This window comes from Actinoallomurus sp. NBC_01490, assembly GCF_036227085.1.
GTDB lineage: Bacteria > Actinomycetota > Actinomycetes > Streptosporangiales > Streptosporangiaceae > Actinoallomurus > Actinoallomurus oryzae.
Genome location: NZ_CP109433.1, coordinates 9,100,001 through 9,212,595 on the forward strand (window position 1 = coordinate 9,100,001; position 112,595 = coordinate 9,212,595).

Genomic DNA, 112,595 nt, shown 5'->3' on the forward strand with positions numbered 1-112,595 from the left:
GGAGCGCGTAGAGCGTCCGGTTGAACAGCGATCCGATCGATACACCGCCCTTGCCGGCGTAGGAGCTGTTGTGCTGGCCGGTGGGGCTCTTGTCGTCGGGGTAGTCGAGTTCGCGGTCGCCGCCGCCGACGACGGAGTAGGACGGGGAGCGCTCGCCGAAGTACACCTGCGGACGGGTGACCCCGAGCGTGCCCGTCGGCGGGATGTCCTTCTCGGTGAAGGCGGGGGCGCCCTGGGCGTCGACCTGGTTGCCGGGGGCCGCCACGAACCCGTAGCCGTGCGTGTAGACGAGGTGGCTGTTGATCCAGTTGCGCCGGCCGGCGGGCGGGCCGTCCACCTCGCGGACGGCGACGATGGTGTCGCGCAGCGCGTTGCCGCCGGTGGGGTCGGGGTACCGGTCGATGTCGAGCGGGTTGGGGAACTTGTAGAAGCCCTTGATCTGCTGGAGCTGCTGGTACGTCGGCGAGACCACGGCCGGGTCGAGCAGGCGCACGTTGGGCAGGGTCGAGGTCTCCTTCTTCGCCTGTTCCGGGGAGAGCTTGGCGCTCGGGGTGAAGTCGGTGACCCTGGTGTCGTTGACGTCGTACGCCGTGCGGGTGGCGGTGATGTTGCGCCCGATGTACCTGGACTCCTTGTCGGCCTCGCTCGGCTTGACGTGGAAGGTCTGGATCAGCAGCGGGAACACACCGCCGATGAGGATGGCCGACAGCACCAGCAGGCCGAAGGCCATACCCGGCAGCATGGCGCCCCGGCGGATGAAGGTGGCGAAGAACATCAGGGCGCAGATCAGCGCGATCACGGCGAGGATGGTCTTGGCGGGCAGCACCACGTTGACGTCGGTGTAGGACGGGCCGGTGACCACGCCGCGTTCGGAGTGGGCCAGGCCCCACCGGTCGAACCAGTACGCCACGGCCTTGAGCAGCACGAACACGCCGAACAGCACCGACAGGTGCACGCGGGCGGCCGTGCTGACCCGCGGTCCCTCGCCCTGCACCCGCACGCCGCCGTACAGGTAGTGCACGATCAGCGAGGCGATGAACGTCAGGATCACCGCGGTGAACAGGTAGTCGAGCACGATCCGCAGCAGCGGATAGGTGAACACGAAGAACGAGATGTCCTTGTGGAACTGCGGGTCCTTGATGCCGAACGGCTGGCGGTTGAGGAACGCCAGCCAGGTGCGCCACTGACCGGCGGCGGCCGACGCGGTGAGCAGGCCGATCAGGGCGAGGACCGTGATGAGGATGATCCGCCGGTGGGGGTCCACGACGCTGCGGTAGCGGTCGAGGCCCTGCTGCTCGGCGGAGGACGGCCGGTACGCGGGCCGGAGCCGGTAGGCCGTCACGACGTTGGCGCCGAGCAGCACGACCATGATCAGGCCGCCGGAGAAGAACAGCAGGACCCGGGTGGTGATCTGCTTGGTGTAGACCGAGGAGAATCCGACGGAGCGGTACCACAGCACGTCGGTCCAGATCGCGGTGAAGGCGAGGAAGGCCGCGACGAGGATCACCAGGGTGATGATCACGGGCAGCAGGAGCCGTGATCGCCTCACGTTGACGCGGCCGCTACCTGGGCTCCGGAAGCTCACGACCGTCCCCCTTCGCCGGGTGTCTGTGAAGGCAACTTACCGAGGCATCCCCAGGTTCCCGTACACGACGGGCCACCTCCGGCGAAAACCCCCGTGCGGACGGTGAAAAAATGGACTGGTGAGCCCTTTGGAAGAGCTTGTGGTCGAGCTCGAACGCCATGTCGCGGGCGCCGGCTGGGATGCCGCGCCGCGTCTCTACGCGCTGGTCGAAGCCCCCGAGCTCCATGAGAACGAACCCGATCTCGCCCGGCGGCTCGGCGTTCCGGACGTCGCCGGACGGCTGGCCGCGCTCGAGCAGCCCGCCCTGCCCGTCGACAAGCCGATCGACGACGTCCTCGCCGGCATCGAATGGCCGGGCGGCGTCACCGGCTGTGCCCTCGCGGTCGAGCGCATCCTGCTGCCCGACGGCGCGGAGGACGACATGCCCGACGAGGACCCGAGCGGCTGGGCGGCCCGGCACCCGGGCCGGGAGGACGTACGCCTCGTCGTGGGCGTGCTGCGCGACGGCTCCCGGCACTCGGCGATGCGGCTGCGCGGCCACGACAGCGACGATCAGGTGATGTCGGGCCCCGAGCTCGTCCCGGCCCTCGCCGAAGCGCTGGCCGCGACGCTCAGCTGATCACGACGCTCGGCTGATCACTTCGACGGGCAGGCGGGCACGGACCCCTGCCCGGTGCGCAGCGCGCTCAGCGCCTGCAGCGCCCCGTGCATGGTGTCGACCCGTACGAGCCGGAGCCCCTTGGGCGCGGAGGCCACGGCGTCGGAGCAGTTCTGCGCGGGCGTGAGGAAGACCGTGGCGCCGGCGTGGCGAGCGGCGACCATCTTCTGCTGGATACCGCCGATCGGGCCCACCTGGCCCTCCGGGGTGATCGTGCCCGTGCCCGCGACGAACTTCCCGCCGGTGAGATCCTGCGGGCTCAGCTTGTCGTAGATCCCCAGCGAGAACATCAGGCCGGCGCTCGGCCCGCCGACGTCGCCGACGCTGATCTTCACCTGGACGGGGAACTGGAACTTCTCGCGCAGCACCACGCCGACGACGGGCTTGCCGGGGGTGCTCTTGTCCGGAGAGGCGACCGTGCCCACGTCGACGGAGGAGTCCTTGCCCGCGCGCCGGATGGTGAACTTCACCGTCTGCCCCGGCTCGTGCTTGCCGATCACCGTGCTGACCTGGGGCACCTGCTTGATCTGCGTGCCGTCGACGGCGACGATCTGGTCGCCGGGCCGCAGCTTGCCCGTCGCGGGCAGGCCCTGCTGCACCGAGTCGACGACGACCGTGGTGGTCATCGGCATGTTCAGCTCGTGCAGGGCGGCCGCGGTGGCGGACTCCTGGGAGTCGGCCATCTCCGCGGTGTTCTCCTGCTCGACCTTCTTGGTCGAGACGTTCTTGGGGAAGATCGCCTCTTCCGGCACGATCGCCACGTCGGGGTCGACCCAGCCGCGCAGGGCGGTGAACAGGTCGATGCGGTTGCCCGGCCCGCCCTGGTACGCGACGGTCACGAAGTTGAGGTGCCCGCTCTTGGGATAGGTCTTGGCGCCGCTGATCTGGATGAGCGGCACCTTGCCGAGTTGCCCGAGCGTGTTGGTGGTGGGCCCCGGACGCAGCGCGACGTACGGCACGGGAATGAAGGCCCCCACCATGCCCAGTACGAGAATGAGCACGCTCGCGAAGATAAGGGTGGCAGCACGACGGGACATGCCCGGAAGCCTACGCGGTCGATCGACCGCCCCGTCGCCCCCTCTCGGCGCTGTTCCGTCTCAGCGCGTCGAGGAAGCGTTTGAAGTATTCGACCTCTTCGAAACTGCGTCGCATACGGGGCCGGCGCGCCCAAAGGCGGATGATCGCGCCCACGAGCAGCGCGACGGTCACCGGGACGACCCACCACGCCAGGACGGACATGCGGCGTCACCTCCCGAAAACCGGTCACAACTTACGTAACCAGCATCTCGGGCGACAAATCACCCAATCCCCACCCATTCGTCTCCGCCGTCGGCAAAGACCTGGTGTTTCCAGATCGGGACCTCGGCCTTGAGATCGTCGATCAGCGTGCGGCAGGCCTCGAACGCCTCGGCGCGGTGCGCGCAGGCCGCGGCGACGACCACCGCGAGGTCACCGACGGCGAGGTCGCCGACCCGGTGGACGGCGGCGATGGCGCGCACGTCGTAGTCGGCGGCGACCTTCTCCATCACGACGCGCAGCCGGTCGACGGCCTGAGGGTGCGCCGTGTAGCCCAATCCGGACACCGCGCGACGGTGGTCCTCGTCGCGCACGGTGCCGACGAAGATCGCCGTACCGCCCGCGCCCGCGTCGGCGACGGCGGCGAGCACCTCGTCTGCGGACAGCGGCGTGTCACGGAGTTCGGCAAGGCGGATCACGTTCACCTGACGAACGCTACCCCGCCACTCCAGGCGCTCAGACCGCGCCCGTCATGGCCCCTGCGAGCCAGGACGCGCGGAACCGCCCGCAGGTGCGACCGCCTTCCGCCGGACGTGGCCGCAACGGCGAGCGCGCCGAACTATCCCCGGCGTTTCCGGCGCGCCCGCCGGACGATCGCGGCGGTGCCGATGACGGCGACGGTCGCGCCCGCCGCGGTGGCCATGGTCGCCTCCTTGCGCGCCAGCCGGCGTCCGACGAGCGCGTGGCGTCCCGCGACCTCCTCGAGCAGAGCGTTCAGCGCCTCGGCGTTGTCGCGCGAGGGTTTCCACCCGGCCTCGCGCAGGGTGGCGCAGTCGGCCACCCACGGGTAGACGACGTAGTGCAGGTCGGTGGCGGGCGCCGGGGTGACCCCGATACGGTGCAGGCGCTGGGCCGTGCCGAAGGTGATCGCCGCGGGCAGTTCGAAACGCCGGCGTCCGGTGATCTCCTCGACCTCCTCCGGCTCCAGCCAGCCCTCGCAGCCGACCGCGAGCCGGCCGGAGACCTCACCGGAGACGGCGAGATCGAGGGCCGTGACCAGGTCGTCGACGTGGCAGAACTGCCAGCGCTGCGCGGTGCCCTTGACCGTGAGCAGGCGCGGGGCCTCGAAGTGGCGGGTCACGACCGTGTCGATGCCCGGTCCGACGAGCGCCGCCGGACGCAGCACCGTGACGGTCATGCCGGGATGCGCCACGGGCGCCATGCCCGCGAGCTCCTCGATCTCCAGGAAGTCGCCGACGATGCCGTCGTCGAACTCCGCCGCCGTCGGCGAGTCCTCCGGCAGGGGTACGGGGTTGCCCTCCTGGGCCCCGTAGACCATGGCGCTCGTCACCAGGATCACCCGCCGGACCCGTACCGCCGCCGCGGCGGTGATCACGGTCTGCGTGCCGCGGACGTTGTACGCGCGGCGCTCGCGGTGATCGGTCTCCGGTGACTGGTCGATGTCGAGGTGGACGATCACGTCGACGTCGGAGATGCGGCTGGTGAGCTGTGGATCACGGATGTCGACGACCCGCCAGGTGACCCCCGGCACGTCTCCCCGATGGTCGTCCAGGGCGACGACCTTTCTGACGTCCGCCGAAGCGGCGAGCCGGGCGACCAGCGCGCGCCCGATGCCGTCCGCCGCCCCCGTGACGGCGACGACGGGGCCCGCGCTACGCCGTGGGCGAACCTGTCGTGTACTCAAGTCGAGCGAGTCCTCCTATCGCACGCCCCCGGGCTGCGACCGGATAACGTGAAGGTTGTGACCTATTCATCCTGCACGAGGTAGGGCCCGTGAGCGAGCGGAGCGAGCGAACGAAAAAGCACGCGCCCTGGTCTCCCCTCCGACGACGGAGGGCCCATGATGAGCCATGGAGGCACAGCACTCTTCGTGCGGGGTCGGTGAAGGAGTTCTCGTGAGTGACATCCCCTTCGGGTTCAACCGCCCGAGCGAGCCCGGAGACGAGAACGACCCTGGAAAGCAGGATCCGTTCGGCGCGGGCAACATGCAGGACTTCGCCGCGATGTTGCACCAGTTCGCCGACATGCTGTCCAACCAGTCCCCCGGCGGCGGGCCGCTGAACTGGAACCTCGCCAAGGACATCGCCCGTCACCAGGTGGCCGAGAAGGGCGACCCGTCCGTGCTCGACGCCCAGCGTCGCGCGGTCGTCGAGGCGCTGCGCCTGGCCGACCTGTGGCTGAACGAGGTGACGACCCACCCCGCCGGCATCCGCACCCCGCAGGCGTGGAGCCGGTCCGAGTGGATCGAGCACACCCTGCCGGTGTGGTCGACGATCTGCGACCCGATGGCCGCCCGCATGGTCGAGTCGATGGGCTCGGCGATGCCTGATGAGATGCAGGCCGTGGCCGGGCCTCTCGTCGGCATGGTGAAGCAGATGGCGGGCGCGATGGTCGGGGGCCAGGCGGGGCAGGCGCTCGGAGCCCTGGCCCTGGAGGTCGTCGGATCGAGCGACATCGGCCTGCCGCTGGCGCCTCCCGGCGTCGGGGCGCTGCTGCCCTCGGGCATCCGCGCGTTCGGTGAGGGCCTGGAGATCGAAGAGGACGAGGTCCGCGTCTACCTCGCGCTGCGCGAGGCCGCGCACCAGCGGCTGTTCGAGCATGTGCCGTGGCTGCGCTCGCACCTGCTGCGCGCGGTCGAGGACTACGCGAGCGGCATCACCGTCGACCTGTCCAAGATCGAGGACGCCGTGTCCGGGGTGGACCTGACCAACCCGGAGGCGCTCCAGCAGGCGCTCGGCGGCGAGCTGTCCCTCACCCCGGAGGAGACGCCGCAGCAGAAGGCGGCGCTGGCCCGGCTGGAGACGATGCTCGCGCTGGTCGAGGGCTGGGTGGACACGGTGGTGAACGCCGCGGCGAAGGACCGGCTGCCGTCCGCCGTACGCCTGGCGGAGGCGGTGCGCCGGCGGCGTGCCACCGGCGGGCCGGCGGAGCGCACGTTCGCGACGCTCGTCGGCCTGGAGCTGCGGCCGCGGCGGCTGCGCGAGGCCGCGGCCCTGTGGGCCGCGCTCGGCGAGGCCCGGGGCAACGACGGCCGCGACGCCGTGTGGGCGCACCCGGACCTGATGCCGACCGCCGAGGACCTCGACGACCCGACGGCGTTCGTCGAGGCCAAGGACACCGACATCGACATCACGGACTTCACCGAGCCCAGGACCGACGAGTCCGACGGCTCAGGCGAGAAGCCGGACGAGGAGCTGTGAGCGAGCGAAGCGAGCGAACCGGCGAACACAGCCCCTTTGCTCGCGAGGCCGACGAAGGAGGTCTCGCGAGCGCCGGACTGCACGCCGACGCCGTGCGGGTGCTGTCGGACTGGTGCCCGTCCGACGCCGGTCAGGACGCGCTGCGACGGGAGTTCCTCGCGCATCTGGCCGAGCACGCGGACGGGATGTGGCGCGAGTGTGTGGCGGGCCACCTGACCGCGAGCACGGCGGTGCTCGACGCGACCGGCGAGCGGGTGCTGCTGACCCTGCATCCGAAGGCGAAGATGTGGCTGCAGCTGGGCGGCCACTGCGAGCGGGCCGACACGTCGTTGGCCGAGGCCGCGCTGCGGGAGGCCGCGGAGGAGTCCGGTATCGAGGGCCTGCGCCTCCTGCCGGGCCCGGTCCGCGTCGACCGGCACCGCGTCTGGTGCCACGGCGGGTCCTACCACCTGGACGTGCAGTACACCGCGGTCGCCCCGCCGGCCGCCCGCCTGCAGATCAGTGCGGAGTCCGACGACCTGCGCTGGTTCCCGCTGGAGGCCGTCCCGGACCCCGCCGACGACGTGTTGCGCCGCCTGGTCGAGGCGTCCGGGAGGCTCTTCGCCGCGCACGCGAACTGATCAGGAGCCTCCGCCGACCAGGCCCCGCCCGGTGACCAGCGGCAGGTCCAGGGCGGTGAGCAGGCCCGGTGAGGCGGCGACGACGGCGGGGACGGCGTTGACCAGGCGCATCGCGGTCGCCTTGAGGCCCGCCGTGTTGTGGTCGCCGTTCGTGCCCAGCAGGCGCAGGTCGACGGTGTAGTTCGGTTCGCCGGTGACCTCCACCCGGTAACAGCCGTGCCCGGCGGGCTGTGGCCAGTCCGGAGCCAGGTCGTCCCGTAGCCGCGTCACGTGCTCCAGCACGATCACCGGACGGCCGGCGCGCATGCCGCGCAGTTCGAAGCGCAGGGCGGCGGCCGTGCCCTTCTCCACCGTTCCCGCGTCGATCTCGAACGTCTCCGGCGCGGGCAGTCGCGTGTGCCACTCCTCGACCTCGTCCAGCTCGACCTCCAGCCCGGCGGCGAGCTGGCGCACGACGCTGCCCCACGCCAGGGACAGCACGCCCGGCGAGAGCAGCAGCGGCGTCTCGTCCATCGGGCGGCCGAAGCCCATCACGTCGAACAGCACGGTCGGCTGGGCGTAGGTGGAGTAGTTGAGGATCTCCATGCAGCGGACCTGGGTGATCCGCTCGCTGATGCCGGTGATCGCCAGCGGCAGCCAGTCGTTGGCGAAGCCGGGGTCGATGCCGTTCACCCAGATGGAGGCGCCGCCGTCCAGCGCCGCGCGGTGGATCGGCGCGCCCATCGCCTCGTCGGGGAACTGCAGGAAGACCGGGCTGCTGGAGACGACGTTCACTCCGGCGCGCAGGATCCGGGTCAGGTCCTCCATCGCCTCGTCCAGCCGTACGTCGGCCATCGAGGTGTACACGACGCAGTCGGGGCGCGTCGCCAGCACCGCGTCGGCGTCGCCGGTCGCGGTCACGCCGAGGTGTCCGAGGCCGGCGAGTTCGCCCGCGTCGCGGCCCACCTTGTCCGGGTTGGAGACCCAGACGCCGGCCAGCTCCAGGTCGGGCCGGGCGTTGATGCCGATGAGGGCGTTGCGCCCCACGTTGCCGGTCCCCCACAGCACCACGCGATGTGTCATGTACAGCCCCTCACAGGTCGGGCAGGCCGAGATCCAGCGTCGGCCGGTCGGTGCCGCCGTCCACCTCGATGACCCGCCCGGTGACGAACGAGCCGGCCGGGGAGGCCAGGAACAGCACCGCCGCCGCGATCTCCTCCGGGTCGCCGATGCGCCCCAGCGGAGTGTTGTCCTCGATCTGCCGGCGCAGGCCCTCGTCCCCGGTGACGATCTCCAGCGCGGAGGTCGCCACCGCCCCGGCGGCGACGGCGTTGACGCGGACGCGCGGGGCGAGGTCGTCGGCGGCGAGCCGGGTGTAGTGCGCGAACGCCGCCTTGGTCGTGCCGTACGCCAGGTAGCCCCGGCCGGTGACGCGGCCCATCACCGAGGAGATGTTGACGACCGCGCCCTCGCCCCCGTCCGCGAGCATCAGCGGGACGGCCGCCCGGGTCACCGCGTGCGCGATGCCGACGTTGAACCGGAACGCCTCCTCCAGGTACTCCACCGTCGTGTCGAGGTAGGCCTGCGGGATCGTGCCGCCCACGTTGTTCACCACGACGTCGAGACGCCCGAACGCCTCCACCGCCGCCCGCGGCAGCGCCGCGGCGGCGTCCAGGTCGGTCAGGTCGGCCGGGACCACGACGGCACGCCGCCCGGCGGCCTCCACGTCGGCGGCGATCCGCCTGAGCTGGTCTTCGCTGCGGGCGGCCACGACCACGTCGGCGCCCGCCTGCGCGAGGGCGACCGCCGTGGCGGCCCCGATCCCTCGCCCGGCGCCGGTGACGATCGCGGCCCGGCCGTCGAGCCGGAAACGGTCCAGGATCACCTGCGCAGCGTAAGTCGATCAAGAACCCGATTCAATAGGCCGCCTCGCCAGCAGGCCGCCCAGGTGCTCGACCAGCAGGTCGCGGAAGACCTCCGACTCGCGCAGGTCCGGGCCGAACACGTCGGTGACCGACAGCAGCCCGTCCACCATCTGCCCCGGGGTCTCCGCTCGCGCGACGGTCATCCGCAGCAGGTCGGCCATCGGGTCGTCCAGCTCGCGTGCCGTCTTGACGTGCCGCATCCACGCGGCGACCGCGAGCGCCGCCCAGCGCGGCTCGGCACCGGCCGCGAGCCGGTCCCGTACGACGGACAGCAGCCGCTGCGGCAGCTTCTGCGAGCCGTCCATGGCGATCTGCGCGGTACGGTGCCGCAGCGCCGGGTTGGCGAAGCGTTCGAGGAGCGAGGTCTTGTAGGCCTCCAGGTCGAAGCCGGGCGGCACGGCGAGCGTCGGGCCCGCGTCCTCGTCCATGTAGCGGCGTACGGTGTCGCCGAGCTCGGCGACCGCGTCCGCGACGTAGGTGTGGTGCGAGCCCAGGTAGGCCAGCATCGAGTGCGACCCGTTGAGCAGCCGCAGCTTCATCTTCTCGTACGGCGCGACGTCGTCGGTGAGGATCGCCCCGGCGGCGTCCCACGCGGGACGCCCGGCGGCGAAGGTGTCCTCGATCACCCACTGGGTGAACGGCTCGGTCACCACGACGCCCTCGTCGCGCACGCCGAGCAGGCGTTCGGCCTCGTCGAGGTCCTCGGGCGTGGTCGCGGGCACGATCCGGTCGACCATCGTGGAGGGGAAGGTCACCTCGCAGCCGATGCGGGTGCCGCTCCGCTCGCAGTACTCCTCCACCAAGGCGCGCAGGGTCTCGCCGTTGGCGGTGAGGTTGTCACAGCACAGCACGGTCACCGGCGCGTCGCGCTCGGCGAGGCCGCGGACCAGGCGGCCGAGCACCGTACGCGGCGGGCGCCCGGTCAGGTCCAGGCTGATCTCCGGGTCGTCGCGGCGCAGCCGCCCGGTGGCCGGGTCGTGCCGGTACCCCTTCTCGGTCACGGTCAGCGAGACGACCTTCACGGCCGGGTCGGCGAGGCGCGCGACCGTCGCGTCGCCGGTGAGCACCTCGCGGACGGCGCCGATGACCCGCGCCGACGGCTTTCCGGGCCCGCGTTCGAGCACGCTGTACAGGCCGTCCTGGGGCCCCAGCTGTTCGGCCACGGTCGCACTGCGCTGGGTGATGCCACAGATGCCCCAGCCGTCACCGGCGTCCTCGGTGTAGACCGCCTGGTGGGCGCGGTGGAACGCGCCGATCCCCAGGTGGACGATGCCGACCGAGGACGGCACCTCACGGGGCCGGGTCCTTAGCGAGAGCCGCATGTTCTCCCCCACTCACATCACCGCGCCGAGCTGCCAGGGCGCGAACTCCTCGTCGCCGAAGCCGAGCTCCTCGCTCGCCGTCCGGCGCCCCGACGCGACCTCCAGGACGAGCTGGAAGATCCGCTCGCCCAGCTCGGCGACCGTGACCTCGCCGTCGAGGATGGCGCCGCAGTCGACGTCCATGTCCTCCTCCATCGCACGGTACGTCTCGCGGTTGCTCGCGAGCTTCAGGCTGGGCGCCGGCCGGCAGCCGTACACCGAGCCGCGGCCGGTCGTGAAGCAGATCAGGTTGGCGCCGCCCGCGACCTGGCCGGTCGCCGACACCGGGTCGTAGCCGGGAGTGTCCATGAACACGAAGCCGCGCTCGGTGACCGGCTCGGCGTACTCGTAGACCGCGGTCAGCGGTGTCGTGCCGCCCTTGGCGACCGCGCCGAGCGACTTCTCCAGGATCGTGGTGAGCCCGCCCGCCTTGTTGCCGGGCGAGGGGTTGTTGTCCATCGACTCGGCGTAGGACTCCCACCACTGGATCCGCTCGACCAGCCGCTCGCCGACCGCCCGCGAGACCGCGCGTCGCGTCAGCAGGTGCTCGGCGCCGTACACCTCGGGGGTCTCGGCCAGGATCGCCGTGCCGCCGTGCCGTACGAGCAGGTCGGCGGCGGCGCCCAGGGCCGGGTTGGCGGTGATGCCGGAGTAGCCGTCCGAGCCGCCGCACTGCAGGCCGAGCACCAGCTCGGAGGCGGGCACCGGCTCGCGGGTGACGGCGTTCGCGGCCGGCAGCAGTTCGCCGATCACCTCCAGCCCGCGGCGCACGGTGGACGAGGTGCCGCCGAGCTCCTGGATCGTCATCGTCGGCGTGCCCTCCGGCAGGTCGAAGCCGGTGAGCTGGTTGACCTCGCAGCCGAGGCCGACGACGAGGATCGCGGCGAAGTTGGGGTGCCGGGCATAGCCGCTCAGGGTGCGGCGCAGCAGCCGGATGCCGTCGCCGTCGGCGGCCATGCCGCAGCCGGTGCCGTGGGTGAGGGCGACGACGCCGTCGACGTTCGGATACTCCTCGCACAGCGCCGACGCGCGGCTCGCGATCCGCTTGGCCACCGTGGCCGAGCAGTTCACCGAGGTCAGAATGCCGATGTAGTTGCGCGTGGCGACCCGCCCGTCCGGCCGCACGATGCCCTGGAAGGACGCGGGCGCGGACGCCGGCTCGACCGGGCGCACCTCGGTGCCGAAGTCGTACGCGCGGTCGTGCGGGCCCATGCCGAGGTTGTGGGTGTGCACGTGGTCGCCCGCCGCGATCGGCGCGGTCACGACGCCGATCGCCTGGCCGTACTTGCGGACCGGCGCGCCGACGGCGAGGTCGTGCACGGCGACCTTGTGCCCGCGCGGCACGCCGGGCAGCTCACGCAGCGCCACCGCCACGTCGTCCTCCGGGTGCAGCAGCAGCGTGTCACCAGTCATGCATGCTTCCGTCCTCTAGGCGGTTGACCGGCAGGTATGCCCGCCGGTACGGATACTCCGCGGCGGCCTCCTCATCGATGTCGACGCCGAGGCCGGGCTCCTCGGAGGGGTACAGCAGGCCGTCCGCGAACCGGTACGAGTGCGGGAAGACCGCGTCCGTCGTCTCCGTGTGCGGCATGTACTCCTGGATGCCGAAGTTGGGCACCGCGACGTCGACGTGCAGCGCGGCCGCCAGGCACACCGGCGACAGGTCGGTCGCGCCGTGCGATCCGGTGCGCACGTGGTACAGGTCGGCCAGGTCGAAGACCCGCCGCAGGTGAGTGATGCCGCCGCCGTGCACGACGTCCATCCGGATGTAGTCGATGAGCTGCTCGGTGATGAGCTGGTGGCAGTCCCAGATCGAGTTGTAGACCTCGCCGACCGCGATCGGCGTCGTCGTGTGCCGCCGGATCAGCCGGAACCCCTCCTGCAACTCCTCGGAGATCGGGTCCTCCAGCCAGAACAGCCCGTACGGCTCGACCGCCTTGCCGAGCCGCGCGGCCTCGATCGGGGTGAGCCGGTGGTGCGCGTCGTGCAGCAGGTGGAAGTCGTGGCCGAACCGCTCGCGCACGGCGGCGAACAGGCCCGGCACGAAGTTCAGGTACTTGGCCGTCGACCAGGCCGCCTCCTCCGGGCGGTCCCCGGCGACGGCCGGCTCGTACGGCGCCCGGTCCGCGGGCACCCCGTACACCTTCTCCAGGCCCGGCACGCCGGCCTGGACCCGCACCGCGCGGTAGCCCTGGTCGAGCAGGCTCCCGACCTGGTCGAGGGCCTCGGGCACGGTCGTGCCGTTCGCGTGCCCGTACACCGTGACGGCATCGCGGGAGCGGCCGCCGATCAGCTGGTAGACCGGCATCCCGGCGGCCTTGCCCTTGATGTCCCACAGCGCGGTGTCGACCGCCGCGACCGCGGTCATCGTCACCGGTCCGCGCCGCCAGTACGCCCCCTTGTGGAGGTACTGCCAGGTGTCCTCGATCCGGCTCGCGTCACGGCCGATCAGCAGGGGGCAGACGTGATCCTTCAGGTACGACGCGACCGCCAGCTCCCGGCCGTTCAGGGTGGCGTCGCCGACCCCGGTCAGCCCGTCATCGGTGGTCAGTTTCAGGGTCACGAAGTTGCGGTCCGGGCAGGTGACGATGACCTTGGCCTCGACGATTCTCATGACGGTGTCAGCCGGTCTGGACCCAGGCGTGCTCGGGGTCGAGGTACGGGATCATCTTCCGGCCCTCGCCCGCCATCACCCACAGGTAGTAGAGCTTGTAGCCGGGCGCGGCGACGACCGGGTGGTAGCCGTTCGGGATCGCGGCGACGTCGCCGTCGCGCACGGTGAAGGCCTCTTCGCCCTCGCCGTTGTAGCGCAGCTGGATGCCGAAGCCGTTCTCCGGCTCCAGCTTGAACAGGTACACCTCCTCCAGCTTCACCTCGCGGGGCGGCTCGTGGGTGTCGTGCTTGTGCGGCGGGTAGCTGGACCAGTTGCCGGGCGGGTTGATCGTCTCGCCGAGCAGAATCCGCCCCGCGTCGTCGTCCGGGCCGAGGACCGTGCGGACCGTACGGGCCCAGTTGCCCTCACCCCGCTCGGCCACGTCCTGGTCGTCCGGGCCGATGATCCGCGCCGTGCCGGGCCGTCCGTCGCCGAGCGGCGCCGTGCAGACCACGATCTGGGCCGGGCCGCCGGTCGCCTGGAACCGCAGCGGCGTTCCGGGCGGGGCGTACACGGTGTGGCCCGCCCCCTCGAAGACACCGCCACGACCGCCCGCGGTGCCGAGCCCCTCGACGTCGACGACGCCGGAGAGGACGACGGCCGCTATTTCGGTGTCGCGGGTGAGCTCAAGGGTCTCGCCGTCGGCCAGGTCGGCCAGCTCGAGCCCGATGAGCTCGGTCTCCTTGCCCGGGGTCAGCAGGGTCTTCAATCTCTCTCCTTGATCTGGGTGACCAGCTGGGTGGGGTTGACGAAGCGCAGTGCCACGACGAGCAGCACCAGCATGAACAGGGTGTAGATCACGGCCATCGCATCGATCTCCTGCTGCGCGCGGATGCCCGCCGCCGAGACCGAGTAGTACAGCGCGACGACCAGGGTCTGGCTGTCGGATCCGGCGGTGAGGAACGTCAGTTCGAACATGCCCACCGTGCGGACGAGGATGAGGACCGCGGCGGCCAGCATGCCGGGGATCAGCAGCGGTCCGAGGATGCGGGTGAAGATCACGCGGGTGCGGGCGCCGCACATCCGCGCGGCCGACTCGATCTTCGGGTCGATCTGCTCGATGAACGGCGTCATGACCAGGATCACGAACGGCACGGCCGGCACCAGGTTGGCCAGGATGACGCCGCTGAGCTTGCCGGCCAGGTGGAACTTGTAGAGCACGGTCGCGAGCGGCACGCCGTACGTGATCGGCGGGATGAGGATCGGCAGCATGAAGGCCACCATCAGCAGCCGCTTGCCGGGGAAGGTCCGCCGGGCCAGCGCGTACGCGGCGGGCACGCCGACGACCAGCGAGATCACCACCACCGCCAGCGCGACCTCCAGGGTCACGACCAGCACGTTGCCGAGGTCGAACTCGCGCCACGTCGTGCCGTACCAGCGTGAGGTCCACCCGGACGGCAGCCAGCCGCTGAACCATCTCGTGCCGAAGGAGTCGACGACGACCGCGCCGACGACACCGGCGAGGATCAGCAGGAAGAAGACGACCGCGCCCCAGACCAGCCAGGCGCCGGGCCGCAGGGCGAGCCGCCGGCGCTCCGCAGTGATGGCTGTGCTCATGGTCGCGCTCCCCTCCTCACTCGCTCCGCGGACGGCTCGTCCCTCACCGGCCACTCCGCTCGCTCGTCGGCTCGCTGCGCGCTCGATGGTCGCGCTCCCCTCCTCACTCGCTCCGCGGACGGCTCGTCCCTCACCGGCCACTCCGCTCGCTCGTCGGCTCGCTGCGCGCTCGATGGTCGCGCTCCCCTCCTCACTCGCTCCGCGGACGGCTCGTTCCTCACCGGCCGCTCCGCTCGCTCGTCGGCTCGCTGCTCCGTCATCCCTTGCCTCCCGACGCACCGCGGTACAGAGTGGCCCGCCAGCCGAGGACCAGCCCGACGACGATCAGCTCGACCGCGCCCATGATCATCGCGATCGCCGAGGCCATCGAGTAGTCGTACTGCTCGAAGGCCGCGTGGAACGCCGCGATCGAGATCACCCGGGTCGTCCCCGACGGATCACCCACCATGACCGCCGAGGGGAACACCGAGAAGGCCAGCACGAACGTCAGGCAGAACGTGATGGCCAGCCCCGGCGCCAGCAGCGGCAGCGTGATGAACCGGAACCGCTGCCACCACCCCGCGCCCAGCGTCGCCGCGGCCCGCTCCAGCGTCGGGTCGATGCCGCTGAGGTAGGACAGCGTCAGCAGGAACGCGAACGGGAAGCCCGAGATGATCAGCGAGAACAGCACGCCCCAGTAGTTGTGCGTGAACCGCACCGGATGGTCCACGATCCCCACGTCGATCAGCAGCCGGTTGAGCCAGCCGGTGGGGCCCATGAACGCCAGCAGCCCCTCCGCGGTCAGCACGGTGCCCAGGGTGATCGGCACGACGAGGATCGTGGTGATCGTCCGCTTGCCGCGGAACCGCCCGCGCATCCGGTACGCGATCGGCACCGACGCGATGACGTTGAACAGCCCGGCGGGCAGGCTGAGCTTCAACGTCGTCCAAATGGTGTTCCGCAGGTACGAGTCGGCGAAGAACGCGTGGTAGTCCGCGAACGGCCCCGAGCCGTAGTGCTGCACCGTCTCCGAGCCGGGCTGCGGCTGGAACGACAGCTGCAGCCCGTACACGAACGGATAGATGAACAGCGCCACGATGAACACGACCGCCGGCAGCAGGAGCAGCAGCGTGCGGTCCACGCCCCGGTCGGCCAGGCGGTGCCGCAGCGCGATGCGCCCGGCGGTCGCCGGGGCCGCCACCTAGGCCACCTCCTCGGGCGCGGCCGGGCTGTCGGCCGCGAACACCAGCACCCGCTCCGGCGGCACCGACACCGTGACCCGGTCGCCCGGCGCGAGACGGGACTGGACGCGCAGGTGAAGCTCGTCGCCGGCGGCCGTACGCGCCTGGATCGCCTGCTCGCGGCCCTGGAATTCCACGACCTCGACGTCGACCTCCATGGCGTTGGGGCCGTCGCCCACGGTGAAGTCCTCGGGCCGGATCGCGGCGACCGCGGTCTCGCCCAGGTCCTCGCGGCGGGTGCCGGTCAGCTCGCCGAGCACCACCGTCTTGTCGGCCACCGAGGAGACCGGCAGCTCCAGTTCGTTCCGGTAGCCCATGAAGCCGGCCACGAACCGGTTCGCGGGCTCGGTGTAGACCGTCTCCGGCGGGCCGACCTGCTGGACCTTTCCCTCACGCAGCAGCACGAGCCGGTCGGCGAGCGACAGCGCCTCCTCCTGGTCGTGCGTGACGTAGACGGTGGTCAGCCCGAGCGTCTGGTGGATGCGCCTGATCTCGGTGCGCATCTCCAGGCGCAGCTTCGCGTCGAGGTTGGACAGCGGCTCGTCCATCAGCACCAGCGCGGGCTCCAGCACGATCGCGCGGGCGATCGCGACACGCTGCTGCTGCCCGCCCGACAGCTGGCCGGGGAACTTGGCGGCGTGGTCACCGAGCTGGACCAGCTCCACCGCCTCGTCGACCCGCCGCTGCGCCTCGGCCTTGCCGACCTTGGCCATCTTCAGGCCGAAGCCGATGTTGGCGCGCACCGACATGTGCGGGAACAGCGCGTAGTTCTGGAAGACCATGCCGAACCCGCGCTGCTCCGGCGGCAGCGTGTCGATCCGCTTGCCGTCGAGCGTGATGGAGCCGCCCGTCAGCGGCAGGAGGCCGGCCAGGCAGTTGAGCGCCGTCGACTTGCCGCATCCGCTCGGGCCGAGCAGTGCGACGAACTCCCCGCCCTCGATGGTGAGGTCGAGCCCGTCGAGCGCGAGCACCTCCCCGAAGCCGCGGCTCACGTGGTCGAGCCGCAGCTCCGAGATCTTCGATCCACTCACTGTGCACTCCGGTTCGCTTCGCCCGCCCGGCCGGTGCCGCCCGTACGGCGGGTGCTCACTTCTTGACCTTGCCGCTGCCGACGGTCCGGTCCCACTGGTCGAACGCGGCGACCTGCTGCTGGGCGGGCAGCGAGGTCTCGGTGGGGAACTTGGGGATCCACTGGTCGTACTCCGGTCGGCCGAACTGCTGGATGACCTGCTGGGACTTCTGCGGCGCCATCTTCACGGTGACGCCGTTCACCGCCGGGCCCGGGTAGAAGTAGCCGTCGTCGTAGGCCTTCGCCTGCTGCTGCGGGGTGAGCATCCACTTGATCAGCTGGAGGTCGGCGGACAGCACGTCGGCGGAGACCCCGCGCGGCACGACGGCGTACTGCGCGTCGGTCACCCAGTGCATGCCCTTGAGGTAGGCGACCTTGTCACCGGCCGGAACCTGGCCGAGCGCCCGCGGGTTGATGTCCCAGCCCGTCGTGGTGGCGATGATGTCGGCCGAGCCGTTGGCCAGGTTGCTCATCGTCTCCGACGTCTTGGAGGGGTAGTAGTCGACGTACTTGGTGAGTTCCTGCAGGTACGCCCAGGTCTTGGACCAGCCGGCCTTGGGGTCCTTCGGGTTGGAGTCGCCGAGGATGTAGGGCAGGCCCATGAGGAACGTACGGCCGGGGCCGGAGTTGGCGGGGCGGGCGTACTGGAACTTCTTCGGGTGCGCCTTGGCCCACGCCAGAAGCTCGTCCGCGGTCGCCGGCGGCTTGGTCACCGTCTTGGGGTTGTACTCGATCAACGGACCCGAGGGGTAGTAGACGACCTCCACGCCGTGGCCCTGGGCGAGCTCCTGCATCTTCTGCGCGGGAGGCAGGTAGTTCGCGTTGCCCAGGCGGCTCGCGTAGTCGTCGGTCTTGACCCACAGGTTCTGGTCGATGCCGGCCGACAGGGCGTCGGTGCCGGTCAGGACCAGGCCGATCTGAACCTGACCGGCGCTCTGCTGCGCCTTGATCTTGCCGGGCAGCTCGGGCGCCGTGGCGTTGGTGTAGGTGACCTTCTTGATGACCTTCGGATGGGTCTTGACGAACTCGTCGATCATTCCCTTGGTGAGCTGGAGGTTGCCCGCCACATCGATGATGTTGAGGGTCACCGGGTTCTTCGGGTTGTCCGGCACATTGGCCGGGGTGAGGTCCTTGGCCCCGCCCCCCGCATTCGGCGAGCCGCACGCACCCGCCAGGACGAGTACCGCCGCGAGGCACAACGTCTTCACACGCATCAGGGGATCACCTTCCGGTCGGATCGGGCGGCACGGCGGTCGACGCCCGCACGATCAGCTGGCATTCGAGTCCCCGGCGGAGATCCCCCGCGTCGGCGCCGGTGACGTTCAGGAGGCTCACGAGCAGGTCGACGGCCGCGCGGCCCGCCCGTTCGTTCTGCATGGACACGGTCGTCAACGGCGGGGTGGCCATGCCCGCCATCGGTATGTCGTCGAACCCGACGACGCTCATCTCGGCGGGTACGGACACGCCCCGATCGGCCAGCCGGGACATCACCCCGAGGGCCATCAGGTCGTTGTAGGCGATGATCGCCGTCACGCCCTCGGCGAGTGCCAGGTCGGCGGCGTGCGACCCGCCCTCGAAGCGCGGCGCGAACGGCCCCAGCTCCACCACCTCGATGCCCTGCCGGGCGAAGCGGCGCAGCCCGCGCCGGCGCTCCCGGTTCGACCATGAGGCGCGTGGGCCGCTCAGGTAGGCGACCTTGCGGTGCCCGAGAGCGGCGAGATGCTCGATCGCCTGGCGCATGCCGCCCGCGGTGTCCATGAGGACGGCGGGCAGGTTCCGCACCTGCCGGTTGATGAGCACCAGGGACGTCGTGCCGACGATGCGTTCGAGCTGGGCCTCCGACATGCGGGAGGAGCAGAGGATGACGCCGTCGACCTGCTTGGCCATCGCCTGGACGAGGGCGATCTCCTCCGTGGCGTTCTCGTCACAGTCCGCGAGGAAGACGGCGTAGTCCGCCTCACGGGCCCGCGCCTGGACCCCTTTCAGAACATTGGGGAAGAACGGGTTGGACAGGTCGGGAACGATCACGCCCAGATTGCCGGTCTTGCCGGTGATCAGGCCCCGGGCGGCGCGGTTCGGCCGGTAGCCCAGCCGCTCCGCGGTCGCCAGGACGTGGTGCCGGGTCTCGTCTCGCACCATCTCCGGCACGGTGAACGCCCGGGAGACGGTGGAAACCGACACCCCCGCCTCACGGGCCACGTCCTGGATGGTCACCGGCACCGGATTCTCCTCCTGCGTTTCGGATGAGTGAAACTCTGCAATCCTTTGCAGAGCACGTCAATGTGACCTTTCGGTCATAAGACCCTTACCTCCGGTTCACGGAAGCGTCCGGTGGGGACCGTCCGCGGTCAGGCGCCGCCGAGCAGAATGCGGGTGTTGTCCCAACCCTCCAGGCCCGGGTCCAGGAAGGACAGGTCGGCGGGGGTGCGGAGACGGTGCCAGCCGGGGCCGGAGCGCACGGCGCCGGGACGCGCCGCCGCGGCGCGCAGGCGGCGCGGGGCGTCCGCCGTGTCCAGGTCGACGGCCTCCAGCCAGGTCGGCGCGGGCAGCCGGGCGGCCAGCGCGACCAGCCCGCCGCCCTTCGCCGGGCAGATCGCGATCTCTCCCCCGCCCAGAGAGCGGAACAGCTTGCCGAGGAGCAGGGGCGGCAGGTCGGGGGCGTCGTGGGCGACCACGGCCGCCTGGTCGGCGCCGAGATCCGCCAGCGTGTCGAGGAGCGGCCGCAGACCGGTGGTCCGGACGATCTCCGTGCCGGGCCAGGTGATCGCCTCGGCCTCGGCGTCGGGGGCGGTCAGGGCCAGGACCGGTGTGACGAACTCCAGCCCGGCGACCACCTCGTAGGTGTCCTCCAGGACGGCGAGCCGGAACTCCTCCGGGTCGGCGCCGGGCGGGGTCGCGACCTCGCTCCCGGCCAGAACGGCGACGAAGCGGGAGGTCACGTGGTGGGCTCTCCGTCCGCCAGGGGCAGGCCAGCGGTGGCGGCGACGCCTTCGAGGTAACCCCGGGCGCGCTCGGTGCGGGGGTAGCGGTTGACCAGCCGCCAGAACGCCGGGCCGTGACCGGGCTCGATCAGATGAGTCAGCTCATGCAGGAGGACGTAGTCGACCACCCAGCCGGGCATGCCGCGCAACTGGTCGGAGAGCCGGATGGTGCCGTCGTCGGGCGTGCAGGAGCCCCAGCGGCTGCGCTGGTTGCCGACCCAGCGCACGCTCGCCGGCGCGGCACGGCCGTCGAGGTAGCGCGACGCGAGCTCGCGGGCACGGTCGAACAGCGCCGCGTCGCTGGGGTGCCGACGCGCCTCGCGCCGCGCCAGCCGTTCGAGCACGGTCGCGATCCATTCCTGCTCTTCGGCGTCGCTCAACCCGGCCGGCATCATCACGACCGTCTTGTCGCCGTCGCGGCGCGCGGTGACCGTGCGACGGCGGCGGGCACTGCGACGAACCTCTATCTCTATCTCGCCTGTGGGGGGCACCGTAGCACCGTACCGAAAACTTTGTTTTCTCCACAGGGGGTGGATCGCATCGACGCAGGTAGAACCGGGGCAATTGAATCATCCCCAGGACTATCCACACCCTTGTGCGCAGGTTGTCCACAGGGACACTCCGGCCCGTCCCCACCGGGTCCCCAGGCCTGTCCACAGGCTCTCGTTGACGCCCGTCCCCCTCGCTCCTAGCGTCACGCGGACCGGGGGTCCCCGCGGCGCGCGGGACGGCCGCCGACTGGGAAGGGGGGCGGCCGGACCGGCGCACGGGGGCTTTCCGGGCCACGCTCCCCCGTACGCCGCGACGACCGTCCGGAGCCGGACCCCCCGGCAAGGCGGCTGCCGGCCTTACTCGCCTCCGAAGCCTCGCGCCCTGCCGCGGTCAGGGTGCCGTGCGGTCTCTCAGCGGCCGGTGAACCTCGGGGTGCGCTTCTCGCGCTGCGCGGCGATGCCCTCGGCGAGGTCCTCGGAGGCCATGGTCACCGGCTGGGCCAGCGACTCCCACCGCAGGGCCGCCTCCAGGCTCGGCTGCCCGCCGTCGGCGAGGGCGGCCTTGGTCAGGCGGGTGGCGACCGGCGCGGCTTCGGCGATCCGACCGGCGATCTCGAGCGCCACGCCGAGGACGTCCTCACGCGGCACCGCGCGGTTGACCAGCCCGTGCGCCGCCGCCTCCTCTCCGGTCACCACGCGGCCGGTGAAGAGCATCTCCCGGGCCAGCGGCAGGCCGCCCGCCTCGGGCAGCAGGTACGTCGCGGCCATGCCCGGGTGGATGCCCAGCCGGGTGAACGGCGCCACCAGCTTGGCGTCGGAGGCGGCGTACCGCAGGTCACAGGCCAGGGCGAGGCACAGGCCCGCACCGACCGCGGCGCCGTTGACCGCGGCGACCGTGGGCACCTCCAGGTCCCGGACCGCCAGCCAGGTGCGGTAGAAGGCGAGCATGTGATCGCGGAGCGGAGGGACGTCGACCCGGCCGCGTCCGGCGATCCACCCCAGGTCTCCGCCGGAGGAGAAGGCGCTGCCGGCGCCGGTGACGACGACGCAGCGCACCCCGGCGTCCTCCCGCAGACCGGCGACGGTCTCCCGCCAGGCGGACGTCATCGTCTCGGACATCGCGTTGCGCCGTGCGGGGTCATCGAGGGTGAGCACGACGATCCCGTCGGGCCGCCGGTCCACACGCAACTTTTCAGTCATGGGCGGGAGGGTATTGGGCGCGGGGCCCTCGCAGGTGAACGCCCAAGTGAGAAAGCACACACTTACGCGATTTGGCAGGTCACCTATGCTCACGAGTGCAAGCGCCGAACATCTGGCGTATATCGGTATGGACGCGTGACGTCTCTCACGCAGAATGAAAGACGTGCCACCCCCACACGGATGCGCGAACAAGCAGGTAGGCGAATGAGCGATCTTCCCCGTCGCGCCGTGACGCGGACCGCCAAACTGGCGTCTCTTCCGATCGGCTTCGCTGGGCGTACGGCCCTCGGCGTTGGCAAGCGCACCTTCGGCAAGTCCGCCGAACTGGTCGCGCTGGAGATCCAGCAGCGTACGGCCGATCAGCTGTTCAAGGTGCTCGGCGAGCTCAAGGGCGGAGCGATGAAGCTCGGCCAGATGCTGTCGATCTTCGAGGCGGCACTGCCACCGGAGCTCGCGGGTCCGTACCGCGCGACACTCACCCGGCTGCAGGAGGCGGCTCCCCCGCTGCCCGCCCGTACGGTGCACCGGGTCCTGTCCGAGGGGCTCGGCGAGGACTGGCAGTCGCTGTTCGCCGAGTTCGACGACCGGCCGGCCGCGGCGGCCTCGATCGGCCAGGTCCACAAGGCGGTGTGGCACGACGGCCGTACGGTCGCGGTCAAGGTGCAGTACCCCGGAGCGGGCAAGGCGCTGCTGAGCGACTTCAACCAGCTCGCCCGGCTGGGCCGCCTGTTCGCGGTGCTGATGCCGGGGCTGGACATGAAGGCGATGCTCGCCGAGGTCAAGGAGCGCGTCAGCGAAGAGCTCGACTACACGATCGAGGCCGAATCCCAGCGGATCTTCGCCGAGGCGTACGCGGACGACCCCGACATCCACGTCCCCGACGTCGTCGCGCAGTCGGGCCACGTGCTCGTCACCGAGTGGATGGACGGCACGCCGCTGTCGGCGATCATCGCGGACGGCACCCAGGAGCAGCGCGACCACGCCGGCCTGCTGTACTGCCGCTTCCTGTTCTCCGGCCCGGCGCGCTGCGGTCTGCTGCACGCCGACCCGCACCCGGGGAACTACCGGCTGCTCGACGACGGGCGCCTGGGGGTGTTCGACTTCGGCGCCGTCGACCGGCTGCCGGGCGGGTTCCACCGGCGCATCGGCGTGCTCATGAGGATCGGCACGCTCCTCGACATCGACCAGATCATGAAGGCGCTGCGCGAAGAGGACTTCATCCGCGAGGGCGTCGAGGTCGACCCGGAGTCGCTGCGGTCGTTCATCGTGCCGATCGCCGAGCCGCTGATCGAGGACACGTTCAAGTTCAGCCGTGAGTGGCTGCGGCAGGAGTTCGCGCGGGTGACGGACCTGCGGCCGACGAACGTCGTGCGCCAGCTCAACCTGCCGCCCTCGTACGTGCTGATCCACCGCGTGGTCGCGGCCGGTACGGGCGTGCTGTGCCAGCTCGAGGCGGAGGGCCCGTTCCGCGGCGAGGCCCTGCGCTGGGTGCCGGGCTTCGCCGACGAAGTCGAGGACATCGACGATGTTGAGGACTTCGACGAAGAAGACGACACCGAGGAACAGGTCGCCGGCTGACCTTCCCAGGTCCGCGTCACGGCACATCCTCTGGCCGGAGCACCCGGGGGTCATCGTGCGCCGGCGAGCGACCGTCGCGTTCGAGCCGTACGACCCGGCGCGAACTACTCATAGGTGAAGGTGGGTGGGTTCGGCTGCGCTTGCGGATCGCGCCGGGCACGGACACCGCCGCCTCGGTGCGCTCCTGGACGCGTCCGCCTGGAAGGCGGTCGCCGCCGGATGTGGTGAGGCGGGCGGGCTCGGGGCAGGAAGAGGGTTATGAGCAGGCCGATCGCCATCGCACCTGTCGCGATCAGGAAGGAAACGCGGAAGCCGTGCATGGTCGGGACCGCGACCCCGTTCACGTCGTCCGCGGTGTTGGCGATGACCATGCCGATGATGGCGCTGGAGGCCGAGGAGCCGATCGAGCGCATCAGGGTGTTGAGTCCGTTGGCCGCGCCCGTCTCCGAGGCGCGGACGGCGCCGGTGATCAGGGCGGGGAGGGAGGAGTAGGCAAGCCCGATGCCCGGACCCAGGATCACCGTGATGACGAGACTCTGCCAGGGGGCGCTCATCAGGCCGAGGCCGGCCCCGTAGCCGATCGCGATGATCACCATGCCGAGAATCAGTGTGGCCTTGGGACTGTGCTTCGCGGACAGCCGGGCGTAGAGGGGCGTTGTGAGCATCATGGTCAGGCCGAGCGGTGCCATGAGCAGGCCCGCGACCACCATCGACTGGCCGAGGCCGTAGCCGGTGGCCTTCGGCAGCTCTAGCAGTTGGGGAAGGATCAGCGAGGCGGCCAGAAAGGAGATGCCGACCGTCATCGAGGCGAGGTTGGTGAAAAGCACCGCTGGGCGAGCCGTGGTGCGTAGGTCCACCAGCGGTGCCTTGAGATGTAGTTCCATCACGCCCCACAGGACGAGCACGACCGCCGCTGCGGCGAACAGCCCGAGAGTGGTCTCGGAGGCCCAGCCCCAGTCGCTGCCCTTGGTGATCGGCAGCAGGAAGAGGACCAGACCGGCAGACAGCCCGATCGCGCCGAGGACGTCGAAGGTGCCCTGCGCCCGGGTCGGAGATTCGGGGACGGCGAGGAGGGTGAGGGCGATGCAGAGGACACCGAGGCCGGCGGCGCCGTAGAAGAGGGTGTGCCAGTCGGTGTGCTGGGCGACCAGGGCCGCGGCGGGCAGGGCGAGACTGCCGCCGACGCCCATGGAGGAGCTCATGATGGCCATCGCCGAGCCGAGCCTCTCGCGGGGGAGCAAGTCGCGCATCAGTCCAATGCCGAGGGGTATCGCACTCATCGCGAAGCCCTGGAGGGCCCGGCCTGCGATCATCGTGAGCAGGTCGCTGGTCAGGGCGCTGACGAGGGCGCCCATGACCATCGCCGCGAGGCTGAGGATCAGCATGCCGCGCTTGCCATGGAGGTCGCCGAGACGACCCATGATCGGTGTGGCGACGGCGCCGGAGATCAGCGTCGAGGTGATGGCCCAGGCCGCGTTGCTCGGTTCGGTGCCCAGCAGTTGCGGCAGGTCTTTGATCACCGGGACCAGCAGGGTCTGCATCACCGAGACCACGATGCCCACGAAGGCGAGCACCGGGACGAGGGCCCCGCTCGCTCTGGCCGTGGGCTGGTCGGTCGACGTGTGCGTCATGAAGAAGGCCTTCAGGCTGGGAGGTCGGATGATTCCGTGGCACACCCGTACCGCCGCGAGGCAGTGATCCACCTCGCGGCGATCGGCTTATGGCCCGCAGGCGCGCGGCCGGGACCCTCCGAACCGGCGGGGAGCCTCATCCGGGACCGCACGTGAAACGCCCGGCCGAAGGCTCACTCGGAGACTGACGTTGTCTTCTTCGGGTTGGCTGTTGCCCATGCTCCGAGGGCGAACCCATCACCCTCCCGTCGGACTTCCACCGCGCCCGCACCACCGAAGTGCGCAGGAATGAGCAGTTCCCGTTCATCGGCCGCCCGCCCGAGAATCCGACGGCGACTGGCCACCGCTTGTTCCGGGGCCAGGCAGGCGTTGCTGTTGCAGCAGGGCTGGAGGATCTGCACCGGGCTGTGCAGCAGGTCTCCTACGAAGACCGCCCGGTCGCTCCCGGATGCGAGTCGCAGCACGGACGAGCCGGGGGTGTGGCCGGGCGCGGACTCCAGGGTGAGGTGTTCGTCGATGCGATGGAGGCCGTCCCACAGCACGGCCTGTCCGGCCTGGTGGATGGGCGCGATGCTGTCTTCGTAGATCAGGCGGTCGACCTTCTGTACGCCGTTGCCGTACGCGTTGTCCGGACCGTAATGGAAGTCGTCTGCGGCAGGAATGAGGTATTGGGCGTTGGGAAAGGTCGGTACCCACTGCCCGTCTGCGTCGACGGTGTTCCAGCCGACGTGATCGACGTGGAGGTGGGTGTTGACGACGACGTCCACATCCTGCGGGCGAACACCAGCCCTCGCCAGAAGGCCGGGGAGATCACTCCGAGCCTGGTGGAAGGGTCCCATGCCCGGTCGCTCGCGCCCGTCACCCGCTCCGGTGTCGACAAGAATGGTCCGCCCACCGCTGCGCAGCACCCAGGTCTGCAGGGCAGTCACCGGCCGGTCGGTGTCCGGCTCCCAGTGGTCCGGTGCCAGCCAGTCCTCGTTGTCCTTCCACACATCGGCGGCAACTGTCGGGAACATGACTGAGGTGGACTGGAACGGTTCGTGGGGTTCAACGACCCGGATGACCTCGACGTCGCCCAGCACCATGCTCTGCGCACTCTCGTTCTCGTTTGTCATGTGCTCGACCCTAAGAACACCGAACGATCCTCTCAATGCGCGCTCAGCTCAATAAAATACGAATCCGTCTCACGGATGATGCGGGAGATATCCTGGACGGATGGACGTGGTGAGCGACGCGATCTCTGCCGTGCACCTCGGGCACCCCCGGTTTCACCGGGTGCGGACGACTGGGGGCTGGTGCGCGCGGATGGACCCGTACGATGGCGCGGGCTTCTACGTCGTCTTGAAGGGAAGCAGCTGGCTGCTGACCGACGGCGGCGCTCGGGTGACTCTCGGCGTGGGTGACGCGGTGCTGTTGCCTCATGGCACTGGCCATGTGATCGCCGATTCCCCCGTCGATGTGGCGGTCGCGGAGGAGAGGGCGGTGCCGTTCGAGCATTGGCTTGCGGGGACAGGGCCGCAGGCCCGGCCTGGTCGCGACGAGACGGAGATGCTCTGCGGCAAGTACTGGCTCGACTGCAGCCGCATGCACCCGCTCATGGCAGAGTTGCCCGAGGTCGTCCACCTTCCCAGCCGAGTGGGCAGCCACCTCGAACTCCGTGCCGCGATCGATCTGCTCGCCGGTGAGTTGGACGAGGTGCGGCCCGGCTCCTGCATGGCGCTCCCGAGCCTGCTCAACCTCCTCCTCGTCTACATGATCCGTTCCTGGATGACCGAGGCCACCAGCGGAGCCTGGCCCACCGCACTGGGCGACCCGGTGACGGCCGCCGCCCTGCGGGCGCTGCACTCGAAGCCGGCCGCGCCGTGGAGTATCGACCGCCTGGCCGCGGAGGCGGGCGTCTCCCGTCCCACCCTGGCACGCCGGTTCACCAACCTGGTCGGCCGCCCTCCGATGGCGTACCTCACTTGGTGGCGAGTGATCCTTGCCGCCACCCTGCTCCGCGACACTCCAGAAACGCTGGCCACCATCGCCGGCCGAGTCGGCTACAGCAGCCCGTACGCACTCTCACACGCCTTCGAAAGGGAGTTCGGCATCACACCGGGGCGATATCGAGCGAAGGCCGCAGACCGCTCCGCTCCCACCGCAAGCCCTCAACTGGCGTCAAAACAAACTGACGCCGGAAACTCGGCCAGGCCATGACTCCCATAGTCATCGGCAGAGGACACCCGCAGTCGCATGCGCCAGTCACTCGTTCGAATTCTGAGGCGGGTTACGAGTGCCACCGGAATACGGAAGAAGCGGGCCGCGGATGAGGCTTTCGCCAGGTAGGCGGGCCGGGCGGCGTAGCCCGTCACTCCGACACGCGGAGAAGGCCGGAAGCGGCACCGCCAGGGCGCACTGATCGCTACCAGTAGGCGGGGTCGAGCCGGCCCTCGATCGAACGGATGTTGTCGCGGCTGCACCGGTCGCACAGGTGCTGCAGGCCCCGCTCGGTGACGTCGGTGGTCCAGCCGAGCGGTGACTCGGCGGTGGTTCCGCAGGACGTGCAGCTGACCATGCCGGTCGCCCCCCTCTTCATCGGCCTTGTTCCAAGCATCACCGATCGGCCGCCCCGGCGGAAGCGGAACGCGGTGACGTTGGCCAATGTCTTGCCTCCACCAGGACTTTCGGCCCTCGGGAGGCGGCGAGCGCACGATTTCGTCGTGGACGGCCACGTTCTCTCGCCGAGATCGGCGCGCGGTGCGCCGTACTCGGCGAACTCGCCGTCGACGGCGGCCTCCTCGACCGGCGCCCCGGGCCGTACGCCGGGCTGGGAAGGCCGGAGCGGCCACCTGGAACGCCGAGGAGCCCCGGCCGTGGTGCCGGGGCCCCTTCTTCCTCTGGGACGCGCTGGTGGGCTCTTGGGGAGAGACCGTCAGCGCGCGGTCAGCAGACGCCGGACGCGGGCGGCGGTCAGCTCGGCGTCGCGGCGGGCCCGGCGTGCGGCCCGGGCCTGGGCGATGCCGCGCCGACGCGCCGCGTCGCGCTCGGCCTCGCGTATTCGTTCCTGGGACAGTTCAATGCTGAGCAAGCTCATCTTCTGCTCTTTCTCGGTACGTGCGGTCTCGGTCGGTCGGCGCGTCATGCCGCCACCTCGGCGTTCTTGCGCGGACGCCCACGCGGCCGCTTCCGGGGGACGACGACGCCACGGATGAAGAGCTCTCCACCCCAGACACCCCAGGGCTCGCGGCGCTCGAGGGCACCGGCGAGGCAGGCGCGCCGGATCGGGCACTCGGCGCACAGCGCCTTGGCCAGCTCGACGTCCTGGGGCGACTCGGCGAAGAAGAGCTCGGGCTCCTTCCGGCAGGGAAGATCGAGGTTCTCGCTGATCGCAGTGAGCGCGAGGCCCAAGGTCTCCACCCCTTTCTTGATCTGATCTCTCGTTGGTTCGGTGTGGCCGAAACAAAAAGGCCGCGGTTCCCGGGGTCGGGATCCGCGGCCTGGAGGCCTGCTCAGAGCTTTCACTCTGGTGGTCTCCAGGGTGGCGGACCCAGCGGCATACGGATGGCCGCATCCTTGGCCTGGGCGTTCAGCTGAACGGCGCCGAGCGTCGTGAAGACGTGCTTCTCCACTCGCTTCTCCACGCCGTCGGGCCGCACGCGCCCGGCTTCGAGGTACGCGTAGACGGCCGGAAGCGAGGCGGTGCCGCGCGAGGACAGCACGGACGGACGCGGGCATGCGGCGGCCCAGGCTTGAGTGCCGAAGTGGTTACTCACGCGACTGCCACCGCCCTTCTACGTCCGCGGGCCCTCCGGTGGGAGGGAGCCCGTCATGTGCTCGCGAGAAGCGTACGATCGCCGCCCCGATGGGGGCAACGTATTTTTCACCTGCGATTTCTTATTTTTCTTTTCGTTGCCTCGCGGCCTCGTACAGGACCACCGTGGCGGCGGACGCGGCGTTCAGCGAGCTGGCCGCTCCGCCGATCGGGATCCGCACCACCTCGTCGCAGGCCGCGAGCCATGCGGCGCTCATCCCGCGGGTCTCGTTCCCGATCACGATGAGGACCGGCCCGCCGAGATCGTGGCGCGCGACGTCGTGGGTTCCGGTCTCATCGGTGCCGATGATGCGGACGTCCGCAGCGTGGGCCCAGTCGGCGACCGCGCCCGGCGAGGGCACGCGTACGACGGGCACGGCGAACAGCGACCCCGTGCTGGCGCGCACCGCCTTGGGGTCGTAGACGTCGGCGGCGTGTCCGGTCACGATCACCCCGAAGGCGCCGAAGGCGTCGGCGGAGCGTACGACGGTGCCGATGTTGCCCGGGTCGCTGGGCCGGTCGAAGACGACGACCGGGCCGCCGGGAGTGATCCGGCCCAGGTCGTCGGGGGGGAGAGCGGCGATCGCGACCAGCTCGGCGTCGTCCTTGCCGGCCAGCTCGGCCAGCAGGGCGGGCTCCATCTCGACGCGCTCGGCCCCGGTGTCGCGCAGCACGCCCTCGGCCCAGGAGGACAGCCGCCGCCCGCCGGCGTAGAGGAGGCAGCGGATCGGCCAGCCGCGCTCGGCGGCGACGGTGATCGGCCGGACCCCCTGCACGATGAACTCCCCCGACCGGTTGCGCTTGGTCCGGTTGGTGAGCAGCGCATGCCACTGCTGGAACCGCGCGTTGCGCGTGCCGACGCGGGTGATGGTCATGCGCCCTCCTTCGCCCCACCCCACGAAAACGCTCCGCAGGCTCCGCGTTTCCCTGGGGACCCCGGGAGGAGGGGAGTGACCATGGGTGCCGTGTTCGTCGTTTCACTCACTGCGTTCGCTCATTCGGTGGACCTGACCAGGCCCTCCTGGACGACCGAGACCACCAGCTCGCCCTCCTGGGTGAACACCTGGCCCCGGGCCAGGCCGCGACCGCCGGCGGCGTTCGGAGTGTCCTGGGCGTACAGCAGCCACCGGTCGGCGCGGAACGGGCGGTGGAACCACATCGCGTGGTCCAGGCTCGCGCCCATGGTCTTCTTGTCGCCCCAGGCGCGCGCGTGGTTGAGCAGGACCGTGTCGAGCAGCGTCATGTCCGAGGCGTAGGTCATCAGGCACACGTGCAGGAGCGGGTCCTCGGGCAGCTCGCCGTCGAAGCGCAGCCAGACCTTCGACTCCGGGCCGCTCAGCGAGGGGTCGCGGGCGGCCTCCCAGGTGAGCGGCGTGATGTGCCGCAGGTCGACGGGGCGGCGGCGGAAGAAGTCGTTCTCCTGCGGGCCGAAGATGGCCTCCATCCGCTCGCGGAACGTCGGCAGCGTCTCCGGGGCGGGCGCCTCGGGCATCGGCGCCTGGTGGGACAGGCCCTCCTCGATCACCTGGAACGACGCCGACAGGGTGAAGATCACTTTGCCGTGCTGGACGGCGGAGACCCGGCGGGTGGTGAACGATCGGCCGTCGCGGACGCGGTCGACCGTGTAGACGAGTGGGACGCTCGGGTCGCCGGGCCGGATGAAGTAGGCGTGCAGCGAGTGGACATGCCGGTCGGAGGGCACCGTACGGCCGGCGGCGACCAGCGCCTGACCGGCCACCTGGCCGCCGAAGACCCGCTGCTGGCGTTCTTCGGGGCTGCGGCCACGGAAGATGTTCATCTCGATCTGCTCCAGGTCGAGCAGATCGAGCAGCTCCTTCAGTGCGGCGTTCATGGCGATCCCTACTCGTTCGACCGGGTCATCAGTCAACCAGGTCCGCGGCGGGCTCCTCACCCCGGCACAGCGCCAGCACGTCGGCGCCGTAGCGTCCGAGCTTGACCGCGCCGACGCCGGGGATGGCCGCCAGGTCCGCCTCCGAGAGCGGGGCGCGCTCGGCGATCGCCTGCAGGGTGGCGTCGGTGAACACGACGTACGCGGGGACCTTCTGGCGCTTGGACACCAGGACGCGCCAGTGCTTCATGCGTTCGAGGAGATCTTCGTCATAGTCGGTGGGGCAGCTCTCACAGCGGCCGAGCTTGCGCTCGATCGCGGCGGTCAGCGGGCGTCCGCAGACCCGGCACGGCTGGGGGCCGGAGGACACCGGGCGCCGCGCCGAACGGTCGACCCGCGGCGGCCCGGCGCTCTGCGGCGCCAGGCCGTCGAGGAAGCGGGAGCGGCGCCGTCCCTTGCGCCCGCCCGGCGACCGCGCCAGCGCCCACGACAGCGTGAGGAACTCGCGCGCCCGCGTCACCCCGACGTAGAGCAGCCTGCGCTCCTCCTCGATCTGGTCGGGGCTCTTCTCCGCGTAGATGATCGGCAGCGTGCCCTCGACCAGGCCGGTGAGGAAGACCGCGTCCCACTCAAGGCCCTTTGCGGTGTGAAGCGTCGCGAGCGTCACACCTTCGAGCGTGGGCGCGTGCTGGGAGCCGGCCCGCTCCTCCAGCTCCGCCACGAACTCCCGCAGGCCCGCGGACGGGCGGTCGATGGCGACGTCCTCGGCGAGCTGGGCCAGCGCGGCCAGCGACTCCCAGCGCTCGCGGGCCGCGCCCCGGCCCTCGGGCGGCTGGTCGGTCAGGCCGGCGGCGGCCAGGACGTCGCGGACCGCGCGGACGAGGGGCTCGCCGGTGTCCGACCGCGCCGCGCCCCGCAGCAGGACCACGGCCTGGCGGACCTCGGCACGCTCGAAGAACCGCTCGGCGCCCTTGACGACGTACGGCACGCCGTAGTCGGCGAAGGCCTGTTCGTACGGCTCGGACTGGGCGTTGATGCGGAACAGGACCGCGATCTCGCGGGCCGGCACACCCTCGTCGAGCAGCTCGCGGATGCGCTTGGCCACGGCCTCGGCCTCGGCCACCTCGTCGTCGTGCTCGGAGAAGACCGGCGCGGGGCCGTCGGGGCGCTGCGCGACGAGTTCGAGGCGGTGCGCGCGGGCGTCTCCCCGCGCCTGCGCCAGCACACCGTTGGCGAGGCGCACGACCTGTGGCGTCGAGCGGTAGTCGCGGACGAGCTTGATGACTTTGGCGCCGGGGTGCTCGACCGTGAAGCCCAGGAGGTAGGAGGGGCTGGCGCCGGTGAAGGAGTAGATGGTCTGGTTCGGGTCGCCGACCACGCACAGGTCCTCGCGCTCGCCGAGCCACGTGTCGAGCAGGAGCTTCTGCAGCGGGTTGACGTCCTGGTACTCGTCGACCACGAAGTGGCGGTACTGGTCGCGGAACTGGTGCGCGACCTCCTGGTGCTCGGTGAGGATCGCGGCTGTGAGCTCCAGCATGCCTTCGAAGTCGATCAGGTTGCGGTCGCGGCGGAGCCGTTCGTACGCCTCGTAGACGCGCGCCATGTCGGCGGCCTCGGCGGGCGGGGTGCGCCCGGCCTTGGCCGCCGCGGCGGCGTAGTCGTCGGGGCGGGTCTGGGTGACCTTGGCCCACTCGACCTCGGTGGCCGCGTCGCGCAGCTCGGTGCGGCCGAACGACAGGCGGCACAGGCGCGCCGCCTCCGCCACCAGCCCGAGCTTGGACTCGACCAGCCGGGGCGGCTCTCCCCCGACGACCTTGGGCCAGAAGTAGTGCAGCTGCTTGTAGGCGGCGGCGTGGAAGGTGCGCGCCTGCACGCCCGGCGCGCCGAGCTGCCGCAGCCGCCCGCGCAGCTCGCCGGCGGCCCGGGTGGTGAACGTCACGGCGAGCACCCGCTGCGGGGAGACGACGCCGGTGTGCACCGCGTACGCGATGCGGTGGGTGATGGCGCGGGTCTTGCCCGTGCCGGCGCCGGCCAGGACGCACACCGGGCCTCGGGTGGCCTCGGCCACCGCGCGCTGTTCCGGGTCGAGCCCGGCGAGCACCTCATCCGCCTCCATCGCCCCTCCTTTCACCGGGCGTTCATCCTCTCAGGCGCATCCGACGCTCGCGTCCCGTCCCTCATCTCCGCTCGCGTCGGCCCCTCGTCTCGTCTCCGGGCTCTCGCGGCGGGAATGCGGCGGCCTGACCCGGCGTTGGACATGTGTTCGCAACCAACGGACCGCGGGGAGAGTCATGACCACGCCCACAACGGGTGAGCTCACGATGTACACCACTTCGTGGTGTGGCTTCTGCAAACGGCTGAAGGCGCAGCTGGCCCGCGACGGGATCGCCATGGTCGAGATCGACATCGAGCGTGACCCGGAGGCCGCCGCGTTCGTGGAGAACGTCAACGGCGGCAACCAGACGGTACCCGTCGTGGTGTTCCCCGACGGCACCGCGGTGACCAACCCGACCGCCAAGGCCGTGAAGGCCCGCCTGGCCGCCCTCCCCGGCTGAAAGACCGCTCGGCACGCGCGGCACTGCCCACCGGGGTCTCCGGTGGGGTCCGCACGGCTTGCCGGTGGTCAGGAGTCGATCAGTCGCCGGTAAAGGGTATCTGACCAGCACGAACGCGATCCGCCAGTTTTTCCGGTTCGGCGTTAATGTTGGTTATGCGTCCCTCCCTGCCGGCGACGCTGGAGCGTCGGCCCCGGCCGCGTCTGTGGCTGGGGTTCCTGGTGATGGCCCTGTGCCTCACCGTGGAGACCCTCGTCGGCGTCGCGCTGGCGAAGGTCGTGCCCGTCGAGTCCCTCGGCGTGCTCTACCTCGTCGGCCTGCTGGTGGTCACATCCCTCTGGGGCCTCGCCATGGGTCTCGTGATGGCCGTGGCCAGCACCGTCGTCTTCGACTACTTCCTCATACCGCCCGCGTGGACGCTGTGGCTCACCAAGGGTCAGGACCTGGCGATCCTCGGGATCTTCATGGCCCTGGCGCTGCTGGCGTGCGCGCTCGCGCGGGCGGCCCGGCTGCTGTCGGGCGAGATGGAGGCCCGCCAGGAGGCCGACCTGTCGGCCGAGCTGGCCCGGCTGCTGTTGCGGGCGCCCGACCTGAACGCCGCGCTCCCGGCGACGGCACGGCGCCTGGCGAGCGATCTGAACCTGCCGTCGGCCTCGATCGAACCCGGCGACGTCCCCGCCGGGCACGGGGAACTCTCCTTCCCGCTGCGCGGTGACGGCGTCCACGCCACGCTCCTCGTGCCGGGCGGCCTGAGCCGCCCGGTCGTCCGGCGGCTGCGCGAGAGGGTCGTCCCCTCTCTGGAGATCCTGCTCGATGCGGCGTGCGAACGCGAACAGGTGGCCGGCGCCCTGCGGCACAGCCGCGACGAGCTCGCCCGCGTCGCCGAGGAGCAGGCCGCGCTCCGGCGCCTGGCCACGCTGGTCGCCCACGCCGCTCCGGAGCGGGAGGTCTTCGACACCGTCGCCCGTGAGATGGGGCAGATCCTCGGCGCGCGCCACACGCTGGTCATCCGCTACGAGCCCGCCCACGCCGCGGTCACCGTCGGAGCCTGGACCCCCGTCGAGGGCGACGAGGTCAATCCGCCGCTGGGCACGCGCTGGACGCTGGAGCCGGGAACCGTCACCGAGCTGGTGGCGCGTACGGGCGCGCCGGGCCGGATCAACGAGTACACCGGCGAAGGACCGCTCTCCACCCAACTGCGCGCACGGGGCGTCGTCTCCTCCGTCGGCTGCCCGATCATCGTCGGCCGGTCCCTGTGGGGCGTGGTCGTCGTCGCCACCAGTTCCCCCGAGCCGCTGCCGGAGGACACCGAGGCGCGCATGACGGAGTTCACCGAACTGGCCGCGGCCGCGATCGCCAACGCCCAAAGCAACGCCGACCTGAAGGCCTCCCGCGCCCGCGTCGTCGCCGCCGCCGACGAGGCACGCCGCCGCATCGAACGCGACCTGCACGACGGCACCCAGCAGCGCCTCGTCTCGCTGGGGCTCGAGATGCGCGGGATCGAGGCCGCGATCCCGCAGGAGTTCAGCGACGCCAGGCTCCAGGTCGCCCACACCGCCAAGGCCCTGGAGGAGGCCATCGTCGAGTTGCAGGAGCTCTCCCGCGGCCTCCACCCCGCCATCCTCGCCAAGGGCGGCCTCGAACCGGCGCTCATGGTCCTCGCACGCCGCTCGTCCGTGCCGGTGGAACTGGACGTGTCCATCGACGACCGGCTCCCGGAACAGTGTGAGATCACCGTGTACTACGTGGTCTCCGAGGCGCTGACCAACGCGGCCAAACACGCGTTCGCCTCGGTGGTCCGCGTCGCCGTCGGCGTCAGGGACGGGACGGTCCGGCTGTCCATCCGTGACGACGGGGTCGGCGGAGCCGATCCCGCACGCGGCTCGGGGCTGATCGGCCTGACCGACCGCGTCGAGGCCATCGGCGGCACCATCTCCGTCGTGAGTCCTCAGGGCGGCGGCACGACTCTGCTGGTCGAGATCCCCCTCGAATGACTCGTGGGCGCGGGCGGCCTCGGCACCGGACCCTCAGCGATCAACGCGGCTTCACCAGCACCAACACACATCAGGGAGCGCTTCCGGAGCCGCGTTAAATGGTGTTATGCGCGCCTTCTTGCTGGAGCGCCGGCCGCGGCCGCGACTGTGGCTGGGGTTTCTGGTGATGGCGCTGTGTCTCGCCGTGGAGACCCTCGTCGGCATCGGGCTGGCGAAGGTCGTGCCCGTCGAGTCCCTCGGCGTGCTCTACCTCGTCGGCCTGCTGGTGGTCGCGTCCCTGTGGGGCCTGGCCGTAGGTCTCGTGATGGCCGTGGCCAGCGCGCTCATCCTCGACTTCGTCTTCCTCCCGCCGGAGTGGGGACCCGAACTCGCCAGGGCCCAGGATCTGGCGGTCCTCGCGATCTTCATGGCCCTCGCTCTGCTCGTGTGCGCGCTCGCGCGGGCGGCCCGGCTGCTGTCGGGCGAGATGGAGGCCCGCCAGGAGGCCGACCTGTCGGCCGAGCTGGCCCGGCTGCTGTTGCGGGCGCCCGACCTGAGCGCCGCGCTCCCGGCCACGGCGCAGCGCCTGGCCGTCGCCTTGCGCCTGCCGTCGGCCTCGGTCGAACCCGGCGACGTCCCCGCCGAGCACGGGGAACTCGCCCTCCCGCTGCGCGGCGACGACATTCGCGCCACGCTCCTCGTGCCGGGCGGCCTGCCGCACCCGGTCGTCCGGCGGCTGCGCGAGCGGATCGTCCCCTCCCTGGAGATCCTGCTCGAAGCGGCGTGCGAACGCCAGCAGGTGGCCGACGCCCTGCGGCACAGCCGCGACGAGCTCGCCCGCATCGCCGGCGAACAGGCCGCGCTGCGGCGCCTGGCCACGCTGGTCGCCCACGGCGCTCCGGAGGAGGAGGTCTTCCACGCCGTGCCCCGCGAGATGGGGCGGATCCTCGGCGCGCCGCACACGCTGATCGCCCGCTACGAGCCCGGCCACGCCGCGACCAGCGTCGGCGTCTGGCACGCCGCCAGCGGCCCTCGGGCCACCATGCCGGTGGGATCGCGATGGGCGCTGGAGGAGGGGACCGTGTCCGATCTCGTGGCGCGTACGGGCGCGCCGGGCCGGATCAACGAGTACACCGGCGAAGGACCGCTCTCCACCCAACTGCGCGCACGGGGCGTCGTCTCCTCCGTCGGCTGCCCGATCGTCGTGGGCCGGTCGCTGTGGGGTGTGCTGATCGCCTCCTCCAGCACGGAGGAACGGCTGCCGCCGGACACCGAGGTGCGCATGATGGAGTTCACCGAACTCGCCGCGGCCGCCATCGCCAACGCCCAGAGCAACGCCGACCTCAAGGCCTCCCGCGCCCGCGTCGTCGCCGCCGCCGACGAGGCACGCCGCCGCATCGAACGCGACCTGCACGACAGCACCCAACAGCGCCTCGTGGCCCTCGGACTCCAGATGCGCGGGATCGAGGCCGCGATCCCACAGGAACTGCACGACCTCAGGCTCCAGGTCGCCCACACCGCCAAGGCCCTGGAGGAGGCCGTCGCCGAACTGCAGGAGCTCTCCCGCGGCCTCCACCCCGCCATCCTCGCCAAGGGCGGCCTCGAACCCGCGCTCAAGGTCCTCGCACGCCGCTCGTCCGTGCCGGTCGAGCTGAACGTGTCCATCGACGACCGGCTCCCGCAGCAGTGCGAGATCACCGTGTACTACGTGGTCTCCGAGGCGCTGACCAACGCCGCCAAACACGCGTTCGCCTCGGTCGTCCACATCACCGTCACCGCCGACGACAAGGCGATCGACCTGTCGATCCGCGACGACGGCGTCGGCGGAGCCGACCCCGCACACGGTTCCGGGCTGATCGGCCTCACCGACCGCGTCGAGGCCATCGGCGGCACCATCACCATCACCAGCCCCAAAGGCGTGGGCACCACACTGCACGTCGAGATCCCGTTGGGGTGATCTCGGAGTTCACCCCCTTCGACCAGGGCGAACGTGCTCGGACGTCTCTTCGGATCGGCGTTACCGTGAGTTATGCGCCCATCTCCGCCGGCGACACCGGAGCGGCGGTCACGGCCGCCGCTGCCGCTGGGCATCCTGGTGGTGGCCGTCTGCCTCACGGTGGGGACCCTGCTCGGCATCGGGCTGTCGCGGTTCGTGCCCGTGGAGGCCCTCGGCGTGCTCTACCTCGTCGGGCTCCTGCTCGTCGCGTCCCTGTGGGGGCCCGGACTGGGGCTGGTGATGGCCGTTGCCAGCACGCTGGCCTTCGACTACTTCCTCATCCCTCCGGCGTGGACGCTGTGGCCCGACGGACGCCGGGACGTGGTGGTCCTCGGCGTCTTCATGGCCCTCGCCCTGCTGGTGTGCGCACTCGCCCGCACCTCCCGGCTGCTCTGAAGCCAGATGGAGTCCCGCCGGGAAGCCGACCTGTCCGCCGAGCTGGCCCGGCTGCTCCTGCGAGCCTCCGACCTGTCAACGGCCCTGCCGGCCACGGCGCGGCGCCTGGCGAGCGATCTGAACCTGCCGTCGGCCTCCATCGAGCCCGAAGGGGCCTCCTCCGGCGGCACCGGGCTCACCCTCCCGATCCGCGGTGAAGGCGTCAACGTCGCGCTCCGCGTCCCGGCCGGTCTGCCGGGCCCGGTCGTCCGGCGGCTGCGCGAGCGGGTCGTGCCCTGCCTCCAGGTGCTGCTCGAGGTGGCGTGCGAGCGCGAGAAGGCCGCCGACGCCCTGCGGCACAGCCGCGACGAGCTCGCCCGCATCGCCGAGGAACAGGCCGCGCTGCGGCGCCTGGCCACGCTGGTCGCCCACGCCGCTCCGGAGAGCGAGGTCTTCCACGCCGTCGCCTGCGAGATGGGCCGGCTCCTTCCCGCGCGCCACGTTCTGATCATCCGCTACGAGACGGCCGCCACGGCGATCACCGTCGGGAACTGGGGAGTCAGCCGCAGGGAGATCGACGCCACCATGCCGCTGGGCTACCGCTGGCCGGTGGAGAGGGGAACCGTCACCGAGGCCATCGCGCGTACGGGCGCGCCGGCCAGGATCGACGACTACGGAGGCGGAGGCGAGGTCGTCACCCGGCTGCGCTCCTTCGGCGTCAGGTCCGCCGTCGGCTGTCCCATCATCGTGGGCCGGTCGCTGTGGGGTGTGCTGATCGCCTCCTCCAGCACGGAGGAACGGCTGCCGCCGGACACCGAGGTGCGCATGATGGAGTTCACCGAACTCGCCGCGGCCGCCATCGCCAACGCCCAGAGCAACGCCGACCTGAAGGCCTCCCGCGCCCGCGTCGTCGCCGCCGCCGACGAGGCACGCCGCCGCATCGAACGCGACCTGCACGACAGCACCCAACAGCGCCTCGTCTCGCTGGGGCTCGAGATGCGCTGCACCCAGGCCGCCGTCCCTCCGGCGCTCAGCGACCTCAGGCTCCGGATCGCCCACGCCGTCGCAGGCCTCGAAGAAACCGTCGCCGAACTGCAGGAGCTCTCCCGCGGCCTGCACCCCGCCATCCTCGCCAAGGGCGGCCTCGAACCCGCGCTCAGGGTCCTCGCGCGCCGCTCCCCCCTCCCGGTCGAGCTCGACCTCCATCTGGACGAACGGCTCCCGCAGCGCTACGAAGTGACCGTCTACCACGTGGTCTCCGAGGCCTTGACCAACGCCGCCAAACACGCGTTCGCCTCGGTCGTCCGCATCGCCCTCACCACCGACGACAAGGCGATCGACCTGTCGATCCGCGACGACGGCGTCGGCGGAGCCGACCCCGCACACGGTTCCGGGCTGATCGGCCTCACCGACCGCGTCGAGGCCGTCGGCGGCACCATCACCATCACCAGCCGCAAAGGCACGGGCACCACACTGCACGTCGAGATCCCCGTGGAGTGACTACCAGGCGTGGGACATACCGATGATCACGACCTTGCCGATCGGGCGGTCCTCGATCAGGTGGCGCAGGGCCTCGGCCGCCGCCTCGACCGGGTAGATCGAGTCGATGACAGGGTGGATCCGGCCGGTGGCCAGCAGGCCGGTGATGGTCTCCCAGGCGCGGCGCGACTGTGCCACGGTGGCGTCGGGCAGTGAGAACCCGTGCAGGCTCGCGTGGCGTCGTACGACGTCGCCGACGGGCACCTGCGCGGCCGCGCCGCCGGTCTCACCGACCAGGACGATCCGCCCGCCGGTCGCCAGCGCCGCCGCGATCTGGCCGGTCACGCCACCGCCGACGCCGTCGACCGCCACGTCGATCCCGGCGGCGAACCCGTCTCCCAGCCCCTCCGGCAGCCGGTCGCGTTCGAGGTCGACCACCTCGATCCCGTACGCCCACGGCGCCGCGCGCACGGCCTCGGCCTTCGCCGTGCTCCCGGTGCCACCGGCCACGGCCGACGCGCCGAGCGCCCGCGCGAGCTGCACGGTCGCGTTGCCCACCCCGCCCCCGACCGCGGGGGCGAAGACGCGCTTGCCCGGGCAGAACCGGCCCAGCCGCAGCGCGAGCACCGCCGTCAGGTACGCGACGGGCACCGTGGCCGCGACCTCGTCGGCGACGTTGACCGGGACCTCGGCCAGGTTCTGTTCGGGGACCACGGCGAACTCGGCCATCGTGCCGGCCGATCCGGCGAAGAACATCACACGGGTGCCGGGTGCCCAGTGGCCGGCGGGGTCGGCGACGACGATGCCGGAGCCTTCCGCACCGAGGGTGAGCGGCGCCGGGCCCGCGCCGGTCGCGACGTGGTGGTCCCACCGCGTGACGCCGGCGGCGGTGACCTGGACGAGCACCTCACCGGCACCGGGTGTCGGATCCTCGATCCACTCCACCCGCAGGTCCGTCGTGTGCTCGGTGATCGGATACGCCCGCGCCGCCTTCACTGCCGCCCCCGCCCGGTCGGTGTCGCCCCCTTGCCGCTTTCGTCCCTATCCGTCACTCGACATACCCCTCGTACGGATATCGCACGCCTGGTCAGGGCCGGTACCCATCGGGATGACGGGTACCGGCCCGGGATCGGTGCGAGCCCGTCAGGAGGGGAGCGTCCACTGCTGGTTGGCCGCGCCGGTGCAACTCCAGATCTGCAACCGGGTGCCGTTGGCCGAGCTGGGACCGGTCGCGTCCAGGCACTTGCCCGACGCCGGGTTGACCAGCGAACTGTTCGATCCCCTCGTCCACTGCTGGGCACCGGTGCCGTTGCAGTCGTACAGCTGAACCTGCGTACCGTTCGCCGTACCGGCCGCGGTCACGTCCATGCACTTACCGAGCGCCCGCAACGTGCCGTCCGAACCCACCGTCCACTGCTGCGCGCTCGTGCCGTTGCAGTCATAGAGCTGCACCGCCGTACCGTTCGCACTACTCGCACCGGCCACATCGACGCACTTACCGCCGTAACCGATGATCCGACCGGTCGCACCGCCGCCGGTCGAGGACGTGGTGACGTGCACGTAGTCCACGACGAGCTGTGCCGGGAAGGGCGTCGAGCCGTCCGGGTCGCCGGGCCAGTAGCCGCCGACCGCGAGGTTCATGATGATGTAGAACGGATGGTCGAACACCCATTGGTCGCCGCCCAGGTCGGCCGGGGTGCGGGTCTCGTACGGGTTGCCGTCCACCGACCAGGTGATGGTGTTCGGCGACCAGTCGATGGCGAAGGTGTGGAAGCCGTCGGCGAAGGCCTGCCCGCCGGGAAGGGTGTATCCGGCGCCGATGCCTTCGCTGCCGGAGTACCCCGGGCCGTGGATCGTGCCGTGGACGGTGCCCGGCTCGAACCCGACGTTCTCCATGACGTCGATCTCGCCGTTGCCCGGCCAGCCCTGGTTCCCGGTGCCGAGCAGCCAGAACGCGGGCCACATGCCCTGCCCGCGCGGGATCTTCATCCGCGTCTCGAAGTGGCCGTACGCCTGGGTGAACGTCGAGGCGGTGTTCATCCTGGCCGAGGTGTACTGGCACGTGCCGTACCAGCACTGGTAGCCGGCCGGATTCTCCTTCTTCGCGGTGATGACCAGGTGGCCCTGGCCGTCGAGGGCGGCGTTGTTCGTGCCGCTCGTGTAGTACTCACGCTCGTGGTTGTTGACGTTGTCTCCGGTCTCCAGGCGCCACTTGCCCTGGTCGACGGCCGAGCCGGCGGCGCCGTTGAAGTCGTCGGTGAACGTCGCCGCGGCCGGCGCGACGGCGCGCGGGGCCTGGGCGGCCCTCGTCGCCGCCGTCGCGGCGCCACCAGACCCGGCGATCAGTGCGCACGCCAGAGCGATCAGGCCGGCGCGCCGGCGAGTTGCGGTGAGCATGTCGGTCTCCTTTCTCGTCGGTCCGGATGCCGTCAGGAGGGGAGCGTCCACTGCTGGTTGGCCGCGCCGGTGCAACTCCAGATCTGCAACCGGGTGCCGTTGGCCGAGCTCGGACCGGTCGCGTCCAGGCACTTGCCCGACGCCGGGTTGACGAGGGAGCTGTTCGATCCCTTGGTCCACTGCTGGGCACCGGTGCCGTTGCAGTCGTACAGCTGAACCTGCGTACCGTTCGCCGTACCGGCCGCGGTCACGTCCATGCACTTACCGAGCGCCCGCAACGTGCCCTCCGAACCCACCGTCCACTGCTGCGCACTCGTACCGTTGCAGTCATAAAGCTGCACCGCCGTACCGTTCGCACTACTCGCACCGGCCACATCGACGCACTTACCGCCGTAACCGGTGATCCGACCGGTCGCACCGCCGCCGTCGGACCCGCTGGTGATGGCGTTGAACGTCCGGGCGAACTGGTACGCGCTCTGCGGCGTGCCGCTGCACGAGTCGGACAGCTGGCCGTTGGTCGCGCACGCCTTGTCGCGCCCGAGGGCCCAGTACGCCAGCAGCTGGATGCCGTGGCTCGCCGCGAAGCTCTCCAGGGTCGAGGCGTTGCCGGTGGTGAAGACCTCGCTGGTCGTGTCGTTCACCCCGATCATCGGGGTGTTGCCCTCCATCGCCCAGAGCTGGTCGGAGGACTTGGCGGTCCAGATCTGCCCGAGCTGGGTGTGCAGGCCGGTGGCGGCGTTGACCGCGGCCTGGCCCATGTCCATGGCCGAGCCGTAGTCCATCGTCATGATGTTGACGACGCTGACGTCGACGCCGCGGCTCTTGGCGTTGTTCAGCAGGCTGACGGCGTTGGACTCCAGGCCGCTGGGGTCGACCGGCAGCGTGTAGTCGACGGCGAGGTGCTTGCCCGCGGCGGCGTACTGCTGCTGGAGCGCGGCGAGCGCCTGGTTCCGCCGGTCGTTGGCGGCGGTGTCGTTCAGCGCCGAGCCCTCGATGTCCAGGTCGACGCGTGTCAGGTTGAGGGTGTCGATCACCCGCTTGTACTGGGCCTGGAGCGTGGACACCGAGGTGCACGCCTGGCCCAGCTCGGTGCCGGACGCGCCGCCGAAGGAGACGATGACGTCGCCGCCGGAGGCTCGCAGGTTGTTGATCGCGGTCTCCCAGCCGGCGTTGTCGATGGAGGTGTCGCCGTTCCAGGTCGCGGTGCAGCCGCCCCCGCCGATGACGAAGGCGAGCGTGTAGTACTTCAGCCCGGTGGCCGCCTGCGCGTTGGCCATCGCGGAGGTGGAGCCCCAGGTCTCGACGTACGGGGCGGCGTAGTGGGCGGGGAAGCCCGGCCCGGGGTTGACGGCGGCGTGCGCGGCCTGCCCGGTGGCGAGCACACCGGCGGCGGCGAGCGGGAGCGTGGCGAGTGCCGCGAGGCGCGACGCCCTGTTTCGGAGCATGGTGAACCGAGGTCGTGGCATGACTTCTCCTGGCGGGGTCGTTACTGGCGGGGGGTTACGGAGTGGTCCACTGCTGGTTGGCCGCGCCGGTGCAGGTCCAGATCTGCAGGCGCGTGCCGTTGGCCGAGCTCGGGCCGGTCGCGTCCAGGCACTTGCCCGACGCCGGGTTGACGAGGGAGCTGTTCGATCCCTTGGTCCACTGCTGGGCACCGGTGCCGTTGCAGTCGTACAGCTGAACCTGGGTGCCGTTGGCCGTGCCGGCCGCGGTCACGTCCATGCACTTACCGAGCGCCCGCAACGTGCCGTCCGAACCCACCGTCCACTGCTGCGCGCTCGTGCCGTTGCAGTCATAAAGCTGCACGGCCGTACCGTTCGCACTACTCGCACCCGCCACATCGACGCACTTGCCGCCGTAGCCGGTGATCTGACCGGTGCCGCCGCTGCCGCCGCTCTGCGTGCCGCTCCAGGTGAACGTCGCGGTGGTCTTGGCCGGCAGGGAGTAGGTGAACGACTCGCCGCCCCAGTTGACCTTGAGCGACTGCGCGGAGCCGCTGCCGTTGTAGGCGATCAGCGCCTTCGAGCCGTCCGGGTTGCGCCACGCGACGTTCGGCACGGCGGAGCTGGCGGTGGAGTCGATGCGGTACGCGCCGGGCCTGACGAACTTCGTCAGGTGGCCCATGTCGTAGTACTCGATCGTGTAGTCGACCTGGCCGCTGCGGCTGTCGCCGTTGTGCACGGTGATCAGCCCGGTGCACGTACCGCAGCCGCCGTTGTGCGGGCCCATGTTCTGGTCCACCGCGAGCGACCACTTCACGACGCTCTTCCCCCAGTTGCGGGTGTAGTCGACGATGTTGTGCATGTCCTCCTGCTGCTGGTCGGAGATCCAGGTGCCGCCGGAGTGCTCGGTGTCGTAGGCGTCCACGTTCGGGTACTGGTCGTGCGTCGTGGTCTGCTGACCCACGTCGCCGCCGTACCCGTGCCAGGCGATGCCGCCGAAGTTCGGGTCGCTGCGGATCGCGGAGTCGTCGACCTGCGGCGCGCCGTAGTTCGCGTACGTGTCCCAGTTCCAGTCCAGGGCGAGGACCTTGGTGGACAGGCCGGCGGCGTGGAAGGCCGGCAGCAGGTTCGTCTTGGTGAAGTAGTCCAGGCCGGAGCCGTTCCAGCTCATCGACGGGTAGCCGCCGCAGCACGTCGGCTCGTTCTGCGCGGAGACGAAGTCGATCGGCACGCCCTGCGCCTGGTAGGCCTGGATGTACTTGACGAAGTACTGGGCGTACGCGCCGTAGTACTGCGCCTGCAGCCAGCCGGGCTGGTTGAACGTGTCGTTGTCCTTCATCCACGCCGGGGCGCTCCACGGCGTGCCCATGACCTTGAGCGACGGGTTGAGCTGCCGGGCCTGCTTGGTCAGCGGAAGGATGTCGGCCAGGTCGTGGGAGATGGAGAAGTGACTGAGGCTCGGGTCGGTCTGCCCGGCGGGCATGTCGTCGTACGAGTAGTTGCCCCGCGCCAGGTCGGACGCCCCCATCGGGTTGCGGAGGAAGTCCAGGCCGATGCCGCTGCTCGGGTCGAACAGCTTTTGCATCACCTGGGTGCGGGTGGTGGCGCTGAGGGCGCCGCTGCTGTTCATCAGCCAGGCGGCCGTGTCGGTGAACGACGCGCCGGCCCCGGTGAACTGCTGGTAGCGGGTGTTCTCGTTGACGGTGATGTTCTGCGTGCCGCTGCCGCCGGTCCCGAACGCGATCGGCGTCTGCTGTTGCAGACCGCGGGTGACGTGACGGCCGGCGGAATCGTCGGTGGTGGTCAGCCAGATGTCAACGGTCTCGCCCGCGGCGTGCGCGGGTGACAGGCCGCCGGTGAAGAGTGCGACCACGAGGGCGAGGAGGGCGGAGGACACGAGCAGCCGTGCGGGCCGGCGGCGGGCACGGCGGACGTTCGTCGTCATGGCAGGGCTCGGCTTCCCGGGTGTCGATCGGCGGAGGTGGCGCTGTGCCCGTGGCGGCGGGCGGACTCCCTCGCGAAGGCGGCACGGTGTCTGTGGCGGCAGGCGGGTGCTCTCACGAGAGGCGGCGTCCGCGGCGGCGGGCATGGGCACTCGCGGCGGGCCGCGGGCATGCGGCGCGGTCACGGCGGCGCGGCCGGACGCGAGGCCTGCCCGCCACCACCGGGGTGCCTCTGGGGAAGGCGTTCGGTGCGGCATGGCAGGCGTCCCTTCGGCGGAACACGATCGGATCGGCGTTCCCCGAAGCCTGATTAATTAAGAAACCTTACTTACAGTGGATCCGACGGTAACGGCGCGGTCAAGCGCTGTCAACACCCCGTCAGAAGAACCGCCCCGGCGCGGGGCGAACGCATGATCGGCCACTCGGCGCCCGCCGCCCTTGACCACCACAGACCGGAGAGATAAACACAGACGAAACCAACTCCGAAACGGTGGTCAAACAACATGTACGCCGAGGAGAGGCAGCAGGAGATCCTCCAGCGCACGCGCGACGCCGGGCGGGTCGACGTCGTCACCCTCGCCGAGGACTTCGGCGTCACGATGGAGACGATCCGGCGTGACCTGACCGTGCTCGAGCGCGCGGGCACGCTGCGCCGCGTCCACGGCGGCGCGATCCCCGTCGAGCGTCTCGGTTTCGAGCCGGCCCTCGCGGCGCGCGACGCCGTGATGACCGCGGAGAAGGAACGCATCGCCAAGGCGGCCTTGGCCGAACTGCCCGCCGACGGGTCGATCATCATCGACGCCGGGTCGACGACCGGCCGGCTGGTGCAGGTCCTGCCGAGCGACCGTGAGCTGACGGTGATCGTCAACTCACCGCCGCTCGCCACCATCCTGGCCACCCGCTCCAACCTCAGCGTGATCATGCTCGGCGGCCGGGTCCGCGGGCGTACGCTCGCGACCGTCGACGACTGGGCCATGCGGCCGCTGTCGCGGCTGCGGGTCGACGTCGCGTTCATGGCCACCAACGGGATCTCCGCCGAGGTCGGGCTGACCACCCCCGACCCGGCCGAGGCCGCCATCAAGCAGTCGATGATCGAGGCCGCGCAGCGCACCGTCCTGCTCGTCGACCACACCAAGGTCGGCAACGACTATCTCGCCAAGTTCGCGTCGCTGTCCGACATCAGCGTCCTGATCACCGACACCGGCCTCGACAGCGGCCTGGCCGCCGACCTCGCCGCCGCCGGCCCCGAGGTCGTCCGCGTCTGACCGCCCACCGGCCAACCGAAGAGTGGCCCCCCGCCGCGCGCGAGGGGCCGCTCACGGCCGGAGGTTCTAGGAGTCCTCAGCGAGGACGGCGGCGCGGGCTCCGGCGGCGTCGTCGGTCTCCAGGGCGCGGGCGGCGAGGCGCTCGCAGTCGGCGAGGGTGTGCGCCGCCAGGCTCGCGCGCACGGCCGGCAGGGCGCGCGGGCTCATCGACAGCTTGGTGATGCCGAGCCCCGCCAGCACCGGGGCGAGCAGCGGGTCGGCCGCCGCCTCCCCGCAGATCCCCACCGAACGGCCCGACGCCTTTCCGGCCGCCGCGCACCGTCCGATCAGTTCCAGCAGCGCGGGCTGCCACGGATCGAGCAGGACCGCCAGGCCGCCGGCCTGCCGGTCCGCGGCGAGCGTGTACTGGCTCAGATCGTTCGTGCCGATGCTGAGGAAGTCCACGACGTCGAGGAACCGCGCCGCGCGCAGCGCCGCCGCCGGTACCTCGATCATCACGCCCGCCGTGGCCAGCCCGTGGTCGCGGGCCCGCGCGGCGAACTCCTCGGCCTCCGCCCGGGTCGAGACCATCGGCGCCATCACCCAGACGTCGGCCGTGGTCCGCTCCGCGGCGATCGCGATGGCGTCGAGCTGGGTGGCGAGGATCTCCGGGCGGTCCCGCGCGACACGCAGACCGCGGACGCCGAGTGCCGGGTTGGGCTCCTCGGGCAGGCCGAGGAAGGGCAGCGGTTTGTCCGCCCCGGCGTCCAGGGTCCGTACGACGATCGTGCCGCGCTCGAGGAGGGTGAACGCCTCGGTGTAGGCGGCGACCTGTTCTTCGAGGTCGGGCGCGTCGTGGCGGTCCAGGAACAGGAACTCGGTGCGGAACAGCCCGACCCCCGCGACGTCGGTCAGGTCCACGCCCGCGAGGTCGGCCGCCGAGCCGATGTTGAGCATCAGGTCGACCGGGTGCCCGTCGGCGGTCCGCCCCGGGCCCTTGCCGCCCGCGAGCCGGGCGCGCTCCTCCTCCGCCCGTTCGCGGACGCGGGTCACCTCGTCGTCGGTGACGCCGGAGCACACCTGCCCGGTGGTGCCGTCCACCGTCACGGCCGCCCCGTCGGCGAGGTCGAGCGCGCCGGCGCAGCCGACCACGGCGGGCAGGCCGAGCGAGCGCGCCAGGATGGCGGTGTGGCTGGTCGGGCCGCCGCGCTCGGTCACCAGCGCGAGCACGCTCGCCGGGTCGAGCGTCGCCGTGTCGGCGGGCGCCAGATCGTCGGCGACCAGCACGAACGGGTGCCCGGGCGACGGCACGCCGGGCATCGGCACGCCCAGCGCGGCGGCGATCGCCCGGTGGGCGATGTCGTCCAGGTCGGCGGCGCGCTCGGCGAGGTAGCCGCCGAGCTCTTCGAGGGTCCGGCGGTGCTCCTCGAACGTCTCCCGCAGGGCGTGCGGCGCGTCCGCGCCGTCCTTGATCCGGGCGGTCACGCCCTCCAGCAGCATGGGATCGGCGGCGATCATCGCCTGGGCGTCGAGGACGTCGCGCGCCGCGCCGGCCGCCGCGGCGGCACGCTCGCGCAGCCGGCTCTCGGTGGCCCGCAGCGCGTCGGCCGCGACGACGGCCTCCCGCTCCGGATCGGCGACGGTGCGCCGCTCCGGCAGCGACGGCGGCGGGCTCATCCGGGCGACGGGCCCGGCCGCGAGGCCCGGACTGACGCCGATGCCCCGCAGCGTGTCAGGCATCGCTCGTTTCCTCCGCGTCCAGGTCGCGGGCGAGCAGGGCGGCCAGGGAGTCGAGCGCGTCGTCGGCGCCCGGCCCGTCGGCCTCCAGGGTGACCTCCGTGCCGTGCCCGGCGCCCAGCGACAGGACGGCGAGCATGCTGGCGGCCGGTACGGCCTTGCCCTCGCCGACCCGGATCTTGACCGGGACGCTCTGCTCGGAGGCGGCCTTGACGAACAGCGCCGCGGGCCGGGCGTGCAGGCCCGTACGGGACGCGATGACCACGGTGCGCATCGGCATGTGAACTCCTGTCAGGGTTCGATGGTGACCTTGATGGCGGTACCGCGGGCCACGATGTCGATGCCCTCGAGCACGTCCGCGAGTGGCAGGCGGTGGGTGATCAGATCGGCCACCGGGACCGCGCCGGAGGCGATGAGATCCAGGGCGCGGGCGTTGTGCGCCGGGCTGGAGCCGTTCGCGCCCACGATGGTCAGCTCCCGGTAGTGGACGAGGTTGGAGTCACAGGCGATGACCGGGTTGTCCTTGGGCAGCCCGCCGAAGAAGCTGATCCGACCCTGCCGGGCGGCCATCTGCAGCGCCTGCTCCTGCGCGGCGCCGGAGGCGGCGGCGGTGATGATGGCGTCGGCGCCCCGCCCGTCCGTCAGCTTCATGACCTGGTCGACCAGGTCGGTGCCGTGGATCGCGGCGTCCGGCTTCACCCGGTCGGCGGACATGGCGAGCCGGTCGGGGTTGATGTCGGCGAGGAAGACCCGGGCGGCGCCGCGTGCGCGCGCCAGGCGTACGTGCAGGCAGCCGATCGGGCCGGCGCCCATCACCACGACGTCGTCGCCCTCGCCGATGCGCGCGAGCTCCTGGCCGTTGAGCACACAGGCGAGCGGCTCGGCCACCGACGCCTCGTCGAACCCGATGCCCTCGGGCAGCCGGTTGAGCCCGTCGACGGCGAGCACCTTGGCCGGCACGATCGTGTACTCGGCGAAACCGCCGTCGTAGTGGTACCCCATCGACTCCTGGTTCGGGCACACCGTCATCCGGCCGCGGCGGCACTCCTCGCAGGTGCCGTCCGGGATCGCCGCGATGACCTGGACCCGGTCGCCGGGCCGCCAGCCGGTCACGCCCTCGCCGACCTCGGCCACCTCGCCGGCGATCTCGTGGCCCATGACCCGCGGCGGCCGGATGTGGTGGTGGCCGAACTTGGAGATCTTCACGTCGGTGCCGCAGGTCGAGCAGTTGCGCACCCGGATCTTGACGTCCCCGGGGCCGGGTGACGGCTCCGGCGCGTCCTCGACGCGGATGTCTCCGGGTGAGTAGAAGCGGGCGACCTTCACGCTGGTTCCTCTTCTCCGGCCGGCTGCAGCAGCCGGACCACTTCGTCGATGTCGTTCGTCTCGCGGAGGGCGCGCGCCCGGTCCGGGTCGAGCAGGATCTGGGCCAGCTCGGAGAGCAGGCGCACGTGGCCGTCGCCGCGCGCGGCGATGCCGATGCACAGCACCACCCGCTCGTCGCCCCAGGCGACGCCGTCGGGGAAGCGCACGAAGGAGACCGCGTCGTGCCGCACGGCGTCCTTGCCGTTCAGGGTGCCGTGCGGGATCGCGACGCCCTCGCCGACGTACGTGGACACGGACCGCTCGCGTTCGAGCATCGTGTCGACGTAGGCCGGCTCGACGGCCCCGGCCGTGACGAGCGCCTCACCGCACTGGCGGATGGCGTCGTCGCGACCGGTGGCCGCCGCGTCGAGCCGCACGGCGCGGCGGTCGAGCAGGTCAGGCACTGATCTCTCCGCCGTTCTTGATGGCGGAGACGAGCTTGGTCACCGCGGGGTCGCCGAGGAAGACCTGGAACTTCACGATCGGCTTGCCTCCGGCGCCCGCCGCCGCGCGGTCGGCGAGGCCCTGGTGGCAGACGACGACGTCGGCGTCGTCGGGGATCGAGTTGACCGGCGTGTGCTCGACCGTGACCGAGTGCTTCCTCAGTTCCTTACGCAGCTGGCTGGCGAGCATGACGCTGCTGCCCATGCCGGCGTCGCAGGCGACAATGATCTTGTGGACGTCTTTGCCGTTCATCGTTGGTCACGCTCCGTGGGGTGCGGTCTCGGGGGTCGGGGCCTCGTCGGCCTTCGCCTGGTCGGTCTTCGTCTCGTCGGTCGTGTTCTGCGCGACCGGCGCCTCGCCGGCCGCGGTCTCCGCCGCGGGCGTCTCGGCCGCCGCGGCATCGAGTTCTGGTTCGGTTTTATCGTCTCCGTTCAGACGGCCGAATCCGAGGAGGACCGAGCCGACCGCGAAGGAGACCGCCGCGGCGATCAGGATGCCGAGGAAGACCCCGAAGTAGCCGCCCCGAGGGGTCTCGGCGGCGTACGCGAAGATGCTGCCCGGGGACGGGGTGGCGACCAGACCCGCGCCGGTGACCATGAACGTTCCGATGCCCGCCGCGCCGCCGGCCATGGTGGCGAGGATCAGGCGCGGCTTCATCAGGATGTAGGGGAAGTAGATCTCGTGGATGCCGCCCAGGAACTGGATGACCATCGCGGCCGGCACGCTCGGGCGCAGGGTCCGGGGGCCGAACAGCAGGTAGGCGGCCAGCACACCGAGGCCGGGGCCGGGGTTGGACTCGATCATGAACATGATCGACTTACCGTGCTTGGCCGCCTCGGCGACACCCAGCGGGCCGAGGACGCCGTGGTTGACGGCGTTGTTGAGGAAGAGCACCTTGGCCGGCTCGACCAGCACCGAGGCGAGCGGCAGCAGGTGGTGGTGGATCAGCCATTCGACGGCGCTGCCCGCGGCGTCGGTCACGTGCGTGACGATCGGCTTGATCCCCCAGTTGCCGAACACCGCCGCCGCGCCGCCGATGATGCCGGCGGTGAAGTTGTCCACCAGCATCTCGAACCCGGGCTTGGTCCGGTCCTGGATGTAGCCGTCGACGAGCTTGAGCACGTACGCCGTGAGCGGGCCCATGACCATCGCGCCGAGGAACATCGGGATGCCGGCGCCGACCACGACCCCCATCGTGGCGACCGCGCCGACCACGGCGCCTCGCTGGCCGTGCACCATCCGGCCGCCGGTGTAGCCGATCAGCACCGGCAGCAGGATGTTGATGGTCGGGTCGACCAGCGCGCCGAACTCCTTGTTGGGCAGCCAGCCGGTCGGGATGAACAGCGCGGTGATCAGGCCCCAGGCGATGAACGCCCCGATGTTCGGCATCACCATGCCGGCGAGATGGCCGCCGAGGCGCTGGATCTGCGCCTTGGGACCCTTCCCGGTGATCTGTGGTGTGTATGGAGTGGCCATAAGGGCCTCCCTTAGGGGGTTCGGGAATCTAGGCGATGAGTGACCGGCCGAGATCCGGCCGCGCATGGATATGGACGATGTCGCGCCGGATGTCCTCCGGTCGCGGCATGCGGCTGGCGGGCAGGCGTACCGCGGCGGCCCCCCATGCCAGCCCTTCGGCGAGCGCCGCGCTCCCCCGAGCGCCCGCGGCCAGGAACCCGGCGAGCAGGGCGTCTCCGGCCCCCACCGTGCTCCTCGCCGCGGCGACCGGCGCCTCGCCGATGGTGACTCCGTCGTCCTCGACCAGTACGGCGCCGTCCGCGCCGAGACTGGCGAGCACACTGCCCGCCCCGCGTTCGCGCAGGGCCTGGGCCGCCTCGACCGCGTCGCCGACGCTGTCGACCGGGTGACCGACGGCCTCGGCGAGCTCCTCCCGGTTGGGCTTGATCAGCACCGGGGAGGCCTCGACCGCGGCCAGCAGCGCCGGACCGCTGGCGTCGACGGCGACCCGCACGCCCGCCTGCGTGAAGAACTCACACATCTGGGCGTAGATCCCCGCGGGCACGCCGGGAGGCAGGCTGCCGCACGTCACGACCCAGCTCGCCGACTCGGTCGTGGCGAGCACCGCGTCGGCGACCGCACCGAGTTCGGAGCCGGACAGCGGCTCTCCGGGCTCATTCAGCTTGGTGACCACGCCGTCGGGCTCGGCGATCGTCACGTTGGACCGGGTGCGCCCCGCGACCGGGACCGCACGCAGCGGGATGCCGTCGGCCTCCAGGAGCCGTACGAGCTGCTCGCCGTCGGCGCCGCCCACGGGCAGCACCGCGACCGAGGGCACCTGGTTGGCGAGCAGGGCGCGGGAGACGTTCACCCCCTTGCCGCCGGGGTCGAGCCGGGCCGAGGTCGCCCGGGTCATCGTGCCGCGGACGAGCCGGTCCACCTCGATGGTCCGGTCCAGGCTGGGGTTGAGCGTCAACGTGACGATCATTCGGCACCCGCACAGCGCCGCGTCGCCCGATGCTTCTCCTGGGCGCACATCGTGTTGCTTCACCGCCGTTTCTTTTTGGTTTCCATGTGTTTACGCCCATATGAGCCCGGACGTCAAGAGGAAGACCCCGCGAACCACACATTCGGGCGTGGGAATCGCGGGGTCCGGAGTGTTTCGCTCGGACGTCAGCGGCAGAGCAGCCGGCGCAGCACGCCGGCGAGATCGGCGCGAGGTCCGGCGTCTTCGCAGCGCCAGGCGACGAACCCGTCCGGCCGCACGAGAAGGGCGCCCTCCGGTCCGATGCCGTGGCGTGCCTCGAGGTCGTCTCCGTCGAGGTCCTCGCCGAACCGGTGGACGTCGATCGGCAGGTCCAGCTCACGCCCGGCCTCCTCGGCGGCCTTCGGCCAGTCGCCGGCCGGGCCGGACAGCAGCACCCACCGCCGCCCGTACAGGTCGAGAGTGGACATCGGCCGGCCGTCCACGCGGACCGGCACGTGCGGCGCGCGGTGGCCGGGCCGCCCGCCCAGCTCGCGCGGGAGCAGCGGCCGGCCGGCGCCGCCTCCGGCCACCGCCGCCGACCGGTAGCCGTAGCCGAACACGATCGCGTCCGTCTCGACCAGCTCGGCCGGCCGGCCGTCCCCGAGCCCCATCCGGCCCCCGGCGTGCGCCTGAGCCTGGGTCAGGGTCAGGGCGCCGACCGGCCGGCGCTCCGCGTCGTAGGTGTCGAGCAGCGCCGGCCCGGCCTGGCCGCCCAGCACCGCGGCGAGCTTCCAGGCGAGGTTGTGCGCGTCCTGCACGCAGGTGTTCCCGCCGAGGCCGCCGGTCGGCGGCACGATGTGCGCGGCGTCGCCCGCGATGAGGATCCGGCCCACGCGGTAGTCGCGGGCGAGCCGGGCACCGAGCGTGAAACCGAGGACCTTCGTCTCGGTGCCCGGGATCTGCGGGCGGATCGTCACCTCGGCATCCGGTGTACCCGCCGCCTCACGCAGGAGGGCCGCGCAACGCTCGGGCGGATAGTCGGCCGGCGACTCGTCATCCGGCGAGTATCCGACGCCGAAGATCCAGCGCTTCCCCGCCTCATCGTGGGCCATCAGCACGGTTCCGGGGCGCGGATGGTTCAGGTAGGCGATGCTGACCGGCCGCCCGCGCAGCGCCGGCGTGAGGTCGGCGTCGGCCATGACGGTGACCACGTGGGCCAGCACGCCGGGCCCGTCGACCGGCACGCCCAGCCGCTCGCGGATCCGGCCGGCCGCGCCGTCCGCGGCGACCAGGTGGCCGGCCCGGATCGTCTCGGCCGTACCGTCGCGCAGATCGGTGATCACGGCCGTGACGCCGTCCGCGTCCTGACCGAGATCGCTCAGCTCGGTGGAGAACCGGATGTCGGCGCCGAGCTCCTCGGCTCGCGCCCGCAGCAGGATCTCCAGGCGGTCCTGGTCGATGGCCTCGTACGAGCACGGGCTCGCGTCCGGGTCGAGCCCGGCGTCCGGCTCGTCCGGCCTGACGTACTCCTCGTCGGCGAGGGTCCGCGCGATCGCCGGGGACCAGTCACGGTTGGTGAAACCCGCCTTCTTCACCGCCGGCTCCAGCCCGACCTGGCGGAGCAGCTCCATCGTCCGCGGGTTCACCCCGCGCAACCGCGGATGGATCAGCAGGTCCGGGTGCCGCTCGACGAGCATGCAGGGCACGCCGTGCCAGGCGAGGAACACCGCGGCGGACAGGCCGGTCAGCGCTCCGCCGACGATCAGGACAGGGGTGTTTCGCTGTGACATCTCGGACTCCTATCGAGTAATGACGCGAGTTCAGATTGCTCTGGAAGCGAGAGAAAATCAAGTCATATCTCGTTGCGGGATCGGGTGGGGATCCGAGGCGGCCGTCGACCGTGAGGAGTGCGGTCAGGCCCCGTATCGGGGCGAACGGCCCGGCCAGAGGGGGATCCGGATGTCGAGCCTGGTGCCCGTGCCGTCCGGGCTCTCGACCTCGATCGTGCCGCCGAGCGCCTCGACGCGGTCCTTCAGGCCGATGAGGCCCGAGCCGCCGGGATCGGGGATGGCTCCGCCGGTCCCGTCGTCCTCCACGCGCAGGCTGATCCCCTCGTCGACGACGTCGAGCCGGACACGTACCACGGAGGCGGACGCGTGGCCGGTCGCGTTCGTCACCGCCTCCGCGACGATGTAGTAGACGGCCACCTCGATCCGTTCGTCGAGGCGCCCGTCGATGTTCAGTTCCAGCTCCACCGGGATCCCGGCCCGGCGGGCGAGCGTCTTGATGGCGGGCCGCAGGCCGGCCTTGGACAGGATCGCCGGGTGCAGGCCGCGGGAGATCTCCTGCAGGTCCTCCAGCACGCCGGAGAGGCCCTCGACGGTCGTGGAGAGCCGTTCGCGCAACGCTTTCTCGCCGTCGGCGACGACCGCCTCGGCCGCGCGCAGCTCCAGGCCCAGGGACACGAGCCGCTGCTGGGCGCCGTCGTGCAGGTCGCGCTCGATCCGGCGGCGGGTCTCGTCGGAGGCGGCCACCAGGCGGGCACGGGCGGCGGTGAGCTTCGCGCGGGTCTCGGCGTTGGCGATCGCGGTGCCGACCAGCTCGGTGTACTCGGTCATGCGCGCCTCGATGCCCTCGGGCTGGGGCTCGTCCGCCGTCGTGAAGGCGATCATCACGCCCCACCGGCGGCCCTCGACCACGACGGGGCAGCCGGCCCCGGACCTGACCCCGCGCGTCCGCGCCCAGACGCCGATCCCGCTGGTGGCGTGCTGGTAATCGGTCATGCGGGCCGGGCGGCCGGTCCGCTCCACCGACGACTCCAGGCTCCGGCCCTCCAGCGACCAGCGCGAACCGACGGGCGGGGCGGCCTCGGCACACTCATCCGACTTCCAGGAACCGACCACCGTCTCCATCCGGTCGGGCTCGAAGCGGTTGATCACGACGAAGTCCGCGCCCAGGATGTGGCCCAGCTCGGCGGCGACCGTCTCGAACACCTCGTGCGGGGAGACCGCGCGCGCCACGAGCGTGGCCACGCGGCGCAGCGCCGCCTGCTCCTCGGCGATCCGGCAGAGCCGGTGGTGGCTCATCTCCAGCGAGCGCGCCATCGTGTTGAACGCGCGTTCGAGCAGGCCGATCTCGCCGAGCGACGTCTCGGGCATGCGGACGCCCAGCTCTCCCCGGGCCAGGTCGGCCGCCATGATCGACGCGCGGCGCACCGGGCGTACGAGGGCGCGCGTCAGGTAGGAGGTGAAGAGGAGGGCCAGCGCGATCGAGCTCACCGCCGCCGCGCCCGCCATGGCCATGGCCCGCCGCGACGCCGTCAGCGAACGCTGCTGGTTGTGCGAGGTGACCGAGCGCTGTACGGTCACGAACCGGTCGAAGTCGGAGCGCAGGGCGGCGAGGCGCCGCTGCCCCTCCGCGACCGCCTGGGCGGATGACACGCCCGGCTGCCGCCCCTGCTGCAACGCGGTCACGAGCGGCACCGAGAAGTCATCGCGGAAGGATGTCGCGGCGCGTGCGATCGTATCGGCGCGTTTCGCCTGGTCGGGGTTGATCTCGGCGGCCACCCGCCGGAACTTCGCCGCCTCGCCGGGAAGGGCGGCGCGGGCGACCCTCCAGGGCTTCAGGAACATCTCGTCGTGGGTGATCTGATACCCGCGCGCACCCGACTGCAACTCCACGACGAGCCGGTCGAGGCGGTTCGAGGCGGCGAGCACCTCCTCCGACCGGCCCGACAGCGTAGCCGCGTGACGCAGCCCGGCGATCGCCCCGGCGAAGAGCAGGAAGGTCGCGGCCATCAGGAGCGCGAACAGCGCGGTCGCGATGATCACCCGCCGGCTCAGCCCCCGTGGAGCGACGCCCCTCGACTGCGGGGACACCCATCCGATCACTGCTCATCCTCTCGACCAGCGGATACTGGCCGATAATGAGATTAGGGTTGGTGTGGAATCACTCTACGTGCGGAGGAGAGTGATGGTCGAACGTAAAGCGCGGATCGCCCTGGCCGAAGACGACGTGCTGCTCCGCGCGGGACTCGCGAGTCTCCTCGAACGGTCGGGGTTCGAGATCGTCGCGCAGGCGGGCGACGGCGAGGAGCTCATCGCCGCCGTGCGCGAACACCGGCCCGACGTCGCCATCGTCGACATTCGCATGCCTCCGGCGTACGAGACCGAGGGGCTGGACGCGGCCCAGGTGATCCGCCGGGAGTTCCCCGCGATCGGAATCCTCCTGTTGTCGGCCCACGTCGAGGTCGACCAGGCGACCGAGCTGCTCGCCGCCGGCCAGCGGGTCGGCTACCTGCTGAAGAGCCGGGTCACCGAGGTGCGGGAGTTCATCGAGACGGTGGAGCGGATCGCCCAGGGCGGCTCGGTGGTCGACCCGGGGCTGGTCCAGGAGCTGCTGACCGCCCGGCACAAGGACGATCCCCTGGAAGGCCTGACCGAACGCGAGCGCGAGGTGCTCACGCTGATGGCCGAGGGGCGGTCGAACGCCGGAATCGCCAACCGCCTGTGGATCACCGAGGGCACGGTGGAGAAGCACGTGCGCAGCATTCTGGCGCGGATGCAGCTGCCGGAGACCGAGGACGACCACAGGCGTGTGCTCGCCGTGATCACCTTCCTGGACAACCGGTGATGAAGTTCAGCCGGGCTGCTCGGAGGAGGCCCGGTCGATCTCGCCGATCATCTTGCGGAGCGCCGGGCCGGACAGCTCCGACTTGGGCAGGAAGCCGAGGGCCGCGCTGCCCGCGACGATGTCGGCGAAGTCGTCCGCCGGATAGGTGGAGATCAGGATCACGACCGGTTTGGAGGGCGACTCGTCGATCAGCAGTCCGGCGAGCTCGACGCCGCACTCTTCGCCGAGACAGACGTCGACGAGGGCCACGGTGGGACGGAGTTCACCGACCTTCTCAAGCGCCTCCTGGCCATCTGACGCGACACCGACAACGTTGATACCGTCACGCTCGAGAACCCCGCGGGCGGTCTCGAGGAAACGGTCGTTGTCGTCAACGATCAGACAGCGCATGTCCATGACCCCAGTCTGGCGACTCGATGGCCGAATACGCATTGCCGCTAACCGGAATATAGGCCCTCCCGCTGGCCGGGCGCCACTGGCGATCCCGCGAAAGCCCAGGTCACAGCCCCGTCCAGCGCCGCCGAATCGGGCGTATACCGGCTAGCAGGGGGGTGGGCACTGGCGCTGGCAGGACAGGCAAATGGGGGCTGGCAGCGCAGACATGACGCGCCGGAGGCGCGATTGTGGAGGCATAACCCCAGCCGACCAGCCAGAGAGGAGAAGACGTCATGTGCCAGCACTGGCCCCAGTGCCCCGAAGCCACTGCCGAGGACCACACCGCCGCACGCGTCATCTCCGCGCACCCGGAGCAGGGCTGGAGCCTGCTCTGCAACGGTGTCGTGGTCTTCGACGACACCGGCGAGCTGTTCCCGGACGGGCACACCGTGTCGCCCCACCCCGCCCGTCCGCTGACGCTCGCCGCCTGAGACCCGTCAGCCACAGAACGAGCAAAGGACCGCACCATGCGCCGCATCCGCGTCCAGGTCCGCCGGCCACGCGCCGACGTGCTTCCCGAGCTCGACCTTCGTTCCCCGTCCGGTCGCCTGCTCCCCTACTGAGCGACCGGCCCCCGGTCGAACCCCTGCGCCCCCAACCCGACCGGCCGCCCCCGGGCCGAACGGACCGCCGTACGGTCTGGCGACGTTGGCCCCCGTCGACCAGGCCGTACGGCCGGATCCCCCTCCCCCACCCCACGCGGCGGCGGCGGGTTGCCCCTCACCACTCACCGGGCAACTCGCCGCCGTACCAGCGTTCGATGAGCTGCCGGGCGATCGAGATCCGGCCGGGCAGCCCCAGCTCCCCCGACTCCGTGGCGGCCCGCAGCTCCTCCCGGGTGAACCAGCGGGCGCTCTTGATCTCCTCGCCGTCCACGCGCAGGTCCTGACCGTCGTACGCGCGGGCGAAGAACCCCAGCATGAGGCTGCGCGGCAGGGGCCACGGCTGGCTGCCGAGGTAACGGCAGTCGTGCACGGCCACCCCCACCTCCTCACGGACCTCACGGGCCACGGCCTGCTCCAGCGACTCACCCGGCTCCACGAACCCGGCCAGGATCGACATCCGTCGCGCCGGCCACTTGTGGCTGCTGGCCAGCAGCATCCGCTCGTCGTCGTGGACCAGCATGATCACTGCCGGGTCCGTACGGGGGAAGTGCTCCGAGCCGTCCACCGTGCAGACCCGGATGTGGCCCGCGGACGCCGGCGTGGTGACGGCGCCGCAGCGCGGGCAGTGCGTGTGGGTCTCGTGCCAGTTCTGCAGCGCGACGGCCTGGGTGAGCAGGCCGGCGTCGCGGTCGTCGAGCCGCGCGCCGACCGCGCGCAGGCCCGCCGGCTCGGTGCCCTCGATCGCGGGCAGCGGGGCCGACACCGCGAAGTAGGCGGTCTCCTCGCCGTCGACGCCCAGCAGGTAGCGCTCGCCCTCGGGCGCCTGCTCCGGCGGGACGAACACCAGCGCCGGCTCGGGCCGTACGAGCGCCTTGCCCCCCTCGACCACGATGACCCGCGTGCGGGGATTCGCCCAGGTCTCCGCGAGCCAGGCGTCGTCACGACGGCGCTCGCCGACGCGGTCGAGCGCCCCGCGGGAGAGCGCCAGCCATCCCAGCGTGCTCTCGATCATGAGACGAACTCGTGCCAGAGGTAGGCGGCGGCTTCGGCGCCCTTGAGCAGCAGCGGCTTGTCCACCTTCTCGTTGGGCGCGTGGATGCGGTCCTCGTCCAGCCCGACCGCGATGAACACCAGCGGTGCCTCCAGGACGTCGGCGAGGTCGGCCTCGGGGCCGCTGCCGCCCTCGCGGGTGAACAGCACCTCGGTGCCGAACGCGCGCTCCATCGCCCGCCGGGCCGCCCGTACGCCCGCGGAGTCGATCGGCGAGAAGCACGGGCGCACGCCGCCGCTGGGGAACCTCACGCGCGCCTCCACCCCGGGCGGGGTGTGCTCCTCGACATAGGCGGCGAACGCCTCCTGCACCGCCTTTGGGTCCTGGCCCGCGACCAGCCGGAACGACAGCTTGGCGTGCGCCTCGCGCGGCACGATCGTCTTGCCGCCCGGACCGGTGTGGCCGCCCCACATGCCGTTGATCTCGGCGGTGGGCCGCGCCCAGACCCGCTCCAGCGTGGTGAAGCCCTCCTCGCCGAAGGCCGCCCGGCTCTCGCCGGCCGTCTCCAGCCACGCGGCCTCGTCGAACGGCAGCCGCGCGAACAGCTCCCGCTCCTCGTCCGTGAGCTCCACGACGCCGTCGTAGAAGCCCTTGAGCGTGACGCGGTTCCGCTCGTCGTGCAGGCCCGCGAGCAGCGACGTCATCGCGTGCAGCGGGTTGGGCACCGCCCCGCCGAACGAGCCGGAGTGCAGGTCGGAGGACGGCCCGTACAGCGAGACCTCCGCCTCGGTTAGGCCCCGCATGCCGGTGCACAGGGACGGCACGTCGGCGGCCCACATGGTCGTGTCGCTGATCACGACGGCGTCGCAGGCCAGCCGGTCGCGGCGGTCGCGCAGGAGCTGGGCGAAGTGCGGCGAGCCGGACTCCTCCTCGCCCTCGACCAGCATCTTGATCGTGACCGGGGGCGCGGTGGCGCCGCTCGCGGCGAGGTTCGCCTTCAGCCCGAGCGTGTGGAAGAGCACCTGCCCCTTGTCGTCGGACGCACCGCGGCCGACGATCCGGTCGCCTCGCTCGACCGGCTCGAACGGCGCGGTCTCCCACTCGGCGAGCGGCTCTACCGGCTGCACGTCGTGGTGGCCGTAGACGACGACGGTCGGCGCGGCGGGATCGGCCGCGGGCCACTCGGCGAACACCGCCGGCAGGCCGGGGGCGTCCTGTGTGCCGGTCTCCCAGATCTCCACGACGGGGAACCCGGTCTCGCGCAGATGCGCTTCGAGCCATTCCGCGGAGCGCCGCACGTCACCGCGGCGGGCGGGGTCACCGGAGATCGACGGGATCGCGAGCCATTCCTTCAGCGTGGTGAAGAAACCGCTCGCGTTGGCCTCGATGTATTCGCGTACGTCCATTGAACCGCTTCCTCGCAGGTGCGACGTCTTCTGGCACTCTAATGCCGTGACCGTCTTCATCGACCGCCCCCTGTGGCCCGCCCGCGGACGGTTGTGGTCCCACATGGTCAGCGACACGTCGTTCGCGGAGTTGCACGACTTCGCCGCGCGGCTCGGCATGCCGCCCCGCGCCTTCGAACGCGACCACTACGACGTGCCCGCCGACCTGTACGAACCCGCACTTCGGCTGGGCGCGGAGCCGATCGGGTCGCAGGAGCTCGTGGCGCGCCTCATCCGGGCGGGACTGCGCCGCCGGAAGCACTCCCCAGGAGCATGAGCTCGGTCTCGACGTTGTGCCGTGCGGCGGCCTCCCAGCGCTCACGCGCGGGCGCCGTACGGTACAGCGCGGGCAGGGCGAGCAGGCCGCGCAGGATCTCCGCGCGGCCGGCGCGGAAGGCCTCGTCCGGCACCGCGGCGTACTCCTCGCGGACGGCGGCGGCGTAGTCCGCGTAGCGGTCCGGAGGCGCGGCGAGCACGGCCAGGTCGGCGTCGCACAGCACGGCGCCGTCGCGGTCGCCCTCCGCCGGGTCATGGGTCGCGGTCAGCCGTACGAGGCGGGCCACCTCGGCGACCGCCGCGGCGGGCAGGTCGGTGTCGGCGAGCATCCGCTCGGCCAGCACGGCGCTGCGCTCCTCGTTGTCGGCGCGCGTCGGGTCGTAGACCGCGTCGTGGAACCAGGCCGCGAGGCGCACCGTGCCGGCGTCGGCGGCCTCACCGGCCAGCTCGTCGACGTGGTCGAGCACCTCGGCGAGGTGCCGGGTGGTGTGGTAGCGGCGGTGCGGCTCGGCGTAGCGGCGCAGCAGCTCGGCGCCCAACGGCTCCGGGCCCGGCCAGCGCGGCAGCAGGTCCATCAGGAGGCGCGGGCGGTCCAGCGTCCGCCGGCCCGCTCGATGGTGATGGGGTGGTCGAAGCAGGCGCTGATCAGCTCGGTCGTCAGGACACCGTCGGCCGCTCCGGAGGCGAGCACCCGGCCCTGCCGGAGCAGGATCGCGTGGGTGGTGCTGGCCGGGAGCTCTTCGAGATGGTGGGTGACGAGCACGCTGGTCAGCGACGGCTGGGCGCGCCGAAGGCCGTCGATCGAACTCAGCAGCCGCTCGCGCGCCGCGACGTCGAGCCCGGTGGCGGGCTCGTCGAGCAGGAGCAACCGGGGTCGCGGCATGAGGGCGCGGGCGATGAGCGTGCGGCCGCGCTCCCCGTGGGACAGCGTCGGCCAGCGGGCCTCACGGCGGGGCGCCAGCCCGAGCAGTTCGATGAGCTCCTCCGCGCGATCGAGCTGCTCCGGCTCGGGCTTCCAGTGCGGCACCAGCTCGATGCTGCCGGTCAGCCCGGTGAGGACGATCTCGTGGACGGTGCGGGCGGACCGCAGCGGATGGTTGGGGTTGACATGCCCGATCAGGGCGCGCAGCTCGCGTACGTCCACCCGGCCGAGGCGGCGGCCCAGCACGTCCACCCATCCGCTCGTCGGATGCTGGTACGCGCCGAGCAGGCTGAGCAGCGTGGACTTGCCCGCGCCGTTGGCGCCGAGCAGGGCCCAGTGCTCGCCCTCGCGCATGGTCAGGGAGACGTCGTCGAGCAGGGCCCGACGGTCGCGCACGAACCGGACGTCCCCGGTCTGCAGCACGGTCGGCTTCGAAGCGTTCATCGCCTGGCAGGCTATCCAAGCGCCGGTCGGGCGAGAGCCGCCGGGCACCGGTGAACCGAGTGCCGCGGCGCCCGCGAGACACGCGCGGCGTTCGTGTTGCGCCGGACCGTGAGCGCGCGTCACTATGGTCACCCTGAGCTTAGGTAAGCCTTACCTCACTCCAGCTTCGACGAACCGGGGGACCCGTGCGGCTCTACATCGTGGCCGGCAAGCAGACCGACTCGGTGACGCACGGGTTCCTCCCGGCCGCCGCCGCGCTCGGCCTGGACGTCACGCTGCTGACCGACCGCGAGTGGCCGGCGGAGACCCTCCGCTGCGACGTCACGGACTTCCGGTCGATCGTCACCGCCGTCAGCCGCGCCGGCGAGCCCGCGGCGATCTTCTCCAACAGCGACCACCTGCAGACGCCGGCGGCGCTGGCCGCGGAGTTCTTCGGCCTGCCGGCCAAGGACTGGCGCGCCACCCTGCGCGCCAAGAACAAGGCGCTCATGCGCCGCGCGCTCGGCGGGGTGTACGCCGTCGAGCTGTGGCCCGGGGAGGAGCCGCCCGGCGACACGCCCTACCCGCTCGTGGTCAAGCCGCGCGAGGGCGTGGCCAGCGAGGACGTCTTCCTCGTCGGCGATCCGGACGAGCTGAAGGCCCGTTGTGCCGAGATCTGGGCCCGCCGGCCCGAGGCGCTCGTCGCCGAGGAGTACCTCCCCGGCGCGCTGCACACGCTGGAAACGCTGAACGGCCAGGTCCTCGGCGGGTTCCGCACGACGCTGTCGCCCCCGCCACACTTCGTCGAGGAGCGTCTCGACTGGACGGCGCCGCCCTGTGCCGGCGAGGTCCTGGCCGCTCTGCGCACGCTGGGAGTCGGCCTCGGCGCCTGCCACACCGAGTACGTCGTGCACGAGGGCCGCGCCCGCGTCGTCGAGGTCAACTACCGGATCATCGGCGACCACTGCGACTTCCTGCTCGGCGAGCTGCTCGGCGTGCCGATCTTCGAATTAGTGCTCCGCGCCCACCTCGGCGAGCCGGTTCCGCCCGTACCGGCCGCCACCGGGCACGCCGCGGTCGACTCGGTGATCGCGGACCGGCCCGGCACCCTGGCCTCCGCGCCGGAGCGCCAGGAGCACGCGGCCCACGGCGTACGGCTCGCCTACTGGCCGGTCCGCGCGCCCGGCGACCCGATCGAGCCGACCCGCACCAACCGCGACTACCTCGGCATGATCCGCGCGATCGGCCCCGACGCCGCCGCGGTCGACGCGGCGATCCGCGCGTTCCGTGAGCGGAACACCTGGGAGATCGTCCCTTGACCGGCGAGACCGTCGCGCCCGCGCGGTCCCGCGAACGCGAGGTCTACCTCGCCACTCGCGTGCTCGACGCCCTCCTGCGCGAGGACTACGGCCGGCTGTCGCGACACGTCGCGGACGGGCGGCTGACACTGCCGGGCGGCCGCGCCGTCGCGCTGACGGGCGAGCGCGACGGGACGGGCCGCCACCCCGGTTTCCTGGCCGAACGCGTGGTCGACGACGACGCGCTCACCCTCGACGAGGTGCTCGCGGCCACCCGCGCGCTCGCCGACCCCCGCGACGACGTCGCCGCGTTCGAGCGCGAGTGCCGTGAGGCGCTGCGCGCGCTCCGCCTGTACGACGCGGTACGGCCGCGCCCCGGCGGCGTGACCCGCTACGAGGCGCTCGCCTCCACCGTCGACCACCCGGTCTATCCGACCGCACGGTGCCGCCTGGGCCTCGAAGAGCGCGACCTGCTCGCCTACGCGCCGGAGTTCGGCCCGTCGTTCCGGCTCTGCTGGACCGCCGTGCCGCGGTCCACCTGCCAGGGCGTGCGCCCGGACTGGTGGCCCACGGGCGCCGACCTGGGCCTGCCGGACGGGACCGACGTGTTCCCCGTGCACCCGCTGACGGCCCGGCTGCTGCCGACCGTCACCGGCCCCGCGGTGACCGTACGGCCCACGCTGTCCATGCGGACGGTGGCCGTCGGTCCGCGCGAGCAGCTCAAGCTGCCGCTGCCGACGAGCACGCTCGGCCTGCGCAACCGCCGCGTGATCATGCCGGGCACGCTCTCCGACGGCGCGCTGGTCGAGCGCCTGCTCCGCGCCGTCGTCGAGCGCGAGGACGCACCCGTCCTCCTGGCCGACGAGCAGACCTACGGGCACGCCGACGACCCGCTCCTCGGTTACCTGCTGCGCCGGATGCCGGCCGACGGCGTGCCGGTCGCGGCCCTGCTCGCCCGCACTCCGGAGGGCCCTTACGTCATCGAGGAGCTGGCCGAGGACGTGGCCGCCTTCTTCGGCGACTACCTGGAGGCGCTGTTCCGCTGGAACGTCCCGCTGCTGACGCGGTACGGCATCGCGCTCGAGGCGCACCAGCAGAACGTCTCGATCGTCCCCGGGCCGCCGATACGCCTGATGATCAAGGACAACGACGGGGCGCTCATCGACCTGCGGCGCCTCGGCGACGCGCTCGGCGAGGCGCCCGGCCCCGGGGAGTTCGCCGACCAGCGGCTGCCGACCGCCGATCCGGAGGCCCTGGCCAAGGTCTTCGTCACGATCACCGTGCACCTGTGCGCGGGCGCCATCGCCTTCGGCCTCGCCGAACGCGGCCTGCTGCCCATCGCCACGGGCCTGGAGCTGATCCGCGACCGCCTCGACGCGGCGCTCACCGCGCACGACCACACCGGGTTCCTGCGCGCCCGGACCCTCGACGCCGACCGCCTGCCCGGCAAGGCCATGGTCACCGCCGGCACGCTCGTCGGCAAGGACCGTACCGGCGCCGAGGACATCAACAAGCACTACGGCCCCTCCGGGCCGAACTATTTGAAGAACTATCCGAAGAGGTCCGCGTCTTGACGTCGCTCGCCCACGCCGTTCCCGGCCGGCCGGTGCCGGCCTCGCCGTCCCCGCGCGCCGACGCCGGTGAGATCACCGCGCTCGCCCTGCTCAACTGCGCGGTGCGCGAGCTGTGCGCGCCGGAACGCCAGATCTGGCCGGCCCACCCGTACCTCGTCGTGCGGCTGCCCCGCGTCGGCGCGATGCTGCGGGCGCGGCTGCTGCGTCCGCCGGTGATGACCCCGCGTCTCGCCGCGCCGGTCGAAGAGCTGCGCGACGGCTGGGTCCCGCTCGGCTGGCGGCGGCTCGCCGAGCTGGTCGCCGGGGAGCTGGAGCTGACGACCGGTGAGGCCAACCCGGAGTTCGCCGAGCAGGTCGCGGCGAGCCACGACGCCGTCGAGACGATGATCGGCGAAGGCCGGCCGCGGGAGACCGACCCGTACCTCGACTCGGAGCAGGCCCTGATCGCCGGGCACCGCTTCCATCCCTCGCCCAAGGCGCGGCAGGGCGCGGACTGGCCGTCCTACGCCCCCGAGACCGGCCGCCGCTTCCCGCTGCGCTGGCTCGCGGTGCGCGAGGACGCGGTCGCCGAGGAGGGCGACGTCACGCTGCTGGACCGGCTCGGCCCGCCGGTGCGCGCCGGCTACCGCGTGCTGCCCGCGCACCCCTGGCAGCTCGCGCTGCTCGCCCCCGCCTCGGACGCGATCATCGACCTGGGCCCGTACGGCCCGGAGGCCGCGCCGACCTCCTCGGTGCGCACGGTGTACGTGCCCGACGCATTCTTGAAGTTCAGCCTCGACGTGCGCATCACCAACTGCGTGCGCAAGAACGCCTGGTACGAACTGCCCGGCGCGGTGGCGCTGACCCGCGCGCTGCGGCCGGTGTTCGACGGGCTGGCGGCCGGGCTGCTCGGCGAGCCGGGCTACCGTACGGTCGCGGTCGGCGACCCGCGGCTGCACGAGGGGCTCGGCGTCATCGTCCGCGAGGGCGTCCGGGGCTTCGCGGGCACGCCGCTGCTCGCCGCCGCCATCGCCGACCCGTACGCCCGCAGCGGCGCCGCCGTCGCCCGGCTGCTCGGCGGCTCCTCCCCCGAGCACCTGCTGGCCTGGTGGGACGCCTACGTCCGCCACGTCGCCCCGCCGGTGCTGCGCGCCTACCTCGACCACGGCGTCGTCCTCGAACCCCACCTGCAGAACGTTCTGGTCGCCGTGGACGACGACGGCATGCCCGTGCAGGCGATCTTCCGCGACCTGGAGGGCACCAAGCTGCTGCCCGGACCGTGGGCGTCGTTTCTCGGCGCGCTGCCCGGCCCGGTGGCGCGCGCGATGACCTACGAGCCGGAGCGCGGCTGGGACCGCGTGGTGTACTGCCTGTTCGTCAACCATCTCGCCGAGGTCGCCGCGGCCGTCGCGGACCTGTGCCCGGCGCTGGAGCGCGAGCTGTGGCGGCTGGCCCGCCACCACGTCGTCCGGTGCGCCGAGGACGCGCCGGCCGTGCCCGGCGGCGCTGCCCGGCTGCGCGCCCTGCTCGCGGGCGTGCCCCTGCCCGCCAAGGCCAACCTGCGCACGCGCTGGGCCCGCGACGCCGACCGCGCCGCGCCCTACGTCGCCGTGTCCAACCCCCTCGCCGACCTCGCCGTGAGCCCGTGATGATCCCCGACGCCGTGCGGGAACGGGCGCTGTCGGCCGAGCCGCCCGCCTACGTCTACGACCTCGCCGGCCTGGCCGCGCACGCCGCCGCGATCCGCGCGGCGGTCCCCGCGGAGCTGTACTACGCGGCCAAGGCCAACCCCGACGCGCGGATCCTGACGGCGCTCGCCCCGCACGTCGACGGGGTGGAGGTCTCCTCGGGCGGCGAACTGGCCCACGTGCGCGCGGTGCTGCCGGAGGCCCGGCTGGCGTTCGGCGGGCCGGGCAAGACCGAGGCGGAGCTGGCGGCGGCGACCGCCGGGCCCTCGCCCGTGCACCGGGTCCACGTCGAGTCGCCGCTGGAGCTGCGGCGCCTGGCCGCGCTGCGCCGCGAGGCGGACGTGCTGCTGCGGGTCAACCTGCCCCTCGCGGCGGCCGGGGCGTCGCTGCGGATGAGCGGGCCGTTCGGCATGGACGCCGAGGCGCTCGGGCGCTGCCTGGACCTGCTGGCCGAGGCGCCCTGGCTGCGGCTGCGCGGCATGCACGCCCATCTGGCGTCGGGCCTGGAGGCCGAGCCGCTGCTGGAGGTGGCGGCCCACGTGCTCGGCTGGGCGCGGTCGTGGCTGGAGAGCCCGGCCGAGGTCAACGTCGGCGGCGGCATGGCCGTCGACTACCGGGATCCCGGACGCCGGTTCGACTGGGCGGCGTACGGGTCGGGGCTGGCCGCGCTGCGGCGGCCCGGTGAGGTCCTGCGCATCGAGCCGGGCCGCGCGGTCACGGCCTACTGCGGCTGGTACGTCACCGACGTGCTGGACGTCAAGCGCACCCACGGAGCGTCGTACGCCGTGCTGCGCGGCGGCACCCACCACCTGCGCACGCCGGCGGCCAAGGGGCACGACCAGCCGTTCACCGTGCTGCCCGTGGGCGACGGCGAGAGCGTGGGCGGCCCGGTGACGCTCGTGGGCCAGCTGTGCACGCCCAAGGACGTCTTCGCCCGCGACGTGGCCGTGGAACGCATCGCGGTCGGCGACGTCGTGGCCTTCGCGATGGCCGGGGCGTACGCCTGGAACATCTCCCACCACGACTTCCTGATGCACCCCAAGCCGTCGGTCCACTACGTCGGGCCCGGCTAGCCGAGGACGCGGTCGATCCAGGCGATGATGCCGCGGTAGGCCAGAGCGGCGTTGCGGTGCAGGTTGATCGCGTGCCCGGCGCGGGGGATGACGACCGCGTCCACGTGAGTGCGCGGGTAGAAGGGTTGCTCGGCCGCGGCGAGGGTCGCCGCCGAGGAGCAGTCAGTGGCGTCGGGCGCGCAGGCGAGTTCGTCATCGGCGCCGTCCGCGATCAGGATCGGCAGTTCGAGCTTCGCGGTCACGCCTGGCACGTCGGCGTCGCCGATGGTCGAGAGCTCCGCCAGGGTGTTGGTCTCTTTGGTGGCGATGTCGAGCGTGATGACCTGCGGGTCCGCGTCGCTCGGTTCGTACATGAACTCGGGGCGTTGTGCGTCCTGCACGGTGACGTATCCCTCATCGCCGGGTGGTACCTCCGCGGCCAGTCGCGGCACCTGGCCGACCGGCTGGCCGAGCTGCGCCAGGAGCCGCTCGGCCCTGGCCGAGATCCTGTGTGCGTCGCCGGTCAGGACCAGTGCGTCCACATCGCGATAGACCGAGGCCTCGAGTTGGGCGATCTTCGAGCCGTACGAGTGGCCGACGAGAGTCACCGTGCCGAAGGCACGCCCGGCGATCGTGCCGCGGCGCAGTGCGGCGACGACCTGGTGGATCGTGTACGCGTTGGACTCCATGGTCGCCTCGGCGCTGGACGGGTGGGAGCTGTGGCCGACGCCGATGCGGTCGAGGTTGAAGGTCGCGTAGCCGGCGTGGTTCGCCTGGCGGACATATGAGTAGTGACGGGACCGGAGCGGGAAGTCCCAGTACAGGTGGCCGTAGTTCAGGCCGGGTACCAGCACCTGCACTGTCGTGGCCGGCCGGTGGCCGGGGGTGCATAGCCGACCCCAGATCCGGTAACGATCGGGCTGCCCCTGGGCGATCGACACGGGCACGGTGACGTCCTGGCAGTGTGCGGACGGCTCGGCGGCGACGGCCATGGCGGGGGTGGTGGTCAGCAGGCCGGTCGCGGCGGCCGCGCAAAGGATGCGGTGGAGCATGGTGTTCCTCCCTGGTCGGGGGTAGGACGCGGTCACGGTCGCAGGACCGTCTTTCCTGTGGTGGCGCGGGATTGCAGGGCAAGGTGCGCATCGGCGGCGCCCGCCAGGGGGAACCGCCGGCCGATCACTGGGACGAGTCGCTTGTCGGTCACCGCCTGCAAGGCGCTCCGCTCCAGCGCTCGTGTGCCGTCCGGGCGCTGGAGGATCCGGGCACCGACGGCGGAGGCGACGCTGATGCCTCGGCCGAACAGGTCACCGGCCGACAGCTCGGTCAGGGAGCCTGAGGATGAACCGAACATCACCAGGCGTCCGGCCACTCCGAGCAGCTCCAGCGCGCTCCGGCCGATCTCGCCACCGACCCCGTCGAGGGCGAGCGTCACGCTCCTGCCGGCCAGCGCCTCGCGTACCGCGTCGGGCCAGCCGGGTCGGGTGTAGTCGATGGCGTGGTCCGCGCCGATCCGGTCGACGAGCGCGACCTTGTCGGGGCCACCCGCGACGCCGACGACCGTGGCGTCGATGCTGTGCGTCGCCTGGACCAGCAGGGTTCCGACTCCCCCGGCAGCGGCGGTGACCAGGACGACATCGCCGGCGGTCGGCGCGGCGAGTTCGAGAATCGCCATGGTGGTCCGGCCGGTGCCGACCATGGCCACGGCGGAGTCGGCGTCGAGGTCGTCGGGAATGAGGTGGACGTTCGCCGAAGGTGCCGGCGCGAGTTCGGCGTACCCGCCGCCGGCCGCGCCGAGGTCGGCGACAGCGCGTCGACCGAGGAGGTCCGGGTCGACGTCGGCGCCGACCTCATCGATGACTCCGGCGACCTCCCGACCCGGGGTCATGGGCAGGCTGGGCGCGACCCGCGGCCCGCCTCTTCCCTGGCGAATCATCGTGTCCAGCAGGTGGACGCCGGCCGACTCGACCCGGATTCGTACCTCGTCAGCAGCAGGGTGGGGGTCGGGCATCTCCTCCTCCAGGCGGAGTTCCTCCGGGCCACCGAACGCGTATTGCCGGATCGCTCGCATCGCGTTCAGCCCTCGCCGTCGATGAGCAGGCCGTGCTTGTCCAGCCAGGCGACGAGCGACGCGGCGATGGCCTCAGGCTGATCCTCGGGGGTGTGATGGCCGGCGAGCCCGTGCGCCGCCGTCTCCAGGCTCGACACGTGGGCGGCGCACCAGTCGATGATCTCCGAGCCCATCATCGTGCCCGGGCCGGGTTCGAAAGTGAGCAGGAGCTTGGGCACGTCCGCGCTGCTCGTCAACCACTCGTCGTAGGCCGCGATCCTGGCGACGACATCGGCCGGTTCCCCATCCAGTGGCATCGCCCGCGGCCATTGCAGCAACGGCACACGGCTCTCCGGCGTCGGGTACGGCCGGCGATAGACGTCGATGTCCTCCTCGCTCAGCCCGCGGGCGATGGTGTTCCGCAACGCCTGCTCGATGGACGTGTTCTGATCCAGCACCATGGCCTCGCCCACGCCGGGCGTCCGCACCGATTCGAACAGCGGACGGGCGCCGGCGGGAAATTCCTCCCACGACATCGGTTTCACGATCGTCTCGGTGAACGCGATGCCCCGTACCCGTCCGGGATGGCGGGCCGCCCAGTCGAAGGCGAGGGCTCCGCCCCAGTCATGGCCGATCAACACGACCTGGTCGAGCCCAAGTGCGTCGAACCATGCGTCGAGGTACCGCGCATGATCGTCGAAGGTGTAGGCGATGTCGGGCTTTCCCGAGTCGCCCATGCCGATGAGGTCGGGCGCCAGGCACCGGCCGGACTGGCCGACGGCCGGCAGGATGTGCCGCCACAGGTACGACGATGTGGGGTTGCCGTGCAGGAAGATCATCGGCACTCCACCCGTGCCGACCTCCCGGTAGAAGATCGTGGAGTGCAGGACATGTGCGGTGGGCATGGCAGGCCTCTCTGGAGATGACATACTAGACAGGTTCCTGACCACATTACCGAACTAGACAGGTGGCTGTCTATATGCACGGAGACTCTTCCGCCAGGCGACTGCGATTCGCCCTTCTCCTGCGCCTGCTCCACCGTGAGTACGCCCTCGGCATCGAGACGTCCCTTGCCGAGGCGGGCTTCGGCGACATCCGGTCCGGGGACGCGAAGGTGTTCCCTTTCGTCCCACCGGAGGGAATCCAGGTCCGTGACCTCGCCATCCGCGCCGGCGTACGCAAACAGACCATGGCGCAGACCGTCGACCAGCTTGAGCGAGCCGGCTATCTGGAACGCCGCCCGAACCCACGGGACGGCCGGTCCCGGCTGATCGTGCTCACCGAACGGGGAAGGGCGGTACAGCCGCTCGCGGCCGGCGCAGGAGACCGGATCGAGGAGCGGTGGGCCGAACTGACCAGTCCCGAGGAGTTCGAGACTCTCCGCGCCCTCCTGCACCGCCTGCTGGACCGGATCGGCCAGGCGGACCCCGATGCGGCCGATCGCCTGACGTCGATCGACGAGAGCCGACTCGACTGACTCTCGCGGCGGTCGCCGTGCCCCACGGCCGGATGGACGGCTCAAGCATCACCCGGCTGGGCGCCGCGCCGGCCGACACGCTGGGCGGACGCCTGAAGCATGAGGAGGACGAGGCACTGCCATCGGTCGAGGCGACCGCGACGCCGCAGCAGTGGCGGTACTTCGGCGAGGTTCACGCCGGCCGGACCGGTCCCGACGCGCCCCGGCTACCCCCTGGCTGACGGCGCGGACGAGCAGACCGCCGGAGGTCTTCGTGTCCCGCCGTACGGTACGGTCCGCGGATGGCCGTCTTCCGGAGTCGTACGTGCGTCCGCGTCGTGTCGCGCTGGTGACCGGCGCGGCGGTGATCGTCGTTGCCGCGGTGGTCGCCGTCGTCCTCGTACGGACCTCCTCGTCGACGACCGGCGACGCGAAGCCGTCCCGACCCGTACGGGTCACGCCGCCGCCGGCCTCAGCGGCGTTCGACTACCAGATCGGCGGGCCGTACCCGCCCGCGCCCGGGGTACGGGTCGTCTCCCGCGACCGCTCCGCCGCACCGCTCGCCGGCCACTACAACGTCTGCTACGTCAACGCCTTCCAGGCCCAGCCGGATGAGCTGGCCTGGTGGCGGCGGGCCCACCCGGACCTGCTGCTGCGAAAGGCCGACGGCGCGCCGGTGATCGACCAGGACTGGAACGAGGCGCTCCTGGACGTCTCGACGCCCGACCGGCGGGCCGCGGCCGCGGCGATCGTGGGCGCCTGGATCGACGGCTGCGCGCGCCGGGGCTTCCAGGCGGTGGAGCCGGACAACCTCGACTCCTACGAGCGGTCCGGCGGACGGCTGACCCCAGGCGACAACGTCGCGTTCGCCGCCCTCCTGGCCCGCCGCGCCCACGCCGACGGCCTGGCCATCGGGCAGAAGAACACCGCCGGGCTGCTGTCCCGCCGCCAGAGCATCGGCTTCGACTTCGCCGTCGCCGAGGAGTGCGGCCGCTACGACGAGTGCGACCGCTACGCGTCGGCGTACCCGGGCCGCGTCTTCGACATCGAGTACCGCGAGCGCGACCTGAAGGCGGCCTGCCGCGACCGCGACGGCCGGCTGTCGGTCGTCCTGCGCGACCGCGACGTCAGTCCGCCGGGCGATCCGTCGCACCGCTTCGCGACCTGCTGACCCCGTTCCGGCCGGGGATCGCGGGGGCGGCGACCCGGGCGGCTCCAGGTGCTGTCGGATCCGGTCGGCCATCTCGTCCGTCGGGCGTGGCCGAGGTCTTCGTCCTTCCGGCCGGCGCGGCGTCAGGCCGAGGGGATGCGGCCCAGCAGCTCGGTGAGGCCGTCCTCGTCCAGCAGGTCGGCGGGGCGTACGGTCACGTTCGCGGCGACGTAGTGGAACGCGGCGCTCACCCGCCCGACGGCGACCCCGGCGAGCCGTGCCCAGGCCAGCCGGTACGCCGCGAGCTGGACGCCGGCGACGCGCGCCTCCTCCCCGGAGGGCGGGCGGCCGGTCTTCCAGTCGACCACCTCGTAACCGCCGCCCTCGACACGGAACACCGCGTCCATCCGGCCGCGGATCAGCCGGTCGCCGATCAGGGTCTCGAACGGCACCTCGATGTCGTACGGCTCGCGGTCGGCCCAGGCGCTGGCCTCGAACGCCTCCTGCAGCGCCTCGAGCTGCCCGTCGGCCGCGGCGCCCTCGTCGGAGGCGCCGGGCAGGTCGTCCAGGTCGAGCAGCCGCTGCTGGCCCCAGCGCGACTCCAGCCAGCGGTGGAACGCGGTGCCGCGCCGGGCGTACGGGGCGGGCGGGCGTGGCAGCGGGCGGCGGATCTGGCGCGCCAGCGCGGCCGGGTCGCGGGCCAGCGTGACCAGTGACGAGACCGACAGGTGCGCGGGCAGGTCGACGGCCAGGCCGTCGTTGCCGCGGGCGCGGTCGCGCTCGGCGAGGAGCAGCTCGACGTCGCGCGCCCAGGCCGAGACGCGCCGCCGGTCGGGCTCGGCGAGGGGCGCGTAGGCGGTGGGGCGGGAGCGGCCCCGCATCGCGTCCTCGACCATGCGAGCGCCCTCGGCGATCGCGGCGTGGCGCTCGTCCGCGGGCGGCCCCTGCGGATCTTCCTGCCAGGGGTTCGGCGGGGCGACCGGCCAGGTGGCGGTCTCCTGCTCGGCGAGGAGGGGGTTCTCCTCGCCGATCGGCTCGTCGGCCCAGTAGCCGACCTGGCCCGCGCCGGCCTCGCAGGCCTCGCGGATCTCCTCCAGGAACGGCGAGGGCTGGAGCGAGCGGCTCCCCGTGCCCCAGCGGTAGCCGGTCGCGATGAGCAGGTGCTTGGCGCGGGTGACCGCGACGTAGGCCAGCCGGCGCTCTTCGCGCACGTCGCGTTCGGCGGTGGCGGTGTTGAAGGTCTCGATGTCGCCCTTGGTCAGGCCGGGCAGCGCGGGCAGGTCGATCCGGTCGCCGCGCAGGGGGTACGGGAGGGCGCGGGCGTTGGTGGTCCAGCGCGAGGAGCTCTGCGGCGTGGAGGGGAAGATCGAGCCCTTGCCGGGGGCGCCGTCCTTGGTCGGGTTCACGGCCAGGCCGGGGATGGCCACGACCTCCCATTCGAGGCCCTTGGCGGCGTGCACGGTCAGGAGCTTGACGCTGTTGGTCTCCCCGACCCGCCCGGCCTCCAGCCCGAACTCCTCCGACTCCGCGGCGCCGAGGTAGGCGAGGAACGCCCCCAGGGTGGGGTCCTCGGCGTCGCCCGCGAAGGACGCCGCCGCGTCGACGAACGCGTCGAGGTCGGCGCGGGCGGTCACCGGGTCCAGTCCCGTACGCGCGGCGACCTCGATGTCGAGCCCGAGGGTGCGCTCGACCTCGGTGACCAGGTCGGGCAGGGCCAGGCCGACGTGGCGGCGCAGCACCCGCAGCTCGTCGCGCAGCCGCTCCAGCCGCGCGAAGCCCTCCGCGCTGTACGCCTCGGCCGGGCCGAGGTCGTCGAGCGCGTCGACGAGGCTGCCGTTCTCGTCGTTCAGCTCCTCGACCACCTGCCGCAGCGGGTCGGCGGTCTCCCGCTCGGGCCGGACGCCGGCCTCGGGGTCGACGTCGCGGGAGGCCTCGCGCGCCAGCTCGCGGGCGCGGCGGCCGAGCGCGACGAGGTCGCGCGGGCCGAGGCGCCAGCGCGGCCCGGTGAGCAGCCGCGCCAGCGACGCGCCGGCGGACGGGTCGTGCACGACCTTGAGCGTGGCGACGACGTCCTGCACCTCGGGCACGGTGAGCAGGCCGCCGAGACCGACGACCTCGACCGGTATGCCGCGCGCCTCCAGCGCCGCCCTGATCAGGGGGAACTGCGAGCGTTTGCGGGCGAGGACGGCGATGTCGGACGGTTGCAGGCCGGCGCCGTGCCGCGTGACGTGGTCCCAGACCGCGCCGTCCGGGGCGATGTCGTGCGGCTGCCGCAGCAGGGCGGCCAGGCGTTCGGCCAGGCGCTCGGCCTCGTCCTCGACGGTGTCGAGCAGCGCGCACTCGATGCGGCCGCGCGCCTGCTGGGCCGCGCCCGGCCACAGGCGCGGCACGTCCTTGGCCTCCTCGCGCAGCTCCGTCTGGATGCGGGCGGCGGCGTCGAGGATGCGCTCACCGTTGCGGAAGCTGGTGGACAGCTGCCGCATCGGGGCGGGGCGGTCGCCCTCGGGGAAGTCGCGCACGAAGCCGAGGAGGTTGCCCGCGCTGGCGCCGCGCCAGCCGTAGATCGACTGGCAGGGGTCGCCGACGGCCGTCACCGGGTGGCCGCCGCCGAAGATCGACTTGAGCAGGACGAGCTGCGCGTGGCTGGTGTCCTGGTACTCGTCGAGCAGCACCACGCCGTAGCGGGAGCGTTCGATCACCCCGACCTCGCGATGGTCGCGGGCGATCCGCGCGGCGAGCGCGAGCTGGTCGCCGTGGTCGAGCACCTCGCGCTTGGCCTTGGCCCGCTGGTACGCCTCGACGAGCGGCAGGAGCTGCTCGCGCAGCGCCTGGGTGTCCATGATCCTGCCCTGGTGCGTCTTGGTCGGCTTCTTGACCTCGGCGAGGCGTTCGCGCAGCCACGCGCCGACCTCGCGGACGTCGCCGGGTGTGCGCAGGTGTTCCGACATCTCTCCGGCCAGCGCGATGACCGCCTTGGTGACGGTGTCGGGCGCCCACTCGACGTGGTCCATGGGCCCGTCGTAGGCGTCCACGACCCGGGCGGCGATCTGCCAGGCCACCGCGGGCGTGATGAGCCGCATGGTGGGCTCCAGCGCCGCCCGCAGCGCGTGGTCGCCGAACAGCCGCCCGGCGTACGCGTGGTACGTCGAGACGGTCGGCTCGCCGTCGAGGATCGCCGGGTCGAGGAGGTCTTCGTGCTCGCGGAGCTGCCCGAGCCGGCGGCGTACGCGCTCGGACAGCTCGGCGGCGGCCTTGCGGGTGAACGTGAGGCCGAGGACGCGTTCGGGCCGGATGAGCCCGTTGGCCACGAGCCAGACGACGCGCGCGGCCATCGTCTCGCTCTTGCCCGACCCGGCCCCGGCGATCACCGCCATCGGCGCGAGCGGCGCCTGGATGACCGCCGCCTGGTCGGGTGTCGGTTCCGGCACCCCGAGCCGCTGCGCCAGCTCCTGCGGAGTGATCACGTGAGCGAGCGTAGCGAGTGAACCGGAGACACAGCACCGTTGGTCACATGGCTGACGAAGGAGGTCATGTGACCTGGCCGCCGTTCTCGTGCGCCGGGCAGGAGCTCTGGACCGGGCACGTGCGGCAGTGGTCGTCGCGCTTGGCCTCGAAGACCGGGTTCGCCATGCCCTCGGCGACCCGGTCGACCAGTTTGCGCGGCCACTGGGGGTCCTCGTCCGCCGACGGCGGGCCCTGCGCCTGGACCCGGACCCGCGCGGTGTAGGCGCCCTTGCCGACCTGGATCAGCTCGGCGCCTCCCGGCTCGATCAGCCCCTTGTCGGTGAACGCGCCGAGCATCACGGCGAGCTGGTACACGCCGAGCTGCGGATGCCGGGCGAGGTCCTCCTCGCGTACGTGGGAGCTGGAGGTCTTGATGTCGACGATCCAGGCGCGGCCCTGGTCGTCGCGCTCGGCCCGGTCGACGCGCCCGCGGATCACCACGCGCCCCAGGTCGAGGGCGAAGGACTCCTCCACGGAGACGACGTCGCGGGCCTCGGGGCGGTTGTGCCAGGCCAGGAACTTGTTCACCATCTTCTCGGCCTGGGCCCGCTGCTTGTCGGAGTACCAGACGCTGCGGAAGTCCAGGTCGTCCCAGATGTCGTCGAGACGCTTGGCGATGTCGTCGTCCGTCGCGCTCTCGTCGGTGCCGACCAGCTCGGCGACGGCGTGGATCACCTTGCCCATCGTGGCGTACTCCCCCGCGCCGCCGTCCTCCGCGCCGACGCAGGCCGCCAGCAGCCAGCGCAGCCCGCACTTCTCGAACGTCTCCACCTGCGAGGGCGACAGGACCAGCTGCTCGTCCTCGGCGAAGGCCGGCCCGTCGTGCGACAGGGCGGTCAGGGCGTACCAGCTGCGCGGATCGGCGCCCTGGACGCCGGCACGGGCCAGCCGGGCCAGGTGCCCGGCGGCGGAGCGCCGCAGCTGGGGGTCGGTGCCGGGGTCGGTCACCGCCGCGCGCAGGTCGGCGACCAGGGCGCGCAGCGACAGCCACCGGGTGCGCTCGTCGAGCTGGGCGTGCTCGGCGGCGTCCGGCAGAAGCTCGCGCAGGAAGCGCGAGGGACGTTCTTCGGTGTCCTCGCCGCCGACCGCGGTGACGATGAGCCGGTGCCGGGCGCGGGTCACCGCGACGTAGAAGAGCCGGCGCTCTTCCTCCATGAGCTTGGCCGCCAGGGACGCCGCGCGTACCTCGTCGTCCTCCGGCGCGGCGGTCGCGGACTCGATCAGCTCCTCGCTGCCCAGCAGCGACCCGCGCAGCCGCAGGTCCGGCCAGACGCCCTCCTGCACGCCCGAGACGATGACGACGTCCCATTCGAGGCCCTTGGAGCGGTGCGCGGTGAGGATGCGCACGGCCTCGCCGTCGGGCGACCGCTCGGCCAGGCTGTCACCGGGGATCTCCTGCGAGGCCAGGTCGTCGAGGAACAGCTCCGGCCCGGCCTGCGGCAGCCGGTCGGTGAACCGCGCGGCCATGTCGAACATCGCGACGACCGCGTCGAGGTCGCGGTCGGCCGCGGCGCCCCTCGCCCCGCCCCCCACGCTCTGCTCGACGAGCCGGTCGGCGAGGCCGCTCTCCTGCCACACCGTCCACAGCACCGACTCGGCGTCGCCGCCGTGGCCGGCGACCTCACGGGCGAGCCGGATGAGCCGCGCGACGCGTTCGGCGGGCTCGCGCACCCTCGGGTGGATGAGGAGCAGCTCGCGCGGGTCGTTCAGCGCGCGTACGAGCAGCCGGTCGCCGGGATCACCGTCGCGCAGGGAGGCGAGGTCGCGCAGGGCGCGCCGGAGCCGCCGCAGGCCGAGGGCGTCCGCGCCGCCGAGCGGCCCGAGGACCAGCTCCTCGGCCGCCTCCTCATCCAGCGTCTCGGGCCGGAGCGCGCCGCGCAGCAGCACGATGAACGGGCGGGCCCCCGGCTCGTTGACCAGCGGCACCTCGTCACCGGCGACGATCACCGGCACGCCCGCCGCGGCCAGCGCGCGGCGCAGCGGCGGCACCTGGCGGACGGCCGAGCGCACCAGCACGGCCATCCGCGACCACGGCACGTTGTCGAGCAGGTGGGCGCGGCGCAGCTCGTCGGCGACGAGCGCGGCCTCCTGGCTGGCGCTGTCGGCCACCACCACGCGTACCGCCTGGGGGTCCTCTTCGTGCTGCTCGCCGGCCGGACGCAGGTCGCGGTGCTCGCTCGTCAGGGCGCCGATCGGCAGCCGCCCGGCGATGCGGCGGGACGCCTCGAGGATCGGCGGGCTCATCCGGCGGCAGGCGCGCAGCGAGACGACGGGCGCCTCGTCACCGGTGAGGGTGCGGAACCGCTGCGGGAACTCCAGGATCCCGGTCACGTCGGCGCCACGGAAACCGTAGATCGACTGGTCGGGGTCGCCGACGACGATGAGCTCGGCGCCGCCTCCGGCGAGCTGCCGCAGAAGGTGCTCCTGCGCCGGGTCGGTGTCCTGGTACTCGTCGACGAGGATGACGTCGTACGCCTCGCGCTCGCGCCGGCGTACGTCCTCCAGGGTCAGCAGCCCGGCGGCGGCGCGCACCAGCTCGGCGTAGTCGTAGGCCATGACCGGGTCGACGTCGAAACGCTCGTCGTAGCGGCGCAGGAACCGGCCCGCGGCGTACCAGTCGTCGCGGCCCCTGGCGCGCCCGAGCTTGACCAGCTCCTCGGGGCCGAGGCCGCGCTCGCCGGCGCGCAGGATGAAGTCGCGCAGCTCCTCGGCGAACCCGCGGGTCTTCAGCGTCTCGTGCAGCCGCCGCGGCCAGGCGCGCGCGCCGTCGGCGACCTCGCCCTGGAGCAGGCGGCGGACCTCCAGCAGGTGCTCGGGACCGGACAGCAGCCGCGGCGGCGCCTCGTCGGCGAGGACGGCCTCGCGGTTCAGCAGGGCGTACGCGTAGGAGTGGAAGGTCAGTGCCAGCGGCGTGCGCGTGGTGCGGCGCAGCCGTGCCGTGATGCGCTCGCGCACCTCGCCCGCCGCCTTGCGGCCGAAGGTCAGGACCAGCACCCGCTCGGGGTCCACGCCGCGGTGCTCGATGCGGTCGACCACGGTCTCCACGATCGTGGTGGTCTTGCCGGTGCCGGGCCCGGCCAGCACGAGCAGCGGCCCGCCGGCGTGCGCGACGACACGCCGCTGGTGCTCGTCGAGCACGGGCGGAGGCGCCTGCGCCGGTCCGGCGCGTCGCACGAGTCGGTAGGACGCTGGTGACACAACAATCGATTCCAGCAGATCATCGGGACTGCGCTGGCCAAGACGCACCCATGTCACGAATGTTGCGATTGATTCTTCATCGTTCGGGCGGGTGATCGCCCAGGTCCTTGCCCGGCAGGGCACCGATGATTTAGTTTTCAACTATCGACGGAAGTGAGGGGCGGCATGATCGATCCGGACGCCATCGCGGCGGAGCGGGCCCGGCTGCGGCAGGAGCACCTGCACGACGAGCGGCCGGCCAGCTCGGCGCGCGGCCTGCACCACGCGGCGCTGCTGTCCTCCGACGTCGAGCGGACCATCCGCTTCTACCAGGACCTCCTGGAGTTCCCGCTCACCGAGATCGTCGAGAACCGCGACTACCGCGGCTCGAACCACTTCTTCTTCGACATCGGCAACGGCAACCTGCTGGCCTTCTTCGACTTCCCCGGGCTGGACCTCGGCCCGTACGCCGAGGTGCTCGGCGGCCTGCACCACGTCGCCATCTCGGTCGACCCGCGGACCTGGGAACGCCTGCGGGGCAAGCTCGACGCGGCCGGCGTGCCGTACCAGACGGAGAGCGGAACCTCGATCTACCTGCGCGATCCCGACGGGGCGCGGCTGGAGCTCCTCGCCGACCCGCTCGGCGAGATGTACGGCACCACGGTCCTGTAGCGCCTCACGTGCCGTCCCAGCGAGCGCGGCGCATGTCGACGCGTTCACCGCGCAGCGGGGTGCCCTCGGCCACGTAGCGGGGGCGGGCCTCGCGGGTGTGACTCGGCGGCAGTGAGCCGTCGGCGCGGATCACCCGCCACCACGGCACGGCGCCTCCCCACAGCGCCATCACGCGGCCGACCTGGCGGGGGCCGCCCTCCCCGAGGTACTCGGCGATGTCGCCGTAGGCCATGACACGGCCCGGCGGGATCCGCTCGACGAGGTCGAGCACCCGCTCGGCGAACTCCGTCGGCTCATGGGACCTCTCACTCACCTTGTCCGGCCTCCGCGTCGGCGTTCCCGCGGCCCCGTATCCGCAGGATGAGCATGGTCGTGGTGATCAGCGCGCCGGCGAGGCCGAACAGGGCCGCGACCCCGATCCAGCCGCCCAGGAAGATCAGGCCGGGCGGATGGCGCTCGACCTGCACCGGGTCGACCGGGGCGCTGTCGAACCGGCCGGGGCGGCCGGCCGCGACGTCGTGGTAACCGCTCAGCTTGCCCGCCGCGGCGAGGGCGGCGTTCGCGTTCACCTCGCCGAACCCGACCAGCTCGTCCCATCCGCCCGACGGACGGTGGCTCGCGCTCGTGCTGATCGCCTGGGCCACGAGGGCGGGCGCCATGTCCGGGTACTTCGCCCGGATCAGAGCGGCCACGCCGGAGACGATCGCGCCGGCCTGGCTGGTGCCCTCGCCGACCCAGTAGCTGTCGCCCGGCCCGGCGCCGACCACTCCCGTGCCGGGCGCCGCGACGAGCACGCTCGCGTTGCGGTCGGAGAACCCGGCCGGGGTGCCGTGGCGGTCGACCGCGGCGACGCCGATGACCCCGGGGAACGCCGCCGGGTAGGACAGCCGGACGATCCCGTTGCGGTCCACCTTCTTGGGGCTCTTGGAGTCGCCGTCGTTGCCCGCCGAGGCGACCACGACGACGCCCTTGGCGATCGCGTGCGCCACCGCGGACCGCTCCGGCTCCGACGCGTTCGGACCGCCGAGCGACATGTTGATCACGTCGGCGCCGTGGTCGGCCGCGTAGCGGATCGCCTTGGCCAGCGACGCCCGGTATTCGGGCCGGTCACGGAAGGTTTTGTAGCCGGGCTCGTCGGGGTCGGCGATCGTGCGCACGGACAGGACGTGGGACTCGGGCGCGATCCCGATCATCCCGTCGCCGGAACCGTGCCCGTGCCCGGCGATCAGGGAGGACATCCAGGTGCCGTGGAGCCGGCCGGGGTGCGGCGCGACGGAGTGGATGAGGTCGGGACCGGTGGTGACCGCTCCGGCCAGGTCGGGGTGCGAACCGTCTACGCCGGTGTCGAGCACGGCGACGGTCACGCCCTTGCCCCGGGTGACCTTCCAGGCCTTCCCGGCGGAGACCGCGTCGAGCACCCACTGCTCACGGTCGCGGATGTCGTCGGCGTGCGCTGTCGTCGGGCCGCAGAGCGCGGGACCGGCCGCCATGGCGAGAGCCAGGGCGAGCGCGGACACCCGCCCCGGCGCCTTCCGGGGAGCCCCATGCCGTGCCGTACGGGCCCCCGGGCGGCCTCTCAGCACTTCCACTCGCGCTTCTGCGAGCAGTCGGGCTGGGCGCGCTGCGCGAGCGCGTCGACGATGTTGCCGCCGATCTCGGGCACGAGCAGGAACGCGGTGGTGTGCTTCTTGCGCACGGCCGCGCCCGGCCGCCCGTCGGTCTGCCCGGCGACGGTGAGCACGACGTACGGCCCGGCCTGGCCCGCGGCGGCGTACTGCCGGGCCGCGTCGTCGAACCGGGAGGCGATGGTCTCGGGGAACGGCAGGGCACGGAGGGCGTCGCCGGGATCGGTCGGGTCGGGCGGCGCCAGGGCGTCCTTGGCGGCCAGCGCGGCGCGCTCGTCGTTGACGGCGGCGACACCGACGGTGAGGACGATGCCCTGAAGCTGGTCGACGTAGGTCGCCCGCAGCAGGGCGCGGCAGCCGTAGCGCTTCAGGACCGCGGCGGACCGGGCGCCGATGCCGCTGTCACATCCGGTGCCGGACGCGATCCCGACGCGCCGGGCCTGCTCCACGCCGCCCTGTTCGGAGGTGTACGGGACGGTGTCGGGGAAGATGCGCTCGGCCGGCCAGGTACGCCAGCGGTCACGCACCTCCTCGGTGGCCGCCTGGTACATCTCGCCCGCGGTCGGCTTGCGGTGGAACTCCCAGTACACGCGCCCGGTGGCGAGGCCGCCCACGGCCAGGTAGCCGACCGCGGTGACGATCGCCACGACGAGCCACAGCCTGCGCCGCGCGTGCCACGGGGTGGGTTCGGGAGGCGGCTCCGGGAACTCCGCGTGAGGCCCGCGCCACGACCCGGACGAACCCGAGCCGGAGACGGGCCAGCCAGGCCCGGAGCTTTGCGCCATATCCACTTAGGTTACTTGGCCTCCCTGAAGACCCGGTCCGTGACGGCCGGCGTGATCCGGTGCCGTACGAGCGGCGAAGACCGGTCCCCGGCAGGTCGTCCGCGTGAGAGAAAGAGCGCGTGGTCCGGCTTCGGCAGGGAACACGCCGGCCGCGCCGGGGGATCGCACTCCCCGGGCGCGGCCGGCGTGAAGCAGGGTCAGTACGAGGGCAGGGACGGGTCGATCTGGTTCACCCAGGCCAGCACGCCGCCGCCGAGGTGGACCGCGTCGGAGAACCCGGCGTTCTTGACGATCGCCAGGGCCTCGGCGCTGCGCGCGCCCGACTTGCAGTGCAGGACGACCTTCTTGTCGTGCGGGAGGCGCTCCAGCGCCGCGCCGGACAGGAACTCGCCCTTGGGGATCAGCGTCGCGCCCGGGATGTTGACGATCTCGTACTCGTTCGGCTCGCGCACGTCGACGAGGAAGATGTCGTCCGACTCGAGCATGTCCTTGAGCTCGGTGGCCGAGATCGTGGAGTCCTTGGCGGCGTCGGCGGCCTCGTCGGAGATCGCGCCGCAGAACGCCTCGTAGTCCTCGAGCAGCTCGGTGATCGTGGGGTTCTTTCCGCAGAGCGGGCACTCGGGGTCCTTGCGGACCTTGACGCTGCGGTAGGTCATCTCCAGGGCGTCGTAGATCATCAGGCGGCCGACGAGCGGCTCGCCGATGCCGGTGAGCACCTTGATGGCCTCGTTGACCTGGATGGAGCCGATCGAGGCGCACAGCACGCCCAGCACACCGCCCTCGGCGCAGGAGGGCACCATGCCCGGCGGCGGCGGCTCGGGGTACAGGCAGCGGTAGCACGGGCCGTGCTCGGCCCAGAAGACCGACGCCTGGCCGTCGAAGCGGTAGATCGAGCCCCAGATGTACGGCTTGCCGAGCAGCACCGCGGCGTCGTTGACCATGTAGCGCGTCGCGAAGTTGTCGGTGCCGTCCACGATCAGGTCGTAGCCGGAGAAGATGTCCATGACGTTGTCGTTGGACAGCGGCTCGTTGTGGACGATCACCTTGACGAGCGGGTTGACCTCCTTGATGGAGGCCGCGGCCGACTCGGCCTTGGGGCGGCCCACGTCGGACTGCCCATGGATGATCTGGCGCTGCAGATTCGACTCGTCGACGACGTCGAAGTCGATGACGCCGAGGGTGCCCACGCCGGCGGCGGCGAGGTACAGCAGCGCGGGCGAGCCGAGGCCTCCGGCACCGACGCACAGCACCTTGGCGTTCTTCAGGCGCTTCTGCCCGGCCATCCCGACGTCCGGGATGATCAGGTGGCGCGAGTAGCGCCGGACCTCATCGACGGTGAGCTCGTCCGCGGGCTCGACCAGGGGTGGCAACGACACGGTGTCTCCTGTGCGTGCTCGGGATTGTCCGAACGGACACTGGTGTGCTCCATCAGTGTCCTATCCAGGCGACAACTCTCCCATACGGTCAGTCATTCCCGGTGAGCGGCCTCGGCAGGTATCGCCATCGGTCGCGGCCATGATCGGCATAGATCGCTAAATAGCGGGCACATCGCAGCCGTACGACCTGAGCGAGGAGATGCCAGAGATGAGTCTCATAGACAAGGTCAAGAACAGGCTGCAGATGGCCAAGGGCCACAGCAAGCAGGAGACCGGCCGGATGACCCGCGACCGGGACATGGAGGCGCGTGGGCGCTCTGACCGCGCCCAGGGCGGGGCCAAGCAGGTCGGCGAGCACCTCAAGGACATGGGCAGGGACATCCGCAAGACGTTCCGGAAGTGACGCGCCGGACTCCAGGACCGGCCCTCGGCCACGGACCGAACCCGACCTTACGGACGGGCCGTGGCCAGGGCCGGTCACCACGCCCCTCGAACCGAGGGTCCGCCTGGAGGTGGAGCGGCGCCCTAACCCGCGGCGGAGGTCTCGTCCTCGGGCAGGGCGATGTCCTCGAGCATCGCGCGGAACTCCCGGGCCACGATCTCCGGGCGTTCCATCTGCGCGACGTGGCCCACGTCGGGCAGCAGGAGGACGCGGGCGTGCCGGAAGACCCGGCCCGCGCGTGCCGCCATCCGCGGGTCCACCAGGCGGTCGCGGCGGCCGTAGATGAGCAGCGTCGGCGCGGTCACCCGCGCGGCGTACCGCCACAGTGAGCGGCGCACGTACGCGTTGACGATGCCCCGCGAGGACGCGATGAGCGCTTCGGCGTTGTGCGTGAGCCCGTCGCGGCGCCGGACGTCCTCCACGAGCTCCATCAGCCGGTCCGGGTGCACGCCCGTCGGGTCGGCGAAGCACATGTCGAGCGTGCCCTGCACCCGCTGCTCGGGCGACAGCAGGGCGAACCGGCGGACCGCCCACGGGCCGAAGCCCGGCATCGTGGCGGCCAGGATGCGCGCCGGGCCGTACCGCGGGCGCAGGTCGGGCAGCGCCGGTGAGATCAGTGTGAGGGTCTTCACCAGGTCGGGGCGGGTGCCGGCGAGGCGCGTGGAGATCGCGCCGCCGAGGGAGTTGCCGAACAGGTGCACGGGGCCGCGGGCGCGCTTCTCGATCAGGCGCACGACGGCTTGCGTGTGCGCGTCGATGGAGTAGTCGCGGTCCGGCGGCGGGGGTGAGTAGCCGAAGCCGGGCAGATCGATCGCCTCGCAGGCCAGCTCGTCGGAGAGCAGGCCCATCAGGTCGGTCCAGTTGGAGGCCGAACCCGCGAGTCCGTGCACGAAGACCGCCGGCTCGGCGTCGGCGGCGTGCGCGGGCGCCGTCCGGGTGAAGACCTCGAGGTCACCGAGCGAGACGAGTTCGCCAGGCCAGGCCGGAATCGGAGCGCTCATATGAATGAAAACAATACGCGGGCCGATTCTGTGCCCTCGCCCGCCTTGACCCGATCTTGGGCATAGTCAGGGCCGCCCACCAGAAAGTGAGCGACCCGGACCATGACCTGGGATGACAATCCTTACTGACCCTGACTCGCCGATGGTGTCGCCTCACGACGCGGCCGGCGGGCCGACCGGTCGTCGCGGCGCGGGCCGCCCGAACGGCCCTCGTGCCGCACCCGCGGCGTGCCCTCGTGCCGCTCGCCCTGGCGCTCGCCGTCGCGGCGTTCGCCGTGCCGGCCACCGCCGGAACGGCCCTCGCGGCGCTCGCCGTACCGGCTTCCCGGACGACGGTCGCGACCGCCGCCCGGCCGGTGCCCGCGGCGCTGGGGGCGCGGCTGCTCGGGCTCGATCTCGACCGGGATGCCGCTCGGCGCCTGCGCGCCGGTGATGCGGATCAGCGTGGCGTCTCCGGCGGACACCTTGGACCGCTGGGCACGGACGCCCGCCCGCCGCATCATGCGCTCGGTGTTGCGGACCTCGTTGTGGGCGACCAGCGTGGCGACCGTGCCGCGCTCGCCGGCCCGCGCGGTACGGCCCGCCCGGTGCAGGTAGTCCTTGTGGTCGGCGGCCGGGTCGACGTGCACGACGAGGCTGACGTCGTCCACGTGGATGCCGCGCGCCGCCACGTCGGTGGCGATGAGCACGTCGACCTTGCCCTCGCGGAACTCCGCCAGGGTGCGGGTGCGGGCCGCCTGGGTCTTGCCGCCGTGCAGGGCGCCGGCGCGCACGCCGACCCGCGCCAGCCGCCTGGTCAGCGCGTCCACGCCGTGCTTGGTGCGGACGAACATGATCGTACGGCCCTCGCGCCCGGCCACCTCGGCGATGACGTCGTGCTTCTGCGCGCGGTCGACGATGAACAGGTGGTGGTCCATGGTCTCCACCGGCGCGGCGGCCGGCGCGACCGAGTGGGTCACCGGGTCGTGGAGGTACTTGCGGACCAGCTTGTCGACGTCGCCGTCGAGCGTGGCCGAGAACAGCAGCCGCTGGCCGTCGGAGGGGATCTGGTCGAGCAGCGCGGACACCGCCGGCATGAAGCCGAGGTCGCACATGTGGTCCGCCTCGTCGAGGACGGTGATCCGGACGTCCTGGAGCGAGCAGGCGCCGCGCTCGATGAGGTCGGTGAGCCGGCCCGGCGTGGCGACGAGCAGGTCGACGCCGCGGCGGAGCGCCTGAATCTGGCGCGTCATCGACATGCCGCCGACGACGGTCTTGGCGTGCAGGCCGAGGCCGCGGCCGAGCGGGGCCAGGGCGTCCTGGACCTGCATGGCGAGTTCACGGGTGGGAACGAGGATCAGCGCGGTGGGTCGCTTGGGTGCGGCGCCGCCGCCGGCGATCCGCGTGAGAAGGGGAAGCCCGAAGGCGAGAGTCTTGCCGGAGCCCGTCTGGCCCCGGCCGAGCACGTCGCGCCCGGCGAGAGCGTCGGGCAGGCATGCCGCCTGGATCGGGAACGGCGTTGTGATGCCGCGGCGCTCCAGTGCGGAGACCAGCCGCTCCGGGAGGCCGAGTTCGGCGAAGGAGGGCAGGGTCGATGAAGCTGATGTCAAGAACGAACCTCTCAGAAAGGGCCCGCCTCGAGACGTACCGCAATAGTCGGGGGATCGCGGACTCGTAGCCGGCCACGGCGCGATGACGCGCCTGAACACGAAACACAAAGCTTACAGGGCGTCACAACCGGCCCGGGGTGCGATCTATTCCCCCCGAGGAGGATGTTGTCTCGCTTTCCTGGTCAGAGACCGCGCAGGGGTTCGGGACGGCCTCTCGAGCGCCCCTTCGCTCAGGCGGACTTGCGGCTGCCGCTGCCGCTCCTGGCCTTCGACTTGGTGGCGCTCGGCTTGCCGGACTTACCGCCCGTCTTGGCCTTGCCGGACGTGCCGCGCTTCGTTTTGCCGTCCGCGTCCGCCTTGCCGTCGTCCTTGGCCCGGTCCCCGCCGGAACGGCCCTTCTTCGCCGCCTCGACGCTCGCGCGCAGCGCGCTGAGCAGGTCGGCGGCGGCCGGCGCCTCCTCCTCGGGCTCCTGGGTGACGACCTCCCTGCCCTCGACCTTCGCCTCGATGACCGACTGCAGGGCCTCGCGGTAGGCGTCCTTGTACTCGCCGGGGTCGAACTCGCCCTCCATCGAGTCGATCAGCGAGGTCGCCATCTGCAGCTCCTGCGGACGCAGGTCGACGTCCTCCTCCAGGAACTTGAACTCGGGCGCGCGCACCTCGTCGGGCCACAGCATCGTCTCGAGGACGAACACCCCGTCGCGGACCCGGAGCGTGCCGAGCGACTCGCGCTGGCGCAGCGCGACCTTGACGACCGCCACCTTGCCGGAGCCCTCCAGGGCGTCGCGCAGCAGGACGTACGGCTTGGTGCCCTGCGCCTCGGGCTCCAGGTAGTAGGACTTGTTGAAGTAGATCGGGTCGACCTGCTCCTCGGTCGCGAACAGCAGCACGTCGATGCGGCGGCTGCTGGACAGGGGCAGGTTCTCGAAGTCCTCGTCGGTGAGGACGACGATCTCCCCGCCCGGGAGCTCGTACCCCTTGGCGATGTCGGAGTACGGGATCTCCTCGCCGTCCTTGGTGCACACGCGCTTGTACCGGATCCGGCCGCCGTCCTCGCGGTGGACCTGGTGGAAGGCCACGTCGCGCTGTTCGGTGGCCGAGTACAGCTTGACCGGAATCGTGACGAGCCCGAAGGAGATCGCGCCCTTCCAGATGCTGCGCATGAGGTTCCCCTACCCGTCGCGCCGTCGATCTAGTTTCCGAATTGCGAAGTATGTTCGAATATACGGTTGCCGCTTCGTCACGGCCAGTACCCACCAGGCGGACGGGGAATCACCGAGCGACGCACTCCGGCCGCGCTGGCGTCAGGCACGAGCGGGATGGGCAGAAACGCCGTATGGGTGACCCGATGCCCGAGAACATCCAGCCGATGCTCGCGACGACGGGCGAGCTACCGGACGACGTCGCCCGCTGGGCCCTCGAGGTCAAGTGGGACGGCGTGCGCGCGATCGTGTACGTCGCCGGCGGACGCGTACGCGCCGTCGGCCGCCGCGGGATCGAGGCGACCGGCCGCTACCCCGAGCTCCAGTCCCTCGCCGATCTCCTCCCCGACCAGTCCGCCGTCATCGACGGCGAGGTCGTCGCCTTCGACTCCGAGGGGCGCCCCAGCTTCGAACGCCTCCAGCACCGCATGCACGCCGACCGTCCGGACTCCCGGCTCATCCGCCGGGTGCCGGTGCACTTCGTCGCCTTCGACCTGCCCTACCTGGGCGGCCACACGCTGTACGACCTGCCGTACCGGGACCGGCGCGCGCTGCTCGACGAGCTCGAACTCGCCGCCGGCCCCGTCGAGGCGCCGCCGTACCTGGACGGCGCCGAGGTCGAGCAGGTCCGCGAGCTACAGGAATGGACCGCCGAGCAGGGCCTGGAGGGGCTGATCGCCAAACGGCTGGACTCCCCGTACCGGCCGGGCCGCCGGGTCGACTTCTGGCGCAAGGTGAAGAACTTCCGCACCCAGGAGGTCGTCATCGGCGGCTGGAAGGCCGGCAAGGGCCGCCGCGAGGGCGGGGTCGGCTCGCTGCTGCTCGGCGTGTACGACGACGACGGCGAGCTGCGCTTCGTCGGCCACGTCGGCACCGGATTCTCCGACCTCGACCTCGACGACCTGCACAAGCGCCTGGTCGCGCTGGAACGCCCGGACAGCCCGTACACGGGCGAGGTGCCGCGCGAGCACGCGCGCTCGGCGTACTGGGTCGACCCCTCGCTCACCGGCGAGGTGACGTTCTCCCGCTGGACCCGGGACGGGATGCTCCTGCACGCCTCCTGGCGCGGCCTGCGCCCCGAGATCCCCCCGGAGGAGGTCCGGCGCGAGCCGTGAGACCGGTCCATTCCGGACCGAAGGATTGAAAGCCGCCTCGCCGGGGAGGGGGGCTGGGTGAGCGCCAAGACGAGGGTCGAGGTCGAGGGCACCAGGCTCGTCCTGTCCAACCTCGACAAGATCCTCTACCCCGAGCACGGTTTCACCAAGGGCGAGGTGATCGACTACTACGCCCGGATCGCGCCGGTGATGCTCCCGCACATCGCGGGGCGCCCCTCGACCCGGCTGCGATACCCCGAGGGTGTCGACGGGCAGTCGTTCTTCGAGAAGAACGCGCCCCCGCACACGCCCGGCTGGGTGCGCACCGCCCACCTGCCGACGCCCGGCGGCAGCCGCGACTCCATCGACTTCGTCATCATCGACGACCTGCGCACACTCGTGTGGTCGGCCAACCTCGCCGCGCTGGAGCTGCACGTGCCCCAGTGGCGCGTCGGGCCGCGCGGCGGAGCGCACGAGCCCGACCTGCTGGTCTTCGACCTCGACCCGGGCCCGCCGGCGGACCTGGAGGCCGCACGCGAGGTCGCCGTCCTGCTCCGCGAGCTCCTCGACGACGACGGCCTGCGGTCCTTCCCCAAGACGAGCGGCCGCAAGGGCCTGCACCTGTACGTTCCGATCGCCGAAAGCTCCGACGAGCGCACCTCCGCGTACGCCAAGGAGGCCGCGCAGCGACTCGAGAAGGACCACCAGGACCTGGTCGTCAGCCGCATGGACAAGAAGCTGCGCCGCGGCAAGGTCTTCGTCGACTGGAGCCAGAACAACCGGCACAAGACCACGGTCGCGCCTTATTCTCTCCGAGCGGCGGAGGAGCCGTACGTCTCCACGCCGGTGACCTGGGACGAGATCGAGGGTGATGTCGAGCTTCGCTTCGGGCCGGACGACGTCCGTGCCCGCGTCGAGCGGGACGGCGACCTGCTGGAGCCCTTGCCGGAGCTGCGGCAGAAGCTGCCCTGAGCCTCAGGACCAGGCATTCGATGCCGTCCGGTGTGTCACACATCGGTCCGCGGGATCGGTAACTCGGGTAACAATCGTGTCTGCGCCAACGGGCGCACCACGGGGTGGATGTCGGAGAGGATGATCAGGTGACGGACGCGCAGGACAAGCGCTACGACGTCCTGGTGCTCGGCGGCGGCGCCGGAAAGAACATCGCCGCCGACCTTGCGCGGGCGGGCCGCTCGACCGCGCTGGTGGAAAACCGCCTGGTCGGCGGCGAATGTCCGTACTTCGCGTGCATGCCGTCGAAGTCGATGCTGCGGTCCGCCCGCCGCGGGGAGACCTGGGAGCACGCGGTCGCGCGCCGCGACGAGGTCACCCGCCACCTCGACGACGCGCCCACCGCCGCGGAGATGGCCGAGGCGGGAGTGACCGTGATCCGCGGCCGGGGCCGGGTCGTACGGCCCGGGGTGGTCGAGGTCGACGGCACCGAGTACGGCTACACCGACCTCGTGGTCGCGACCGGCAGCGAACCCGTCACCCCCGACGTCGAGGGCATCGGCGACGTACCGACCTGGACCAGTGACGAGGCGCTGACCCGTCCGGACCTGCCGCGCCGGCTGATCGTGCTCGGCGGCGGGCCGGTCGGCTGTGAGCTCAGCCAGATCTACGCCGCCTTCGGCTCGCAGGTGACGCTGGTGGAGGCCGCCGACCGGCTGCTGGCCGCCGAGGCGCCGTTCATCGGCGACCTGCTCGCCGACGTGCTCCGGCGCATGGGTGCCGACCTGCGGTTGGGCGTGGGCGCCACACGCGCCGAGCGTACGGAGAGCGGCCTGCGGCTGTACCTGTCCGACGGCGGGCACATCGACGCCGACCGCATCCTCGTCGCGACCGGCCGCCGGCCGCGCGTCGCCGACCTCGGCCTGGAGACACTCGGCATCCGGCCCGACCCGAAACAGGGCATCGCGGTCGACGTCACCTGCAAGGCCGTGGTCGACGACGAGACGGACACGGCCGGCACGACGGTGTGGGCGGCCGGCGACGTCACGGGCGTGGCGCCGTACACCCACGCGGCCAACTACCAGTCGCGCGTCGTCGTCTCCAACGTGCTCGGCAAGCGCCGTGAGGCCGACTACCGCGCCGTGCCGCGGGCCGTCTACACCACGCCGACGGTGTACACCGTGGGCGTCTCACCGGTCTCGGCGACCGGGCTGGAACTCATCGCCGCCGGGTACGACCTGTCCAACACGCCGCGGGCGACCGTGGAGGACGACGACCGGGGCCGAGTGGAGCTGTACGCCGACCGGGCGCGAGGCGTCCTCGTCGGGGCGGCGGCGATCGGCCTCTACGCTGAGGGATGGATGAGCGAGATCACGCTGGCCATCCGGGCCGAGACGCCGCTCAGCATCCTGACCGACGTGGTCCACGCGTTCCCGACCTATGGTGAGGCCATCGAGCCCGTTCTGCGCGAACTGGCCGAGCAACTCTGAGCTGGGGGAAGGCATGTCCGAGGAAGACATCGAGCTGAGCCTCGAGACTCCCGAGGCCGACGCGGCCGAGCAGCACACCCCGGCGCGCGGCGAGGAGCGGTCCGAGCCGCCCGCCGTGCCCGTCGAGGCGAACGACGCCGACGCCGCCGAACAGCACGTCCGCGTGCGCGACTACTCCGAGCGCTGGCCGGAGACGGTGCCCACGGAGGCCGACGACGCCGACGCCGCCGATCAGCACCTCTCGGTCCGCGACGACCAATTCGATGACGACGACTATCGATGAAGCGGTGCTCGCGGCGCGGTGTTACCCGGCCGTAGGATGGTGGCTCCAGGCGCCATCGCGTTCCGGCGCCGCTCGGCAGTCGATCGGAGAACCCACGTGACCGCAACCCCGGACGCGCGCCCGCGAGGCACGAGGTTGCCGAGGCTGGCACGCCGTCGCCAGCTGCTCGGCGCGGCGCAGGAGGTCTTCGTCGCGCAGGGCTACCATGCCGCCGCGATGGACGAGATCGCCGAGCGCGCCGGGGTCAGCAAGCCCGTGCTCTACCAGCACTTCCCCGGCAAGCTCGAGCTCTACCTGGCGCTGCTCGACGAGCACGCCGAGGGTCTCGTCCAGTGCGTGCGCGACGCGCTGGAGTCGACGCCGGACAACAAGCTGCGGGTCGAGCGGACCATCGAGGCCTTCTACGACTTCGTGGCCGGCGAAGGCGAGGCGTACCGCCTGGTCTTCGAGTCCGACCTGCGCAACGTCGCCCCCGTACGCGCACGGGTCGAGCGCACCAACCAGCAGTGCGCGGAGATGATCGCCCAGGTGATCCAGGAGGACACCGGCGTCTCCAGCGACGAGGCGCACCTGCTCGGCATGGGTCTGGTCGGCATGGCCGAGGTCAGCGCGCGCTACTGGCTGTCGCAGCGCGGCACGATCCCCAAGGACCAGGCCGAACGGCTCATCGCCCGGCTGTCCTGGCGCGGCATCGGCGGTTTCCCCCGTACGACCTGACCGCGAGATCACGCGGGCGGACGTGCGACGGTTCCCCGGAGATCGCCCGGTTCGCCGGTGGCGGGCGGCTCTGAGACGACGGATGGATCACGGAGGACAGACGTGCAGGTCAGGATCGGTGTGCAGTCCGTACCCAAGGAGCTCGTCGTGGAGACCTCCCTCTCCCCCGACGAGGTCGAGCAGGCGGTGGCCGACGCGCTCGCGGAGGACGACGGCGTCTTCGCCCTGAAGAGCAAGAACGGCCGCGTGGTGGTGCCCGCCGCGAAGCTGGCCTACGTGGAGATCGCGGAGTCGGACGCGCCGGCCGTCGGATTTGGGGCGTTTTAACAGGCTTTTCCCGGAATGACACCAGATTTAGGGGGCATACCGGTCGCTGAATCGAGCCGCCGCTCCAAGGCGGCCGGTAGGAGGTGTCACAACGATGCTGACAGTGATCTGGTTCATCATCATCGGTGCCGTGATCGGGCTGCTGGCCCGCCTGGTCATCCCGGGACGCAACCCGATGGGCGTTCTGCTGACGATCCTGGTCGGGATCGTCGGCGCGGTCCTCGGCGGGATGGTCGCCGGCGCGGTGGGAGCGGGCAGTGTCCTGGCGTTCATCTTCTCGGTCGTGATCGCCGCGATCCTGGTCGCCCTGCTCAGCGGCGGCATCGGGCGACGGCGCAACCGGGTCCTCTGAGGTCACCGGGTTCGCTGAGGTCACCGGGTCCGCCGACCCGCCTTCGCGCCGTCCCCGGCGGATGAGACCACCGCCGCGTCCCGGCCGCGTCAGACGCCCGGGGCGCGGTGGCGCTCACTACCGTCGGTCACGGTCCGCACGGCCGTCGCCCCGGGCACCGTGGCGGCTTCTTGTCCACTCGCTGACCGGATGCGGCCAGAAAGGCCGCCACAGCCACGGTAGGCGGCGCAACGGCGCGCTTGAGGCCTCTCACCAGGGTTTACGCTCCGGAAGCGGCCTCCGCCGCCGTACGACCCGCAGGCGGGTCGCCCGCCGGCACGCCGCCGCCCGGTCACCGATGTGGCGCAGCAGGCCAGACGGCCAAACGGTGCGTCCGAGCCACACGCGGGGCGCGGGGAATGAAACCGGACGGACGTGTGTTAGAGCTTTACGTGGGGGACTTTCTGTTTCCGATCTCTCCCGCTACACTGCGTGGCGAAATGTGACCGCGCGCTGCGCAGCGCGACCCCCGGTCGCAATCCTTAGGAAGAATTTGACGGCTGGTCCCTCCCGCGCGAGTGCGCGACCGTATGCGACGACCGGCAGGTGCACGATTGAGCCCTGCCGCGGGCGGCGCATGAGTTTGCGACCGCGAGATGGCCTGCCGCGTCACCGACCTGGTGCACATGCGGCGCCGAGCGGACCCCGCACTCTGGAGGCTGAAGGCCCTGACGACATTTCATGATCTGGGAGTCATTCCCGAAATCGCAGCAGCCCTCGAGAGCGAGGGCATCGTCGAACCGTTCCCGATCCAGTCGCTCGCGGTGCCCATCGGGCTCAGCGGGCACGACATCATCGGCCAGGCGCGTACCGGCACGGGCAAGACGCTCGCATTCGGCATCCCGCTGCTCCAGCGCATCGAGCACGGCGGCAAGAAGCCGCTCGCGCTCGTCATCGTGCCGACCCGTGAGCTGGCCGTCCAGGTCACCGACGACCTGAACGTCGCCGGCGGCAAGCTCGGCACCCGCGTGCTGTCGGTGTACGGCGGCCGCGCGTACGAGCCGCAGATCGACGCCCTCCGCGAGGGCGTCGAGGCCGTCGTCGGCACGCCGGGCCGCCTGCTGGACCTGGTCAAGCAGAAGCACCTCGACCTGTCACAGGTGTCGGTCCTCGTCCTGGACGAGGCCGACCGCATGCTCGACCTGGGCTTCCTGCCCGACATCGAGCGCCTCGTCGATCGGGTGCCCGCGCGCCGGCAGACGATGCTGTTCTCGGCGACCATGCCGGGCGAGATCGTCGCGCTGTCCCGCAAGTACCTCACCCGGCCCACCAACGTACGGGCCGAGTCGCACGAGGAGTCCGAGGCGACCCCGCAGGTCGTCCAGCACGTCTTCCAGGCGCACCAGATGGACAAGCCCGAGCTGCTCTCCCGCGTCCTGCAGGCGCGTGGCCGTGGCCTGACCATGGTGTTCTGCCAGACCAAGCGGGCCTGTGACCGCGTCGCCGACGACCTGGTCAAACGCGGCTTCGCCGCCGCGGCCGTACACGGCGACCTCGGCCAGGGCCAGCGTGAGCGGGCGCTGCGGGCGTTCCGGTCCGGCAAGATCGACGTTCTCGTCGCCACCGATGTGGCGGCCCGTGGCCTCGACGTCGACGACGTGACCCACGTCGTCAACTACGAGTGCCCCGACGCCGCCGACACCTACGTGCACCGCATCGGCCGTACGGGCCGGGCGGGCAAGGAGGGCATCGCGGTGACGCTCGTCGACTGGGCGGACCTCCAGCGCTGGAAGCTGATCAACTCGGCGCTCGGGCTGGAGATCGCCGAGCCGGCCGAGACCTACTCCACCTCCGACCACCTCTACGAGGCGCTCGACATTCCCACCGAAGTCACCGGCACCCTGCCGAAGGCCCAGCGCGACCGCGCCGGGCTCGAGGCCGAGGAGGTCGAGGACATCGGCGAGACCGGGCGCACCCGCTCGCCGAGGCGCACGGAATCGCGGACGGAGCGCACGCGCAAGCCGCGCACGCGCACGCGCACCCGCACGCGCACCCGCGGCGGACGGCCGATCGACGCGGACGCGGCCCCGGAGGCCGCCGAGGCGGTCGCGGAAGTGGTCGGCGAAACGGTCGCCGAGGAGCAGGCCGTTCCCGAACCGCAGGCCGACACCGTCGACGCCGGCGTCGAGAACGCCGAGCCCGCCCGCCCGTCCCGGTCCCGGCGGCGCACCCGCCGCGGCGTCGAGACGAGCACCGACACCATCACCGACACCGCTGACACCGCCGTTGACGACGCTCCCGCGGAGACGCCCGCGGCACCGGCACCGGTCCAGGCCCCGATCGCCTCGACGCCCGCCGGCGTTCCCGTCGTCCAGTTCATGGCACCGCCTGCCGATCCCGAGGCCGAGGCGGCGCACCTGGCCGAGGCGGCACAGTCCAAGCCCAGGCGGCGGCGCCGTTCCCGCACCGGAGGAGCGCGCAGGCCGGTCTGACGCGGACGTGACCAAGGGGCGTGGCGACGGACCGCGCCCCTTTCTCATGCCCGCTCCGCGCCGAGGGGAGCCCTCCGGCTACCGCGCGGTGCCCAGACGCAGGCTCAGCGCACGGCGGGGACGGTCGGTGATCAGCACGGCCACCCGCGCGTCGGCCAGGAACCGCCGCATCTGCGGCTCTCCGTTGACCGTCCAGACCATCGCGGGGATGCCGAACCGGCCGCAGAGCCGCAGGACGTTCGCCCGCGCGAGGCGGCGGTGCACCGCCAGCCAGTCGGCGCCGCAGGCCCGCATCCGCCCGAGCGGGTACAGCTCGCGGGCACGCACCGGGAGCCGCAGCCACCGGCCGACCTCTCGCAGGTCGCGGCCCAGTGACAGCGCCGTCGTGACCTCCGGATGTCGTCTCTTGATCTCCGCGATCGAGGAGTCCACGAGCGTCGTGGCCACGAAGTTGCCGGGTCCGAGCAGGTCGAGGGCCATCCTCACGACCTCGTGCTCGTACCCGGTCTCCTTGAGATCAAGATGACCGACGGCCTTCCCGGCGATCAGCTTCATCACGTCGCGGACCAGTGGCACCCGGTGACCGACGACGGCGCAGAGCTCGTCGTAGCTCAGCCCGGCGACGGGGCGCCCGGCGATGTGGGAGTCGTGGAAGACCACGAGATCGCCGTCACGCGTGCGCCGGATGTCGAACTCGACATACTCGGCGCCCGTGGTGAGGGCGGTCTCGTAGGCCTGCCATGAGGCCGGTGCGGCGTCTTCCGACCCGCCCTTGTGTGCTGAGACGGCGACCGTCATGACTGAATCGTACGGTGCCCGGCAAGGGGCGGTAACCGGTGAAAGCGCTAAGCTGGTGTCGCTTGGACATCGGCAAGTAAGCTCCTGCCAGTGAGTACGCCCCGGTTTCTTACTCTGCCCCCCGGTGTTCGCCGGACGGACATCGAGACTTCACGCGGTGCTTTCGCCGCGCTCGAGGCGTTTCCCGGATCGGGGATCTCCGAACGCGCCCCGGCTCTGCTGGTCCCCGGCTTCACGGGAAGCAAGGAAGACTTCATCGCGGTCCTGCAGACCCTGGCCGGCGCGGGACGGCGTGTGATCACGCTCGACCTGCGCGGCCAGTACGAGACACCGGGACCGGACGACGCCGCCGCCTACAGCTGCGCGGAGCTGGGCGCCGACATCGCCGCGGTGATCGAGTCGATCGGAGACCCGGTCCACCTGGTCGGACACTCCTTCGGCGGCCTGGTGACACGCGAGACGGTGATCTCCGATCCGGCCCTGGTCGAGTCCTTCACCCTGATGAGCTCGGGCCCGGCCGCGATCACCGGCGGGCGCGAGGTCGAAGGGCGTGTCCTGCTCTCCGCACTGCCGAAGGTCGGGCTCGAACACCTGTGGTCCACGCGGATGGAGCCGGAGGCCCTCGCCAAGGGCGTCCCGCCCGAGATCGTGGCCTTCCTGCGGCGGCGGATGTTCATGAACTCCCGCTCCGGGCTGCTGGGCATGGCGAACGAGCTGCTGTCCTGCTCCGACCGGGTCGAGGAGCTCGCCAAGGCGACCGGCGGCGCCGGCCTGCCCGTCCTCGTCCTGTACGGGGAGAACGACGACGCCTGGGAGCCTCAGGCCCAGGCCGTCATGGCCGAGCGCCTGGGCGCGCGGAAGGTGGTCATCCCCGGTGCCGCGCACTCTCCCGCCGTCGAGGCACCCGAGACGACGGCGAGCGCTCTCACCACCTTCTGGAACGACGCCGAGCGCCCCTGACCGCGCCTGAAGACACCGGGCGCCCTCGACCGCGACTGGACGAATCCGGCGCTCCTGACCGTACGTGGCCGACATGAGACGAGAGACACATTTCGTCGCATGTAACTACTCACTTACGATGGTCGCCATGCAAGCGACCGTCCAGCCCCCGCAGAGCGCCACCTGGCAGGTCCACATCGACCGTTCGATGTGGGTCGGAGGCGTTCGCGGCCTGATGCTCCAGGCCCTGCACCCGATCGCGATGCGCGGCGTCTGGCAGAACTCCACCTTCCAGACGGACCCCATCGGCCGGCTCCAGCGCACGGCCGACTTCGTGGGCGTCGTGACCTGGGGCACCGCCGACGAGGCCGACGAGCTCGGCCGCAAGGTCCGCGCCATCCACCGGGCCCTGCGCGTCAAGGACCCCGACACCGGGCGGCTTCACCGGGTCGACGAACCCGAGCTACTGCTCTGGGTGCACTGCGCCGAGGTCTTCTCCTACCTCGAGGTGGCCCGGCGCTCCGGGCTGCGGCTCAGCGACGAACAGGCCGACCGCTACCTCGCCGAGCAGCGCCGCAGCGCCACCTACGTCGGCCTGCACGAGGAGGACGTGCCCGGCAGCGTCGCGGAGATGGAGGCCTACTTCGCCGACATGCGCCCGCAGCTGAAGGTCACGCCGGAGGCGCGCGGGGCGGTGCGCTTCCTGCTCTGGCCGAAGCTGCCGCACGACATGAGGTTCCTGCGGCCGGGCAAGCCGCTGTACCTGCCGTTCGGCGCGCTCTGCTACTACTCGCTGCCTCGCTGGGCGCGGCAGATGTACGGGATGCTGCCGGAGATCCCGCAGCCGATCGTGACCGCGGGGCTGCGGTCGTTCCGGCTCGCCATGAACTCCCTGCCCGAGCCCCTGCACGACAAGTCGTTCCAGCCGTCGACACGGCGCATGCTCGCCGGGGCACGGGAGCGTCTCGCCGCCGAGGGCTACGACGTCGGCCGCGGCCTCGCCGGCCTGCGCGACCCCCGCCGCTGGCCGGCGGCCTAGCCAGGGGCCTGGGCGGCGGCCTGGCCAGGGGCGGAGTCAGACCTCGTCGGGCAGGGCGGACCAGGGATCACGTGCCGGTGCGGCCTGCCGGCCCTCCGGGCAGTGCCGCGCGTAGTCGCACCACGCGCAGAGCGCGCCGGGGCGGGGCGGGAACTTCTCGTCGAAGGCGGCGTGCGGCCGGTCGGTGCGCGTGCCGGGCGGCACCTCCTCGCGGTACCACTCGTCGGCCTCGGCGCACTCCTCGGCGATCTGCTCGGCACGCCGCAGATGACGGCCGAGTGACTCCTCGGTGTGCTCCCAGACCGCGACCTCGCCGGTGGGCAGGTGGTGCAGCTCGACGAGGCGGCACGGAGCGCGCATCATCCGCCAGGACGCCGCGGCGTACAGCGCGAGCGCCAGCGACGATCGCGCGTCGTCCGCGGTGAGCGGCCGGCGGCCGGTCTTGTAGTCGACCACGACGAGCTCGCCGTCGCGGCGGTCGAGCCGGTCGATGCGCCCCTGGACGGTGATCAGATGGGTCTTCATCGACACGGTGCGCTCGACGCCGACCGGCTCGTCGGCCGGGTCGAGGTCGGAGACGTAACGCTCGACCATGGCGCGGGATCGCCGCCGCCAGTCGGCGGACTGCTCCGCGTCACGGAAGCCATCGGTCAGCCAGCCGCGCTCCAGGAGCCGCCCCGCCGCCTCGGGCGTACGGTCCGCGACCGGCAGCCGCCACCAGCCGGCGAGCGCGTTGTGGACGCTCGCCCCGACGCTGTTGTGCGCCCACGGCGGGCCCTTTTCCGGCTTGGGCCGGTCGAGGTAGGTCATGCGGTAGCGGCGCGGGCAGTCCAGCCAGGTGTTCAGCCGCGAGGGCGTACAGGGATAGAGCCGCTTGGGCATCCCCTCGAAACCGAGCTGCTCGGCCGTCATGACCGGGACCCGCTCAGGACTCGGACTCGGGCTCCTGCGCGAGGGCGAACCAGCTCTCCCACTGGGAGTCCTCCTCGCCGACCGTGCTCTCCTCGCCCTGGCCCGGCAGGATGCGGGTGTCGCGCGGCAGCGGGCTGAGGATCGCCCCGATGGAGTTGAGCTGCTCCTGCAGCTCGGGGTAGTCGGCCCCCACGCGGCCCGGCCGGCCCTTGTGCAGCGTGTCACCGGTGAACAGCACGCCGAGCTGCTCGCTGTAGAGGCAGATGCTCCCGGGCGAGTGGCCGGGCGTGTGCATGACCTCGAGCTGCGCGCCCGCGATCTCGAACACGCCGCTGTCCTCGATGTCGAGGTCGGGCTGGAGGTCCTTCATGAACTCCGCGTCCTCGTCCTTGTCGGCGAGCGCGCGGAAGTACTGGCGCCAGAGCAGGCGGTCACGCGTGTGCAGCGCGATCGGCGCGGGGTCGTCCTCGTCGGCCTCGGCGACCTCGAGGACCGAGCCCAGATGGGTCTCCCTGCCGTCGGTGCAGATGACAGCCATGATCTCCCGCTCGTCGACCGCCTCGAGAACAGGCTCGGCGTCGAAGGCGGGATCGATGACGATCACCGCGTCGTCGTCTCCGACGATGTAGGTGTTGGCCTCGATGTCGTACTCGGTGTCGTCGACGGTGACCTTGCCCGACGTCACCACTTTGTCGATACGCGCGTCCACGTAAGAAACCCTACCGACTCCGGGCCTTCGGTGCGTGCGGCACCGGAGGATCAGCCGGACGACGGGGCGCGGCGCTCCGGTGTGATCGTCGTGTCACCGGGATTTCACGGCGTCTCATTAGCGTCCTGCGCATGATTCGACAACGCGGAAGGGCGCCGGGCCGGCGACGCACCAGGCGCGGCGCTGCCGCGATGTGCGTGCTGGTCACGACGCTCGGTGTGACGCAGGCCGGACCTGCGATGGCCCAGGACGGGTCCGTCTACCAGGAGCAACTGGACCGCTACCGCGTCGCGACCGGCTCCGTCGGCGCGATGGCGGCCGTGCGGAACGGCGACGACGTAACCGGCTACGGCAGCGGCAGCACGGCGCTGTATCCCCAGGCCGCGCTCGGAGCCGACACCCATTTCCGGGTCGGCAGCCAGACGAAGATGTTCGTCGCGTCACTCGTACTGCAACTCGTCGACGAGGGAAAGGTGGACCTGGACACTCCGATCGAGCATTACCTGCCGGGAGTGGTGCGCGGCGACGGCCTGGACCCGAACGCCATCACCGTACGGCGGCTGCTGCAACACCGGTCGGGCATCAAGGACAACCTGGGCTTCGTCAACGGTGACTACCTCCAGACGGCGCAGCTCCTGCTGAACCCGGTGTGGCAGATCCACCCGCCCTCCGAGCAGCAGATGGTCGAGCAGGGCACGAAGTACGGCAAGCAGTTCGGCCCCGGAAGCCGGGGCGTCTACTCGAACACCAACTACACCGTGCTGGGCATGCTGGTCGAGAAGCTCACTGGCACCGATCTCACCACGGCCATCCAGGACCGCATCATCGACAAGGTCGGGCTGCCCTCGACGTTCTTCCCCCGGCCCGGCCAGAAGGAGCTCCCCCACCCGTACGCCCGGGGCTACCTGACCCTCAAGGGCGCGACCTTCGCCGACGTGACGAACTTCGAACCGGCCGTGTGGGGAGCGGCCGCCGCGTTGGTGTCCACCGGCCGGGACATGTCCAAGTTCGTCAACGCGCTGCTCGACGGCCAGGTGGTGTCACCCGCCCGTCTCGCCGACATGCGGCACACCCTGCCCGTCGACAACGTCGGTGACTACGGCCTCGGCCTGGCGGCCTTCCCCACCGCCTGCGGTACGGCCTGGGGCCACACCGGCTCCGTCGCCGGATACAACACCGAGACCGTCGGCAACGGGCGCCGCGCCATCTCGGTCGGCATCAACAACACTCCGGTCGTCTCCGACCCGAACGACGCCATCCAGCAGATGGTCGACCACGCCCTCTGCGACTGACCCGTCCGCGGCGCGGCCGGGCCGATCGGCCCGGCTGCGCCGCACTGTTCTAGCATCGGGCCACGTGATGACGGCGCGACCGCTCCGCGAGCTCAGGTGATGTTCGAGGTCCTCTGGCTCGGCGTGCTCCTCGGCACCGGTGCGGCGCTCTCCGTCGGCCCGATCTTCGTCACGATTCTCAATGAGGCCGCGACACGCGGCTTCGCGCCGGCGTTCCGCGTCATCCTCGGCTCGGCGACCGCCGACGCGCTCCTGCTCGTGCCGGCGCTGGCGTTCGCGTGGGTGATCGCCGCCGTGGCGCGGGCGGAGTTCTGGGTGGGTCTCGTGGGGGCGTGCGTCTTCGCCTTCCTCGCGGTCCAGGCGGCGCGGGAGGCGTGGCGCCTGTGGCGCCGGGGCGCGGTGCCGGCGGCGCGCGGCCAGGCCTTCTGGAAGGGCGTGACCGCGAACCTGGCCAACCCGCTGACCTGGACCTTCTGGCTGGCCACCGGCACGCCGACGATGCTGCGCGCCCAGCACCTCGCGGGCGACGCGGGGATGGTGGTGTTCACCGCGTGCTGGTTCGGCGTGGCCTCGGGTCTGGAGGCGGTCATCGCCCTGGCCGTGGCGCGTTCGGGCCGCCGCGTCGGCCGGCGGGGGCAGGGCGCCTTCACCGGCCTGTCCGCGCTGCTCTTCGCGGCCCTCGCCGCGATGATGCTGACCCGCGCCGTACACGCGTGACGTCGCTCACCCGACATCCCGGGGCCACTCCCGTGCCCACCCGGGGTCCCGGGGCCGTGCCCGTGCTCACCGGACGTCCGGTGCCGCTCCCGTGGCCTGGGCGCACAGTGCCTCGTACGCCTCCGGGGCCGTGGTCTCGCAGCCCAGCCGGTGGCCGGTCAGCTCGCCGTGGTCGTCGCTCGCGCCCGTGACGAAGAGGTTCAGGTCGGACGCCAGCGCCCGCAGGGCCGCGCGGTCGGCCGGGGCGTGGTCGGGATGGTCGGTCTCCACCCCCGCCAGACCGGCGCCGGCCAGACCGGCGATCGCCTCGTCGGGGACCCCGTAGCCCCGCCGCCCCGCTCGCGGGTGGGCCAGCACGGGCACGCCGCCCGCCGCGCGCACGAGCCGCACCGCACGGACCGGGTCCAGGGCGTACCGGTCGACGTACGCCCGCCCGCCCGCGCCGATCCATTCAGGGGTGAAGGCGTCCTCCACGGTCGCCACGACGCCCGCCTCGACCAGGGCGCGGGCGATGTGGGGGCGGCCGGGCACGGAGTCGCCGGTGATCCGCGCCACCCGTTCCCAGGTGACCGGCGCGCCCAGCTCGCCGAGCCGCCGGACCATGCCGCGCGCCCGGTGCGCGCGGTCGTCGCGGATGCGCTCGCGTTCGGCCGCGAGACGCGGCTCGCCGGCGTCGAACAGGTAGGCCAGAAGGTGGACGCTGTGACCGCCCAGCCGGCACGACAGCTCCATGCCGCGGACCAGCGTCATGCCGGGCGGCAGCGCCCGCGCCGCCTCGGCGTGGCCCGCCACGGTGTCGTGGTCGGTCAGCGCAAGGACGCCGACGCCCGCGTCGTGCGCACGACGTACGACGTCGGCGGGGGGCTGGGTGCCGTCGGAGACGGCGCTGTGGGTGTGGAGGTCGATGATCACACCATCACGCTAGCCGGGGGCAGGCGGCGCCGTACGGCAGGTCGAGGGGCGCCTCGCGCAGGTCTCGCAGGTTGAGTTGCTCGACCATGAGGACGCCGGCGGACTCGGGCCACAGCACCGCCCAGAGCCAGTTCGCGAGGGCCTCGCCCGCGTACGCCGCCGTCTTCTCCGTGCCCAGGGCCCACATGGACACGGGACGGCCGTCGATCTCGACCTTGGCGTTCGGCGCCGAGACCCCGAACCCGTGACCGGGATCGGGTCCGTTCAGGCCCGCGTACGAGGCGCCCAGACCCACGCCGGGCTCCTCGGCGACGAGCACGAGATCGGCCGGACCGCCGATCGGCGAGGGACCGGACAGCGCCACGGCCACCGCGACGGCTCCACTGCGGTCGTCACCGGCCTCGGCGAACCCGGTCACGAGCCACCCCGTGGGCGGCGGCCAGGGCACCCAGACCGGCACGCGGGTCCGCGAGCGCACGGCCTCCAGCGCCTCCGGGCAGGGGCGCATCGGCGGCCGCAGCGGCGGGACCTCGCCGTGCACGAGGCAGGTCCACGCGCTCGACCACGCGCTGGGCGGAACCAGGGACCTGCGGCACCGCGGGCACGTGGGCGGGGTCCTCATGGTTACTCACAGTCGCCCCTGCACGGAGGAACGTCAAGCTCTCCACCTGGGCGATCGTCGGCTCAGGCCGGCGGACCGTCACTCCGGGTGCGCTCCATGCCCGCCGCGCGGCCCTTGGCGGCGATCACGAGGGCCATCTTGCGCGACGCCTCGTCGATCATCTCGTCGCCGAGCATCGCCGCGCCCCTCCCCTGGACACGCGTCGCGTGGTCGTAGGCGTCGAGGATCAGCTCGGCGCGGTCGTAGTCCTCCTGCGACGGGGAGTAGACCGCGTTGCCGGCCTCGATCTGGGCCGGGTGCAGCACCCACTTGCCGTCGAAGCCCAGCGCGGCGCTCCGCCGTGCCGCCCGGATGAAGGCCTCGACGTCGCGGACGCCGAAGTACGGCCCGTCGATCGCCTGGAGGTCGTGCGCACGGGCGGCGAGCAGGATGCGCATGAGGATGAAGTGGTAGGCGTCGCCCTCGGTGTATCCGGGCGGCTGCTCCCCGACCACCAGGGTCTTCATGTTGATCGAGGCCATCAGGTCGCCGGGCCCGAACACCAGCGCCTCCAGGCGCCGCGAGGAGCCGGCGATCTCCTCGACGCGGGTCAGCCCGCGCGCGTCCTCGATCTGGGCCTCGATGCCGATGCGGCCGACCGGCAGCCCCGACGCCTGCTCGACCTGGGTGAGCAGCAGGTCCAGCCAGACCACGTGGTCCGGGGAGCTCGCCTTGGGCAGCATGACGCAGTCGAGGTTCGCCCCCGCGCCCTCGACGACCTCGATCACGTCCCGGTAGGCGTACGGGGTGGTCACGTCGTTGACCCGTACGACGCGGACCCGGTCGCCCCAGCCGCCGGCGTTCAGCGCCGCGACGACGTTGGCCCGTGCCTCCTCCTTGGCCTGCGGCGCGACCGCGTCCTCCAGGTCGAGGAAGAACTCGTCGGCGGGGAGCTCCCGCGCCTTCTCGATGAAGCGCGGATTGCTGGCGGGCACCGCGAGCGTCGTCCGGCGAGAGCGCATGCACCGGATGGTATCCACCCGTGGGACACTGCGAGCGTGGACATCGTCGCGCTGGTCGAGGAGGCCACCAAGAAGTCGGGCATGCTGTGGCTGGCGCTGCCCGACCTGCCCTACCCCCGCGCCGCCTGGCACGTCTGGCACGCGTACGGCGACCAGAGCGCCGCGTACGTCGTCACCGGCGGCATCGAGCAGCCGCTGCCCGGGCTGCCGGAGGCCGAGCGCGTCACCGTGACGGTCCGCAGCAAGGATAAGGGCGGCCGCCTGGTCTCCTGGATCGCGGCCGTGGAGCAGGTGGAGCCGGGCTCGGAGGAGTGGGAGGCCGTGGTGCCCCTGCTCGCCAAGGACCGTCTCAACGCCCCCGACGGCGAGCACCAGACCGAACGCTGGGCCAAGGAGGCGTTCGTCATCCGCCTCACCCCGACCGGCGAGGTCGCCGAGGCGCCCGGCAGCATGCCCGATGACTACGCCGCCGTACGACCGGCACCCAGCCCGGCCACGACCACCGGCCACGCCCCGTTCATGGTCGGCGCCCGGCGCCGCCGCCCCGACCGGTAGTCAGGCGCCCCGGCCGGCGGTCAGGGCCTGAGGGACAGGACGCGGCGCTCGGCGATCGTCTCCAGCTTGTCCGGGTTGGCGATCAGGTGCAGGGCGGTGACCCTGCCGTCCACGACCTCGGCGGTCATCGTGCTCAGCACCATGCCGCCGCCGCGGATGACCACCCCCGCCGTGCCGTTGACGTCGGCGATCTCCGCCCGCATGTCCTCGGGAGCCACGCCGTCGTACGAGCGCTGCCCGATGCCGGCGAGGAAGCGCGCCACGACCTCGGCGCCCACGAGCGGGCGGCGCGGCGCGAGGCGCTTGCCGCCGCCGTCGGGGACGAGCACGACGTCCGGCGCCAGCACGCCGAGCAGCCGCTCGATGTCGCCGCCGAGCGCCGCGGACAGGAACTCCTCGGTGACGCGGCGCTGCTCCGCCCGGTCGGCGGCGAAGCGCGGCCGCCGCTCCGTGACGTGCCGGCGGGCCCGGACCGCCACCTGCCGGACGCTCGCCTCGGACCGGTCGAGCGCACTCGCGATCTCCGCGTGGGAGAACGCGAACACCTCCCGCAGGACGAACACCGCCCGCTCCAGGGGCGACAGCGTCTCCAGCACGACCAGCATGGCCAGCGAGACGGAGTCGGCCAGCTCGACGTCGGCGGCGGCGTCGGGCGCCGTGAGCACCGGCTCGGGCAGCCACGGGCCGACGTAGGACTCGCGCCGCGAGCGCTCGGATCGGAGCCGGTCGATCGCGGTGTTGGTGACCGTACGGACGAGGTAGGCCCGGGGGTCCTCCACGTTCGTGCGGTCGGCGCCGGACCAGCGCAGCCAGGCGTCCTGCACGATGTCCTCCGCGTCGGCGACCGAGCCCAGCATGCGGTACGCCACGGAGAAGAGCAGCCCGCGGTACGTCTCGTAGACCTCGGTGAGGTCGCTGGTATCCCCGGTCACGTCCCCCATCGTGCCATCCCCGGCCGCGGGGGTGATAGGAGCCCGCGCGGACAGGGACTGCGCTACTGCGCGGCCCTATCCGCATGGGCTCTAGGTCACGCTTTACCGCTGGAGAGGACTGGCCTCGGTAGCCTTCGAGCATGACCGCAACGCCATCGCGGGTGTTCGTCGCGCGCCTGGCCGGGATCGCGGTGTTCGACCCCGCCGGAGACCAGATCGGCCGCGTGCGCGACGTCGTCGTCATGATGCGGCCCGCGCCGCGCGCGCCACGCGTGCTCGGGCTCGTGGTCGAGGTCCCCCCGCACCGTCTGGTCTTCCTGCCGATCACCCGGGTCACCAACATCGACGCCGGCGCGGTGATCTTCGATGGCCGGATCAACATGCGCCGGTTCCAAAAGCGCGGCTCCGAGACGCTCGCGCTCGGCGAGATGCTCGACCGCAGGGCGGAGCTGGCCGACAGCGGGGGCGAACAGGTCGTCGTCTTCGACCTGGGCATGGAGCAGAGCCGTACGCGCGACTGGCTGATCACCAAGGTCGCGGTGCGGCGGACGGGCGGCACCGGGCACGGGCACCGCTGGGCCGGCGGAGGGCGCGGCGCCGCGCGGCTGGGCCTACGCCGGCGGCACGGCGAGACGCTCGTGGTCGACTGGGGCGCGATCAGCGGCCTGCGGGTGACCGAGGAGGGGCAGGGCGCGGCCAACCTGATCGCGGCGTTCGAGCGGATGCGCGCCCCCGACCTGGCGAACGTCGTCCACGAGCTGTCCGCGAAACGCCGCGCCGAGGTGGCCGCCGCGCTCGACGACCGGCGCCTGGCCGACGTGCTCGAAGAGCTGCCCGAGGACGATCAGGTGGAGATCCTCGGCAAGCTCGACGTCGACCGCGCCGCGGACGTCCTGGAGGAGATGGGACCCGATGACGCGGCCGACCTGCTGGGCGAGCTGCCCTCGGACCAGCGCGAGCAGCTGCTGGCGCTGATGCAGCCGGAGGACGCCGCGCCGCTGCGCCGGCTGCTGACCTACGCCGACGACAGCGCGGGCGGCATGATGACCACCGAACCGGTGATCGTCTCCCCGGACGCCACGGTCGCCGAGGCGCTCGCGCAGATCCGCAACCCCGACCTGAACCCGGCGCTGGCCGCCCAGGTGTACGTCTGCCGGCCGCCGAACGAGACCCCGACCGGCCGCTACCTCGGCACGGTGCACTTCCAGCGGCTGCTGCGCGAGCCGCCGCCCACGCTCGTCAGCGCGATCTGCGACACCGAGCTGGACCCGCTGCGGCCCGAACTCCAGCTGGAGACGGTCTCCAGCTACCTGGCGACCTACAACCTCGTCTCCGTGCCGATCGTGGACGAGAACGGCCGGCTGCTCGGCGCCGTGACGGTCGACGACGTGCTCGACCATCTCCTGCCGGACGACTGGCGCGAGAGCGGGATGGAGAGCGACCCCGGCACCGGCGTGGACGCCGAAGAAGAGGCCCTGCGCGGAAAGGAGTGACAATGAGCACTGGCCTGGAAAGGGCGCGCGACCAGCGCCGCCTCGGCCGCCTCGACCAGCCTCGGGACATCCGCCGTCAGCTGATGCCGCGGCTCTACTACGACCCCGAGGCGTTCGGGCAGTTCTCCGAGAACATCGCGCGGTTCCTCGGCACCGCCCGGTTCCTCGTCTACATGACCTTCTTCGTCGTCGTGTGGTTCGGCTGGAACATGCTCGTGCCCGGCGGCCTGCGGTTCGACCCGTACCCGTTCATCTTCCTGACCCTCATGCTGTCGCTCCAGGCGTCGTACGCCGCGCCGCTGATCCTGCTGGCCCAGAACCGCCAGGACTACCGCGACCGCGTGCAGTACGAGGGCGACCGGGCCCGGCACGAGCGCAACGTGTCCGACACCGAGTACCTCACGCGCGAGGTGGCCAGCCTGCGCATGGCGATGAACGAGGTCGCCACCCGCGACTGGATCCGCGACGAGCTCCAGCACCTGCTCAAGGAGCTGGAGAGCCGCCGTGAGGAGCCGAGGTGACGCAGATCCCGCCGCGTCGGTTCGCCCGCCCCTTGCGTGCTCAATAAGATGGCGGTATGGCCTCCCCCACGATCGAGCAGGTGAACACCGCGCTCGCCACGGTGAACGACCCGGAGATCCGGCGTCCGATCACCGAACTGGACATGATCAAGGGCGTCGACATCACGCCCGAGGGCCGCGTGAAGGTGGGCGTGTTCCTGACCGTCGCCGGCTGTCCCCTGCGCGACACGATCACGCGTGACGTCACCGCCGCCGTCTCCAAGATCCCTGGTGTCGCCGGGGTGCAGGTCGACCTCGACGTGATGAGCGAAGAACAACGCCAGGCCCTCCAGCAGAAGCTCCGGGGCGGTCAGGCGGCCAAGGAGATCCCGTTCGCCAAGCCGACCTCGCTGACCCGTGTCTACGCGGTGGCGAGCGGCAAGGGCGGCGTCGGCAAGTCCTCGGTGACGGTCAACCTCGCCGCGGCGATGGCGGCCCAGGGCCGCAAGGTCGGCGTGGTCGACGCCGACATCTACGGCCACTCGGTGCCCCGCATGCTCGGCGTCACCGGCCGTCCCACCCAGGTCGAGCAGATGATCATGCCGCCCAACTCCCACGGCGTGAAGGTCATCTCCATCGGCATGTTCACCGAGGGCAACTCCCCCGTCGTGTGGCGCGGGCCGATGCTCCACCGGGCGCTGCAGCAGTTCCTGGCCGACGTCTACTGGGGCGACCTCGACGTCCTCCTCATGGACCTGCCGCCCGGCACCGGCGACATCGCGATCTCGGTGGCCCAGCTGCTGCCGTCCGCGGAGATCCTCGTCGTGACCACGCCGCAGCAGGCCGCCGCCGAGGTGGCCGAGCGTGCGGGCGCGATCTCCGCGCAGACCCACCAGACGGTCGCCGGCGTCATCGAGAACATGTCCTACCTGCCCTGCCCGCACTGCGGCGAGCCGGTCGACGTGTTCGGCTCCGGCGGCGGCCAGACCGTGGCCGACGCGCTCACCCGCACGCTCGGCACGTCCGTGCCGCTGCTCGGCCAGGTGCCGATCGACGTACGCCTGCGCGAGGGCGGCGACCAGGGCCGTCCGATCGTGCTGGACGACCCGGACGCGCCCGCCTCCAAGGAGCTGCGCGGCATCGCCGACAAGATCTCCGGACGCGCCAAGAGCCTGCGCGGACGGCAGCTTGGCCTCAGCCCGAATCGGGGTTGAACAACCTGAGGGCGTGTTCACGCTTGACGGGCGGTGCCCACGTGATTACGTGGGTGTATGGCATTCGACGGGGTCATACGGGGGACGGCGCTGGCCGCGGCTCTGACGGTCGCGGCCTGCGCCTCGGTCGGTTGTAGCGGGCACTCCGCGCGCTTAACGACGCCGCAGAGCAGGCACGCCGCTCAGGCCGAGGCGCCGGACGGCGCCTCGAAGGCCTGGGGCGCGCCGGTGCTGTGGGACGACTTCGGCGGCACCGCGCTCGACATGCGCAAGTGGCAGGTGTACTCGGCGCCCGACGCCTCGAGCCACCGCGGCGTCGCCGCCGGCACCCACGTCTCGGGTGGGGTCCTCAACCTCGTGGGCGGGGTCTACGGCGGCCGGGACCAGGGCGCCGGCGTCATCTCCCGCCTCTCCCAGACCTACGGCCGCTGGGAGGCCCGCATCCGCGCCGACCGGGGCAACGGCTACTCCGCGACGGCGTTCCTGTGGCCGGTGCACATGGGCGACCCGGAGTACGCCGAGATCGACTTCGCCGAGATCCTGTCGGGCAGCCGCAAGAGCGGCGGCCTGTTCATCCACCACGGGGCCGACGACCGGCAGGTGCAGCGCACCACCCACGCCGACTTCACCAAGTGGCACACCGTGGGCGTCGACTGGCTGCCCGGCCACGTGACGTTCTGGATGGACGGCAAGAAGACCTGGGCCTACAGCGGGTCGTTCGTCCCCCGGCAGGCGGGGATGCAGCTCTACCTGCGCAACGAGATGCGCGAGGGGTTCCACCGCACGCCGAGGACGCCGAAGCGGATCGCCATGCAGGTCGACTGGATCCGGGTCTACCGCGCTCCCAACGGAGCCCGGTGACGCGCCGTCCGGGCCTGTCTCAGAGTCCCCGTCCGTAGCGAGCGGCGTCCAGACGGCGCGTCGCACGCAGTCGGCCTGGGTTCGGGCGGGCGATACGGCGAGGCGCCGCGCAGGAGGACAGCGGGGCGTTGGGACGCGCCCTGGTCAGGTCGCCTCCGGGTCGTACGGCGGGCGCTCGCCGAAGGGCAGCAGCGGCTCCTCGGCCGGGGCCGGCCCCGGCTGATCGAGGTCGTCCAGGTCCTCCAGGAGGTGCTTGCGGACGAAGCGGCGCGGGTTGAGGTCGGCCGGGTCGAAGTCGGCGAACTCCGGGCCGAGGCCCTCGCGCAGGTCGTCTCTGGCGCTGTTGGCCATGGCGCGCAACTGGCGCAGCGCGCGGCCCGCCTGCGAGGCCACCTTCGGCAGCTGGTCGGGGCCGAAGATGATCAAGGCGAGAACGACGAGGAGAAGCGCCTCACCGAGTCCTACGTCGAACACGCGTCCTCCACCTGATGACCCCGCGGCCTCCCTGCTGAGGCCGCGGGTCCCAGCTTAACCGGGCGTTCCGCCCGCGTCTGCCGCGCGGGACCGCTAGTGGATCTCCACGGGAGGCCAGGAGCGGCAACGGCCGGTATCCGGTGCGGAGCGCAGCGGATACCGGTCAGTCACCCGCACCCGGCGTGAGCTCGGCCGTCGACCGCTGCGAACCGCAGGTGCAGGCGACCCGGACCCCGTCGCCCGGCGACTCGGCCCGGATCACGGCGCACACCGGTCAGTTGCCCGCGCCCAGCGTGAGCTCGGTCGTCGACCGCTGCGAACCACGGGTGTAGCCGACCTGGACGCGGTCGCCCGGCGACTTGGCGCGGATCGCCATGATCAGCTCGTCCGAGCCGGAGATCGTTTTGCCGTCGAACGTGGTGATGATGTCACCGGCCTTCAGCCCGGCCTTCTCCGCCGGCCCGCCGGGGGTGACGGTGCCGCCCTTGCAGGACTGGGCGCCGTCCGTGGCGATGCGGGCGCCGCCGCCCTGGTAGGACATGTCGATGCAGGCGCCGATCACCGCGTGGGTGGCCTTGCCGTTGTTGATCAGCTGCTCGGCGACCTTCTTGACCTGGTTGCTCGGGATGGCGAACCCCAGCCCGATACTGCCGCTCTGCTGCTTGTCGCTGCCGAGCGACTGGCTGCCGAGCGTGGCGATCGCGGAGTTGACGCCGATGACCTGGCCCTTGGAGTCGACGAGCGGGCCGCCGGAGTTGCCCGGGTTGATCGCCGCGTCCGTCTGAACCGCGTTGATGAACGAGGACTCACCACCCTCGCCGCTGGTGCTCACGGGACGGTTGAGGGCGCTGACGATGCCGGTCGTGACGGTGCCGGCCAGGCCGAGCGGAGAGCCGATCGCGATGACCGGGTCGCCGACCGCCAGGTCGTCGGAGTTGCCGAGCGTGAGGGCCTTGCGGCCGCCGAGCGTGCCCGGCTTGATCACGGCGATGTCGGAGGTCGCGTCGTGGCCGACGATGGACGCGGTCGTGGTCTTGCCGTCGTTGAAGACGACCTGCATGTTGCCGCCGCTGACGGCCGGCGCGACGACGTGGTTGTTGGTCACGATGTAGCCGCCGTTGACGACGAAGCCGGTGCCCGCTCCGCCCTCGGTGCCGTTCGTCACCTTGATCATCACGACGCTCGGCACCAGCCGCTGGGCGATGCCGGCGACCGAGCCGGGGTCGCGGTTCTTGGCGCCGGTCGTGGAGGTCTTGCCGCCGCCCAGGTCGACGGTGCCGCTCTGGTCACCGGTCGCCAGCACGCCGACACCGGCGCCGAGCGCCCCGGCCAGCAGGGCGATGACGATGGAGACGACCACGAAGAGGCTCGTGGACGGGCCGCGGCGCGTGCCCGGCTCCGGGGCGGGGATGGGCGCCCAGTTGGGGCCCGGCTGCGCGGGATAGCCGCCGTTCGGCGGCTGCGGGGGACGAGGTTGCTGCTGGGTGTTCCAGCCGGCGTACGCGGGCGCCGCTTGACGCTGCTGGTCGTACGGCGACTCGTAGTGGTGCGGCGAGAAGGACGGGCGCTGCTGCCCGGGCACGTCGTTCTGCGGCGGCGCGCCGTACGGCGAGCGCGGTCCGGGGTCGGGCGGTGCCATGCCCGGCGGCCCATTCTGCGTTCCGTTCTGCGACCCGACCTGCATTCCGTTCTGCGGCCCGACCTGCGGCCCGTTCTGTGGTCCGCCCTGCGGCCGACCGGAGACGAGCGGCTGGTCCGTCGGGATCTGGGGACCCGTGGAGTTCCCCGGCTCGAACTCTGTCGTGCGCCGGTCGTCCTGCGGCGGACCCCCGGGCGCGCGGTTGTCTTCCGTCATCACCTGACTCCTTGCCGACCGCGCATGGACCTGTCGTCGTCTCCCCTACTATGGCGCGCGAGCTGTGTGGCGAGCATAAGCGACCTTGACGGTGAAACCCGCCGGTTCACGACTCCATCCCCCGCAGACGAAACAACGTCGAATCCCATAGCAAAGGGGATCTCCACAGATCAGTCAAATGGGTTGGCCCATGAGCTGAGCCGGTGCAGCCCTCGGCGGAGACGCCCCCAGAAACCCGTCTCGCCGTGTGGCAGCGCGGCCACCACGCTGTCGACCACCGGAGGCGGCGCGTCGGCGAGGACGGTGAAGACGTAGCCCCTGCTGGCCCACATGGCGCGCTGCTGCATGGTGTCGCTCAGGTAGACGGTGCGGCCGCCGCGGGTCGCCTTGTGCCAGCTGGCGACGCTGCCGGCGTCGAGCGTGCCGCGCTGGAGGAAGACCGAGACCACCGAGAGCCCGTCGGAGTAGCTGAGGTGCACGACCGGGCCGTGGCCGTCGAGTTGCCGCGCGTCGTACAGGCTGAGGCGGTCGGGCAGGTTGTCGCGGACCGGCCAGCCTCGGTAACGCAGCGATCCGAGGTCGGCGCTCGCGAGCTGATGCGCCCAGGGCGCCTCGACCGTGTGCGGCGCGGACGCCATGAGGAGCTGCGACTTGGGCGCGGTCGGCCGAATCTCGGTGAAGAACGTGAGGTTGACCTCGCGGCCCTGCTGGTCGAGGAGCTCGCGCCGGAGCATGAGGCCGGTCTGGCGGTCGATGTGGA

108 protein-coding genes (2 of these 108 running past the window's edge) are annotated in these 112,595 nt (G+C 71.8%); 40 read left to right on the plus strand and 68 right to left on the minus strand.

The features are described from left to right. A protein-coding gene (locus tag OG417_RS42005) for a UPF0182 family membrane protein (RefSeq protein WP_329241313.1) crosses the window boundary here: on the minus strand, positions 1 to 1,585 show its 5' portion. 1,334 nt of this gene lie to the left of the window's left edge; 1,585 of the gene's 2,919 nt are visible here — the first part of the coding sequence; its start codon is at positions 1,583 to 1,585; its stop codon lies off the left edge, out of view. Positions 1,586 to 1,703: 118 nt separating this feature from the next. Between OG417_RS42005 and OG417_RS42010 the strand changes: the two genes are divergently transcribed. Further along, the gene (locus OG417_RS42010) at positions 1,704 to 2,204 is read left to right on the plus strand and encodes a PPA1309 family protein (RefSeq protein WP_329241315.1); all 501 of its coding nucleotides are present in this window, start codon (positions 1,704 to 1,706) and stop codon (positions 2,202 to 2,204) included. Positions 2,205 to 2,221: 17 nt separating this feature from the next. Here OG417_RS42010 and OG417_RS42015 read toward each other — a convergent pair whose 3' ends face one another. The 4 genes from OG417_RS42015 to OG417_RS42030 form a co-directional block, all read right to left on the minus strand. Continuing rightward, positions 2,222 to 3,280, minus strand: a complete 1,059-nt coding sequence (locus OG417_RS42015) for a YlbL family protein (RefSeq protein ID WP_329241317.1) — start codon at positions 3,278 to 3,280, stop codon at positions 2,222 to 2,224. Between the two features lie 10 nt (positions 3,281 to 3,290). After that, positions 3,291 to 3,482 (minus strand): hypothetical protein, encoded by a 192-nt coding sequence (locus tag OG417_RS42020; protein WP_329241320.1) that lies wholly within the window; start codon positions 3,480 to 3,482, stop codon positions 3,291 to 3,293. Between the two features lie 59 nt (positions 3,483 to 3,541). Then, the gene (locus OG417_RS42025) at positions 3,542 to 3,964 is read right to left on the minus strand and encodes a molybdenum cofactor biosynthesis protein MoaE (protein ID WP_329241323.1); all 423 of its coding nucleotides are present in this window, start codon (positions 3,962 to 3,964) and stop codon (positions 3,542 to 3,544) included. A gap of 134 nt (positions 3,965 to 4,098) precedes the next feature. Then, the gene (locus OG417_RS42030; protein ID WP_329241326.1) at positions 4,099 to 5,184 is read right to left on the minus strand and encodes an NAD-dependent epimerase/dehydratase family protein; all 1,086 of its coding nucleotides are present in this window, start codon (positions 5,182 to 5,184) and stop codon (positions 4,099 to 4,101) included. Between the two features lie 211 nt (positions 5,185 to 5,395). Between OG417_RS42030 and OG417_RS42035 the strand changes: the two genes are divergently transcribed. Together OG417_RS42035 and OG417_RS42040 are read left to right on the plus strand one after the other, a co-directional pair. Further along, the gene (locus OG417_RS42035; RefSeq protein WP_329241328.1) at positions 5,396 to 6,700 is read left to right on the plus strand and encodes a zinc-dependent metalloprotease; all 1,305 of its coding nucleotides are present in this window, start codon (positions 5,396 to 5,398) and stop codon (positions 6,698 to 6,700) included. Between the two features lie 92 nt (positions 6,701 to 6,792). Beyond that, entirely contained in the window at positions 6,793 to 7,320 is a 528-nt protein-coding gene (locus OG417_RS42040; protein WP_329262986.1) for an NUDIX domain-containing protein, read from the plus strand. Here the strand turns inward: OG417_RS42040 and OG417_RS42045 are convergent, their stop codons facing one another. From OG417_RS42045 to OG417_RS42110, 14 genes are all read right to left on the minus strand, one after another. After that, entirely contained in the window at positions 7,321 to 8,382 is a 1,062-nt protein-coding gene (locus OG417_RS42045) for an NAD(P)H-dependent amine dehydrogenase family protein (protein WP_329241330.1), read from the minus strand. It abuts the gene before it with no gap. A 10-nt stretch (positions 8,383 to 8,392) separates the two neighbouring features. Further along, complete coding sequence (locus tag OG417_RS42050) at positions 8,393 to 9,184, minus strand: SDR family oxidoreductase (RefSeq protein WP_329241333.1); 792 nt, start codon at positions 9,182 to 9,184, stop codon at positions 8,393 to 8,395. A gap of 18 nt (positions 9,185 to 9,202) precedes the next feature. Then, positions 9,203 to 10,546, minus strand: a complete 1,344-nt coding sequence (locus OG417_RS42055; protein WP_329241337.1) for a mannitol dehydrogenase family protein — start codon at positions 10,544 to 10,546, stop codon at positions 9,203 to 9,205. A gap of 12 nt (positions 10,547 to 10,558) precedes the next feature. After that, the gene (locus OG417_RS42060; RefSeq protein ID WP_329241341.1) at positions 10,559 to 11,998 is read right to left on the minus strand and encodes a UxaA family hydrolase; all 1,440 of its coding nucleotides are present in this window, start codon (positions 11,996 to 11,998) and stop codon (positions 10,559 to 10,561) included. Then, positions 11,988 to 13,199 (minus strand): D-mannonate dehydratase ManD, encoded by a 1,212-nt coding sequence (manD, locus tag OG417_RS42065; protein ID WP_329241344.1) that lies wholly within the window; start codon positions 13,197 to 13,199, stop codon positions 11,988 to 11,990. The genes OG417_RS42060 and manD overlap by 11 nt, the downstream gene beginning before the upstream one ends. Positions 13,200 to 13,206: 7 nt before the next feature. Then, on the minus strand, positions 13,207 to 13,947 hold the full coding sequence (iolB, locus tag OG417_RS42070; protein WP_329241347.1) for a 5-deoxy-glucuronate isomerase: 741 nt from the start codon (positions 13,945 to 13,947) through the stop codon (positions 13,207 to 13,209). Then, entirely contained in the window at positions 13,944 to 14,795 is an 852-nt protein-coding gene (locus tag OG417_RS42075; RefSeq protein WP_329241348.1) for an ABC transporter permease, read from the minus strand. Before OG417_RS42075 ends, iolB begins: the two co-directional genes overlap by 4 nt. A 256-nt stretch (positions 14,796 to 15,051) precedes the next feature. Further along, positions 15,052 to 15,975 (minus strand): ABC transporter permease, encoded by a 924-nt coding sequence (locus OG417_RS42080; RefSeq protein WP_329241351.1) that lies wholly within the window; start codon positions 15,973 to 15,975, stop codon positions 15,052 to 15,054. Then, complete coding sequence (locus OG417_RS42085) at positions 15,976 to 17,046, minus strand: ABC transporter ATP-binding protein (protein WP_329241353.1); 1,071 nt, start codon at positions 17,044 to 17,046, stop codon at positions 15,976 to 15,978. A gap of 55 nt (positions 17,047 to 17,101) precedes the next feature. Further along, complete coding sequence (locus OG417_RS42090; protein ID WP_329241356.1) at positions 17,102 to 18,298, minus strand: extracellular solute-binding protein; 1,197 nt, start codon at positions 18,296 to 18,298, stop codon at positions 17,102 to 17,104. Positions 18,299 to 18,305: 7 nt separating this feature from the next. After that, positions 18,306 to 19,304 carry a LacI family DNA-binding transcriptional regulator gene (locus OG417_RS42095; protein WP_329241359.1) on the minus strand — a complete coding sequence of 333 codons (999 nt, stop codon included), beginning with the start codon at positions 19,302 to 19,304 and terminating at the stop codon, positions 18,306 to 18,308. Positions 19,305 to 19,432: 128 nt separating this feature from the next. Beyond that, on the minus strand, positions 19,433 to 20,023 hold the full coding sequence (locus tag OG417_RS42100) for a hypothetical protein (RefSeq protein ID WP_329241360.1): 591 nt from the start codon (positions 20,021 to 20,023) through the stop codon (positions 19,433 to 19,435). Then, on the minus strand, positions 20,020 to 20,556 hold the full coding sequence (locus OG417_RS42105) for a M48 metallopeptidase family protein (protein WP_329241363.1): 537 nt from the start codon (positions 20,554 to 20,556) through the stop codon (positions 20,020 to 20,022). The genes OG417_RS42100 and OG417_RS42105 overlap by 4 nt, the downstream gene beginning before the upstream one ends. Before the next feature lie 411 nt (positions 20,557 to 20,967). Beyond that, positions 20,968 to 21,756 carry an enoyl-CoA hydratase/isomerase family protein gene (locus OG417_RS42110; protein WP_329241365.1) on the minus strand — a complete coding sequence of 263 codons (789 nt, stop codon included), beginning with the start codon at positions 21,754 to 21,756 and terminating at the stop codon, positions 20,968 to 20,970. Positions 21,757 to 21,960: 204 nt separating this feature from the next. On the opposite strand from OG417_RS42110, the gene OG417_RS42115 reads away from it, so the two are divergent. Continuing rightward, positions 21,961 to 23,334 (plus strand): ABC1 kinase family protein, encoded by a 1,374-nt coding sequence (locus OG417_RS42115; protein WP_329241367.1) that lies wholly within the window; start codon positions 21,961 to 21,963, stop codon positions 23,332 to 23,334. 104 nt (positions 23,335 to 23,438) lie between these two features. Here OG417_RS42115 and OG417_RS42120 read toward each other — a convergent pair whose 3' ends face one another. Together OG417_RS42120 and OG417_RS42125 are read right to left on the minus strand one after the other, a co-directional pair. Further along, positions 23,439 to 24,965 (minus strand): MFS transporter, encoded by a 1,527-nt coding sequence (locus OG417_RS42120; protein WP_329241370.1) that lies wholly within the window; start codon positions 24,963 to 24,965, stop codon positions 23,439 to 23,441. A 173-nt stretch (positions 24,966 to 25,138) separates the two neighbouring features. Beyond that, positions 25,139 to 26,080, minus strand: a complete 942-nt coding sequence (locus OG417_RS42125) for an MBL fold metallo-hydrolase (RefSeq protein WP_329241373.1) — start codon at positions 26,078 to 26,080, stop codon at positions 25,139 to 25,141. Between the two features lie 100 nt (positions 26,081 to 26,180). Here OG417_RS42125 and OG417_RS42130 point away from each other — a divergent pair, with 100 nt between their 5' ends. After that, positions 26,181 to 27,164, plus strand: coding sequence for an AraC family transcriptional regulator (locus OG417_RS42130; protein ID WP_329241377.1), 984 nt, complete (start codon positions 26,181 to 26,183; stop codon positions 27,162 to 27,164). Positions 27,165 to 27,369: 205 nt separating this feature from the next. Here OG417_RS42130 and OG417_RS42135 read toward each other — a convergent pair whose 3' ends face one another. From OG417_RS42135 to OG417_RS42165, 7 genes are all read right to left on the minus strand, one after another. Continuing rightward, a complete protein-coding gene (locus OG417_RS42135) occupies positions 27,370 to 27,543 on the minus strand; it encodes a hypothetical protein (RefSeq protein WP_329241380.1) in 174 nt (57 codons plus the stop codon). Positions 27,544 to 27,879: 336 nt separating this feature from the next. Beyond that, on the minus strand, positions 27,880 to 28,089 hold the full coding sequence (locus OG417_RS42140) for a hypothetical protein (protein ID WP_329241383.1): 210 nt from the start codon (positions 28,087 to 28,089) through the stop codon (positions 27,880 to 27,882). After that, positions 28,086 to 28,355 carry a WhiB family transcriptional regulator gene (locus OG417_RS42145; protein ID WP_329262989.1) on the minus strand — a complete coding sequence of 90 codons (270 nt, stop codon included), beginning with the start codon at positions 28,353 to 28,355 and terminating at the stop codon, positions 28,086 to 28,088. Before OG417_RS42145 ends, OG417_RS42140 begins: the two co-directional genes overlap by 4 nt. Before the next feature lie 110 nt (positions 28,356 to 28,465). After that, the gene (locus tag OG417_RS42150) at positions 28,466 to 28,720 is read right to left on the minus strand and encodes a hypothetical protein (protein WP_329241387.1); all 255 of its coding nucleotides are present in this window, start codon (positions 28,718 to 28,720) and stop codon (positions 28,466 to 28,468) included. 121 nt (positions 28,721 to 28,841) lie between these two features. After that, the gene (locus OG417_RS42155; RefSeq protein ID WP_329241389.1) at positions 28,842 to 29,633 is read right to left on the minus strand and encodes a TrmH family RNA methyltransferase; all 792 of its coding nucleotides are present in this window, start codon (positions 29,631 to 29,633) and stop codon (positions 28,842 to 28,844) included. Positions 29,634 to 29,752: 119 nt separating this feature from the next. After that, the gene (gene tesB / locus OG417_RS42160; protein ID WP_329241391.1) at positions 29,753 to 30,610 is read right to left on the minus strand and encodes an acyl-CoA thioesterase II; all 858 of its coding nucleotides are present in this window, start codon (positions 30,608 to 30,610) and stop codon (positions 29,753 to 29,755) included. 28 nt (positions 30,611 to 30,638) lie between these two features. Beyond that, entirely contained in the window at positions 30,639 to 32,723 is a 2,085-nt protein-coding gene (locus OG417_RS42165; protein WP_329241394.1) for an ATP-dependent DNA helicase UvrD2, read from the minus strand. A gap of 175 nt (positions 32,724 to 32,898) precedes the next feature. Here OG417_RS42165 and OG417_RS42170 point away from each other — a divergent pair, with 175 nt between their 5' ends. The 5 genes from OG417_RS42170 to OG417_RS42190 all read left to right on the plus strand — a co-directional run bounded on the left by OG417_RS42170 (position 32,899) and on the right by OG417_RS42190 (position 39,006). After that, entirely contained in the window at positions 32,899 to 33,162 is a 264-nt protein-coding gene (locus tag OG417_RS42170; RefSeq protein WP_329241396.1) for a mycoredoxin, read from the plus strand. 155 nt (positions 33,163 to 33,317) lie between these two features. Then, on the plus strand, positions 33,318 to 35,156 hold the full coding sequence (locus tag OG417_RS42175) for a sensor histidine kinase (RefSeq protein ID WP_329241399.1): 1,839 nt from the start codon (positions 33,318 to 33,320) through the stop codon (positions 35,154 to 35,156). Between the two features lie 106 nt (positions 35,157 to 35,262). Beyond that, positions 35,263 to 37,092 carry a sensor histidine kinase gene (locus OG417_RS42180; protein WP_329241401.1) on the plus strand — a complete coding sequence of 610 codons (1,830 nt, stop codon included), beginning with the start codon at positions 35,263 to 35,265 and terminating at the stop codon, positions 37,090 to 37,092. 72 nt (positions 37,093 to 37,164) lie between these two features. Next, on the plus strand, positions 37,165 to 37,527 hold the full coding sequence (locus OG417_RS42185) for a DUF4118 domain-containing protein (RefSeq protein WP_329241403.1): 363 nt from the start codon (positions 37,165 to 37,167) through the stop codon (positions 37,525 to 37,527). A 6-nt stretch (positions 37,528 to 37,533) separates the two neighbouring features. Continuing rightward, positions 37,534 to 39,006 carry a GAF domain-containing sensor histidine kinase gene (locus tag OG417_RS42190; protein WP_329241406.1) on the plus strand — a complete coding sequence of 491 codons (1,473 nt, stop codon included), beginning with the start codon at positions 37,534 to 37,536 and terminating at the stop codon, positions 39,004 to 39,006. On the opposite strand, the gene OG417_RS42195 is transcribed toward OG417_RS42190, so the two are convergent. The 4 genes from OG417_RS42195 to OG417_RS42210 all read right to left on the minus strand — a co-directional run bounded on the left by OG417_RS42195 (position 39,007) and on the right by OG417_RS42210 (position 44,769). Beyond that, positions 39,007 to 39,981 carry a quinone oxidoreductase family protein gene (locus OG417_RS42195; protein ID WP_329241409.1) on the minus strand — a complete coding sequence of 325 codons (975 nt, stop codon included), beginning with the start codon at positions 39,979 to 39,981 and terminating at the stop codon, positions 39,007 to 39,009. A 147-nt stretch (positions 39,982 to 40,128) separates the two neighbouring features. Beyond that, complete coding sequence (locus OG417_RS42200; protein ID WP_329241412.1) at positions 40,129 to 41,382, minus strand: ricin-type beta-trefoil lectin domain protein; 1,254 nt, start codon at positions 41,380 to 41,382, stop codon at positions 40,129 to 40,131. Between the two features lie 32 nt (positions 41,383 to 41,414). Beyond that, positions 41,415 to 42,848 carry a ricin-type beta-trefoil lectin domain protein gene (locus OG417_RS42205; protein WP_329241415.1) on the minus strand — a complete coding sequence of 478 codons (1,434 nt, stop codon included), beginning with the start codon at positions 42,846 to 42,848 and terminating at the stop codon, positions 41,415 to 41,417. 34 nt (positions 42,849 to 42,882) lie between these two features. Further along, positions 42,883 to 44,769, minus strand: coding sequence for an RICIN domain-containing protein (locus OG417_RS42210; protein ID WP_329241418.1), 1,887 nt, complete (start codon positions 44,767 to 44,769; stop codon positions 42,883 to 42,885). Positions 44,770 to 45,270: 501 nt separating this feature from the next. Between OG417_RS42210 and OG417_RS42215 the strand changes: the two genes are divergently transcribed. Further along, positions 45,271 to 46,032, plus strand: coding sequence for a DeoR/GlpR family DNA-binding transcription regulator (locus OG417_RS42215; protein WP_329241421.1), 762 nt, complete (start codon positions 45,271 to 45,273; stop codon positions 46,030 to 46,032). A 66-nt stretch (positions 46,033 to 46,098) separates the two neighbouring features. Here OG417_RS42215 and ptsP read toward each other — a convergent pair whose 3' ends face one another. From ptsP to OG417_RS42260, 9 genes are all read right to left on the minus strand, one after another. Next, positions 46,099 to 47,751 (minus strand): phosphoenolpyruvate--protein phosphotransferase, encoded by a 1,653-nt coding sequence (ptsP, locus tag OG417_RS42220; protein ID WP_329241424.1) that lies wholly within the window; start codon positions 47,749 to 47,751, stop codon positions 46,099 to 46,101. Beyond that, a complete protein-coding gene (locus OG417_RS42225; RefSeq protein WP_329241427.1) occupies positions 47,744 to 48,028 on the minus strand; it encodes an HPr family phosphocarrier protein in 285 nt (94 codons plus the stop codon). The genes ptsP and OG417_RS42225 overlap by 8 nt, the downstream gene beginning before the upstream one ends. An 11-nt stretch (positions 48,029 to 48,039) precedes the next feature. Next, a complete protein-coding gene (locus OG417_RS42230; protein WP_329241430.1) occupies positions 48,040 to 49,074 on the minus strand; it encodes a zinc-dependent dehydrogenase in 1,035 nt (344 codons plus the stop codon). Further along, complete coding sequence (locus tag OG417_RS42235) at positions 49,071 to 49,517, minus strand: PTS sugar transporter subunit IIA (protein ID WP_329241433.1); 447 nt, start codon at positions 49,515 to 49,517, stop codon at positions 49,071 to 49,073. Before OG417_RS42235 ends, OG417_RS42230 begins: the two co-directional genes overlap by 4 nt. Beyond that, positions 49,510 to 49,809 carry a PTS lactose transporter subunit IIB gene (locus OG417_RS42240; RefSeq protein ID WP_329241436.1) on the minus strand — a complete coding sequence of 100 codons (300 nt, stop codon included), beginning with the start codon at positions 49,807 to 49,809 and terminating at the stop codon, positions 49,510 to 49,512. The genes OG417_RS42235 and OG417_RS42240 overlap by 8 nt, the downstream gene beginning before the upstream one ends. A gap of 6 nt (positions 49,810 to 49,815) precedes the next feature. Next, entirely contained in the window at positions 49,816 to 51,033 is a 1,218-nt protein-coding gene (locus OG417_RS42245; protein ID WP_329241439.1) for a PTS mannitol transporter subunit IICB, read from the minus strand. 28 nt (positions 51,034 to 51,061) lie between these two features. Beyond that, positions 51,062 to 52,000 (minus strand): 1-phosphofructokinase, encoded by a 939-nt coding sequence (gene pfkB, locus OG417_RS42250; protein ID WP_329241442.1) that lies wholly within the window; start codon positions 51,998 to 52,000, stop codon positions 51,062 to 51,064. A 185-nt stretch (positions 52,001 to 52,185) separates the two neighbouring features. Continuing rightward, on the minus strand, positions 52,186 to 53,769 hold the full coding sequence (locus OG417_RS42255) for an FAD-dependent oxidoreductase (protein ID WP_329241444.1): 1,584 nt from the start codon (positions 53,767 to 53,769) through the stop codon (positions 52,186 to 52,188). Positions 53,770 to 53,892: 123 nt separating this feature from the next. Further along, the gene (locus tag OG417_RS42260; protein WP_329241447.1) at positions 53,893 to 55,869 is read right to left on the minus strand and encodes a CHASE3 domain-containing protein; all 1,977 of its coding nucleotides are present in this window, start codon (positions 55,867 to 55,869) and stop codon (positions 53,893 to 53,895) included. An 82-nt stretch (positions 55,870 to 55,951) separates the two neighbouring features. Here OG417_RS42260 and OG417_RS42265 point away from each other — a divergent pair, with 82 nt between their 5' ends. Then, positions 55,952 to 56,611 carry a response regulator transcription factor gene (locus tag OG417_RS42265; protein WP_329241450.1) on the plus strand — a complete coding sequence of 220 codons (660 nt, stop codon included), beginning with the start codon at positions 55,952 to 55,954 and terminating at the stop codon, positions 56,609 to 56,611. 6 nt (positions 56,612 to 56,617) lie between these two features. On the opposite strand, the gene OG417_RS42270 is transcribed toward OG417_RS42265, so the two are convergent. Then, a complete protein-coding gene (locus tag OG417_RS42270) occupies positions 56,618 to 57,007 on the minus strand; it encodes a response regulator (protein ID WP_329241452.1) in 390 nt (129 codons plus the stop codon). Between the two features lie 272 nt (positions 57,008 to 57,279). Between OG417_RS42270 and OG417_RS42275 the strand changes: the two genes are divergently transcribed. Further along, entirely contained in the window at positions 57,280 to 57,477 is a 198-nt protein-coding gene (locus OG417_RS42275) for a DUF5999 family protein (RefSeq protein ID WP_285570522.1), read from the plus strand. 289 nt (positions 57,478 to 57,766) lie between these two features. Here OG417_RS42275 and nudC read toward each other — a convergent pair whose 3' ends face one another. Next, positions 57,767 to 58,663: an NAD(+) diphosphatase gene (gene nudC, locus OG417_RS42280; RefSeq protein WP_329241455.1), complete on the minus strand. Its 897-nt coding sequence runs from the start codon at positions 58,661 to 58,663 to the stop codon at positions 57,767 to 57,769. Next, a complete protein-coding gene (locus tag OG417_RS42285; protein WP_329241458.1) occupies positions 58,660 to 60,048 on the minus strand; it encodes a dipeptidase in 1,389 nt (462 codons plus the stop codon). The genes nudC and OG417_RS42285 overlap by 4 nt, the downstream gene beginning before the upstream one ends. 46 nt (positions 60,049 to 60,094) lie before the next feature. Between OG417_RS42285 and OG417_RS42290 the strand changes: the two genes are divergently transcribed. Beyond that, entirely contained in the window at positions 60,095 to 60,364 is a 270-nt protein-coding gene (locus OG417_RS42290) for a DUF4031 domain-containing protein (protein ID WP_329241460.1), read from the plus strand. Here OG417_RS42290 and OG417_RS42295 read toward each other — a convergent pair. Together OG417_RS42295 and OG417_RS42300 are read right to left on the minus strand one after the other, a co-directional pair. After that, complete coding sequence (locus OG417_RS42295) at positions 60,318 to 60,938, minus strand: HD domain-containing protein (protein WP_329241463.1); 621 nt, start codon at positions 60,936 to 60,938, stop codon at positions 60,318 to 60,320. The genes OG417_RS42290 and OG417_RS42295 overlap by 47 nt on opposite strands. Further along, the gene (locus OG417_RS42300; RefSeq protein WP_329241467.1) at positions 60,938 to 61,729 is read right to left on the minus strand and encodes an ABC transporter ATP-binding protein; all 792 of its coding nucleotides are present in this window, start codon (positions 61,727 to 61,729) and stop codon (positions 60,938 to 60,940) included. Before OG417_RS42300 ends, OG417_RS42295 begins: the two co-directional genes overlap by 1 nt. 185 nt (positions 61,730 to 61,914) lie before the next feature. On the opposite strand from OG417_RS42300, the gene OG417_RS42305 reads away from it, so the two are divergent. From OG417_RS42305 to OG417_RS42320, 4 genes are read left to right on the plus strand one after another with little or no spacing between them, the layout of a single operon-like run. Next, complete coding sequence (locus OG417_RS42305; RefSeq protein ID WP_329241470.1) at positions 61,915 to 63,027, plus strand: siderophore biosynthesis protein; 1,113 nt, start codon at positions 61,915 to 61,917, stop codon at positions 63,025 to 63,027. Then, on the plus strand, positions 63,024 to 64,580 hold the full coding sequence (locus OG417_RS42310) for an IucA/IucC family protein (RefSeq protein ID WP_329241472.1): 1,557 nt from the start codon (positions 63,024 to 63,026) through the stop codon (positions 64,578 to 64,580). Before OG417_RS42305 ends, OG417_RS42310 begins: the two co-directional genes overlap by 4 nt. Next, positions 64,577 to 66,208, plus strand: coding sequence for an IucA/IucC family protein (locus tag OG417_RS42315; protein ID WP_329241475.1), 1,632 nt, complete (start codon positions 64,577 to 64,579; stop codon positions 66,206 to 66,208). Before OG417_RS42310 ends, OG417_RS42315 begins: the two co-directional genes overlap by 4 nt. Continuing rightward, positions 66,208 to 67,320, plus strand: a complete 1,113-nt coding sequence (locus OG417_RS42320) for an alanine racemase (RefSeq protein WP_329241478.1) — start codon at positions 66,208 to 66,210, stop codon at positions 67,318 to 67,320. The genes OG417_RS42315 and OG417_RS42320 overlap by 1 nt, the downstream gene beginning before the upstream one ends. On the opposite strand, the gene OG417_RS42325 is transcribed toward OG417_RS42320, so the two are convergent. The 3 genes from OG417_RS42325 to OG417_RS42335 are packed head-to-tail and all read right to left on the minus strand — an operon-like array spanning position 67,317 to position 70,275. Next, a complete protein-coding gene (locus OG417_RS42325; protein WP_329241480.1) occupies positions 67,317 to 68,351 on the minus strand; it encodes an alpha/beta hydrolase in 1,035 nt (344 codons plus the stop codon). The two genes, OG417_RS42320 and OG417_RS42325, sit on opposite strands and share 4 nt — an antisense overlap. Positions 68,352 to 68,383: 32 nt before the next feature. Further along, positions 68,384 to 69,367 carry a zinc-binding dehydrogenase gene (locus tag OG417_RS42330; protein WP_329241482.1) on the minus strand — a complete coding sequence of 328 codons (984 nt, stop codon included), beginning with the start codon at positions 69,365 to 69,367 and terminating at the stop codon, positions 68,384 to 68,386. Positions 69,368 to 69,372: 5 nt separating this feature from the next. Then, positions 69,373 to 70,275 carry a haloalkane dehalogenase gene (locus OG417_RS42335; RefSeq protein ID WP_329241486.1) on the minus strand — a complete coding sequence of 301 codons (903 nt, stop codon included), beginning with the start codon at positions 70,273 to 70,275 and terminating at the stop codon, positions 69,373 to 69,375. Positions 70,276 to 70,325: 50 nt separating this feature from the next. On the opposite strand from OG417_RS42335, the gene OG417_RS42340 reads away from it, so the two are divergent. The 3 genes from OG417_RS42340 to OG417_RS42350 all read left to right on the plus strand — a co-directional run bounded on the left by OG417_RS42340 (position 70,326) and on the right by OG417_RS42350 (position 71,973). Then, positions 70,326 to 70,823, plus strand: a complete 498-nt coding sequence (locus OG417_RS42340; RefSeq protein WP_329241490.1) for a MarR family winged helix-turn-helix transcriptional regulator — start codon at positions 70,326 to 70,328, stop codon at positions 70,821 to 70,823. Positions 70,824 to 70,855: 32 nt separating this feature from the next. Further along, a complete protein-coding gene (locus tag OG417_RS42345; RefSeq protein WP_329241493.1) occupies positions 70,856 to 71,044 on the plus strand; it encodes a hypothetical protein in 189 nt (62 codons plus the stop codon). Positions 71,045 to 71,127: 83 nt separating this feature from the next. Next, complete coding sequence (locus OG417_RS42350) at positions 71,128 to 71,973, plus strand: endo alpha-1,4 polygalactosaminidase (protein ID WP_329241496.1); 846 nt, start codon at positions 71,128 to 71,130, stop codon at positions 71,971 to 71,973. 122 nt (positions 71,974 to 72,095) lie between these two features. Here the strand turns inward: OG417_RS42350 and OG417_RS42355 are convergent, their stop codons facing one another. Both OG417_RS42355 and OG417_RS42360 read right to left on the minus strand, forming a co-directional pair. Next, the gene (locus tag OG417_RS42355) at positions 72,096 to 75,416 is read right to left on the minus strand and encodes an ATP-dependent helicase (protein ID WP_329241500.1); all 3,321 of its coding nucleotides are present in this window, start codon (positions 75,414 to 75,416) and stop codon (positions 72,096 to 72,098) included. A gap of 64 nt (positions 75,417 to 75,480) precedes the next feature. Further along, positions 75,481 to 78,630: an ATP-dependent helicase gene (locus tag OG417_RS42360; RefSeq protein ID WP_329241504.1), complete on the minus strand. Its 3,150-nt coding sequence runs from the start codon at positions 78,628 to 78,630 to the stop codon at positions 75,481 to 75,483. A gap of 189 nt (positions 78,631 to 78,819) precedes the next feature. Here OG417_RS42360 and OG417_RS42365 point away from each other — a divergent pair, with 189 nt between their 5' ends. Then, a complete protein-coding gene (locus OG417_RS42365; RefSeq protein ID WP_329241507.1) occupies positions 78,820 to 79,305 on the plus strand; it encodes a VOC family protein in 486 nt (161 codons plus the stop codon). A 4-nt stretch (positions 79,306 to 79,309) separates the two neighbouring features. Here the strand turns inward: OG417_RS42365 and OG417_RS42370 are convergent, their stop codons facing one another. The 4 genes from OG417_RS42370 to moeZ form a co-directional block, all read right to left on the minus strand. Further along, positions 79,310 to 79,618 (minus strand): MGMT family protein, encoded by a 309-nt coding sequence (locus tag OG417_RS42370; RefSeq protein WP_329241510.1) that lies wholly within the window; start codon positions 79,616 to 79,618, stop codon positions 79,310 to 79,312. Then, complete coding sequence (locus tag OG417_RS42375) at positions 79,611 to 80,894, minus strand: S8 family serine peptidase (protein ID WP_329241514.1); 1,284 nt, start codon at positions 80,892 to 80,894, stop codon at positions 79,611 to 79,613. The genes OG417_RS42370 and OG417_RS42375 overlap by 8 nt, the downstream gene beginning before the upstream one ends. Beyond that, positions 80,882 to 81,715: a hypothetical protein gene (locus OG417_RS42380; RefSeq protein ID WP_329241517.1), complete on the minus strand. Its 834-nt coding sequence runs from the start codon at positions 81,713 to 81,715 to the stop codon at positions 80,882 to 80,884. The genes OG417_RS42375 and OG417_RS42380 overlap by 13 nt, the downstream gene beginning before the upstream one ends. A 197-nt stretch (positions 81,716 to 81,912) precedes the next feature. After that, a complete protein-coding gene (gene moeZ, locus OG417_RS42385) occupies positions 81,913 to 83,091 on the minus strand; it encodes an adenylyltransferase/sulfurtransferase MoeZ (RefSeq protein ID WP_329241520.1) in 1,179 nt (392 codons plus the stop codon). Between the two features lie 208 nt (positions 83,092 to 83,299). On the opposite strand from moeZ, the gene OG417_RS42390 reads away from it, so the two are divergent. Beyond that, on the plus strand, positions 83,300 to 83,494 hold the full coding sequence (locus tag OG417_RS42390; RefSeq protein WP_329241522.1) for a CsbD family protein: 195 nt from the start codon (positions 83,300 to 83,302) through the stop codon (positions 83,492 to 83,494). 122 nt (positions 83,495 to 83,616) lie between these two features. Here OG417_RS42390 and OG417_RS42395 read toward each other — a convergent pair whose 3' ends face one another. The 3 genes from OG417_RS42395 to ku form a co-directional block, all read right to left on the minus strand. Continuing rightward, positions 83,617 to 84,534, minus strand: a complete 918-nt coding sequence (locus OG417_RS42395; protein WP_329241525.1) for an alpha/beta fold hydrolase — start codon at positions 84,532 to 84,534, stop codon at positions 83,617 to 83,619. Positions 84,535 to 84,656: 122 nt separating this feature from the next. Next, the gene (locus OG417_RS42400) at positions 84,657 to 86,123 is read right to left on the minus strand and encodes a DEAD/DEAH box helicase (protein ID WP_329241527.1); all 1,467 of its coding nucleotides are present in this window, start codon (positions 86,121 to 86,123) and stop codon (positions 84,657 to 84,659) included. A gap of 230 nt (positions 86,124 to 86,353) precedes the next feature. Then, positions 86,354 to 87,286, minus strand: a complete 933-nt coding sequence (ku, locus tag OG417_RS42405) for a non-homologous end joining protein Ku (RefSeq protein ID WP_329241530.1) — start codon at positions 87,284 to 87,286, stop codon at positions 86,354 to 86,356. A 185-nt stretch (positions 87,287 to 87,471) separates the two neighbouring features. Between ku and ligD (OG417_RS42410) the strand changes: the two genes are divergently transcribed. The 8 genes from ligD (OG417_RS42410) (at position 87,472) to OG417_RS42445 (ending at position 95,010) form a co-directional block, all read left to right on the plus strand. Then, positions 87,472 to 88,440, plus strand: coding sequence for a non-homologous end-joining DNA ligase (gene ligD, locus OG417_RS42410; RefSeq protein WP_329241533.1), 969 nt, complete (start codon positions 87,472 to 87,474; stop codon positions 88,438 to 88,440). 57 nt (positions 88,441 to 88,497) lie between these two features. Next, entirely contained in the window at positions 88,498 to 89,391 is an 894-nt protein-coding gene (gene ligD, locus OG417_RS42415; protein ID WP_329241535.1) for a non-homologous end-joining DNA ligase, read from the plus strand. 128 nt (positions 89,392 to 89,519) lie between these two features. After that, positions 89,520 to 90,860 (plus strand): dihydrolipoyl dehydrogenase family protein, encoded by a 1,341-nt coding sequence (locus tag OG417_RS42420; protein WP_329241537.1) that lies wholly within the window; start codon positions 89,520 to 89,522, stop codon positions 90,858 to 90,860. Positions 90,861 to 90,873: 13 nt separating this feature from the next. Continuing rightward, positions 90,874 to 91,143: a hypothetical protein gene (locus OG417_RS42425; RefSeq protein WP_329241541.1), complete on the plus strand. Its 270-nt coding sequence runs from the start codon at positions 90,874 to 90,876 to the stop codon at positions 91,141 to 91,143. A gap of 96 nt (positions 91,144 to 91,239) precedes the next feature. Next, a complete protein-coding gene (locus tag OG417_RS42430; RefSeq protein WP_285570596.1) occupies positions 91,240 to 91,860 on the plus strand; it encodes a TetR/AcrR family transcriptional regulator in 621 nt (206 codons plus the stop codon). A gap of 102 nt (positions 91,861 to 91,962) precedes the next feature. Next, positions 91,963 to 92,187: a DUF3107 domain-containing protein gene (locus OG417_RS42435; RefSeq protein ID WP_329241544.1), complete on the plus strand. Its 225-nt coding sequence runs from the start codon at positions 91,963 to 91,965 to the stop codon at positions 92,185 to 92,187. Between the two features lie 94 nt (positions 92,188 to 92,281). Beyond that, entirely contained in the window at positions 92,282 to 92,539 is a 258-nt protein-coding gene (locus OG417_RS42440; protein WP_329241547.1) for a GlsB/YeaQ/YmgE family stress response membrane protein, read from the plus strand. A gap of 635 nt (positions 92,540 to 93,174) precedes the next feature. Continuing rightward, positions 93,175 to 95,010 (plus strand): DEAD/DEAH box helicase, encoded by a 1,836-nt coding sequence (locus tag OG417_RS42445; protein WP_329241550.1) that lies wholly within the window; start codon positions 93,175 to 93,177, stop codon positions 95,008 to 95,010. A 78-nt stretch (positions 95,011 to 95,088) separates the two neighbouring features. Here OG417_RS42445 and OG417_RS42450 read toward each other — a convergent pair whose 3' ends face one another. Beyond that, on the minus strand, positions 95,089 to 95,808 hold the full coding sequence (locus tag OG417_RS42450) for a glycerophosphodiester phosphodiesterase (RefSeq protein ID WP_329241553.1): 720 nt from the start codon (positions 95,806 to 95,808) through the stop codon (positions 95,089 to 95,091). 90 nt (positions 95,809 to 95,898) lie between these two features. On the opposite strand from OG417_RS42450, the gene OG417_RS42455 reads away from it, so the two are divergent. Next, a complete protein-coding gene (locus OG417_RS42455) occupies positions 95,899 to 96,768 on the plus strand; it encodes an alpha/beta fold hydrolase (protein WP_329241555.1) in 870 nt (289 codons plus the stop codon). A 127-nt stretch (positions 96,769 to 96,895) separates the two neighbouring features. Then, on the plus strand, positions 96,896 to 97,786 hold the full coding sequence (locus tag OG417_RS42460) for an oxygenase MpaB family protein (RefSeq protein WP_329241558.1): 891 nt from the start codon (positions 96,896 to 96,898) through the stop codon (positions 97,784 to 97,786). Positions 97,787 to 97,822: 36 nt separating this feature from the next. Here OG417_RS42460 and OG417_RS42465 read toward each other — a convergent pair whose 3' ends face one another. Together OG417_RS42465 and OG417_RS42470 are read right to left on the minus strand one after the other, a co-directional pair. After that, positions 97,823 to 98,698 (minus strand): RecB family exonuclease, encoded by an 876-nt coding sequence (locus OG417_RS42465; protein WP_329241561.1) that lies wholly within the window; start codon positions 98,696 to 98,698, stop codon positions 97,823 to 97,825. A 13-nt stretch (positions 98,699 to 98,711) separates the two neighbouring features. After that, positions 98,712 to 99,407, minus strand: coding sequence for an MBL fold metallo-hydrolase (locus OG417_RS42470; RefSeq protein WP_329241564.1), 696 nt, complete (start codon positions 99,405 to 99,407; stop codon positions 98,712 to 98,714). A gap of 131 nt (positions 99,408 to 99,538) precedes the next feature. Here OG417_RS42470 and OG417_RS42475 point away from each other — a divergent pair, with 131 nt between their 5' ends. Both OG417_RS42475 and OG417_RS42480 read left to right on the plus strand, forming a co-directional pair. Next, on the plus strand, positions 99,539 to 100,699 hold the full coding sequence (locus OG417_RS42475) for a serine hydrolase domain-containing protein (protein ID WP_329241566.1): 1,161 nt from the start codon (positions 99,539 to 99,541) through the stop codon (positions 100,697 to 100,699). Positions 100,700 to 100,798: 99 nt separating this feature from the next. After that, positions 100,799 to 101,416: a LysE family translocator gene (locus OG417_RS42480; protein ID WP_329241569.1), complete on the plus strand. Its 618-nt coding sequence runs from the start codon at positions 100,799 to 100,801 to the stop codon at positions 101,414 to 101,416. 66 nt (positions 101,417 to 101,482) lie between these two features. Here OG417_RS42480 and OG417_RS42485 read toward each other — a convergent pair whose 3' ends face one another. The 3 genes from OG417_RS42485 to OG417_RS42495 form a co-directional block, all read right to left on the minus strand. Beyond that, positions 101,483 to 102,328, minus strand: coding sequence for a PHP domain-containing protein (locus tag OG417_RS42485; RefSeq protein ID WP_329241571.1), 846 nt, complete (start codon positions 102,326 to 102,328; stop codon positions 101,483 to 101,485). Positions 102,329 to 102,332: 4 nt separating this feature from the next. After that, the gene (locus OG417_RS42490) at positions 102,333 to 102,950 is read right to left on the minus strand and encodes a DUF6758 family protein (RefSeq protein ID WP_329241574.1); all 618 of its coding nucleotides are present in this window, start codon (positions 102,948 to 102,950) and stop codon (positions 102,333 to 102,335) included. A 62-nt stretch (positions 102,951 to 103,012) separates the two neighbouring features. Then, the gene (locus tag OG417_RS42495) at positions 103,013 to 103,951 is read right to left on the minus strand and encodes an HpcH/HpaI aldolase/citrate lyase family protein (RefSeq protein ID WP_329241576.1); all 939 of its coding nucleotides are present in this window, start codon (positions 103,949 to 103,951) and stop codon (positions 103,013 to 103,015) included. A 36-nt stretch (positions 103,952 to 103,987) separates the two neighbouring features. Here OG417_RS42495 and OG417_RS42500 point away from each other — a divergent pair, with 36 nt between their 5' ends. Continuing rightward, positions 103,988 to 104,506, plus strand: coding sequence for a hypothetical protein (locus OG417_RS42500; protein WP_329241579.1), 519 nt, complete (start codon positions 103,988 to 103,990; stop codon positions 104,504 to 104,506). A 20-nt stretch (positions 104,507 to 104,526) separates the two neighbouring features. Here the strand turns inward: OG417_RS42500 and OG417_RS42505 are convergent, their stop codons facing one another. Further along, positions 104,527 to 105,447 (minus strand): RNA polymerase sigma-70 factor, encoded by a 921-nt coding sequence (locus OG417_RS42505; RefSeq protein ID WP_442875609.1) that lies wholly within the window; start codon positions 105,445 to 105,447, stop codon positions 104,527 to 104,529. Positions 105,448 to 105,578: 131 nt separating this feature from the next. Here OG417_RS42505 and OG417_RS42510 point away from each other — a divergent pair, with 131 nt between their 5' ends. The 4 genes from OG417_RS42510 (at position 105,579) to OG417_RS42525 (ending at position 109,506) form a co-directional block, all read left to right on the plus strand. Continuing rightward, on the plus strand, positions 105,579 to 106,931 hold the full coding sequence (locus OG417_RS42510) for a magnesium transporter MgtE N-terminal domain-containing protein (RefSeq protein ID WP_329241584.1): 1,353 nt from the start codon (positions 105,579 to 105,581) through the stop codon (positions 106,929 to 106,931). Between the two features lie 2 nt (positions 106,932 to 106,933). Further along, complete coding sequence (locus OG417_RS42515; RefSeq protein ID WP_329241586.1) at positions 106,934 to 107,452, plus strand: DUF1003 domain-containing protein; 519 nt, start codon at positions 106,934 to 106,936, stop codon at positions 107,450 to 107,452. A 56-nt stretch (positions 107,453 to 107,508) separates the two neighbouring features. Beyond that, entirely contained in the window at positions 107,509 to 108,645 is a 1,137-nt protein-coding gene (locus OG417_RS42520; RefSeq protein WP_329241589.1) for an Mrp/NBP35 family ATP-binding protein, read from the plus strand. Between the two features lie 228 nt (positions 108,646 to 108,873). Next, positions 108,874 to 109,506 (plus strand): glycoside hydrolase family 16 protein, encoded by a 633-nt coding sequence (locus OG417_RS42525; protein ID WP_329241591.1) that lies wholly within the window; start codon positions 108,874 to 108,876, stop codon positions 109,504 to 109,506. 144 nt (positions 109,507 to 109,650) lie between these two features. Here OG417_RS42525 and OG417_RS42530 read toward each other — a convergent pair whose 3' ends face one another. From OG417_RS42530 to OG417_RS42540, 3 genes are all read right to left on the minus strand, one after another. Then, positions 109,651 to 109,980 (minus strand): sec-independent translocase, encoded by a 330-nt coding sequence (locus OG417_RS42530; protein ID WP_329241593.1) that lies wholly within the window; start codon positions 109,978 to 109,980, stop codon positions 109,651 to 109,653. Between the two features lie 274 nt (positions 109,981 to 110,254). Next, on the minus strand, positions 110,255 to 111,835 hold the full coding sequence (locus OG417_RS42535) for a S1C family serine protease (RefSeq protein ID WP_329241596.1): 1,581 nt from the start codon (positions 111,833 to 111,835) through the stop codon (positions 110,255 to 110,257). A gap of 170 nt (positions 111,836 to 112,005) precedes the next feature. Next, positions 112,006 to 112,595: the 3' portion of a sigma-E factor regulatory protein RseB domain-containing protein gene (locus OG417_RS42540; protein ID WP_329241598.1), read on the minus strand. It continues 481 nt past the right edge of the window; the window shows 590 of its 1,071 coding nt (coding positions 482-1,071); its start codon lies off the right edge, out of view; the stop codon is at positions 112,006 to 112,008.

What these genes read in the sequence shown, in the direction of transcription:
- OG417_RS42015 (WP_329241317.1), bottom strand. Translation starts at nt 3,280, where the DNA reads ATGTCCCGTCGTGCTGCCACCCTTATCTTCGCGAGCGTGCTCATTCTC.
- OG417_RS42020 (WP_329241320.1), bottom strand. Translation starts at nt 3,482, where the DNA reads ATGTCCGTCCTGGCGTGGTGGGTCGTCCCGGTGACCGTCGCGCTGCTC.
- OG417_RS42045 (WP_329241330.1), bottom strand. Translation starts at nt 8,382, where the DNA reads ATGACACATCGCGTGGTGCTGTGGGGGACCGGCAACGTGGGGCGCAAC.
- OG417_RS42055 (WP_329241337.1), bottom strand. Translation starts at nt 10,546, where the DNA reads ATGCGGCTCTCGCTAAGGACCCGGCCCCGTGAGGTGCCGTCCTCGGTC.
- OG417_RS42060 (WP_329241341.1), bottom strand. Translation starts at nt 11,998, where the DNA reads ATGACTGGTGACACGCTGCTGCTGCACCCGGAGGACGACGTGGCGGTG.
- manD (WP_329241344.1), bottom strand. Translation starts at nt 13,199, where the DNA reads ATGAGAATCGTCGAGGCCAAGGTCATCGTCACCTGCCCGGACCGCAAC.
- OG417_RS42075 (WP_329241348.1), bottom strand. Translation starts at nt 14,795, where the DNA reads ATGAGCACAGCCATCACTGCGGAGCGCCGGCGGCTCGCCCTGCGGCCC.
- OG417_RS42090 (WP_329241356.1), bottom strand. Translation starts at nt 18,298, where the DNA reads ATGCGTGTGAAGACGTTGTGCCTCGCGGCGGTACTCGTCCTGGCGGGT.
- OG417_RS42110 (WP_329241365.1), bottom strand. Translation starts at nt 21,756, where the DNA reads ATGACTGAAAAGTTGCGTGTGGACCGGCGGCCCGACGGGATCGTCGTG.
- OG417_RS42115 (WP_329241367.1), top strand. Translation starts at nt 21,961, where the DNA reads ATGAGCGATCTTCCCCGTCGCGCCGTGACGCGGACCGCCAAACTGGCG.
- OG417_RS42120 (WP_329241370.1), bottom strand. Translation starts at nt 24,965, where the DNA reads ATGACGCACACGTCGACCGACCAGCCCACGGCCAGAGCGAGCGGGGCC.
- OG417_RS42125 (WP_329241373.1), bottom strand. Translation starts at nt 26,080, where the DNA reads ATGACAAACGAGAACGAGAGTGCGCAGAGCATGGTGCTGGGCGACGTC.
- OG417_RS42130 (WP_329241377.1), top strand. Translation starts at nt 26,181, where the DNA reads ATGGACGTGGTGAGCGACGCGATCTCTGCCGTGCACCTCGGGCACCCC.
- OG417_RS42135 (WP_329241380.1), bottom strand. Translation starts at nt 27,543, where the DNA reads ATGAAGAGGGGGGCGACCGGCATGGTCAGCTGCACGTCCTGCGGAACC.
- OG417_RS42140 (WP_329241383.1), bottom strand. Translation starts at nt 28,089, where the DNA reads ATGACGCGCCGACCGACCGAGACCGCACGTACCGAGAAAGAGCAGAAG.
- OG417_RS42155 (WP_329241389.1), bottom strand. Translation starts at nt 29,633, where the DNA reads ATGACCATCACCCGCGTCGGCACGCGCAACGCGCGGTTCCAGCAGTGG.
- tesB (WP_329241391.1), bottom strand. Translation starts at nt 30,610, where the DNA reads ATGAACGCCGCACTGAAGGAGCTGCTCGATCTGCTCGACCTGGAGCAG.
- OG417_RS42165 (WP_329241394.1), bottom strand. Translation starts at nt 32,723, where the DNA reads ATGGAGGCGGATGAGGTGCTCGCCGGGCTCGACCCGGAACAGCGCGCG.
- OG417_RS42170 (WP_329241396.1), top strand. Translation starts at nt 32,899, where the DNA reads ATGACCACGCCCACAACGGGTGAGCTCACGATGTACACCACTTCGTGG.
- OG417_RS42175 (WP_329241399.1), top strand. Translation starts at nt 33,318, where the DNA reads ATGCGTCCCTCCCTGCCGGCGACGCTGGAGCGTCGGCCCCGGCCGCGT.
- OG417_RS42180 (WP_329241401.1), top strand. Translation starts at nt 35,263, where the DNA reads ATGCGCGCCTTCTTGCTGGAGCGCCGGCCGCGGCCGCGACTGTGGCTG.
- OG417_RS42185 (WP_329241403.1), top strand. Translation starts at nt 37,165, where the DNA reads ATGCGCCCATCTCCGCCGGCGACACCGGAGCGGCGGTCACGGCCGCCG.
- OG417_RS42190 (WP_329241406.1), top strand. Translation starts at nt 37,534, where the DNA reads ATGGAGTCCCGCCGGGAAGCCGACCTGTCCGCCGAGCTGGCCCGGCTG.
- OG417_RS42200 (WP_329241412.1), bottom strand. Translation starts at nt 41,382, where the DNA reads ATGCTCACCGCAACTCGCCGGCGCGCCGGCCTGATCGCTCTGGCGTGC.
- OG417_RS42205 (WP_329241415.1), bottom strand. Translation starts at nt 42,848, where the DNA reads ATGCCACGACCTCGGTTCACCATGCTCCGAAACAGGGCGTCGCGCCTC.
- OG417_RS42210 (WP_329241418.1), bottom strand. Translation starts at nt 44,769, where the DNA reads ATGACGACGAACGTCCGCCGTGCCCGCCGCCGGCCCGCACGGCTGCTC.
- OG417_RS42215 (WP_329241421.1), top strand. Translation starts at nt 45,271, where the DNA reads ATGTACGCCGAGGAGAGGCAGCAGGAGATCCTCCAGCGCACGCGCGAC.
- ptsP (WP_329241424.1), bottom strand. Translation starts at nt 47,751, where the DNA reads ATGCCTGACACGCTGCGGGGCATCGGCGTCAGTCCGGGCCTCGCGGCC.
- OG417_RS42225 (WP_329241427.1), bottom strand. Translation starts at nt 48,028, where the DNA reads ATGCCGATGCGCACCGTGGTCATCGCGTCCCGTACGGGCCTGCACGCC.
- OG417_RS42240 (WP_329241436.1), bottom strand. Translation starts at nt 49,809, where the DNA reads ATGAACGGCAAAGACGTCCACAAGATCATTGTCGCCTGCGACGCCGGC.
- OG417_RS42245 (WP_329241439.1), bottom strand. Translation starts at nt 51,033, where the DNA reads ATGGCCACTCCATACACACCACAGATCACCGGGAAGGGTCCCAAGGCG.
- pfkB (WP_329241442.1), bottom strand. Translation starts at nt 52,000, where the DNA reads ATGATCGTCACGTTGACGCTCAACCCCAGCCTGGACCGGACCATCGAG.
- OG417_RS42255 (WP_329241444.1), bottom strand. Translation starts at nt 53,769, where the DNA reads ATGTCACAGCGAAACACCCCTGTCCTGATCGTCGGCGGAGCGCTGACC.
- OG417_RS42265 (WP_329241450.1), top strand. Translation starts at nt 55,952, where the DNA reads ATGGTCGAACGTAAAGCGCGGATCGCCCTGGCCGAAGACGACGTGCTG.
- OG417_RS42270 (WP_329241452.1), bottom strand. Translation starts at nt 57,007, where the DNA reads ATGGACATGCGCTGTCTGATCGTTGACGACAACGACCGTTTCCTCGAG.
- OG417_RS42275 (WP_285570522.1), top strand. Translation starts at nt 57,280, where the DNA reads ATGTGCCAGCACTGGCCCCAGTGCCCCGAAGCCACTGCCGAGGACCAC.
- nudC (WP_329241455.1), bottom strand. Translation starts at nt 58,663, where the DNA reads ATGATCGAGAGCACGCTGGGATGGCTGGCGCTCTCCCGCGGGGCGCTC.
- OG417_RS42285 (WP_329241458.1), bottom strand. Translation starts at nt 60,048, where the DNA reads ATGGACGTACGCGAATACATCGAGGCCAACGCGAGCGGTTTCTTCACC.
- OG417_RS42295 (WP_329241463.1), bottom strand. Translation starts at nt 60,938, where the DNA reads ATGGACCTGCTGCCGCGCTGGCCGGGCCCGGAGCCGTTGGGCGCCGAG.
- OG417_RS42300 (WP_329241467.1), bottom strand. Translation starts at nt 61,729, where the DNA reads ATGAACGCTTCGAAGCCGACCGTGCTGCAGACCGGGGACGTCCGGTTC.
- OG417_RS42320 (WP_329241478.1), top strand. Translation starts at nt 66,208, where the DNA reads ATGATCCCCGACGCCGTGCGGGAACGGGCGCTGTCGGCCGAGCCGCCC.
- OG417_RS42325 (WP_329241480.1), bottom strand. Translation starts at nt 68,351, where the DNA reads ATGCTCCACCGCATCCTTTGCGCGGCCGCCGCGACCGGCCTGCTGACC.
- OG417_RS42330 (WP_329241482.1), bottom strand. Translation starts at nt 69,367, where the DNA reads ATGCGAGCGATCCGGCAATACGCGTTCGGTGGCCCGGAGGAACTCCGC.
- OG417_RS42335 (WP_329241486.1), bottom strand. Translation starts at nt 70,275, where the DNA reads ATGTCATCTCCAGAGAGGCCTGCCATGCCCACCGCACATGTCCTGCAC.
- OG417_RS42340 (WP_329241490.1), top strand. Translation starts at nt 70,326, where the DNA reads ATGCACGGAGACTCTTCCGCCAGGCGACTGCGATTCGCCCTTCTCCTG.
- OG417_RS42345 (WP_329241493.1), top strand. Translation starts at nt 70,856, where the DNA reads ATGGACGGCTCAAGCATCACCCGGCTGGGCGCCGCGCCGGCCGACACG.
- OG417_RS42365 (WP_329241507.1), top strand. Translation starts at nt 78,820, where the DNA reads ATGATCGATCCGGACGCCATCGCGGCGGAGCGGGCCCGGCTGCGGCAG.
- OG417_RS42380 (WP_329241517.1), bottom strand. Translation starts at nt 81,715, where the DNA reads ATGGCGCAAAGCTCCGGGCCTGGCTGGCCCGTCTCCGGCTCGGGTTCG.
- OG417_RS42390 (WP_329241522.1), top strand. Translation starts at nt 83,300, where the DNA reads ATGAGTCTCATAGACAAGGTCAAGAACAGGCTGCAGATGGCCAAGGGC.
- OG417_RS42395 (WP_329241525.1), bottom strand. Translation starts at nt 84,534, where the DNA reads ATGAGCGCTCCGATTCCGGCCTGGCCTGGCGAACTCGTCTCGCTCGGT.
- ku (WP_329241530.1), bottom strand. Translation starts at nt 87,286, where the DNA reads ATGCGCAGCATCTGGAAGGGCGCGATCTCCTTCGGGCTCGTCACGATT.
- ligD (WP_329241533.1), top strand. Translation starts at nt 87,472, where the DNA reads ATGCCCGAGAACATCCAGCCGATGCTCGCGACGACGGGCGAGCTACCG.
- OG417_RS42425 (WP_329241541.1), top strand. Translation starts at nt 90,874, where the DNA reads ATGTCCGAGGAAGACATCGAGCTGAGCCTCGAGACTCCCGAGGCCGAC.
- OG417_RS42440 (WP_329241547.1), top strand. Translation starts at nt 92,282, where the DNA reads ATGCTGACAGTGATCTGGTTCATCATCATCGGTGCCGTGATCGGGCTG.
- OG417_RS42445 (WP_329241550.1), top strand. Translation starts at nt 93,175, where the DNA reads ATGGCCTGCCGCGTCACCGACCTGGTGCACATGCGGCGCCGAGCGGAC.
- OG417_RS42450 (WP_329241553.1), bottom strand. Translation starts at nt 95,808, where the DNA reads ATGACGGTCGCCGTCTCAGCACACAAGGGCGGGTCGGAAGACGCCGCA.
- OG417_RS42460 (WP_329241558.1), top strand. Translation starts at nt 96,896, where the DNA reads ATGCAAGCGACCGTCCAGCCCCCGCAGAGCGCCACCTGGCAGGTCCAC.
- OG417_RS42465 (WP_329241561.1), bottom strand. Translation starts at nt 98,698, where the DNA reads ATGACGGCCGAGCAGCTCGGTTTCGAGGGGATGCCCAAGCGGCTCTAT.
- OG417_RS42475 (WP_329241566.1), top strand. Translation starts at nt 99,539, where the DNA reads ATGATTCGACAACGCGGAAGGGCGCCGGGCCGGCGACGCACCAGGCGC.
- OG417_RS42480 (WP_329241569.1), top strand. Translation starts at nt 100,799, where the DNA reads ATGTTCGAGGTCCTCTGGCTCGGCGTGCTCCTCGGCACCGGTGCGGCG.
- OG417_RS42490 (WP_329241574.1), bottom strand. Translation starts at nt 102,950, where the DNA reads ATGAGGACCCCGCCCACGTGCCCGCGGTGCCGCAGGTCCCTGGTTCCG.
- OG417_RS42495 (WP_329241576.1), bottom strand. Translation starts at nt 103,951, where the DNA reads ATGCGCTCTCGCCGGACGACGCTCGCGGTGCCCGCCAGCAATCCGCGC.
- OG417_RS42505 (WP_442875609.1), bottom strand. Translation starts at nt 105,447, where the DNA reads ATGGGGGACGTGACCGGGGATACCAGCGACCTCACCGAGGTCTACGAG.
- OG417_RS42510 (WP_329241584.1), top strand. Translation starts at nt 105,579, where the DNA reads ATGACCGCAACGCCATCGCGGGTGTTCGTCGCGCGCCTGGCCGGGATC.
- OG417_RS42515 (WP_329241586.1), top strand. Translation starts at nt 106,934, where the DNA reads ATGAGCACTGGCCTGGAAAGGGCGCGCGACCAGCGCCGCCTCGGCCGC.
- OG417_RS42520 (WP_329241589.1), top strand. Translation starts at nt 107,509, where the DNA reads ATGGCCTCCCCCACGATCGAGCAGGTGAACACCGCGCTCGCCACGGTG.
- OG417_RS42535 (WP_329241596.1), bottom strand. Translation starts at nt 111,835, where the DNA reads ATGACGGAAGACAACCGCGCGCCCGGGGGTCCGCCGCAGGACGACCGG.